Source organism: Gabonibacter massiliensis, assembly GCA_001487125.1.
Classification (GTDB): Bacteria; Bacteroidota; Bacteroidia; order Bacteroidales; family Marinifilaceae; genus Gabonibacter; species Gabonibacter massiliensis.
The window spans coordinates 1-115343 of the sequence record LN913011.1 but is presented as its reverse complement, the minus strand read 5'-3'; the positions used below and the strand labels follow the sequence as shown (position 1 = coordinate 115343).

Genomic DNA, 115343 nt, shown 5'->3' with positions numbered 1-115343 from the left:
ACAAACCGGATCAAGGAATCTCCCGCCAAGTTATGTAAATACCTCCACAATTCCCTCCCTTTTACCTCCACGATACTTTTCATTTCAGGAATTACCTCTCCTGACTTAAAAGCTTGCTCCAAACTGTTTCCCGAAAGATACTCGATAGCCTCCATGTCTCTCTCCACTTTAAACCATATAGAGCCCACCGGAAATTTATCCGGTTTCATCGCTTTAAAGATCGAGTTGATCATCGGGTAACGGGAGGAACTCAATAACAGGGTTCCCTCTTTCCCCAGGAAAGAGTAATCGTATTTATTCCACGAATCTGCCGTGATTGAACCACGCCTTTTATCCTTTTTCACGAGTGGCAACCACGAGAAAAATTCCCGCTCCGGCCCCGCTTTATAAAACATCTCGAAGTTTTCTACAATGATATCGGCCTCAACGTCAGGTAACGGGGTATCTTTTATTCCTTTTGACATTAAACGAGACTGTTCATTCCGTATCCTTCTTTGAAGCATCTCCTCGCCACCTCCCAATTGACTTGTTCGCCGTTCCGGAACGAGAAAAAGTTCCGGGTGAATGTAATCGGTTCCCTCCCTCCACGGCCGAATAAACGTATAAAAAGAGACCGGAACTTCCACGAGAGCGACCCTATCGTGCGGGTAACCGTAATAAGTGACAAATCGCCACTTGATCTTTTCAGCGGATTGACTCTTTCCCTCTCCCGACGCCAAAAAGGCTCCTGAACAAGGAAACTCCCCACGAGGATAATAATACTCGCTTAAAAAATCCTGGGCTTGGAATTGTTCTCTATCCATATCACCAGCGACCAAAACGATCCCGAAAAGATTTCGCTCGTTATCGAAACAAATCGTGTCCCCCTTCCCGGACATCTCTCCCTGCGAGAGCACCGTTTTTCGATCGGGATTTATCACGTTTAGCTTGTACAACGTGTAATCACGACGGGATATCCACGGGAAACCGACGTTCACGACTGGAATCGTCGTGGGATACCAGAGCGACTCGGGAGTCAACAAGGTGAAATCATCCGTCAAAAAGAAAAAACGATGACCAAAACATAACAGGTTATTAAAGTCCATGGCGTTAAACTCCTGGTCTTCGATTTCGGGGTAACAAATATTCGCCTCGATCTTACCGGAATATTTCATCATCACAATCGAACGACTTCCCGGTTGCATCTTGTACGGCACAACGATTACCTGATCCTGCCGCTCGAAGGACCGTTCCTTTCCGTCTATCATCAACACGGAAAGCTCCAAACCCGGGTTCAGGTAAAACAATACCGTGTCTACCGGGGTAGCATTCCGGTTCTCGATCAAAAGCTTACTATCCGACGACAAGTATCCCCCTTCTTGCCGGAACGTGATCTCGTGCTCCAACGTGTTCACTTTGGAGGAATTATCATACGTCCGATAGACAGCCCGGTAGCGTTCCCGAAGTTCGCTTCGACGTTCAAAAGGAAAAAGATAAATAAAACCGGTCACGATACCCGCCACAAAACAAAGGGCGATAATCTGCCAGGTATATTTCCACCTCCCGGACAATCGCCTGAAACCGGTAACCGAAAGAACAAACAAACCTATGGCAATCCAGACAAACACCAAGCGTTGTAACAGGTACCCCCCCATCCCGGGATGACCCGCTAACGGAGAGAAAATATTCGGCACCCGGGAAGCCGTGAAATCGGCAATACCATGAGCGAAAAAAGGAAACAAGGCTAACGATGCCCACAGGTAGAGTAGCAACCCCAACAAAACAAAAATTCGCGAACGAACGAACATTTTCACGCAGACGACCAACGCCGTGGTAAAAAGAATCGCCGGCAATGTCAACGTAAAGAAATAAAAGACATACTGTAAAGGAGAGAAAACAGCGTCTGTCACGAAAACGTGAAGCATCCCGGTCAACACCATCAACACGATATCTAACACGATCAGCATTTCAACGGTGGCTACCCCTTTTCCTATCACGTATTCCACGTTCCCGACTGGACGAGCCAACAGGGAATCGTTCGTGTTTTTCGACCGTTCGCGTTTTATAAAATCACCCGCTATAAAAATGGCGAAAAAAGCCTGAAACACGCAAAACAGGTAAGCGTTCGTGTAAGGGATGGCGGAAGGGATATCCGCCCGAAAAGCGTAGGAATCGACACGCCAGTAGCTATGAGCGAAAACATGAAAACCCGAAATACCTCCCACTAACAAAAAAGCCAAAAGAATAAAAACAAAATTCCTCGTCATCATCTTTCGCTCGTAGCTCGCAACTAAATTCATGTCTCTGAAATTCATATACCCCATTATCAATGATTAAATTATATTTCATTATTTGGATATCCAGAATAAAATAACGATATTTTATTTCTATTCATAAAGAATAGAAAATATTAAAATTTACAGCAAGATAAGAAAAAATAAATGCAAAACACAAAATATAAGTCACAAATTCGTACTTTACAATTTTCCAATTCGCCCCATGCAAAAAAACAAGTATCGTAATTGCAGATTAAATAGAATCAATACACTCCCGCACTCATAACATTAATTCACAATATGTAATTCAAATCAGATAATTTAAATTCATATTAGATCAACATATTAATTGATATTTTTGATATATATAATTATTTTTATTTTATTTGTTTGTATTATATAACTTACAAATTTATTAATTATGAAAAAGAAAATTGTATTTATCATTACATTATTTATAGCTCTCGCAGGAAGCTATATCTGTACCACAAATGCGGCAAGTAGCGCTGAGAATTCCATGCCGAAATTCATAAAAAAACCATCCGACCAAACAGTATCGCCAGGAGAAACGATAAAAATTGAAGCTATCGTCAGAGGAACTCCAACTCCCGAGGTTCGTTGGTATAAAGAAAACCGTAGAATTTACAACAACGATAGAACAACGATAAAAAACGATACAACAACGGGTAAAGCAACGTTAACGATAGTAAAGACAAAGCAAGAAGATCAAGGAGTTTACAAAATAAAAGCAGAAAATATAATAGGTAAAGCGGATACGACTTGCACCGTACATGTATCAAAAAAACGATAAATTCATCTGGCACGAAATCGAGTTTATGTCTTACAATAGAAAAAGAGTCTGTTTAATAAGCAGCCTCTTCTTCTTTGTCCCGACTCTATTTAATAGTATCAGCTATTAATCTAACCTTTAAATCCACTATCGTCAATCTATTTTCACCCATTTCACGGCATCTGCGGTCAATATCTTACCGGGCAAAAGCCCCTTATCCTGAAGTACAAGTTTTACATTACCCGGAGAAAGCTCATATTTACCTGAAGCAACCCACCCGTTAAAAAAATCAGAACCTCTCTCCTCTGTCCCGTAGTTCAATTTAATCTCCTCTTCTCCCCCGTTAGACCGACGCAACTTAACCGTAAAATCGTACTCCCTTTTCGCCTCCTCGGGAGGGATAAAAAAGATCTTGTCTTCCACTCCATCATGAAAAAAAGAGTATTCAACCGACGGATCATTTACAAATGATAATGGACTACCACTAGTAGGAACATGCTTGATAAACAGTTCATACGTACCCGCTTCCCTGATCGAGGCATTCCATTCTACCCGGGATTTACCGCTACCGCTGGCCTTACTGTAAAAACTTCTCACGACGTCACCGTGAGCGTAATCCGAAACAAAAAGTGTCCAACGCCACTCGGAGCTATTTAAAGGAAAAAGATTAAATCATCCGTCAAAAAGAAAAAACGATGACCAAAACATAACAGGTTATTAAAGTCCATGGCGTTAAACTCCTGGTCTTCGATTTCGGGGTAACAAATATTCGCCTCGATCTTACCGGAATATTTCATCATCACAATCGAACGACTTCCCGGTTGCATCTTGTACGGCACAACGATTACCTGATCCTGCCGCTCGAAGGACCGTTCCTTTCCGTCTATCATCAACACGGAAAGCTCCAAACCCGGGTTCAGGTAAAACAATACCGTGTCTACCGGGGTAGCATTCCGGTTCTCGATCAAAAGCTTACTATCCGACGACAAGTAAAACCATCTGACACAAAATCAATTTATTTTTTATCTTTTTACATCCATTCATCACGAAATCATTCCATCGTAAATTACTCTTATTTTTCCCCCACGTAGAGAGAGGCGATACCGAAAGTCAGCCGACGCTGCAAAACCCGACGATAACCGCAGGAATGCATTATGTTCAGGAATTGACCGCCTTGAGGAAAAGCAAAAACGGAAGTCGGCAAATATTCGTAGGCTTTCCGATTACCGGAAACTATACCTCCGATCCAAGGAAGTATTTTTTTAAAATAAAAACGATACAACTGCTTCATGGGGAAACGTTCCGGCGTTGAAAATTCCAATATGACCACCTTTCCTCCCGGCTTCAGAACCCGGTACATCTCCGTCAGTCCCTTTTCCAAATGTTCGAAATTCCGTACCCCGAAAGCCACGGTGACCGCGTCAAAGGAATTATCAGGAAACTCCAGGTTCTCGCTGTCCCCGTAACGAAAGTCCAGCCGATCCGTCAATTCCCGTTCCGTTGCCTTTTCCCTGGCAACAGCCAGCATATTTTCCGAAATATCTGCTCCGACTACCTTCTTTACCCCGTGTCTCAGTGCCTCTATGGAAAAGTCGCCCGTTCCGCAAGCCACATCCAAAACGATATCCTTACGCCCCGCTCCGACCACCTTCATCGCCTTTTTCCGCCATTTTTTATCAATCCCCATGGATAAAAGATGATTCAACAAATCGTATTTCGGTGCAATACCGTCGAACATCTCTTGTACCTTCTCTTTTTTTGCCATTTTCTCTTCTTTAATTTCAGCAGGACAAAAATACGAATTTAAACGATACTTAAAATCGTAAGTATTCCCTTCACTACTTATTTCGTGGTTTCAATACCATTCGGAATCGATCCTGCAATTGAACCTGTTGAATGAACAACTGAAAACCCTCGTAAGCCTCTTTCGGATAAATCCCGGCCTTCAACAAAAAATTCCTTTTTAAATAAATTTTATCCTTAAAACGCGACACCTCCGTGGAATACTCCCCATAAGGGCTGTATAAAAAAACCGGCGCAATTCCCGTCTCCACGACATATCCTTCCGGAATGCTCACGGAAATCGTATCTATTTGAGTAAACGAACAACTTATCTCTACCGGCGGCACACCATCTCCGGAAGACAAAGGGATATCCTTTATTCCTGAAAAAGAAAAAGGAGAAAAGAAAAGCCGATCCCCGCTTTTACCGCAAAAACCGATTAGAGTTCCTTTTATTTCATAACCGATCTCCGGAACGTCATTTCCCTCAGGCTCAAAAAACCGGAAATCTTTCAACTCCAATTTACCGCACGCCACGCGAGTCGATATCCATTTACGCTTTTCATCTTCCGGCTTTCTCATCCAAAATAGCAAACTATCCCGTTCTGCCTTTACTCCCGCATACTCACATTTCATTTCCAACCCGACCTTACCGTCCGCTTCGATCTCCAAATCAACCCGTACCTTCCGAATATTCTCGCGCAGGGGAAATTTCCGGGTACAGACCGATCCAACTTCTTCCTGAGCAAAAATTGAACCGAACAAAAAAATAAAAACTACATTCAATATCCACTTCATATTCTGTTTCTTTAACTAAATCGTTACTCCGACAAATTCGGACAAAACCAATAAATAACCAAATCAAAATAACAATTACAGGCAGAGCCTTCCAGCTTTTTTTTTACCGAAAGCTAAACTCCCTTTACCGGTTGTCATAGCCACCCTCTCGATCCTACTTTGAGGTAAAGGTATCATTCTGTTTTCAATTTATAAATTCTTTCTTAAAAAAATACATTCCTTTCCCGTCAAACTATTATCCATAAAAAAGCAACTGAAAACCAATTTTCAGTTGCCTATATATCAGATTGTATATTTATATTCTACTTGCCGGAAGTTCCGCTTTCCAAAATGCTGACGATCGAGAACAAAGAGAAACAAATTCCTCCCAATCCTACAAGCACACGGGCAGGCACAAAAAATGCCCCGTCCAACATGGCCTCTTCAAATAAAAAAGCTCCCAAAAACAAACATAACAAAGCCGTTATGACCGGAATTAAAGGGATACGATTCGCCAACTTAAACTCTTGCTTCCAAACCTTAGCCAATAAAAGGATCTTACTGGAGATACTGAAACAAACCAACCCCAAACCGATCAAAATGAAACCGGTCGTATTCACCGGAGCCGAAGCGGCAAACAACTCGACCAATCCCCATACCACACAAACACTACCCATAAAGAAAACCAACATCGGCCAATATTTGCGATCCCGGTCGGTATAGTCATTTCGTATCTGCCGGGCAATACTCGCCACCAAACCGATCAAACTGGTACAAATGCAAGCAAGGCCCCCCATAACGCTACCTGCAACAAAAGAATTCGAATCCGAAGAGTCGGACAACAGGACAATAGCCCACACCCAAGCTACGGCCGAAAACAAAATAACCAGGGCAATCAAAACACTTTCCGTTTTCGCTGAAAATCCTTGAATATTAATTTTATTACCGGGAGTATGGGAATTCGTGGGAATAAGAGCAAACTCGGTGGAAGAAGTCGCCGCGGTAGAGATACAGGCAGATATCAATCCCACCCCGCAAATCACATGACCGGAAACAAACAATTCCGGCATATCGTGTGCACTGAATATCCATATGCCGAAAGCGATCGTACCGAATGCCAGCAAATAAGCGAACCCCGGCAATACATATTTAAAAACCGGTCTATAGGTGTGAATCAGTTGTCGGATGATCGTTGCCGCCGTCGCGAACAATGCCATACAAATCACACCCAACGAAAAAACGACCGGTCCCGCAACGAATCGTGCCGTATCGCTTCCGTAATAAAAAATATACCCTCCCAGAAAAAAGCATATCAACGCCATAAACACGGGAATTCCTCTGAACAAAATACTAATGCCGTAATTCATATCCAATTCTTTTTAAAATTCTATGAATATACGAGGCCACGTCTTCCCTATGTTCCTGATTTTTTCGTAAATTTCCCTAAATTAAGCCTTTATTCCTCATTCAATACCTTCCAGAGCATATCTTTAAGCTCTGTAATTCCCTGCCCTGTGACGGAAGAGATAAAAACATACGGGATATCCGGTAAATCCGTCTCCATCTCCGCTATCAACTCCTTATCCGCGTAATCCGATTTGGTAATGGCCAACACGCGTCTTTTATCCAATAGCTCAGGGTTATACTGTTTCAATTCATTAAGCAAAACATTATACTCGTTATGAATATTAGGACTATCGGAGGGAACCATAAACAGCAGAACGGAATTTCGTTCGATATGACGTAAAAAACGAATTCCCAATCCTTTTCCCAAATGGGCCCCCTCAATAATTCCGGGAATATCCGCCATCACGAAAGAGCGATCATCCCGATACTTCACAATCCCCAGATTAGGTACCAAAGTAGTAAAAGGATAATTAGCGATTTCAGGCTTTGCCGCCGAAACCACCGATAATAAGGTCGACTTTCCGGCATTCGGAAAACCGACCAATCCTACATCCGCCAAAACCTTCAGCTCCATGATAACCGTCCGTTCGACGCGAGGTTCTCCCGGTTGGGCAAAACGCGGAGTCTGATTCGTGGCCGAACGGAAATTCCAGTTTCCTAATCCGCCGCGGCCGCCGGCAACAACGATACATTTCTGCCCCTCTTCCGTAATTTCACAGATCAATTCACCGGTATCCGCATCCCGTGCCACCGTTCCCAACGGCACGTCAATGACGACATCATTTCCGTTCGCCCCGGTACTCCGACACTCGCTACCGCTCTTCCCATCCTCGGCAAAAATATGCCGCTGGTATTTTAAATGGATCAACGTCCAATAGTTTCGATTGCCTCTTAATATCACATGCCCCCCCCGGCCGCCGTCTCCCCCGTCAGGTCCACCCTTGGCCGTCATCTTATCCCGGTGAAGATGGGTTGAACCAGGACCTCCTGCCCCGCTGCGACAATATATCTTTACATAATCTACAAAATTGGTTGCTGCCATTATAATCAGTTTTAATCTTTACACAACGTATACAAATCCGGAAGATTACGGCCCAAGCCGTCGTAATCCAACCCTCTTCCTACAACAAAATCATTTTCCAAAGCAAAACAATGATAATCGACAGTCAATTCATGCACCAAAGCCTTAGGCTTATAAAACATCGCCGCTATCCTGATCTGCTTCGGACCTTTTTTCTGCAACATCTCTTTCAGGTGCACCATGGATTTCCCCGAATCAACCATATCCTCGACGATCACAAGCGTACGCCCCGTAATATCTTCATTCAACCCGATCAACTCTCTCACCCTACCGGTAGAAGAGGTCCCGGCATAAGAAGCGATCTTCACAAAACTAACCTCCGTCCCCTCCAAAGTGATGCATTTCAATAAGTCGGACGTAAACATGAATGCCCCGTTCAATATGCTTAAAAACAACGGACGTTCTCCCTGTAAATCACGGTTAATTTCTCCTGCAACCCGCTCGATCTCTCGATCAATAGCAGCCGCCTCAATAGAAACCTGAAATTCCTTATCGTGCAATCTGACCTTTTTCATTCTTGTTTCAATTTAAACCATTGAAGATCGGGAGAATTCGCCCCGAATTCGTTTTTTTTTATTTACTTTGCGCAAAAGTACAATTTTGAATTTAAAATCCCGTAAAAATATGAACCCAAAAGTAAGTATTATTATGGGCAGTACCTCGGACCTGCCCGTTATGGAAAAGGCTGCAAAAGTATTGAACGACTTTTGTATTCCTTTCGAGATAAATGCCTTATCGGCCCACCGCACACCAGCAGAAGTAGAAGAGTTCGCAAAGAATGCAGGGAAACGAGGCATCGAGGTGATTATTGCCGGAGCCGGAATGGCTGCCCACCTTCCCGGTGTCATAGCCGCAATGACCCCCCTACCCGTTATCGGAGTTCCCATTAACGCTTCTCTCGACGGCATGGATGCCCTGTTAGCCATCGCCCAAATGCCCCCGGGAATCCCCGTGGCAACAACAGCCATCAACGGTGCCATGAATGCCGGAATTTTAGCCGCACAAATTTTAGCGGTCGGAGATGCCGAACTAAAAAATAAAATCGTGGAGTTCAAAGAATCACTTAAAAAGAAGATTGTCGATGCCAACAAAGAGTTGGCACAAGTAAAATACGACTATAAAACCAACTAAAAATAAATCCGGTTTAAAATAAACCGGATTTATTTTTACAGACAGTTGGTTCCGTCCCGACTTTTTCCCGGGATTACCGTTATACCGCCATAAATTGACCCGTAGCCCCGATTTGTTTTAAAAACAACCCGTCACATTCATCCAAAAATATACCATTTAACACCACATACGGAATACACGTATTCCATTTTTCCATAACTTTGAAAAAAGAATAGCTCCCGTGTGTCTGTTCACACACTCTTTTACGATTAAGACCTCATTTACAATTGGTATATCATGAAACGAGTACTCCTCCTCATCGGTCTGTTTCTCCTTCCATGTTGGGACTGTTTCGCTCAAGAAACATCCGATATAGAGAAACTCTTGGAAGAAAACGGTATTCTCGATTCCGAAGAAAATTACGAAGAGATGCTTACGACCCTGTCTTATCTCCGACAACACCCCCTCGACATAAATACGGTCGGATTCGACAGCCTGAGAATGTTATTTTTTCTTTCGGATAGCCAAATCGATCAGATTCTGATTTTCAGGAACAAAACAGGAGCCTTCAAACATCCAAATGAACTTTTGTTGATTACCGGCATCGGTAAAAGGGATTTGGCCAATATTCTCCCTTTCATTCAAATCGGCACTACCGTTACAACAGCCGTTCTGAAAAGAAAGACTCGCGTCAAACAAGAAATATTAGCCAGGCTTAAAACGACCCGACCTATGCAAAAAGGGTATCGAAAATACAAGCGGGAAGCTTTCCTCAAAGAGAAAGATTTCAAAAAGGCACAAGAAAAACAATTCCGGGGGCCACCCTTCGGGAGCCTGTTAAAATACAAAATCGGGAAACGCTCCCGCTGGACCGTCGGCTTTACACTCGAAAATGACCCGGGAGAAAGCTACTTCACGAGATATCAAAAAAACGGATTCGACTTTCTATCCGCACATTTCATGTTAACGAACAAACACTGGCTTCAAAAAATCATCATCGGAGACTACAAATTACAATGGGGACAAGGCTTAGTCGCCTGGCACGGTTTCTCAGCCGGAAAATCCGGAGCTTCCCTGAATACCGAAAAATCGGGGAACGGAATCGTCCCTTACACCTCTACCGATGAAAACCGTTTCCTGAGAGGGATAGGCATATACCTGGCTCCCCACAAAAACATCAAAACCATTTTATTCCTCTCCCGCAAAAAAACCGACGGAAACCTCATCGATCGGGACAGCCTCGATCCGGAAGAGTTGGAAACAGCCTCCCTCTACCAAAGCGGTTACCACAGAAACCTGCCCGAATGTAAAAAAAAGCACTCTTTAAAAGAGTTCACCGCCGGAGGGTCTTTCAATCTAAATCACCGACGTTTTCGAATCGGTATCCATACTTTATATTACGATTTCACCCCTCGCCTATCCGCGGGAAACCGCGTATATCAACGCTATAACGACACCGGGAGCAAGCGATTTCTAAGCAGCATAGATTACAAAACAGGTATTCGAAGCTTTTACCTTTTCGGTGAATTTGCCCTAAGCGACAAAGGGGCAATCGGTACTATTCACGGACTGCGTTACAGCGGATTCTCCAAAGCATCTGCCTGCATCATATACCGCCATTACGATAAGGATTACCGCTCCCATTACAATCAAGGATTTGCCGAATACTCCAACACCTCAAACGAAGAAGGCATCTATATCGGTATAGCAAGTTCTCCCGTGAAAAACCTGAAAATAAATTTCTATTACGACTGGTTTCGCTTCTTTGCTCCCCGCTACCAAGCCACCCTCCCCGGTTCCGGGCAGGAAATAGTATGCGATATTACCTACTATTTCCACAAATGGGAATGCTATTTTCGCGTTAAGCACGAATCCAAACCCGAGAATCCGGTCAGACAAACATTAGCCCGCGTTCAACGGCAGAGAAATGAATTCAGATTTCAATTCTCCAACAAATACCTATCTTTTCTCGAACTTCGTACCCGTATAGATTATATTCATTACCGGAAAGATACGCGAGAAGAAAAAGGAATGCTCATCTATCAAGACTTTATATTCTCCAGTCGTAAACAAAACATCAAAACCCAATTCCGCATAGCCTATTTCAACACGGACGGATACAATTCCCGGATCTATACTTATGAACATAACGTATTATACGGTTACTCTTTCCCGGCTTATCAGAATAGAGGCCTCCGTTCCTACCTTAACCTGAACTGGAAGGTACTCCAATCGATCACTTTCTATTTGAAAGCAGGAATGGTATATTATCCCGATAAAGAATACATCGGTTCCTCGCTTACCCGGGTCAACGACAACAAATTATTCGACCTATCGCTTCAAATACGCATCTCCATTTAAAGATTCTGAATTACATCTATGCCTTTGTTTCAATACCCCCATCACATCCTCCAAGGCATAACCTTTTGCGATTAACAACACCAGATAATGGTACATCAAATCGGCGGCTTCATTTAAAAACAATTCCGGGTTATCATCTTTTGCCTCGATAACCAACTCCACGGCTTCTTCGCCCACTTTTTGAGCCACTTTATTTATCCCCTTCGCGATTAGTCGTGCCGTGTATGAAACTTCGGGAGAATCATTTTTTCGTTTTTGTAGATGACGTTCCAGATAAAACAAAAAATCACCGGAACAATTCTTTTCGCCCCAACAAGTATCCTCTCCCGTATGGCAAGTAGGTCCTACCGGTTTTACTTTCACCAGTAACGAATCCCCGTCACAATCCGCAACCATTTCCTTCAAATACAAAAAGTGTCCGCTCTCCTCTCCCTTCGTCCATAAACATTGCCGGGAACGACTGAAAAAACACACCTTTCCGGTTTCCAGCGACAACTTGATAGAAGCATCATTCATATATCCCTGCATCAAAACAACGCGGGTGTCCACATCCTGAATAATCGCCGGAATCAGACCGGCAGCATCAAATTTCAAACAACTAATATCTAACATCATTTCTAATTTTACTCCATTAACCTACCTAATCTCAATCCCCCTCGCTACTAAATAAGATTTTAACTCCGGAATTTTGATTCTTCCGTCGTGAAAAACACCCGCGGCCAAAGCCGCATCTGCCTCTCCTCTCGTGAAAACATCATAAAAATCCTCATCCTTTCCGGCCCCGCCGGAAGCAATAATCGGTATAGTCAACTCGTTAGCCAAAGCGGCTATCGTATCATAGGCAAATCCTCGACAGGTTCCGTCATGATCCATGGAAGTAAACAAAAGTTCTCCAGCCCCTAAATCTGCAGCTTCCTGTGCCCATTCCCGTAAAACGAAAGAGGTTTCCCTAATTCCCCCGTGACTAAAAACCCTCCACTCTCCTCTTTTTAGCGAAGCATCGATAGCCACGACGATACATTGTTTTCCGAAATTTGCCGCAAGTCGGCGAATCAATCCCGGATCCCCGATTGCCGCCGAATTAACAGAAACTTTATCGGCTCCACATTTTAATAACACTTCGACATCCCGTTCTGAAGCGATACCGCCCCCCACGGTAAAAGGAATATTTACCGCCTCAGCAACCTCCCTCACCCACTCAGACATCGTTTTCCTCCGAGTGCTACTGGCCGCAATATCTAAAAACACCAATTCATCTGCCCCAGAATCAGAATAAAGAAGAGCCAAATCCACCGGATTTCCGACATTTTTTAAATCCCGGAAACGAACTCCTTTCACGACACATCCCTCTCTTACATCCAAACAAGGAATTATTCTCTTTGCCAATCCCATATTACTCCCGCTATAATTTCATTCGTACTATCTCTTCCCAGGTCAATCGCCCCTCGTAAAAAGCTTTCCCTATAATAACAGAGGTCACTCCCAAACGGTACAGAGCCTTTACATCTTCAACCGAGCGAACACCTCCCGAAGCGATTAATTTTATTTCCGGATACATCGTCCGCAATTTGCCGTACAACCCTGACGAAGGCCCGGAAAACATTCCGTCCCGTTCGATATCGGTACACATCAAGTTCATCAACACGCCGTCGTATTGTTCGATCAGATCAAAAACCGTTTTATCCGACTTCCGTTGCCAGCCGTTAATATAGACCCGTTCTTCCCGTACATCTGCCGCAATTATAATTCGTTCGGCCCCGTACTTCGTTATCCAACTTTTAACTTTCCCCGGATTCGTTTGTGCCATACTTCCGATTGTTACCCACCGGGCCCCCGCCTCCAATACTTGTTGTACCTCTCCTTCGCTTTTTATTCCCCCGCTGAAATCCACCCCCAAACGGGTCAAAGAACAAATTTCCCTCAATAAATCGAGGTGAGCGACCTTTCCCTTCCGGGTACCGTCCAAATCAACCAAATGTAACCTCTCGACTCCCGCTTTTTCAAAACGATGAGCCATACCAACCGGGTCCTCCGTATAAACAGAACATCTATCGTAATCTCCCTGACTCAAACGAACACATCGTCCGCCCATAAGATCTATTGCCGGTATAATCTCCATATTCAAAGCATTAAAAAATTACGTAAAATCAATTCTCCCGTACCTGAAGATTTTTCCGGATGAAATTGACACCCCCAGAAATTATCTTTTCGAACGGCAGCACAAAATTCTCCATCATAATCACATGTCGCAATTTGATACGCGTTACATGGAATATAATACGAATGAACGAAATATCCCCATTCCATTTCTCCGACCCGCCGGAACAAATCGGAATGTAAACCGAATATTCTATTCCATCCCATATGAGGGATTTTTTTCCCCTGCCCTATTCGTTTTACGGCCAAGGGAAATATTCCCAATCCCGTGGTGTCACCTTCCTCCGAAAAAGTACACATCAACTGCATTCCCAGACAAATTCCCAATACCGGAACCTTCAGTTCGGGAATAATCTTGTCCAACCCCTTTTCCCGCAATTGTCGCATCGCCGCGGCAGCTTGCCCTACCCCGGGAAAAATTACCCGTTCGGCTTCGAGGATGACCGACGGATCGGAAGAGATGATAACCTCTTCATTTAATCGCCGGATCGCCGTCTGCACGGAAAAAACATTTCCCGCACCATAATCGATAATCGTAACCATTTCCGATACTATTACAGTTGCCCTTTGGAGGAAGGGATTCCGCTTCCCGAAGAATTTACGGCTACTTTGATACAACGTCCGAAAGCTTTAAAAATCGCTTCGATCTGATGATGGGTATTCTCACCCTCAACTTTTACATGTAGATTGCAACCGGCCTCCCGGCAAAATGACTCGAAAAAATGGCGCGTCATCTCTGTCGGAAAATCCCCTACAAACTCTCGCTCAAACCGGGCTTTCCAGACCAGATACCCTCTTCCGCCGAAGTCAAGCAACACTTCGGCGCGAGATTCCTCCATCGGTAATACAAATCCGTACCGTTCGATACCTTTCTTACTCCCTAAAGCCTCCTTAAAACACCGCCCCAAAAGAATAGCCGTATCCTCTATCGTATGATGCTCGTCTACCTGTCTATCCCCGTCCGCATCAACGACCAAATCGATCCCCCCGTGACGAACGACCTGTTCCAACATATGATCAAAAAAGCCTATACCCGTACGTACATCACTCTCTCCGTTCCCGTTCAATACCAACGTCATTCCAACCTTCGTTTCGGAAGTCTCGCGGGATAAACTTACTCTACGAGTATTCGATTTCAGATAATGGTACACCCTCTCCCAGGAAGAACAGGTTATCGTTTCCGAACCCCCTCCTGCATTCCCCTCACCCAACAAGATTCCCTTTATTCCCATATTCGACGCCAGCTCCATATCGGTCATACGATCCCCGATCACATAAGAGTTTTCCCGGTCCAAGCACTCGTTCATATACTTTTCCACCATACCGATCCCGGGTTTTCGAAAAGGCGAATTCTCCCCCGGGAGACTACCGTCTATCAGTATCTCATCAAAAATAATTCCCTCGCCTGCCAAGACTTTCAACATCCAGTCATGCGGAGGCATAAAATCAGCTAAAGGGAAAGCAGCTGTTCCCAAACCGTCCTGATTGCTAACCATCACCAGACGATAGTCTGTTTCTTCCGTTATTTTCCGCAAAGAACCGATAACTCCCGGCTTAAAGCGCAATTTATCCATTCGATCCACCTGAAAATCACCCGGAGGTTCTTCTATGATCGTTCCGTCCCGATCAATAAATAATATTTTTTTCATAAATAACCCTGTTTTAAATACCTGTCTTCCAATTCAGACAACACATCCATAAAAAAATCATTTTCGCGCGAGGTCCCGACCGAGATACGTAGTCCGTTCTCTATCCGAGGAGGCATCCGCCGGACTCTGACCACGATTCCCCGTTTCAGTAGCTCCAGATACAAACATTCATATTCTTTGCTACATACTAAAATAAAATTAGCTTCCGAAGGGAAAACCCGGTCAAAAAGGGCATTCCGTTTCAGGTAATCATAAAGCCTCTCCCTTTCCCGTTTTATTTCATCTAAACACCTTTGAAAGAATTCCGTATTTTCCAACATCCGTAAAGCTTCCGTTTGCACCAAAGAGCCTACATTGTAAGGCAATCTTACCCGATTCAAATAACGGGTTAACCCGGGATGCGCCGCAAGTAACCCCACGCGCAAGCCGGCCATTCCCCAAGCCTTGGATAACGTTTGCAAAACAACTACATTAGGATAATCCCCTAATCGGCCGACTATCGATTCTTGACTCGCGAAATCGATGTAAGCCTCATCGATAACAACCAAACCGGAACACTTTTCCGCCATCTTCAATACACGTTCTACGGGCAAAACATTTCCAACCGGATTATTCGGATTACAGAAAAAAACGATTTTACTTCTATCGTCCATACAGGACTCCACCCTGTCCCATTCAGGCATAAACGCCTCATCCAACCTCAATTTCAAAACCTCTATCCCGTTGATCCGGGCACAAACCTCATACATAGAGTACCCCGGATCAAAAAGGATTACCCGATCTCTCCCCGGTTCGCAAACTGTCCGGATCAACAAATCGATCAGTTCGTCACTACCGTTCCCCAAGACCAACTGATCCGTAGAAACCCGCCTCAGATCTGCCAAGCGTTTCTTCAATTTCTGTTGAAAAGGGTCCGGATAACGATTAACCCCCGTCTCAAAAGGATTCTCGTTCGCATCCAAAAACAGGATTCGTTCGCCGGCGAATTCCGCACGGGCGCACGAGTAGGCCTCCGACTCTTTTATACAGCCACGAATAATACTCTCAAACATATTCTACTCTTTTTCAGCATTCATTCGTACGGTTATCGCGTTCCGGTGTCCCCAAAGTCGCTCGTACTCCGCCATGATCTCGATCGTTTCGCCCAACACGGACAAACCTTCGGAAGTTATTTCCTGAAACGTGATCTTTTTCATAAAAGAATCCAGATTCACCCCACTGTACACCCGGGCAAACCCGTTAGTCGGCAAAGTATGATTCGTACCCGATGCATAATCACCCGCACTTTCGGGAGAATAATTTCCTAAAAAAACAGAACCTGCATTTTTGATCTCCGCGAGCCAACGTCCATAATCCCGAACACAAAGCATCAAATGTTCGGGAGCATACCAATTGGCCAACTCCATACATTCCCGTATCGTCTCCAACACGATGCATTTCGAGTTCTCCAACGCCCTTGTTGCCAAATCCTTCCGGGGAAGTTCTTCCAATTGTCGTTTTAGTTCGACCTCAACCTTTTTCGATAAATCTTCACGGTCAGTAAGGAGAAACACTTGACTATCCGGCCCGTGTTCAGCTTGAGATAATAAATCGGCCGCAATAAAGCCGGGCCGGGCAGAATCATCCGCAACAACCATTAATTCCGAAGGTCCGGCAGGTATATCTATCGCTACGCCATAACGCCCGGAACGTAATTTGGCCGCAGTCACGAACCGGTTCCCCGGACCAAAGATCTTATCGACCCGTCCGATCGAAGAAGTTCCTATTGTCATGGCCGCTATCGCCTGAATTCCTCCCACCTTATATACCTTCTTCACCCCGCACAAGGCAGCCGTCCATAACACGACAGGATTTACGTTACCATCGGCAGACGGCGGAGTACAAAGGATAACCTCCTCACACCCGGCCAACCGCGCAGGTACAGCCAGCATCAGGACGGTAGAAAATAAAGGAGCGCTCCCCCCGGGAATATACAACCCGACCCGTTGTATGGCTCTTGCTTCCTGCCAGCAGCAAAAGCCCCGTTCATCCTTGACTTCGACTTTCAACGGTTTTTGCAAAGCATGGAAACGATAAATATTTTCCTTTGCTTCCCGAATAGCTACTTTCAATTTTTCGTTTACCGACTCATTCGCCTCATCAAACTCTTTTTCCGTAACCTCAAAATCATCCAGTTTTACCCGATCAAAATACCGGGTATATTTTTTTAACGCCTCGTCACCATTTCGCTTTACTTCCTCAAAAACAAGATCACACACCTTTTCCAAATCAACCGTCTGATCCGATGGACGCTTTAACAACTCCTTCCATTCTTCTTTTGTAGGATATACTATCTTTTTCATATCTATATCATTAAATTAGCTTTATAAACATCATAAACGCAGATCAAATTACTCGATCATCTTTTCTATCGGAACGACCAATATTCCCTCCGCCCCGGCCTCCTTCAATCGATCGATCGAATCCCAGAACTGATTCTCGTTTACCACGGAATGCAAAGAATACCAACCGGACCGTCGCAAAGGCATAACCGTGGGACTTTTCATTCCGGGTAATATTCTGCAGATTTCATCCAGACGCGCTTCCGGGGCATTCAACAAAATGTATTTATTGCTTTTTGCCGCCAACACGGCCTTCATCCTAAAAACCAACTGCTTCGCTAACATCTGTTTTTCCAGATCCGGAGAAGGATTCGACACCAATACCGCGGTAGAACGGAACAAAATATACGCCTCGGAAAGGCCATTTTTAAACAAGGTACTGCCGGAACTCACGATATCGCATATGGCATCCGCCAAACCTATATTCGGGGCGATCTCCACGGATCCGGAAATCACATGAATCTCGGCCCGCAAGCCGTTTTGCTTCAAAAAAGCATTCAACGTATTCGGGTAAGAAGTGGCAATTCGCTTTCCTTCCAAGTAAGAAAGTCCCGTAAAAGTCTCCGACTTCGGGATAGCGATGGAAACACGACAGGAGGAAAATCCCAAATCCAATAACTTCGTAACCCGGGATTGTTTCTCTATCAACGTATTTTCACCGATAATGGCCAAATCGACAATACCATCCTCCACGTAATGAGGAATATCCGAATTTCGCAGATAGAGAATTTCCAATGAAAAATTGGACGCCTGAGCCATCAACTGATCTTTCCCGTTATTGATCGAGATTCCGCACTCCCGCAAAAGAGCTAAAGAATCGTCATACAATCGTCCCGATTTCTGAACAGCAATTTTCAATCTCGTCATAATTTTTGATTTAAAAACTCGCTGAATCCGGGAAGGCCAAAAGAATAAAAGACAAACGAGCCCGCCTGAATCCAGGCGAGCTCGTTTATACTTTCTATTTCAAATTACAGCACAACAGCATCATCTCACCTGAACACAGTGATGGTAATGATGATGGATATGATGTAAATTTGTTCTCATATTTTGTCTTTTATCGCTGCAAATATAAAACTATTTTTATAAAAACCATCCATAATAAAAAAATCCTGCGGTTTTAACGGCAGGATTTTTATCTTCTTTATCGGAAAAACTATTTCTCCAATCTGATTCCTATTTTGAATTCGGTTGTTTTAGCCCAAACTCCGGGAAGTGCTTCCACTATCGGTTTGATCATTGCAATCGTCTCATCGGTTGAATCTTCCGGAATTAATTTGGAAAGTACCGGCAGCAAAGCCATTACCTGATCAAAGAAAGCCTTATCAAGAGAAATCTCGAGCTTCTTATCCTGATCAGTCATTTTGTAAGTTGCAGGAATTCCCTCTGTCGTAACCTTATTGACAAAAGTCATAAGCGTTTGCAAGTCGGCTTGCGACAACCCGAGGGTTCCCAAAGACTCCAAACTCAAATCAGCCTCAGCCAAAATATTAACGATATTGGGATAAAGAGCGATTTTAGTTCCGGATACGATCTTATAACTCAAATATTTCGGTTCAGATGTTTTCCAGGTAGGAGTAACTGTTTCGTCAAGACTTACTCCGGCATCGGAATAAGTGGCTACCACCTGTCCGTTCTTCTGGAAAGTAACATCTTTCAATACCTGTGCTAAAAGTATGCTTCCAAATCCTTCGGCCATACCGGAAATAGACTCTATCGGGAAAGGAATTCCGAACATAGGAAAAGTGGTTCCCTCCTCAGCTACCCATTGGAAAGACAAAGGACCGGAAACGAACATCTCATCATCGTCCGTTTGCACGCTTCCTAATTTCCAAGTACCGACAAGAGCATGATCGTTATCGTCATCATCACTACACGCCGAAAAGAACGTAACACCTAAAATCAATAATAACAAAAGTTTGTTTTTCATAGTCATTAAATATTAATTAAACATATTGTTTTTCATCATTAAACCTTCTTTTTTCCAGTACGACGAATTGATTAGCAGCAAAAAACATGCAAAAATAATCAAAAATTAAATTTCCCCTTGTTTTTTAACATTTTATTTTCCTATATATCTAATTGCGTGCATCATGCATTATTATATTACGAATGTTAAATAAAAACACACAATTATAACCTTTTTCATTTTCTTTATTTTATTCCCTATCAAAAAAGGAACGTTTTTTGATAGAAGGTACGGCTATTTATAATATAAAAATTTAATTAATAATTAATGACTTATGAAAAACAAATTACTCCTTATTCTAATTTTAGGCATGAGCATTTTTTCCGCTTGCCATGATGACGACAAACCGGAAGCTCCGCCTACCATCGACGACATTGCCGCCACTTACTCTTCCGACAAGCTTCAAGCTACTGCCAACGGAAAAAACCTCCCATCGAATGCCGCCGTCAATATCATAAAAGAGACCGATGAAACGAGTACGATCAAACTACTGAATATCGTGCCGGGTGTTCCGGAATTCGCTATTCCCAATGCAACTTTTGAAGCGGTAAGCAAAAGTGCTTATTACAGTAAGCTTGAGGGAAGCGTAACCGACAGTATCGCCGGATACGATGTACAACTGACAGGAAGTGTCGAAGCGGGGATCCTAAGTGCCACGATTACGATAACCGACATGGGTGGGGAAAGTATAGATGCTACAAGTTTTTATAACAAAACTTACAAAGGAGAGATGACCATCAAAGTTTCCAACCTGACCGAGCCCGTGGTTATGACCCAACGAATCTACACCTCGCGTCCTTCCACTAAAGAGAAATCTCGTATCCAATTGGAGATAAATAATTTCTCTTTCTCAGGCATGTCGTTAGGAACGATAAAATTAGATACCCTTCCTGTCCTTCAAAGAGGACGTTATTATTCCTTCAAATCAATAGGCCAAGAGATAGAAGTACAGGGAATCGGAAAAGTGCAGGCGGATGTCAACGGAGTAATTGTCGGTAACAACATACAACTCTCGTTAATCGTAAAAGCAGGCCCTTTAACCGTTAACGTTTCGTTTGACGGAGAGAGCGTAACGGAGAGTACGGACATGAAAGCTACGATTACCATAAACAGTAACGTTCTACTCGATCCGATCGCGGTCAGCGGGTCCAACTACACGTTCAAAGTATGGGATTCCACCCCGACCGAGCAATTGGCTCTACTCCCTGAAATAGAGATCCCGGCAGGAGCAACGTTGGACTCCGTTATAATTTATAATGCCGCAGATAAGAGCACTACCCCAATCGATAACAAGACAGCTATCGATTTTTCTAAATTCACCCCGGAGTGTTATGTAGCCTACTACATTACAGCCGAAGACGTTCGTAAGAACAGCATAAAAAAATTATTCGTTGTAAAAATAGAGGATAAAGACCTGGTATATACGATGGAAAACTGGAATTCCATTGGTAAATATTTTGAACCTGCAGGGCTCACCTCTTCCAACACGGCAGCCTCTCTCTTCTCCATCATGGGCATTCCCGTGGAGCCTTACCCCGTCTCAAAAGCTGAAGACGGAGCCGCAAAGGTCATAACCAGAAAAACCGTTAGCGAAACGTCTCCAAGCGGTATGGTTCCTGCCATGACAGCCGGAACGTTGTTCAACGGTGAATTCAAACTCAACATTTTAGATCAACTGAAAAGCACCAAATTCGGTGTTCCTTACCGGAAAAAACCGGTATCCCTGAAAGTTTTTTATAAATATACCCCGGGAGCACTTTATTATAAAACGGAAAAAGTGTCGAACGGAAACTCCACGATCAATACGGCCGTAGAGATGCCGAATACAAAAGATACTTGTTCCATCAACGCTTACCTGTATGAAGTAAGCTCTTACGATGAAACCTTAGACGGAAGCAATATAAATACTTCCACTTCCGTAATCATGAAAGCAAGCCTTATCGACGGGAACTCGACAAGCAGCTATACCGAACGAACCATCAATTTCACGGAAACGGGTAACGGAACATTCGATCCCTCGAAAAAATACAAATTAGCTATCGTTTGTACCCCCAGTAAAGACGGGGATCAATTCATGGGAGCCGAAAGTACGCTATGGATCAAACACATGGAAATAATTTCCGAATAAAAAGAGAGGCGGCCTTTAGGGCCGCCTCCTTGCTACCACCAACCTACTGAAGTGATGAGATATCGAACTCACCACATTGTTTCATCGCTTCTTTCAATATATCGTATTTCTTTTTCATCAGGGGATATGCTTCAAAAATGGCATCTCGTTCCGTTTTCGTTACCCTGAAAACGAACTCCAACCATTGAGAAATATCGATATCTTTCGATGGTGCCTGAATCCACCAACCTCCCCAATCCGGATCCGGATCAAAATTCGTCATCCCCGGATCATAGGAGACAAATCCCATTTCATGCCAGTCGACATCCTCCGGGGTTTCCACATCCCAGTCCCAATCGGATTGCTTATAATACTCTTCACTCACTTCATAAAACTCCTCCGGAACCTGAAATACACCTTTGATGGCCAGTAAATAATCCTTCCAGAATTTACCGTTCACTTCTCCTCGAATTTCCCGGATATCGGCATCCGTGTAACTGTCCATCTCCGGACGAATACCGGCAATCGCCACATAGTTCGTGCTTACGAAAGCATGATAACTGGGAGTCTGATCCTCCATCCCCAAAAAGAAAATGGAGTCGGCCATGATCACGGAATAAGGCAGGTATTCCTTTAAGAAACCCTCGGTATAAACATCGACAAACACTTCTTTTACCAAAGACAACCCCTTTTCAAGGAGCTCCTTTTCCTGAAGAGGAGATACTACTCTGATATTGTTCTTCTTCTTAAAGTTATAACGGTAATCCCGAATATCCGGATCTTTTACTATAATCGTCTGGTAGGTTTTGTAAAATTCATAAATATAATGTTGAACGGGATCCGACGGATCGTCCTCTAAATTATACCAGCTATCTCCTACGGAAGCATGAATCTTATCCTCATCGGAACAAGCATTCAAACAACATACCAATGCACAAAACAGTATTAATTGTATTGTTTTCATCTTCATCTAATTTTTGGTTTTCATCATTTTCTCCGTTGCGGACGGTCTATTTGCTCTATGGAAAGATTCATATCCCGCTCTTTCTGCGGTATCGGCAAGGTATAAGCCGGATCATCTCTTCTCAACACATACTCGGTATAGTTGCTCGGGTTCTCTACCGATGTATATCGATGTACGATCTCAGGACGATCCCAACGACGTAAATCAAACCAACGGAATCCCTCGAAACAGAATTCCATCCGACGTTCCTCCTTCACGTAATTCAAAGCCTGTGCCGCCGTCGTGGCCGAAAGAGTGTAATCCCCTGAAATTCGCTTCTCCCGGATAGCATTTACATCCCGCATGGCATTTTCTATGTTTCCCTTATTGGCATAAGCCTCTGCCCGATTCAGATAAGCCTCCGACAAACGGAAAGCGTAAGCATAAACTCCATCGGAAGAAGCCCCGTAAAATTTCAACGGTTTCTTCTTCGTGTTGTCAAAAAACAAGTTGGTCGTTTTCCGCTTATCGGTAGCCGGATAAAGATTCATCAACTCTCCCGAGGGAATAAAAGAAGCCGCGTAAGAAGAACCATAAAGAAATGCCTGACTCTGGGTCGAGAGATTGCCATAAGTAAACAGTATCTCTCCGTTTTTTATAGACATAAATCTCTGATTCGAATAGCTTCCATTCATATCAAACAATTCGGCATTCGTCGTCATAATGACCGAATCGGCATAAGCAATTGTCCGGTCATAATCCTTCCTGAACAAAGCAATCCGACAAGCCAACAAATAAGAGGTGGATAAATTCGGTCGAAAAATTGTTTTCTCCATTTCAGCCTCTCTAAAAGAAGCAATCGAACGTTTAATATCCGCCTCCATCAAATCATACACCGCTTTAACAGAGGAACGGGATAACAATCTGTCTTCTATGCCTGTCGCAGAGTTGATCGGTACACAAAAATCGACGGCAGCCTGCTCCTCGTTAATATAAGGCTTACCGTACAAATTAGCCAACATAAAATAGGACCAGGCTCTCAGGAAATAAGCTTCTCCGGCCAGATCGGCTTTCTCCTTCCCGCTACCTTCCATACTTTTTAAATTATCAAGAATCACATTTGCCACAAATATCCGATGATAATACTCCCCCCAGGCCTGATCTTCCATCAGCGCATTATTCATTTGCAATTCAGGATATTGTTGCCAGGAATAATAGGACCAGAACCTGGCTCGCTTGTCTTCCCGATCAAGTCTCTTTAAATTAATATACTCTTCCGCATCATCCGTCATCACGTCCAAGTAATCACATAGGATAAGCTTATTGTTCAAACCTTCCCCGTATAAAAACTCTTTATAGTTCTGAACGGTTTTGGGAATTAACAAGTCCTGCGAACTTTCATCCAGAAAATCACTACAAGCTCCGAACAATAGGATAGATATAATATACAATAAATTATGTTTTTTCATCACAGGCGATTTTAAAATGAAACATTCAATCTTAACGAGTATCCCCTTTGAGGAGGAACAGTCCCGGATCCCATGGTTACTTGTTCCGGGTCTCGTCCTTTCAGGTCTTTACTCTTCACCACAAAAGGATTCGTCACGTCAAAACTCAGGCTTGCCGAAGAGACGCACACCTTTTTCAGCAACTCTTCGGGAAAATTATAACGCAGCGTCAAAGAACGACATCTCAAAAAGTCTCCCGATACGACTCTCAAATCACTCTTATTATACATATCCCATCGGTTATTGGCTATCGGATACTTTCTTTCATAAGTGGTAAATGCCATATCGTCATCGGACAGAGCCGGAATATTCGTATAATCCTCATCTCCTTTCTGGCGCCAACGATCCACAAATTCGCTCGACATATTCTGTTGAGGGAAAGGCAATGCTTGTCCGGACGACAAATAGAGGTCGTTCAAACGGACCTTATTACCTAAAGCAAAAGAGAAAAGAGCATTCAAACTGAATCGTTTATATCTTAAATCCGTTGAAAAACCTCCCGCAAACGTCGGTTCCCTCCGTCCGGCGTATACAAAAGCAGCAGCATAGGCTTCTTCTTGCGAATTGATCACCTTTTTCCCGGTTTCATCCGATTCCGACTCTCCATAGAACGTAGGAAGCCCTTTATCATTCAACGCCTTAAACCGATAAGCATAAAAACTATTGATCGAACGGCCGTTCCGTACTAAGGTTCCGTTGATATAATCGCTCCAAGATACGGATTCCGCCTCACCCGCGTTAGTAACCTTATTATAATTTTTCGCCGTATTAAAAGAGATTCCCCATGCCCAATCTTTCGTACGAATCGGATTCACGTTTACACTGATCTCCCAACCCGAATTATTTACGTCACCATCATTAATAGCCACATAATTCGCCCCGGTAGAAGGAGCAATTATTTTCTGTACGATCTGGTCTACTCCCTTCTTTTTATACACCTCTACCGTACCGAATACCAATCCTTTAAAGAAAGAGACATCTATACCCAGATTGTAGGATTTAGTCTTCTCCCATTTCAAATTATTATTCGGAAATTTATATAAGGTCGATTCGTATTCCCTGGAAACATCATCCAAAGTTCCCATGCGCACGATCAGGTTCGGCGTCTGATCGGGATGTACATTACCCTGAATACCGTAAGATGCGCGTACGGCAAACTCATCCAACCAATTTATCCCCCTCATGAAATTCTCATTATGCATATTCCACCTCCCGGAAACAGACCATACCGGTAAGAAACGAACACTCTTATCCTGTCCGAACTTATTGGATCCGTCCGTCCGAATATTGAAATTGGCAATATACTTATCGTCATAAGAATAGGTAAACGTACCGTACCAGGATACAATATTAGTCAGATTATCCGTGATCACGTCCGGCGTATTGGTTATATTCTGAGCCAATTTTCTCCATTTTGTCAGATCGACTTGGGCAAACTTTTTCCCACGTTCGGGCAGGTATCCCCATTGGGTAGATTTCAGGGCGTCGTATTTGGAAGAAGAGATCTCACTTCCGACCATCGCCGTTACATTATGTTTTCCGAAATCCTTGTAAAAGGTAAAACTGTTTCTTATGGTATAGCGAACGTTTCGCGTATCCTCGTTGACAAGCTCTCCTCCCATAGGGATCTCACACCTATCCAGAAAATCGTTCGACGGATCTTTCGGAAGCGGTGTTCCGTAAGGCGTCTGGCGCTTCATCGAAACATAATAAGACTTTTCACCAGCCCAATAGGTCTGGTAATTATTATTCGTGGAAATACCCAGCAAAGAACTAAATTTCAAATACGACAAAATATTCCAATCCACTGTCAGATTCAACCTGACAGCATGATTCTTTACTTTTGTTCCGCTCTCGGACAACTCATTCAAAATATTAAACGGGATCATGTCGGAATAACCTATTCCGTTATCGTAAAAGAACAAATCACCGTTTGCATCATAAAGAGGAATCGCTCTCGACGTCTGCGCCGCGTATTGATACACGTCAATGGAATTATGGGGTCGCTTGGTATTGGTCAAAGCAGCACTCAGGTTCATACCCACTCTGAAACGATCGGTGAAACGGGTATTTACCTTGATCATCGCATTGTAACGATCCACGTCTTCCTTTTTATTCACACTCTGGTCGTCCGCGTATCCCAAAGAAAAGTAATAATCTCCCTTATCGAAAGCACCGGAAACAGAAATCGAATGCTGATGGCTGACCGAAGTACGAAATAAAAGATCATACCAATCCGTGTTCAACTCTTTCAACTCTTTTACCTGTTGCCGAAATTCATCGTAAGAGATCGTCTTGTTCCACAAATCCATCAGTGCTCCTTCATAACCCATATGAGTGGGTTTATAAGAGGTAAATTCCAATCCTTTTTCATGCATCTCTTCCGACATCTCAATCCGCTCTTTGGAATCCATTAAGCGCATAACCTTATAAGAAGGAGGAGTCATGATAGAGATCCCGCCGTAATAATTAATACGTACTTTGCCCTCCCGTCCTTTTTTCGTGGTCACCACGATTACGCCGTTTGCGGCTTTCACTCCATAAATGGCCGTCGCACTCGCATCTTTCAATATATCGATCCGTTCTATATCACTCGGATTCAAACTGGAGATGGCATTCCCGATCAAATTTACCTTGTCCATGCTATTCAACTCTTCTGTAGAAATCTGTACGGGCTCGTCCAAAATAATCCCGTCGACCACCCAAATCGGCTCGCGGTTTCCCGTGATAGAGGATGATCCTCTAATTCGAATTTTCGGTGCAGCTCCCGGAGTCGAGGTCTGGTTCAATACAGTAACACCGGCTAAACGTCCCTGTAACATCTGATCCACAGAAATGGCCCCGCCCATTAATATATTTTCTCCTTTTATAGAAGTCACCGAACTGGACAACCTTCTCTTATCAATTTGTTGGTAACCGGTTACGACCACTTCATCCACCTCCTCCACCGACTCTTTCAAAATTACTTTCATAAAAGCGGTATCGGCTTTTATTTCCCGTTTTTCCATTCCTATAAAAGAGAAAATCAGGAATATCTCTTTATTGGCCGGAACACTTATTTTAAATTTCCCGTCAATATCCGTTACCGTTCCCACGGTCGTTCCTTTCAATAGAATCGTAACTCCCGGTAATTTCAATCCTCCCTCATCCTGCACGACTCCTTTTATCTCTCTTTTCGCAATGACGGAATCCGTTTTAACACCCCGGTCCGGCAAAATCAAAACATACCCCGTCGTGATCTCGTAACGGTAAGGCAAGATCTTAAACAACTTAGCCAAAGCCGATTCCAAAGACATGTTATTCAGTTCCACGCTTACTGTCCGATCGACATCCACCTCCCGGTTATTATACATAAAATAAACACCGGTCTGTGTTTTGATCTCCCGCAAGACCTCTTTCAAAGCCTTATTTGAGAATTTTGCATTAACCACACGCTGTGCCGAAGTTTCAGCCGCCAGATGCAATGTAAAGACAAACATCAATAGCCACGTTAATTTCATAATTTTCATGATTTTGTTTGCACATTTTCCCCGTGCAAACGTGTACCATCTACTCTTTTTTTTCATAATTTTGTTTTTTACGTTAAAATCAACTCCTGTTTAGCCGACAGGAGTTTGGAAAGGAGTGTTAGCCGCACTCCTTTCATTTTTTAGAAACAGTAATAATCCTATCTTTTTTAATAAACTGAATTTTTGACAATTTCTCTATCATCCCCAGGATAATACTCATATCCCGGTGCCGATCGGCCGCCCCGGTAAATAGAATATGACGTAAAGATTCATCGGAATAAATAAATTCCACGTCATACCAACGCCCCAACTGGGCGGTAATTTGTTGCAACTCCATCTTCTCAAACTCGAAAACACCCGATTTCCAAGCAACGTATGTTCTGACGTCCACCTGCCTTACATCTATTTTCGTAGCATCGGAAACAGCTTGTTCTCCCGGTTTCAACAACAACGAATCCCGCCCGTTAGATATCCGCACACAACCTTCAACCAAAGTCGTTACCACTTTCTCTTGTTGTTCGTAAGCCGATACGTTAAAATGAGTTCCTAAAACCCTTATTTGTGCCCCCCGGCTCTGAACCAAGAAAGGCCGGGACTCGTCTTTTGCCACCTCGAAATAGCCCTCTCCCTCCAATCGTACGCTTCGATTCTCTTTACCAAAAACAACAGGATAAACTAACTTCGAATCCGAATTTAACCAAACCTTCGTCCCGTCCGACAGCTGTAAAAAATACTCTCCCCCGCGAGGAACAAGAATCGTATTTACACAAATCTTTTCCCCAGCCTCTTCACCCTTCGCGACATATCGGATTTTGCCCGCCGTATCCTTTTCTATCACAGCCCCGTTCACCTCGTTTAATCGAAATAAAGAATCCCGGGAAAGATCTACCTGCTTCCCGTCAGACAACAGCAATACCGCCTTGGAAGAACCCGGCAAAACAGCCATGCTTTTCTCCCCGGAAGTGTCCGCATTTTGTTGCATGTACCAGTAAAGCGAAACGGAAAGTAACAAAACAAGCATGGCCGCATAGGGATAACAACGGGTAATCCATCTCCTCTTCCCGGTATCGGAACGCCTGATCTTTTTCTCTATCTTACACCAAGCCTCACTCGTATCCGCCGTATCCCAAAAGGCCAGTTGCCGGCCCCGACGATATCTCTTCAAGTACCCCCGAAAAATCTCCACGTGCATTCGATCCTCCCGTAACCAACGCCTCAACTCGCTCGCATCCGTAGAAGTCAACTCTTTCTTGCAGTATAAAACGACCCATTCGATAACTTTTATCTCATCCATTTTTTAAGGCTTTTATACGGATAAGCCCAAAACGATTCAAATGGGTGAATTAATAACGAATTTTTTTTGATTTTTTTTAATGAAGCAGTACCAACACAATCGTGTTCAACGAACTCCTCAACTGTTTTAAAGCCCTTGACAAATGTGTTTTCACCGTATTTACGGATAAATCCAAATACTCCGCCGCCTCCTTGTATTTCATATCTCTCAATACGACCGCTTCAAATACCTTACGGCATTGTTCGGGTAATTTTTCAATTTCCGCGTATAATTTTTCCCGCTCCTCCTCTATGGCCTCGGCGGTATACTGGACATCCAGCATCTCTCCGTAAGGCTCCAATTCATCAAATTGATATTTCCGTCTGATTTTTAACAACTTGACACAATTGTGCCGAACAGACGAAAACAAATAGGAACGCAAGGAACCTTGAAACATCGTTTTTTCCCTTCTCTCCCAAAACTTCACGAATAACTCCTGGATCACATCCTCTGCCTCCTCATACGAATCAATGTAATTCAATGCAAAAACACACAAAGGTTTATAATACAAGTCGAAAAGTTCTTTTAAGCCAGACTCATCCCCTTTGTTGATTTTTTCCAAAAGATTACGCTCATCCCGATTTATCATACACCACCCGTTTATTTCAGCATTTGACGAAAATATACAAAATAGTCAACGCAACAAAATAAACAATTAATTTCTACAATATCGAAAAAGTACGCGCGATTTAATAATCGAGTGATTAAATCCTCCCATCACTTCATCCATAAATCCTCCATCTCTTACTTAGGATTTATAAATGTACGCTTTTTGTTATAAACCACCGGTCCCGCCTTTTGTAAATATTGCATTACCGCCTCCGTGATCGATAAGGATTTTTCTCCTTTACCCTTTCCCGAAAAATCATAAGTAGTACTCACGTAATTGCTCAATCCGATCTTATACCGCCGCCCCTCGTTCAATTTACGACCGTTCTTATCCTTAAAAACCACATCCACGCCTTTTCCCGTCTTATCCCGCAAAATCGTATAACTTCCCTTGGAAATAAAAAGATCGACACGACGATATTCATTACTCGTTTCACTATTGAATCGATTCAAAACCAACGCCTTCATTTCCGGCAAGGAAAGCTCGTGTTTCACCACATAATTATCAAAAGGTTCTATCTGATAAATCATTCCCTTCGTAATATCTCCTGCCGGAATAGTATTTAAACGAATCCCCCCGGAGTTATAAAATGCAAAATCACACTCCGCCCGGTCGGCCATAGCATCCGTTACCAGAGAGGCAACGTTCTCCTTATATTTCATTGGTTCGGCCGCTTTCCCGACCACAACCTTAAAATCAGGATCATTGCTGTAACTTTCAATCATAGCGGCAACCTCAGCATCCGGAATTTCGATATTCGCCAAATCGACTACATGGTAGGATTTATCCGTTAACTTACCCTTCTCAAATTTTAACACCGTAACTCCGGCATAATGCAATCGACTTCCCGTTTGGCTGATCATGACCCCATTCACCATTTTAGGTTCTTTCAAAAGCGTATGGGAATGTCCCCCGATAATAACATCTAATTCCGGCATGATCGCGGCCAACACCGAATCGGCATATACCCCCAGGTGTGTAAGTCCGATAAAAGCATTACACTCGTCCTTCAATTTCCGGTAGGTATCTGCCTCACCCTTAAAATCGGCAAATGTAATACCCTCCAGATGCTCGGGATTCGTGGCGGGGATATGACTCGTCGGACTGATTTCGATAAAACTTAAAAAACAGAGTTTTATCCCGGCCTCTTCCACGAACAAATAAGGCGGTAATTGTCCCAACTCGCTCCCATCCGAACGAATGTTGGCGCCAATCACTTTAAATTGCGCTTCGGAAAGTCGTTTTCTTAATACCGTTTGACCGTAATCAAAGTCATGATTTCCCATCGTTGCAAGGTTGTATCCCACTTTATTCATCAATTCGATCATCGGCTTTCCCCTCTCTTTAGCATGATCGACGAAAGGACTGCCGGAAAAACGATCTCCCGCATCTACCAATATTACATTAGGAAACTTCTCTCTCGTCTCCTTCACGAAAGTAGCAAATTTAGGAAATTGGCTGATCTGAGCGTGCATATCATTCGTAGAAATAACAACGATTTCGGCATCTCCTGATTTGGATGATTTCTTGTTGTTAAAACATCCAAACATCACTACCACAACGAGTAGTATAAAATAAAGATTAAAGCTTTTCCTCTGTTTCACGACCATTTTGTTTTAAATTAATCCTAAACAAAAATAAACAAAAATAACGGGGAAACAACAAAAAAAAGGCGGGTAACCGTCACGGCCCCGCCTCAAAATTAGAATTTTCAAAAGTTGCTATACAAAAATATAACAATATTTTCAGTCCAACGTTCAAACGACACAGAAGATTGTAAAAGCCTCCGGTATTAAATAAAGATCTCACTCAAAATTTAATAAAAAACGTGCAATTGCACACCGGAGGCACTATCTTCCTATGCAATGCACGTATTATTACTTGAGTGAGATATGCAAATGTAGAAATTAAAATTTAAAAAAACACTATTTTCATGAAATTATTCATTTATATTCATTCTTTTCTACATCTAAAACAAGGTCTTTACGACTAAAATCAGCCATCACACAATCGTACAATACCCGCATTAACATCCCGATCGAAGTTTACACGTTTAAATAGAAATCAAATCACATAAAGAGAAAATAAGAAATACCCCCACCCAAATAAACACTCACAAAAAGATCAAGACCAAACCGCCCGGCATGTGTTAATAATCAATAATTTAAATCATTTATTATAAAATTACACATATACTTACACGAAAAGTTTAGCATTACAACAAAAGGGACGGCCACTCAAAAGTTTTATCGCTAAAAAACTTCCTTTAAAGGATAGACGCTACATCTTTCCTCACTCTTGTCATCGTACAGAGTATAGCCAATAAACGATCGATATTCTTTCGCGGACCGGCATCGGTGTCTCTATCGCTACACTATTCCCGCTGGCATAGAAATCCTCCCTCTTTATTTTTCGGGGCCAGGCATTAGTCAGCTTACAATATATCGCACCCGCAAAATAAAAGAGGTCGGACTTTTGGTCTAACCTCTTGATTCTCAGTAGTCGGGATGACAGGATTTGAACCTGCGACAACACGCCCCCCAGACGTGGACTCTACCGGGCTGAGCTACATCCCGAAATGCAGGTGCAAATTTAGAAAAAAAATTTTAGAATAGATGCATTCCGGTACAAAAAATATTTATCGAGCACAAGCGGGTAGTTAATATTTTCATTCTAAACGAATTAACGCAAATGACCAATTGACCGTAGGTGATAAAAGTTGGTGTTCCGATTTTAATTTGATAAATTTGCAGGTAAAGGAAAACATAATAAGAAACCAATGAATACAAATATGTCATCAGAAGAGATTCCCGAAAGAGTCAAATGCCTTATCATCGGCTCCGGACCAGCCGGTTACACGGCTGCCGTTTACGCCGCGCGAGCCAACCTCGCTCCCGTACTATACACCGGATTACAAATGGGGGGGCAGTTAACCACTACCACCGAAGTTGAAAACTTCCCCGGATACCCGGAAGGAGTCAGCGGTCCCGTCCTCATGGAAGACATGAAAAAACAAGCCGAAAGGTTCGGAACCGATATACGCTTCGGTATTGTTACCCAGGTTGACTTCTCCGGTCACCCGCACAAAATAACGGTCGACGACACGAAAAAAATAGAAGCGGACGCCGTTATCGTTGCCACCGGAGCCACGGCAAGGTATTTAGGACTACCTTCGGAAGAAGCCTATAGAGGCTCAGGAGTCAGTGCTTGCGCCACCTGTGACGGATTCTTTTATAAAAATAAAGACGTGGCTGTCGTCGGAGGAGGAGATACGGCATGCGAGGAAGCGACCTATCTCGCAGGATTATGTCGCAAAGTGTATCTCGTTGTTCGAAAAAACTACCTGAGAGCCTCGAAAGCCATGCAAGCGAGAGTCTTCGCCACACCTAACATCGAGGTATTGTTCGAGCACAATACCGTTGAACTGTTCGGCTCCGATATGGGGCTGGAAGGAGCCCGGCTCGTTTACCGGAAAGGGACTCCGGAAGAATGCACGAAAGAGATCAAAATAGACGGCTTCTTCTTAGCCATCGGTCATACTCCCAACACGGATATTTTCAAAAAATACCTGCAATTGGACGAACAGGGATATATCCTTACGGAAGGTGTAACCACGAAAACCAACATCCCCGGTGTTTTTGCCGCAGGCGACGTGATGGACCCCATCTACCGTCAAGGGATCACTTCCGCCGGTAGCGGCTGTCGCGCCGCAATCGACGCGGAGCGTTATCTAAGCGAATTGGAGTGTGGAATTTAAAATAAGACACCGGGAGATCTCCCCGGTGTTTTGTTATTTTATCGTTACCATCGTTGCTCCATAACCATACTGCTTGAAAGAAGCATCCTGATGTTGAAAGCGTTTATATTTAGTCTGCAACTCCCATAAAATACGTTGTTTTAAAACTCCGTCCCCTTTTCCGTGGATGAAAACAATTTTTTGTCCCCGACGTAATTTATACTCCTCCAAAGTTTTACGAAATACATCCAACTGATATTCGAGCATATCCTTACTTTCCATACCCGCTGTCGTCTCAAGCAATTGAGAAATATGAAGATCTATTTCAAGCATGTTTCCCACCATTTGTTTTGCAGGTCTCCTTCCCGGCAACTCATCGATTTCTTTTTTGGAGGCCTGCAACAACGGTTTCGCCTCCAAATCGACTCGCTCCGTTATCGAACTATCCCTTTCGAGAGGGCGAACGAAAGCTACCGGTTCAAACCAACGCACGTGCTTATAAGCGCCTGCCTTACACAAAGAAACCGGATTCAGTTTCACAGGCGCATCAATCGCACTTTTGAAGGTAAAATACCCCTTTTGATAAAAAATAGCTTGCACTTGAATGCTTTTCACCCCGTCCAACTCCTTCAAAGAATAATTACCGACAAGATAAGCGGCATCCGGATTACAATTCCCGGCCGTAATCCCATTGTATCTTTTACCATCATAAAAAGCAACGGAACACAAGCATACCAAATCTGTGTCGTTGACTAAATAAAGATCGAAACGACTTTCGTTCAAATTATTAAAATTCTCCGGAACAAAAGCCAAATACAACGTGTCCGACGACGACATCTCCACTCCCTTTTGTGCCTGAACCGGCACATCTGTCGCAACAGAAACGGTTGTCGCATGAAAATCCGAGCGAATGACCACCAGGTCGTTTATCGAAGCCGGGATCTCGAAACCATACTCATCGCAATATACGTTTACGCTGTTCGCATCAATTATTCCGGTAACCTTACCTTCCAGTTTCTCGGAAATAAAGCGAACGATATCACCTATTCTTACATTCATCGTATTCCTTATTTTATTTTGCAAAAATAAGATTTTTCCCGTAGAGGTAATATAAAAGAGAGCTGCAAGTAAAAAAAACGGCATGAATGCGAAAAAAAACATTAGAAATTATTAACTTAGCCCTTGAATTGGATCATAAGTTAAAAATACATAATAATGACATTACAAGAATTTCAAAAATCCATCACGGAGGGTATTCCCGATACATTACCCGCCCCAAAGCCTTACGAGCCTGAAATCAATCATGCCCCGAAGCGGAAAGATATTCTCACGAAAGAAGAAAAGCGATTAGCCATCCGAAATGCATTGCGTTATTTCGATCCCAAGCACCATGCCGTTCTTGCAGCCGAATTTGCAGATGAACTTGAAAAATACGGACGTATTTACATGTATCGTTTTCGTCCGGACTATAAAATGTACGCCCACAACATCAACGATTACCCGCACAAAAGCTTACAGGCTGCCGGCATCATGTTGATGTTAAATAACAACCTGGACATAGCCGTCGCCCAACATCCGCATGAATTAATCACTTACGGGGGAAACGGGGCCGTGTTCCAAAATTGGGCCCAATACCGATTGACCATGAAATACCTGTCCGAAATGACGGACGAACAAACACTCGTCTTGTATTCGGGACATCCCATGGGATTATTTCCGTCACACAAAGACGCACCGAGGGTGGTTGTAACGAACGGAATGGTTATCCCCAACTATTCCAAACCGGATGATTGGGAACGTTTCAATGCCCTGGGAGTCTCTCAATACGGACAGATGACTGCCGGCTCGTTCATGTACATCGGTCCCCAGGGAATTGTTCACGGAACAACCATTACCGTGTTGAATGCAGGACGCAAAATTTCACGGCACGGGGAAGGATTAGCCGGTAAACTCTTTATTACCGCCGGATTAGGCGGTATGTCCGGAGCTCAGCCCAAAGCAGGGAATATCGCCGGATGTATCAGCATTACCGCGGAGATCAATCCGAAAGCCACTCAAACCCGTTACAACCAGGGATGGGTAGATGAAGTCATCGATGATCTGGACAAACTGGTAGAAAGGGTAAAAATAGCCAGAGAGAAAAAAGAAGTTGTTTCCATTGCATTCCAAGGAAATATTGTAGACGTCTGGGAACATTTCGCAAAAGGAGATATCCCCGTTGAATTGGGTTCGGACCAAACCTCGTTGCATAACCCGTGGGCAGGCGGCTATTATCCCGTCGGAATCAGTTTCGAAGAGAGCAAACGCATGATGGCCGAAGAACCGGAGCGATTCAAACAAAAAGTTCAGGAATCTTTACGCCGTCACGTGGCAGCCATCAACAAATGCGTGGAACGGTTCAATACTTATTTCTTCGACTACGGTAACGCCTTCCTATTGGAATCCTCCAGAGCAGGTGCCGATATCGTAAAACCGAACGGAGACTTCAAATACCCTTCGTATGTTCAGGACATCATGGGCCCCATGTGTTTCGATTACGGGTTCGGTCCGTTCCGCTGGGTATGTTCCAGCGGCGACCCGAAAGACCTTGCCAAGACCGATGAGATCGCCGCACAAGTATTGGAAGGGATCATGTCTCACTCTCCCGAAGAAATTCAGCAACAGATGGCCGACAACATCCGTTGGATTAAAGCCGCGGGAGAAAATCGTTTAGTGGTAGGTTCTCAGGCACGTATCCTGTATGCAGATGCAGAAGGACGTATAAAAATTGCAGAAGCATTCAATAAAGCCATCGCGAATGGAGAAATATCCGCTCCCGTTATTCTGGGACGGGATCACCACGACGTATCCGGCACGGACTCTCCCTATCGCGAAACGTCTAATATATACGACGGCTCGCGCTTCACCGCCGATATGGCCATTCAAAATGTCATCGGAGACTCTTTCCGCGGAGCAACCTGGGTCTCCATCCATAACGGCGGCGGCGTAGGCTGGGGTGAAGTTATCAATGGCGGGTTCGGAATGATGCTGGACGGAAGTAGCGATAGCGACAGACGCTTAAAGAACATGCTGTTCTGGGATGTCAATAACGGAATTTCCCGTCGCAGCTGGGCCCGTAACGAGGGGGCCATATTTGCGATCAAACGGGCCATGGCAAATAACCCGAATCTGAAAGTCACACTCCCCAATTTAGCTGACGACCAACTCATCGAATCTTTATTTTAATCAATAAATAAAACGTTAAAGGATCGTGCGGATAATTTCTTCCGCACGATTTTTTTTTATTTCATATTGCCGAAATATAAAAAAATCGTATATTTGTTTGGTCAAGGATGTGGTTATGTTGATACGAAAGCACACTACGATTATTTAATGTTTTTATCAATAGATCACGGAACACGCACTGAAGTGATCTTTGTATAATCCTTGACATAGCGGCCTCCCTCCCCGGTGGCCGCTTTTTTTTTAACGAACAACAATTCTCGTACACACAAATCGGGAACGGTTTTCAAGGATCAAAATGCCACCCTAAAACCGTCCCGGGGGATTATAAAACAAAAAAAGCCATCATTTCTGATGGCTTTCTGAGCTGTTATCGGGATTTGAACCCGAGACCTCTTCCTTACCAAGGAAGTGCTCTACCCCTGAGCTACAACAGCATTTAAATCCCTTATTCTCCTTCTCCGGAGATATTTTCTTCACTTGAGCCTCTTGTCGGATTCGAACCAACGACCCCGAGATTACAAATCACGTGCTCTGGCCAACTGAGCTAAAGAGGCGAATTTCATAAAAACGGGTAAGCTTACTATGTCGCACCGCTACAACCATCTACCCTTGCTGCCTTCCGACCCTGGGGGAGTTCGACAGGAGCTGGTCGCATAGGACTTACCCGGGCACAAAAGTACAAAATTCTTCTTTCGTACCAAACATTTTCAAAGATTTTTCTTACATAGAATTTAACCTTTAAGATAAGAATCTGAATATAAAAATCTTAATCTGAAAAAGGATGCGAATAGAATGCAAAAAACAGATTTAACGTAACATGTTCTACCCGAATGAAGTATAAAAGTAAAAACAAAAGTAAAGAATAAAAAATATCGATACAATATATGCAGAACAATATACATTCATCGGATTCGGATTTTCTTTCAGCATTAAGTGTTTTGCTTGCCGCAAATCTGGAATCAGAAAAGAATATTCAACTGGCACTAAAAAAATTGGGAGAACACGAGAAAGCAGACCGAATACATATCATCGATATAAAACACGACATGAGTTTTTCTATCTCTCACGAATGGCTGAGGGAAGGGATGACCTCCATCCAAAACAATATGTCCCAAAACATCTTCTTACTCGATAAAAAATTAGCAAAACAACTTGATGAAGATAATTATATTTACATCAAAAATATAGACGACGTCGCGGATCCGAGTATAAAAAATATCCTGAAAGCGACTCATGTTCGTTGCGCTCTTCTTCTTCCGCTCTTCATCTCCAGTCATCTTCTGTCGTTTTTAAGTCTTAGCAGGGTGGATTGCAAGGACGAATGGCAAGAGGAAGATATCCGCTTTCTAATCCAAGTGGCCAGCGTATTTTCAGGTGCGCTTGAAAAGGAACTTATCCTTTCCAAATTAGTGAAGCACCACACGTTGTACCAAGACTTCATCGAAAACAAAATTGATTTTATCCTCCGTCTCGATCGGAAATTGCATATCAACTATTCCAATAAAAGATTCTACTCCCTTTTCGGAAAAAACCCGGAAAGTGTCCTCGGCTGTAAATTTACAGAACTAATCCCCGCACTGATTCCCTATACCCAAGATATAGAAGATCTTCAGGATAATCAGGAATTAGTCTTGTCTATAAACACTCCATTAAAGAAAGGGGAAGAAACGTTATGGATGAAATGGCATATTTATTCCATTCGACTTGAAAAAAACTTGGTAGAGCTCCATATCATCGGGCACGATATTTCCGAATATTATAAAGAATTTGAATTATTCAAATCGGAATTACGAGCCTTCAATCAAAACATGTACCCGATCTGGCTTGCTATAAAGGAAGGATTGTCCAATTGTAAACTATCGGATTGTAACGGTTCCATGGATAGCATACACGAAAAGGTTTTCGCATTCAACCATCGTTATGAAGAACTATTGTTAAAAATAGATCCCAAATTCACTACCCATGCACATTGATTACCACGAATACACCATACTTATCGCGGACGATTCAGCCTCAAATCTCGAAAAAACAAAATATATTCTCGAGCGGGAGGCTTTTAATGTAATCACGACTCCCGTGGGTGAAGAAGTTATTCCCATTGTTAAAACAAAATCCCCGGACATCATCATATTAGCTTTAACACGCGTAAACGGGGAAGGGATGAAAATTACTCAAAAACTGAAATCCGACCCACAAACGAAATTAATCCCAATCATCTACCTGACTACAGGTAATAAACATGAAGAATTTGTCATGGTATCTCAATATGAAGGTGTCGAATTCATTTCCAAGCCACTAAGTAAACAGGAACTGCTCACCAGATTAAATAATCAGTTGTTGCTATTGGAATCTTTACGGATCATTGAACGACAAAATGAAAAACTCCAAAACGTAGTCCGGGCAAAAGATAAACTTTATTCCGTCATTGCCCATGATTTACGGGCACCGATCGGAACAATCAAAATGATCCTGGAAGCAATTGACAATCAAAAAAACAAAATCCCGGATGAAAATATACGCCAATTGCTACGGATGGTAATAGAAACCACGGATGAAGCTTTCTCTCTTCTGGAGAACCTTCTGTTATGGAGCAACAGCCAAAACGGGAGACTGGAAGCGAACCCGCGGGAATTCAATTTAACTGCCACGATCCAACAGGTTATCGCCCTCTTGGATAACGTCGCCAAAGCAAAAGGGATCACGATCTTTAACGAGGTAAAACAACATTTTGAAGCTTATGCTGATACGAATATGATAAATACGGTCATTCGCAACCTGCTCTCCAATGCCATAAAATTCACCTATCCCGACGGAGAGATACATGTCGACTGCCGACAGAACGAGAATAAATTGATTATATCCGTAAAGGACAACGGACAAGGCATCAAACGGGAAGACCAACGTAAACTATTGGATAAAGGGAGCTACATTACTTCATTCGGGACCCAGAAAGAGAAGGGCAGCGGATTAGGTCTTCAACTCAGCCAAGAATTCGTAAAATTGAATCACGGGAAACTATGGTTCGAATCAACGGAAGGGAAAGGAACGACTTTCTATTTCTCTGTTCCCATTAAACCTTTGCGATCAATAAAGTAAGATATTTTGCTTCTTTCCGGAACGTAAAGCTTCGTACATTCTCAAAGCCCCCCAAGCGTCCGTTGCCGCGTAACGTATTTGTGCGGTCGTTAACACGGGAGCCTCCCAATTCGATGTTCTTTGCCGTTTTGAAATCTTCACGCCAAAGACGATAGACATCAATTTAGAAAACGACATCTCTTCAATACCAAAGGCTTTTACAAACAACTGCAAGTCCACAAAAGAAGCCGGTAAAAAATCAGCCATTTTACGTAATGCCCGAATATCATCCCGGATTCCCACCCCGACCTTCAAAACATCCTCGTTCACCAATAATTCCCGTAAAGAATAAGGCAAACCGCATTTATTCAACCGAAACAAATAAACCCGTTCCTTCGACGCCAATTGCAATAACCCCACTTGATGAACAACCCCTTTCTTAAAAGAAGGCTTGGTTTCCGTATCGAAACCTAAAACAGCATTATCTCTTAAATCTGCAACAGCAGCAGCCACCTGTTCCGGTCTATCCACCACGATAATTTCTCCCCTATATAAAAAAACAGGAAACTCTTCAACCTCATCGGGCTCTATCTTCCTTTTATACTCTTGCATGACAATTTTCCCCATGAATCACTCGACCTCATTATCCATTATTCGAAAAACGGCTACATGAACAGCTCTTAAAACACTTGCACATGCCCGTCCCCAGTAAAGTTCAAAACTATTATTCAATTGCCACAAGGCCTCCTCTATCACATCTGTCATTCCATGCCTGTAAGCCGATATAAAATTCTTCAGGTCTTGATAAACATCACAAACTTTCTCCGCTATGGAATTAACAATCGGAGTCTCGCTATATTGCATATTATCATCAAATACCTCCAGGTATTCATCCTGTTCCCCCATCAATTGATGAAGCGCGGCATACAAAGCATTATAATCTTCTTCCGTTACCGTATCCTCCAACAGTCCCAACTCGTCACTCTCGCAACGAGGCAATAAACTCCCCTTCAAATAGATCAAAGGAATAAATTTTTGCAATCTGGAAAGAAAAAGCTCTCGCCCTCCCCCCGCGGCAGCTTCAACAAAATCACAAAATTCCTTTGCCACAGCCACGAATTCGATTACCTCTTTACTATAACCGACATGCTGAAAATCGTCCATATTCATTTTATTAAATTCACCACAAATTTACCAAATATATCAGACTATCTATATAGACCGATTCAAAAGTTTCAAAGAAAAGTGCGGTTCACTTCATCACGAAGAAAACCGCACCGAGACTAGCAACAATCTACATTCACGTGTAATCCCAAGATTGTATACCAGGGATTCTCTCCTACCCTAATGCTAGTAGTCTCTTTTCCAATCCCCATATCATATCTCCCCACTAAATTGTACTATTGATACGCCTTCCATTTCATTTTCGTTGTTGATTTTCCGTTAAAAATCGATAAGAATGGAGTTGTTAATAGAAAATTATTTCTATATTTGCCTCCGCATCCGGAGAGATGCAGGAGTGGCTGAACTGGCACGCCTGGAAAGCGTGTATACCCCTAAAGGGTATCCGGGGTTCGAATCCCCGTCTCTCCGCCTAAGTAGTTAAAAATAAAAGAGAATTGGCAATAAACCGATTCTCTTTTTTTTACATTAAAGGGATTCGAACGAAGCGCAAGACGGGGGTCGTAACGAGTTCTCGAGGGAGTACAACTCCCGAGTCATCCCCGTCTCCACGTGTTCGATTTTGATTTACAACTTACAAGCAACGGAAGCGGTCAATCGTTTAACCTCCTAATTACAAGATCATCGAATCCCTAAACTGTCTTTATCACTTAATTATCTAAGCAAAGTTCTCTTGGGAATGCTGAAGTTTTTATCGGCGAAGAGTTCAGCCAAACCGGAGATCTGTTTCAATCGTAACAACTCGTCTTTATCCATACCAATATTTTTAAGGATCCACTCATCCGACATACCGGCTTTTGTCAATTCGGAAACAATCTCCGTCATCAGCTCGATGCTATGCGATCCTCTTGCCCTATTATGCCGTATCGTGGAAGCCATCCGGTTCGACAAGTCTTTTTCAATCACGACAATCGGCAACAAACCCTTTTCCCGTTCGTAAATACGTTTTGAGTTTTTCAATACCTGATAACGGTGATACCCGTCCACCAGCTCATATACATCTTTTTCGGCAAGGTAATAACATACGCAGGGCATCGTATAACCATCCTCCCAGATAGAAAGCTCCAATAACTTCATTTCAGGAGGTGCGACGATATTCGGATTGTAATTATTGGCACACACTTTTTCAACCGGCACGGCTATCACTTTATATACGGGACTTATGTAATCACTCATAGTGTAACAACGATTGATATTTTTCCATTATGCGTTTTTTACGCTCCTTTTCGCTTTTATTCAATGCAAATCCCATGTATTTACATGCATGATCATTTTTCAAAATACAGATACAGACCCGCTTAAACGTGGGTAAATCTTTAAACTCCGGCAGATCAATATCATCAAGGTATTCCATGCGAACCGGCTTTTTGAATGTTTTATAGTTACTCTTTTCTCCTACTTCTATCGTTATTCCGGCTTCACGCAATTTCTCTATCGTTTTATCTGCCAAACAACCGCCCCTTTTCCTCCAAAAATCGATACTCACGGACAACTTTTCCAAGTAATTCTGTCGAGTCTCTTCCGGTAAGGTTTGCAACAGAAATTCCATATAGCTCACCCACGTATGTCCCTGAGGTAATTTCACGGACTGCCAACCGACAGCAGAAGTTCCGCCATATATCCCGACGAAATTTATTCCGTTCACCCGATTCACCATTTTTCCCCAGGTATTGGGATCCAGTACCCTGTACAATTTCAGGCTGGTTTGAGCCGGAGAGATAAACGGACTCGACACCCGTTGCTTCTCAATGGGTATTCCGGCCTGATAATAGAGATCGTACAACCTATTATAGTCCCAATGAAACTTACCATTTGCAGTCCACACATCCGTGGTCAACCAATCGTATATGGGATAAGCATTATAAACATAATCATACAGCTTACGCGTCCATCTCATTCCCCGATAAGTATAATATTTCTTCTCCCCGTGTATCGAACGCCATCGATTTAAGCTCTCTTGCGTCCGGATTCCCACCAAACAACAGGTTCTTTCCGCTTTCTTATACTCATGAAACCACCGAGCGAATTGCATCTGGAAATCATAATCCCATAACTCTTCCGTGTAAAAAGAAAAATCTTTTCGGGTATAACTTCCCCGAGGTAAATTCCGCACCCAAATAGCTCGACTCTCTTCATCCCAAGGACGCCAAAAATTCTGATACATCGAAGTACAAGTCGGTACTTTAAACGGCACGCAAACATGATATACCTCCAAGATATCGGCATTGGAACTTAACATCCGTTCCACGTAACGGGTAGTCTCTTCATATTGTACCTCGTAATCCATATGAAAAACCCCCAATTTACGATTCAATTTGTTTCGCCGAATAAAATCGATACAAAGATTGAGCAAGACGCCACTGTCCTTGCCTCCCGAAAAAGAGACGTAAACATTATCAAAGTCAGCAAAGATCTTACTCAAACGAATCAAAACCGCCTCATAAACGTTTCTTGCCATCTTCATTACTTTTTTCCATTTTTACATATTGTTTCCACTCCCGCACGGAACGAAAACCATTTTCTTTAAACACGGAAACATGGCGGGACAGCGTCACGGATGTAATTTTACACTCCCGGTCGAAAGCTTTTAAAACCTCCTTAATCAAAGAAGAAAGCAAAAGCGTGTCATCACCTCTTACATAATAATTATTAATAATGGCTTGTTGTGTTCGGAGTTCTACCGGAACGAAACCGTACACCCACCGCTCGTCACACGCGATAAACCAAACATGATTTCGAGAAGTTTTAAAAGGATAGTTGTTATTTTGACGCAATACATTGGGACTCATCACCAAAGGTGCAACCAGTTCATACAATCGGGATTCCGTACCTGTCAATTTCTCAATTTTCATAATTCTCTCATGATAAAAAGTTTAATTTTATACCTGGAATCCGGCACGTATGACCCATGATAAACATCTACCGCACAACGATTAAAACGCCCATTCTTCCACCCCTTCGGAATATTATACTACCACACTTTTTATCACATGTTCCAATATATACCCATTCCCTGGACCATGAGTAATAATCAATCTACTTGTTTTATAACCCCATCCCCCCTTATTCTATACAACCCACTTAAACTTTACAAAGATATAAAAATTATGACAAATAAAAACAAAGAAAAGCACAAACATTCAGCCTTATAGCAGTAAGCGTTATACATAAAAAAACGGAAGATCATTGATCTTCCGTCCATTCCAAGATTTTTCGACATCTATTTTTCATTACCTAACGGAGGCAATTTACTTATCAACAACTCTGCCGTATTAATCAATTGAGATATTTGTTGGTCTTTCTCCCGGATACTATCCGTATGTTTTTCCAACAAATTCAAAAGTCTATTAACCGTATTCTCGTCTTCTTCCGGTTTCCCGTCTTCCGCCACTAAACGTTCCTTTTCCCCCTCCCCGGAAATCAACCATTTTCTGTTTACGCCAAGATAACGACTGATGACTTCCAATTTTGTAATATCAGGCTTAGTGCGCTCGTTCAAATAATTGGAAAGCGTGGTAGCTGATAGATTCAACTCCTTAGCGACACGATAGTTCGTGTAGCCTTTCTCATCCATAACTTCTTTTAATCTCTCTGAAAATCCCATAATAGTTTATTTAGAATCATTTAAAATTTTACTTACAGCTTACAAATAATCCAATTTTATTTGCGCGACTATTAAAATTGTATTATATTTGTGATCTGTCTACTACAAATATAACAATTTATTGATAACATTGCCAATATTCCCATGGTAATGTTATAGATTGGTGGTGTCTACATAGAAAAGAGGTACGTTATTGAATTAACGTACCTCTTCCGTCAGAACGGATAACCAATGGCCAAATGAAAAGCCAACCCGTCTTTAAATTTAGAAATGTTATAATACCCGCGTTTATCCGGATTTTTATACGGAGTATGAAGTGCAATACCTAAATCCGCCCTTAAAACAATGTAACTGATATCGTATCGCAAACCGAATCCGGTACCTAACGCAATCTCTTTCCATAATCCTTTCAATTTAAATTCACCGCCGGGACGCTTCGGATCGTTTCGAAGCAACCAAACGTTTCCCGCATCCAAAAAGATAGCCCCGTTCAAACGATAACCTATCTTAAAGCGATATTCGATATTTCCCTCCAATTTAATATCTCCGGTCTGGTCCAAATAGGCCGTCGAATTACGACTCTCCTGATGATAGCTGCCGGGACCGATAGAACGAATCGTAAACGCCCGGATGCTATTGGCTCCCCCGATATAAAATTGCTCGCTATAAGGCATCACCTCCGAATTTCCGTAAGCATATCCTATTCCCCCCAATAAACGCATAGCCAATAACGATTTTTCCGTCATTCGACGATACACGACAATTTCCGATGTCAATTTCAAAAACTGAGAGTAAGGATTACCGAATATGGTTTTACCGCTCCCCTGACGATTACCTGTCAAGAATAAAATTCCGGACAAAACATTTCCGGCGGACATCAACGTACTCTGCCACATAAATCGATTCGGATTCCGAGAAGTAGCCGCACGGTCATAAGTGTAAGAATAAGACATAGACGGAATAAACTGGTTCTTAAAACTCAACGCGATGGCCGGATTATTCGTCATTGTCGAGTCAAATGCAGAAGAGGTCCGAAGCAGATAAGTATAATTGATTTTTAAAGGCGTAATCGTATGGTATTTCCTCAAAGATGACTGGAAATTATAATTAGCAGCCCCGGTAAAAGAGATCATCCGGAAAAAGGTATGGCGATTTAAAAAATCCACTCCTAACTGAAAATGTGTCCTCTCCGCAAAATCCCTCTCTCGTTTCATAAAGCCGGGAACCAACAGACGAGGAACGGATAAATCGGCATTCAAGCCGATTTCATAAGAATTAATCAGGCCCGAAGTCGATTTTCCCTGCTTTTTTCCCGTTTGCCATTCATAAGCTCCATTCAAGCGGAATGATAGATTTTCTCCGCCGCGGAATAAATTTTTATTCGTAACGCTTAAAATCAAACCTGGTCCCAGTAAATTATTGGATTTCGAAGAGACATCAACCTCTATTTCAGTTTCTATCGGCAAATCATAAGCTGCCGTAATCCTTACATCCAATTTTCCGAAAGAATCCCTGACCAAAGTATCAGCCGGAGTTACGGCCAAATTCGCGTATTTAAAAATCCCCAGACGAATCAAATTAGCCTGCGTCCTATTTTGCCGGGCGGCGGAATACACCTCCCCCGGCAACAAACGAATAGAGGAAGCTATGATTTTAGGTTTTATTCGCAAAGGCTTCGCGTAATCTATATTAAACCCGTGAAAATAAAAAGAATCCCGAACCACACCCGTGAAAGAATCCTCCAGTATCAAATCGACCTGATTGATCTTGTAAGGTCGGAGAGCGTTTTGAGGAACGCCCCTTTTTAAAGCAACCCGGATATCAACGACTCCTCTCTCCTGCGTCGTATCGGCCAATATCTCTATATAATCCGGGCGAAAATAATAATATCCCCTATTGCGTAAAACGGTCGCCACCCGTTCCCTCTCATCCTCCAACGTGGTAAGATCGTATTCGTTTCCTTTGACCAACAAACTTCTTCCCCACGTATTTTGAAGAATACGCGACATCCGCCCTTCCCATCCCCACAAATGAATATCCCCCAACACATAAGCTTTAGGAATATATACATGATAGCTGATTTTCGCCTTTTTGGGATTACGCTTATTATAGATCAATCGATAATCGGATTTCACTCCAAAATAACCGTAATCTTTAGCCGCATAATCGACGACCTTAAGCCGTAAATCCGGTTGAACATCCGAAATCAAGACAGGCTTTTTCGCTAATTGTTTATACAACCAATATTTAAAACCTTTTTTCTTCTTAATATTCCAGTTATACACCCACAAACCTATCGGAAAAGGAGTCCGCACGTAAGGTGAGTACAAAGGATTGTTCGGAGGATAAGACAAAGGACCCGTAATAGCAGAACTTTTCGGACCTTCCAATCGGACCCCCTTTTCGGTTTCGATTTTCATCTTTTTTACCCCGGTATACAATACCTGCCCTTCCGTCAGCTTCTTCGTAGTAGAACATCCCCCTAAAAACAGAACCCCTGCACAAACACAAAAGAATAACACCTCCCGGAATAGATTTACTCCGTAATACCTATGTTTATTCCCTTTCGCGGCAGGCCAATAAATTTCTTCCCTCATGCTACTTTTCTTTTTCTGTTTTTAAAGTTCCGTTTCTAAGTTCTCTCACACTCTTTTTCCGGAACAAATCTAAGAATTTCTGAAATTTCTTTCTTAAAACGACACCAATACCGGTTTGAGTCACCTCTCCTTCCAATACGCTTTCATATCCGGTATGCCTGAATATTTTTAAGAAAAAATTCGGATTCTTTCCAAACAAATATTCCACGGAAATATCGTCTATCAAATTCTCTTCAAGGCCACCACCTCCCTCCGCCGGATCATTGTCCGTGGAAATGCGCCCCCCGACTTTCACTCGCACCTTATTGTTAAACAGTCGTTTAGAAAACTGATACGAATAATCCGTTTTCTGTGTTTCCCCCGACTCTGTTGTCTGATTATAAGTGTTTATACCAAAACTTAAATCCATCCCTTTCAGGTATCTGCGAGACCATTGGTTCAGCTCCTTTTCAATCAATCCGTTCAACGCATTATTGGACGCGTTCGATTTTGCCACCGTCCCCGGACCGTTATAAGAACCGTATATCATCAGATTCATGGCTTCTTTAGACCGCTCTTCCGGAGTCATGGCAGCCAACTGGTTTTGTATGGTCATATCTCCGGTTGCCGCCAAATCAAACGTTATATCCGGATGCTGCAAGGTATTGGTAATCCGTATCAATGCTTTGAAATTTACCATCCTTGAATTTTGATTATCATCGGAAACATTAGCCGAGATATTTTCCGCCGCCGTGATATTCAACATCGGATTAGCCATATCCCCGGTCCACTCTACAAAATTTCCATCCTGAATCGTGAAAACCTTTTCTCCAATTACGGGGACACTATAATTCACAGAGCCGCCCGTCAAAACGTACTTACCCACCAAACGACTTTCATTCAAAGGACTCAAAGAATAAGTCAGTTCTCCGCCGCCATTAATAACGACCCGATTCTGTCCGTTATCAGAAAGCAAAACGTTCAGATTAACCAAAGGAGAAATATTCAATAGCAATAAAATATCCAAACTACTATTTTGTATTGTTCCGATACGATCATCCAATTCCGCCAGGGTCGTATCCCTGAAAGAAACAAAACGCACGATATTAGAGCTTTTATCATTTACTTCCAAAGGCGATGATTTCAAAACATAGTTTATTACGCTATTATCCAACAGGCCTACATTACCCCTTATAAATAAAGCATTCAAAGCTCCTTTAACCTGAACGTCCAGATCAATAAAAGCTTTACCGTAAACCATGGTTGTATCATTCGGGTTTACCTTGATCACTTGAAAATTTTTAGCGTTTACAGTCGTATTCATTCGAATATCCGAAAACGAAGCAAAATTTACATCTCCCTGCAATTCCATCCGTTGGCGATTGGGTGCTATCAGACCGAAACCATTAAACGACAAACGATTATCTGCAATTGAGATTCGATTCGAATCGATTTGAAATAATGTGCCGACAGGTAGAACTGTTACGCGGCCTTGCTGAAATAATATTCCTCCGTTAATCAGGGGATGCTCCGGATCTCCCCGAAAAGCTATCGTCCCACGCAGATCTCCTTGCAGATCGACAAGACCGGAAGGAATAAAAGCATTTACCACACGCAAAGGGAACTTGGGAATATCTATATCTATAGACATGTTCTTATCCTGATTCCCCGTCAATACCTTTCCTTTGGCCAAAACGGTTTTCTCTCCATCCAAATGCAAGGCAAAATCCATTTCATGAAGCTGCTCCCGCGTCAAGCGATATCCTGCATCCAACTCCAGGTTGCCGACCCTCCGGTGTTCATAAAAAAATTGATCAAGCCGGATATTCCCGGTCACGTCCAATACATGTCCCTGGTTTTTCAACTCCAAGCCGGCAGAAAAGATTCCCGCCATATTCGGAATAAAAGGGAGCATCTCCGAAATCAATCCCACCTCGATACCCTGAATATCAACACTCAAAGTTTCTCCCGACCTCTCTGGTTCCTGAAAGGACAACAGCTTAAATCTCTTTTGCCCGCTTGTCAATTGCAAATCAGCCGACAATCTCTTTTCCGGAGATAAACGAAGATAATTATCCTGGTTTACTTGCCAGGGAAGGTAACCGAAAATCAAAGAATCGGAAGCAATATTAAAGGTAAATACACTATCGCGCAACGTAAAATTCATTCCCACGTTAACCGCCGTCTTTCCTGACAAGGTATTTCCTTTCAATCGAGCATACAATTGATCAAAAACGGCTCCTCCGCTTAAAGAAATCCGGGAAAAATTGGCTTGTATATCCTTCGAGTTGTAAAGAGTCAGCCCGTATTTCAATACAGCTCCTTCCTGCCATACCCGCACCAATAAGCTGTCCGCCCTCATTTTCTCCATAACGATTCCCCGTACCTCTGTCGTGATATCCAACTCTTTTCCCTGAGGAACCCTCATATCTACATCTAAACTTTTAAAGAGGATACCGTTCATTTTTAAATACTGATTCAACAGATTGTCGGTTCCGGCAGTAAGGTACAATCGGAAATCCGGCAAACTTCCCCGAATGGAGTCCATATCCAAGGCGTACTCTTTTATCTGTTGAACCATTCGCTCGCCCGTAGCCGTAAATTGACGGATCAGTTCTTCTCTTCCCTCGCAGCTTTTAAAAGAAAACCTCAAATCACCCGTTTCCATGTTCACATCCGTATGGCCTACTCCACTGGAAGCGGACAGATCGAATTTGCCCAGATTCAATTTTCGCCCCTTTTGGTTTAATTTGATCTCAGAGAGTTGCAGCTGCAGGGAAGACTCTCCATCCGTTTTTAATGACGCATCCAAATGGACGCTCGATGCAAAAGCCAACTCGTCCGGCATAAAATGCAATTCCCGCAAATCGACCCGGTGAACTTCTCCGTCTAAAACGGCACGATAATCCCCGCGATCAGAATCTAACCCGAAATTCAAATCCAAAGACATATCTTCAACCGGACTTTGCAGTTTGCCTTCTAATTTTCCGGCCTCAAGAGAAGCGTTCAGAGTAATATTCTCATACAAATATCCCCGATAAACCAACGATTGCAATTCCATGGCTGAAGTAGCCACCGCCCTTTCCCAATCCCATCCTCGTCCGGATGCGGAAAAATTCATCGAGACCATCCCCAAGGAATCTCCAGGAAAGAATTCAGCAAGATCCACCTGTTCGATATTCACATCAAGCCGGTACGAATCCGTTTTCAATCCATAATTACCGTTCAATTCGACCGCCCCCTTACCGGGAGTTATTCCCAATTTAAAACTAATATCCCCATGGGATGCCACCACCCCTCCATCCATTTCAATCGGACTGGGGAGTCGAAACCCGGAGGTGGAATCACTCATCAAAAAAGGAGATAAAAAACTACTATCTTCAATTTTCGCGATAAAATCAAATGTACCTGTCAACCGTTCCGGATCATTCCAAAAAGCAACCGTTCCGTTCCCGTCAACAGAAAAATAAGCATCCGAATGTACCCGCAAATATTCCAAATCGACCCGTTCTCGTGTTCCCTCCGCCTTTACGCCCCAATCTATGGATTTACCGTATAATTCATTCTTCAATTGATTATTACTATCCGGAACAAACAAGGCAATATCTCGACCGGAAACACTCCCCTGCGCCAATACTTCCATCGGAGTAGAAGAGTTCACTCCTGACAAGCCGCTTCCCACTTTTGCCTGTAAAGAAAAATGACTATACGGCGTTTCTACGGCCAAATCGGATATTATCATTACCTGCTCTCCCATTTTCACGCGTCCCGACAGATTACGAATATCCAATCCGTTCTTTTCTTTCAATCGGATACTCTTAATCACAGTGGCTATCTCCGTCCCGCGATTATAAATGCTATCCATCGCAACGGCTAAAGAATTGATATCGATCACCTCCGGGAATGCCATGCTATTTTCGTGCTCAGGCCCCATCTTAAAACGTCCGTCCTTCAGATCCAGCTCATCCATTTTTACTTCCCAAGCCGCTGTATCCGCCACGTTCTCCCGGACGACAGAAACCGCGTTGCCCGTTTTCTCTTCCTGTTCAGTGGTCCGAAGTTCACAATAAGCCCCTTTTAATTCCAATCGCCTGATCGCAACAGACTGACGTCCCATATCGACCAGACCGGCATCCAACGTCCCACTTCCCACTCCTGACCGAAGCTTTCCCACGGGTAATCCCATCATCTCGTAATTTACGTTCTCCAAAGAGATTTTATCCAATAAGAATCGCCATGCCAAAGGAGTAGTAGCCGTATCGGCAACTTCTGCCAGCCTTTCACCCGCCCGAAATTTAACCTTTCCATCCGTTAACGACAATGAATTTATCTCCGCATCCTGCCGACTTAAATCGGCTCTACCCGACTGCAAACGCAATTGTCCCAAAACAACGTCTAATTTCATTCCCGACAAGCTGTCGGATAAACGGACGACCACCTTTTCCAGTAGCAATCGACGAACCTCGACCTCTTTTTTCAACAACTTTAGCAAAGAAACATTGACCTGAATCTGGCCAGCAGCCAGTAATGTATCTCCCTTTACCTGCTCGACATAAACCTTCTCCACGTAAAGATCCAGGGGAAACTTCAACAATACTCTTTTCACCGATAAATTCACTCCGAGATTTACCGCCGCGTAACTTTCGACTTTTGTCTTTACATAATCCTGAACTGCAGGGACATACAAAAGCAGCACGAGTAGTACGACGACTCCCCATAAAAACAATACGCCTCTCAATATATATTTCAGAACCTTACGTAAGACTTTCATTTTCTTTTACAGTCAAAAATCTCAACAAAACTACAACTATTTCTTTTTAAATCCCTACCTGCAACACCTTAAATCTCTCTTCGGCCGCCACTCCCGCAAGAACCCTCCCTGTTCTCGGTTCAGAAAGAATAATCCTTAGATTTACTTCAACGAATAACCCGAAATACAAGTTACGAAAACCCGTTCATTTGCTCTTCTCAAAAAACAGCGAATAAGCATTTAATTATCAAATCATTATATCAAATCTCGATTCAGGCAGTTTTTTTCCTCGTTTTTTTTTCGTAATCTTGCAAGCTGGTAGATGTGTTTTTTCTAAAAAAGAATGACACATTATTTATTAACCAAAATGTAAAATATGTCACTTAAAAGAAATGTTCTTGATTTAAGAAAGAGAAAAGAGATTGTTCTTCAAGGAGGTGGCGAAGAGGCGATTAAGAAGCAAGTTGCCATGGGAAAACTGACAGCTCGCGAACGAATTGAAGCCATTCTCGACAAAGATTCTTTCCACGAATACGACATGTTCGTAGAGCATCAGGCAAAAGATTTTGACATGGATAAAAAGGTTCTTCACGGGGACGGTGTAATCATCGGTACCGGTACCATTTATGGTGAACCTGTATGTATTTATGCACAAGATTTTACGGTAGCAGGAGGTTCTTTAGGACTTATGCATGCCCGCAAAATCACCAAAATCATGGACCATGCCTTAAAAATGCGTATGCCTTTAATCGGTATCAATGATTCCGGTGGAGCGCGTATTCAAGAAGGAGTCGACTCTTTAGCCGGATACGGAGAAATTTTTTTCCGTAATACCCAAGCATCCGGAGTAATCCCCCAACTATCTGTTATTTTAGGTCCTTGTGCAGGAGGAGCTGTTTATTCTCCAGCTTTGACAGACTTCGTTTTCGTGGTAGATAATATCTCTAAAATGTTTATTACTGGACCCGAAGTCGTGAAAACAGTTTTGGGAGAAGAGATTTCCATGGAAGAGTTAGGCGGTGCAAAAGTACATAGCCAGGTCAGTGGAAACGCCCATTTCTTCGCATCAACCGAGCACGAATGTTTTGAGCAAATCAAAAAGCTATTAACCTTCATTCCGTGGAGTAATCAGGCGAAAGCAAAGCCATTCCCTCCTAAACCTCCAAAACCGGAATATAAAATCGAAAAAATAGTTCCATCAGATCCGACTCAACCTTATGACGTGAGAGACGTCATCAGGGCTGTTGCCGATGACTCGGATTTCTTGGAAGTTCAACAAGAATTTGCACAGAATATCGTTGTAGGTTTCGGTCGTATCGACGGAGAAACAATCGGTTTCGTCGCCAACCAGCCTTGTGTATTGGCAGGTGTACTGGACTGCGATTCCTCTGATAAAGCCGGAAGATTTATCCGTTTCTGCGACGCTTTCAATATTCCATTGGTAACTTTCGAGGATATGCCGGGATATTTACCGGGGACCGAACAAGAACACATGGGAGTTATTCGTCATGGGGCAAAAGTTTTATATGCCTATAGCGAAGCTACCGTACCCAAAGTAACCGTTATCTTGAGAAAAGCCTATGGTGGAGGTTACATTGCCATGAACTCGCGCCATTTGAAAGCAGACTTCATGTTCGCTTGGCCAACGGCAGAAATTGCGGTAATGGGTCCTGAAGGTGCTGCCAACATTATTTTTAGAAAAGAGATCATGTCGGCCGAGAATCCGGAAGAGATGCGCAAAATCAAGGTAGCCGAATACCGGGAAAAATTTGCAAATCCTTATGTTGCCGCATCTAAAGGATACATAGACTCTGTTATCGAACCGGAAGAAACCAGGAAAATATTAAAACACTCCATCGAGGTATCCAGCAATAAATCGGTAATGACTCCTGCTAAAAAACACGGGATTCCTCCATTTTAATTTTAAAACATACCACGATGAGTAATTGTAAATACGATAGCCTGGAAATCGACGGGTTAAAATACAAGACCCATCTGACGACAAAATTCACGAATCGCCAGAAATGGGAAAAGCCAAATCCGGGAAATGTTACAACTTACATTCCGGGATCTATTATTGATATCTACGTTCAAGAGGGGCAAGAGGTCGAAGCAGGTGATTTGTTATGCCTGCTGGAAGCCATGAAGATGCACAATAAAGTGCTTGCTCCGATTTCCGGACATGTGAAAAAAATCCATGTGAAAAAAGGAGACAAACTTCCTAAAAACACGTCAATGTTCGAGATAGAATAACGAAAAGCCGCCCTTCGGGGCGGCTTTAAACCAACCTTACATCATGAGTTTCTTTAAAGCGATAGACATCGTTAAAACTTATACCCAACACGTAGCTTTAGACCATGTTTCCATTGACATTCCGGAAGGTTCAATTTACGGTCTGTTAGGTCCCAATGGAGCAGGAAAAACCTCTTTAATCCGAATCATCAACCAAATCACCGCTCCTGATTCCGGAGAATTGTTATTCAAAGGTAATCCCCTACAACGGTCAGACGTCAACCATATCGGTTATTTGCCGGAAGAACGGGGATTGTACAAAAAAATGAAAGTCGGGGAACAAGCCGTATACCTTGCTCGCCTTAAGGGAATAAGCAAAAAAGAAGCGATAGACCGATTAAAAATGTGGTTTGAAAAATTTGAAATCGGAAATTGGTGGGATAAAAAAGTGGAAGAATTATCAAAAGGCATGGCACAGAAGGTTCAATTCATCACCACAGTCCTCCACGAACCGGAATTGTTAATCTTCGACGAACCTTTCAGCGGATTTGACCCCATCAATGTAGAGCTATTGAAAAAAGAAATCCTGGAGTTACGACGTAAAGGGACAACCATCATTTTCTCTACTCATAATATGGCGTCTGTCGAAGAAATTTGCAGCCATATCGCTTTGATTAACAAATCCCGGAAGATTATAGAGGGGCCCATTAACCGAATCCGGGAAAAATACGCGAACAACACCTATAAATTAACCTGTAGGTACAATCCTTCATTTTTTCCGGAACAAATCCTCGGAAACGAATTTGAAATCATATCTCAACGGGTAGAAGGAGACATCCAGGAAATCGTCCTGCAACAAACACGGCCTTGTACTTCGAATATCTTATTAAACAGAGTATTACCCGAAACAGAAGTCATTTCATTCCAAAAAATCATTCCCGGAATGAATGATATTTTTATTAAATTGGTAAAAGAGCAATAAGATCAAACTATTATGAACAAGATTTTAATTATTATCAACCGGGAGTTCACGACAAGAGTTCGTAAAAAAACATTCCTGATCGTCACCATCTTCGTTCCGATTCTTTTTGCTTTATTTTACGCCTTCTTAATGTGGATGTTATTAAGAAACGACCAGCAAAAACGAGACGTCGCCGTCATCAACCACTCTTCTATCGAACAACCGTTCGAGCAGATTAACAATACCAGTTTCACCTATTTGGACCAGGATATTCCGGAAAGTGATTTCGCCCGATATTTGAAACAAAACAATTTTTACGCCATCACAATCATCCCGAAAGAGGTCATGCGTGACGGCGAATTTTCTATTTACTCTTTCTCACAGGTCCCCATGGAGCTAAAGAACGAGTTTTCGGCCCAATTGCGTCAGAAAATTGAAAATATCAAACGTTCTCGAGTCATCGCGGAAAGCCAAATTCCCGATTTAGAAGAAAAATTACAAAACACGCGAACACCGGTATTGGTTCGCACGATGGTCGTATCGGAAAAAGGTGACGCCAAAGAAAGTTCCTCCGAAATTGCCTCGATCATAGGACTTGTTCCGGGCATAATCATCTACTTCTTTATTTTCATGTATGCCTCCCAAGTTTTAAAAGGTGTTATTGAAGAAAAAACGAACCGGATTATAGAAGTGCTCGTCTCTTCCGTAAAACCTTTCCAATTTCTCCTGGGTAAGATCATCGGGGTTGCCGCTGTCGGTCTTTTGCAGTTCCTGATCTGGATCGTAATATGCTTGCTCGTAATCATTATCGTACAGATCGTTTTCATGCCTAATATAGATATAGAAGCTCTGAAGAATGCGACCGATTTAGGAATAATGGCCCAAGACTCAACCTTCAACCCGCAGCAACTTGCCGTTATTCAAAGCCTCGTGAAGACGATAGACCCGTCATTTATCCTCAAATTCATCGGAGCCTTTCTTTTCTATTTCATGGGAGGATACCTATTATACGCTTCTCTGTTTGCAGCCATAGGCGCCGCCGTCGATAACGAAACGGACTCTCAACAATTTATGACGCCTCTGTCCATTATCTTAGTCGTTGCTTTCTATATTGGTATCGCTGCCATGAAAAATCCGGACTCGTCGATCGCATTCTGGGGTTCGTTGATTCCGTTTACCTCTCCCGTTGTCATGCTTGTCCGAATTCCTTTCGGAGTTCCCACGTGGGAAATTATAACCTCCATGCTCTTGTTGGTGGCCGCCTTCCTGTTCTTCACCTGGTTATCCGGCAAGATCTACCGCATCGGAATTCTAATGTACGGCAAAAAGGTCACCTGGAAAGAATTGTACAAATGGTTAAAATATTAAACGAAACCGGGTAGGGTCACTACCCGGTCAACAACACCACCTCTGTCACCAACATGAACACTTATCTCTCAACCGCATCTTTAAATTCCTATAGAGAAATGTAGTCTTTCCTGCCTCCCGGTAACCCTATGCTACATATCACGTATACTCTAAGCGATCTTTTTTCGAACTAAAACCAGTTCTTATTTTGTATATCCTATCTGTTTCTGTTACTTTTGCTCGTACAAAAAAAGAGCAGGGTTCCTCACTTTGCCAAAGTATACACGGATAAATACACGTGCGAGGAATTCCCTGCTCTTATATAATAAGACGGACACCATCTACTGCGGTATTTACCCGATAAATATACTTTGGCAAAACAAAGGTACAAAATTGTCTAAATTAATAAAGCTTCAAGACATAAAAAAAGCGGCCCGAAGGCCGCTATAATCAGATTTTATGAATTACCATTCCGGAACGAAGCTTCGGTTCAAACCAAGTAGTCTTCGGCGGCATAATATTACCCGTATCTGCAATGTTAATCAATTGCTCCATAGAAACGGGATAAAGGGCAAAAGCCACTTTCATTTCACCGCTATCGACACGACGTTTCAACTCACCCAAACCGCGGATTCCACCGACAAAATCTATACGAGTAGAACGACGCAAATCCTGGATATCAAGAATATCCGCCAACACATGATTGGACAGGATCGTCACATCCAATACTCCGATAGGATCATTATCATCGTAGCTTCCCGCTTTAGCTGTCAGTTTATACCACTTGCCACCCAAATACATGCTGAATTCATGCAATTTAGCCGGATGGTATATTTCAGTTCCCATACACTCCACGGTAAAATGATCGGCTAATTTAGCCAATAACTCCTCCTCTGTCAACCCGTTCAAATCCCTCACAACCCGGTTGTAATCGATAATTTTCAACTGAGTATCCGGGAAATGCACGGCCATGAAGAAATTGTACTCCTCTGTTCCGTTATGGTCCGGATTCTTAGATTTGAACTCGGCTCCGATACGGGCAGCAGCAGCTGTTCTGTGGTGTCCGTCGGCTACATAAGTATAAGGAACTTTTGTCGCGAACAACTCTTCCAAACGTTTATTGGTTTCCGGACAGTTGATAGCCCAAAAATGATGTCCGAAACCGTCTTCGGCCACAAAATCATAATCGGCTTTCCGGTTTTTCACGATATCATCCACGATAGCGTCAATCTCAGGAACAGCCTTATAGGCGAAAAATACGGGTTCCAGATTGGCCTTCACGTAACGGGTTAAGATCATACGATCCTCTTCCTTATCCGGACGAGTCAATTCATGTTTCTTAATGATTCCGTTCATGTAGTCTTCGCAAGCGGCACAACCCACGATACCGTATTGAGTTCTTCCCTCCATCGTCTGAGCGTAAATATAAAACTTAGGTTCGGCATCCTGTATTAACCAACCTTTGTCCTGAAACATTTTAAAGTTCTCTACACTCTTGTTATAAACGGTTTCCGAATGAATATCCGTACCCGGAGCACAATCGATCTCCGCACGGGTAACATGCAATAAAGAACGAGGCTTTCCGGCAGCCATCTGAGCGGCTTCCTCCGAATTCATCACATCATAAGGCAGACACGCCAACTCTTCGCAAACCTCTTGGGTTGGTGGACGTAATCCTTTAAATGGTTTTACTATAGCCATATTTCATTTTGATTTAGCAGTCTACGACTTAACTATACGAAAAATTAGTAATCGGGCGATTATCTAAACTCTATATTCAACCTTCGAATCACCTATTTCCCGAATCCTCTTCATCGTAAACCCAAAATTTACAATTTATTTGTTTACTTTAAATTTTTGATCGCCTTTCTCGAAGAAATTAACAATTTGATGCGCTGCAGCCAAACCTGCATTCACGTTAGCCTCTTCTGTCTGAGCTCCCATTTTTTTAGGAGTGGCAAAGAAGCGACCTTCGAATTTACTGAAACAATCACATACCGGAGCAATATCGGTAATATAGTGGAAATCGTTTCTCTCTTTCATCAATTTAGCCAACCCTTCTTCGTCGATTACTTCCTGACGGGCTGTATTTACCAGAACGGCTCCCTTCGGCATGTCTTTCAACAAATTGTAATTGATCGATTTTTTAGTTTGTTCCGTTGCCGGAATATGCAACGAGATGTATTGACATTTTTTATACATCTCCTCAGCAGAGTGCAACGGAGTAGCACCAGCAGCTTTGATCTGCTCGTCCGTCATGAAAGGGTCAAAAGCGTATACTTCCATACCGAATCCCCGGGCGATACGTCCAACATTCTGCCCTACATTTCCATAAGCATGAATACCGATCGTCTTGTCTTTCAACTCGGAACCCGATTTTCCGTTATAGAAATTACGGGCCATGTAAATCATCATACCGAAAGCTAATTCGGCAACGGCATTTGAATTTTGTCCCGGGGTATTCATGGCAACAATGCCACGTGCAGTACAAGCGGCCAAATCGATATTGTCGTATCCGGCTCCCGCACGAACGATTACTTTCAAATTCTTGGCAGCATCGATCACTTCCTTGGTTGCTTTATCAGAACGGATAATCATAGCATCCACATCAGCAACAGCTGCAAGCAACTCGGCCTGTGAAGTATATTTTTCTAATAGGACGAACTCATATCCCTGAGCTTCAACAATCTCTTTAATTCCTTTCACTGCAACAGCAGCAAACGGTTTTTCTGTTGCGACTAAAACTTTCTTTGCCATCTCGATAAATTTTAAATCACGAGTCTCCCGAATCGGAATACATCGTATGTTTTAAATAATAAAAAAAAGATTTACGATTCCGGATCACAGTCAGCCCGCCCCAAGCAAACCGAATGTAGATCTGAAATCGTAAACCTATAATCGTTAAATGTGTTTTGCTTCAAATTCTTGCATAGCGGCGACCAAAGCTTTTACATCTTCAATCGTACATGCGTTATAAGTAGAAGCACGGAAACCACCTACTGAACGGTGACCTTTAAGACCTACCAAATTCTTGGATTTTGCGAAATCAAGGAATTCTTTCTCCAAAGACTCGTATCCTTCTCTCAACAAGAACGGAATGTTCATTCTGGAACGAGAACCTTCTTTAACGACCGGACGGAAAACTTTACTTCTCTCCAATTCAGCGTAAACCATATCGGCTCTTTCGATAGCCAACTCCTCCATGGCTTTCACTCCACCCATCGCTTTAACCCATTTCAACGTCTCTTTTACGCCAAAGATGTTGATACAAGGAGGTGTATTGTACATCGATTCTTTGTCCACATGAGTCTGATATCTCAACATCGTCGGAATCATTCTGTCTTTTACCACGTTATTCAAAAAGTCATTCTTAATGATCACGAAAGTAACACCGGCAGGTCCGAGATTCTTTTGGCAACCGCCATAGATCATTGCATATTTAGCCACATCAACCGGACGACTGCAGATATCAGAAGACATGTCGGCAATCAAAGGCACCGGAGAAGTCGGATCTTCAAAAATTTCAGTACCGCGAATGGTATTGTTTGAGGTAATGTGCATATAATCCACGTCAGAAGGGATAGTAAATTTCGGATAGTAAGTAAATCCGTCAGCTTCAGAAGAAGCCACGATTTCCACCTCACCCCACATTTTAGCCTCCTTAATGGCAGCCGTAGACCAAGTTCCGGTATTCACGTAAGCAGCTTTTTTGTTTAAAAAGTTGTACGGAATCATACAAAACTGCATGCTGGCTCCACCTCCCAAGAAAAGTACAGAATAACCTTCCGGAATGTTCAACACCTCTTTGAACAAGGCAACGGCTTCATCGTAAACAGCTTGAAAATCTGCAGAACGGTGAGATACCTCCATAATAGATTGCCCCGTGTTTCCGAACTCAAGAACAGCCTTTGATACATTTTCCAATGTAGAATCCGGTAATTTACAAGGACCGGCATTAAAAATATGTTTTCTCATCACTAAAATTATTTAATAGATTTAATACGAAAATCTTATTTATAAAAACACTACAAATATGCGAAATAAGTCTGTATAAAAAACCTTTTTACCGTTTTTTTATTCGTTTTTCTTATTTACTGAAAATCAAACAACTTGCCTCCTTACCAAAGTCCTCTACAGACCTACTTTGTATTTAAAAAAAAGAGGAAGCATCCGTCTCCGGATGCCTCTCTGATTATACGACTCCGTGCATCCGATTAAAAGAACGGCGTCTTTACAATCTTTGCCTTAAGAGCTTTATTTCTTACCCGAATATAAATCTCAGTATCCAATTTATGGAAACCGCTCTTCACGTATCCGGTTCCGATAGATTTTCCAGTCCAAGGGGAAACAGTCCCGGAACAAACGACTCCGATCTCGTTTCCTTCGGCATCTTCGATCACATATCCCTGACGAGCGATACCTTTATCCAATAATTCGAACGGTTTCATGTAACGGGAAGGTTTATCCGCTTTCAACTTCTCGTGATAAGCCCGGTTGATAAAATCATTTCCCGGAACAAATTTGGTAATCCAACCCAAGCCTGCTTCTATCGGAGAATGAGTATCGTCAATTTCATGTCCGTATAAACAGAAGCCCGCCTCTAAACGTAAAGTGTCCCGGGCTCCCAAGCCTGCCGGCTTTATTCCGAATTCTGCCCCGGCTTCGAATACAGCGTTCCAAATCTTATCGGCATCTTTATTATAAGCATAAATTTCACATCCTCCCGCCCCGGTATAACCCGTGGTGGAAAATATCACTTTGTCTACTCCTGCAAAAGGAATTTCCTGGAACGTATAATACTCCATATCCTCTACATTTGCCGTAGTCAATTTTTGCATCGCTTTCAATGCCAAAGGTCCCTGAACTGCTAACTGACAAATATTATCCGATGCATTTTCCAAATCCGTATCGACATTCATTCCCAACTCTTTGGCCCACTTTGTGCACCACTCCCAATCCTTGTCGATATTGGCGGCATTTACCACCAACAAATACTTTTCCGCGCTGAAACGATATACCAAAAGATCATCCACTATTCCACCCGTCTCGTTGGGGAAGCAACTATATTGAACTTTTCCGTCCGTTAGCGCGGCTACATCATTGGACGTTAATTTCTGAACCAATTCAAAAGCCTTGGGGCCCTTCACCCAGAATTCGCCCATATGGGAAACATCAAATACCCCGATCTTTTCCCGAACCGTATTGTGTTCTTCCTTAATGCCAGTATATTCTATCGGCATGTTATAACCGGCAAACGGAGCCATTCTCGCTCCAAGCGCTTCATGAAAATGTGTAAAAACGGTAGTTTTCATTTTATCTGTTATTTTTATATTTATATTATTTTCCGCACGTTGTGTTAAACGTTCCGCAAAGTTAAAATTTTTATTTATCCTTGCCATCCTTTCTGTAAAAATATTATCTTTCGGAATTATTCTGCTTTTTATTCCAATAAAAAATGATTACTTTTGCAACATAGTACCCGGATAAAGGGCAAAAACAATACCTTTTCGAATGAAAAAACATAAACTACGATAAATATTAATCCTTAATAAACCAATTAACAATGATTCTCAATGTAACAGAACAAAACGGAATTACTCTTGTCGAGTTTGTGGATGTAACCCGATTTACATTATCCATCGCCGACGAAGTAAAACAACAACTCAGACCACTTTTAAACAACAAGGAGTGTAAAATGGTTTTCGATCTCCATGGAATTGATTTTATCGATAGTAGTGGTATCGGTTGTATCATTGCTCTATTCAAGACTGCTAAAAGTATCGGATCTACTTTGAAATTATGCAATCTTACCCCAGAGGTATTAGAGATTTTCAAATTACTGCACTTGCAAGTAATCTTCGATATTACCGGAACCAGAGAAACTTGTTTACAATCGATGTAAATAAAAAAAGCGGGTTAAAACCCGCTTTTCTTGTTATTGTATCTTGCATTAGTCACCTAAAGTAGCAACCATAACAGCTTTGATCGTATGCATACGGTTTTCGGCTTCATCGAATACGATTGAATTTTCAGATTCGAATACCTCTTCGGTCACTTCGATTCCATCCATCCCGAATTGTTTGTTCACGTCGCGCCCTACTTGAGTTTCCAGATTGTGATATGCCGGTAAACAATGCATAAATTTACAATTCTTGTTTCCAGTCATCTCCATCACTTTCTTATTCACCTGATACGGGGTCAAAAGTTTGATTCTCTCCGCCCAAACCTCTGCAGGCTCGCCCATAGACACCCATACGTCCGTGTACAAGAAATCGCACCCCTTCACTCCAGCTTCAACATTATCCGTAATCGTAACTTTAGCTCCGGTTTCCTTGGCGATCTCCTGACATGTGGCTACTAATTCCGCATCGGGTTGCAATCCCTTCGGCGCAACAATACGTACGTCCATTCCCATCTTAGCACCACCGACCATCAACGAATTGCCCATGTTAAAACGAGCATCCCCGAGATAAGCAAAAGTAACCTGATTCAACGGTTTGTCCGAATGCTCCATCATCGTCAGGAAGTCAGCCAGGATCTGGGTCGGATGAAACTCGTTCGTCAATCCGTTCCACACGGGTACACCAGCATACTCGGCCAACTCTTCAACTGTTTTCTGAGCAAATCCGCGATACTCTATTCCGTCGTACATGCGTCCCAGGACACGAGCCGTATCCTTCATCGACTCCTTCACGCCGATCTGAGATCCGGAAGGACCGAGATAAGTCACGTGAGCTCCTTGATCATAAGCGGCTACCTCAAAAGCACAACGCGTACGAGTAGATGTTTTCTCGAATATCAAAGCGATATTTTTCCCTTTCAAACGAGGTTGTTCTGTTCCGGCATACTTCGCTTTTTTCAAATCAGCAGCCAAATCCAACATGTATTTAATCTCTTTCGGAGTGAAGTCCAATAACTTCAAAAAATTCCTGTTTCTTAAATTAAAAGCCATACTAATATAATTTTAAATTTATGATTCCCTATTTCATATTGAAAAGGACAATATTCTTTCCGTTATAAAATTCCGTCAAATTTACAATATAGAAGCGAGAATAGAAAGTGAAAAATCATCTTCTGTCGTCCTCGTACTCCATGGTGATTTTCGAACCGTATTTTTTATCTTCCAACTTCGTGGCCTCCGTAATCACGGCTTTTTGCCCCCCATTCTTTACAAAGCGCAGGCAGGCCCTGATTTTAGGTGCCATACTCCCTTCCGCAAACGTACCATCCTCCAAATATTTTACCGTATCGGCATAATCCAAAAACTCCAACACCTTTTGAGTCGGTTTTTTATAATCCTTATAGATATAAGGCACGTCCGTCAATATATAAAATTCGTCCGCTTTCACCCGACTACCCACCATGGAAGAAGCTAAATCCTTATCGATTACACCTTCCAACGGTTTAATTTCTCCCTGTTCGTCTATATACACGGGAATTCCTCCCCCTCCCGTGGTAATAACGATATTGCCTTCCCGGGCCAAGCGTTCTACCAACTCGGCATTCATAAAATCAATAGGCTCGGGAGAAGGGACAACCCGTCTCCAACCTCCTTCCACTTTTATCTCCTCCTTAAATACCCATCCCTTCTCTTTTGCCAAGCGGTCGGCCTCCTCTTTCATGTATATCTTTCCGACACGTTTCGTCGGATTGCTCATGGCGGGATCATTCTTATCCACGATTACCTGAGAAACCATAGAGATTACATTCCGTTTAATTCCATGCTTTTTCAGAATATTACGCAGATTCCGTTCAATCATATACCCGATTTGTCCCTGAGTATAAGCGACACAAACATCTAAAGGCATTGCCGCATTTCCGAATTTCTCCACACCGGCAGCATTATCCATCAAAACATTTCCCACCTGCGGACCATTCCCGTGAGAAATGATCAGATTATATCCGTCTTTCAATAAAAAGACCAAATTCTCCAAAGTATCAACCGTATTCGCATTTTGCTCCTCGATTGTTCCTTTTTGATTTCCTCTCAGCAAAGCGTTACCACCTAAGGCAACCACAGCCAGTTTCTTTTCCATACAACAACTTTTATAATTATTTTTCTAACTCTTTTCAATGTTTCATTTTCGTCCACAAAGCTAACGAAATAAGTCATATGAAAAATAGGTAAATTCCATTTTTACATTTACATAAATCACTGACTATAAGCTATATGTATAAATATTCCCTTCGTTTTTATAAATATGCAGCGCAAAATCGATCTTTTCCCGTAAAAAATTTCCACCAGAACTTTCGTTTAACTTTCTCTTTTTTGCATATCGGATGTCGTTGGCAGATATTTGTTTGACTACAATAAGCTTACAAGAGTATATCGAGAAAGAAGGCTACAACAAAGCATTTAGATACACTTTGATTTACACCATTAAACGACTCGAATACCTGAACTACATTCTACTCCATTTAAGAGAATTTTCAATCCCCTTCTGACTTTTCGCCGATAGTCGCACAAACCAAAAATACAAAGGGCTGTCAAGTTTTTCGGACACTTTCTTTTAATCTTCCCAAAAGTGAAATACTGGCATTCCATCAGGGGATATATTCTTAGTCAAACCCTGCAAATTTGCAATCTCGTCTTTGTTTAAACATTTAAATCAGTTTTATACGACGCAAAAGTATTCTTGTTATACTCGCAAGTTACAGCTGGCCTCAAAACCACGTTCCCCTCTTGCGGAATACCGCCCCCTTTACAAGAATGTCCTATTTATTAAAAGGCTTAAACTCCAAGTTTTTCGGTAACAGGAAAACCTCATCCCTATTTGAGATAGGGATAATTGAACTCTTATCAGCCTCGCAGCTATTGAAAAAAGAAATACGGATCAATAATAATAAAAGCTAATATTTCTATCTATGAATAAATTTTATTAAAATAATAATGATAATTATTTTCAATATTAGATTATATTATTTATCTTTGCGAAAAGATTAATTACACTATAAACATCAAAATTAAGAAAACTATCAAAAAGAACATTTTGAAACTATTCTTGTTTGTCAGTTTGGGCTTGATCACGACACTTGTATTTACGAGTGCAAGCCTACATATTGATGTTCCTGGTCCTCCGGGACGGCCCGTTATTACTGATATAAACAGACATGGATGTACTATAACATGGACACCACCCCGATATGACGGTGGGTCACCAGTGACACACTATCAGGTGGAGTATAGATATGTAACGTCGGAGAGTGAGTGGAAAAGATTCAAAGCTGATCCGCCTATTACTGCTACTACATATACCGCCACAAATATGGTTGAAGGAACTCGGGTGGAATTTCGAGTGTATGCTTTTAATGCAGCAGGACCGAGTGAGCCATCATTAGTTAGCGATCCTATAACATTTATGGATCCATACCCAACATACTAAAAATGAAAACTCCCGGGAAATCATGATATGAATTGCCCGGGAGTTAAACGAACAATCATTGAAATAACATGACAGCCCTAAAAACCGCAACCTTTTACGAGAGCAAACTGGTAAGAAGAAACTGGTTGTTTTACTTCTTTATTCTCGGGATACTGGGATACACGATAGGTGTTTTGATCCCGTTGGATACAAATCGCATTCTATGGTCGAATATCGCGTTCGCGTCATCCATTCCCTTACGCGGGATTTACTTTTTGAATCTGTTTCAATCGTTAATCATTACTTTCATCGTTTGCGACAACCGGAGAAAGCAAAAAAAAGCGGATACCCGGGAAGTGCTTTCCACGCGACCTGTCGGTAACGGGCAATCCTATCTATGGGAATTTTCAGGTGTTCTTCTTCCGTTCCTTGCAGTAGATGTCATTTTCATGATTGCTTGCGTGTTTATCAATATATTCGTGCCGGATTCACCGGTTAACCCTTTGATAAATCTATTTTACCTCCTCACGCGCATACTGCCCTCGCTCGTTTTTATCACCGGGTTATCCTTACTTGTCAACAGGTTGGTCAAACACCCTTTTTTAAGTTGGCTTATCCTGACCGTTTTTCTCTACTTGGCGTACGCTTACCTGACAACACCCCTTCACGGGATACTGGATTTCCGCGGCAATTGGTTGCCAGACTCTTTTTCCACGATAGCCGGCTTTATGCATCTCGAGGATTACCTGCTCCAGCGCATCGCTTTTTTATTGTTAGGAACCAGTTTTCTTTGTTTTGCCGTTCCACTCGCGAAGAGATTACCCGGGACCCCCGGGCAAAAGCCTTATTTTATAGTTTCCGCCTGCCTGCTTCTGGTATTTTCCTTGTGCCTGGGGTACATTTACGTCGAGAAATTTCAAACCCGCTTGAAGAATAGAATCGCCTATCGCGAAGCGTTTCTCGAATACAATAAATACCCCACCTCACGCGTACTCACCCACGACATCACGTATCAACCCAAGGGGAGTCAGTTTTCGGCAACAAGCCGGATGAAGGTCCAAAACCAGAAAAAAGTAAAAATAGACCGACTCTTACTCTTTTTAAACCCGGGACTCGAGATCGACAAGATTGAATCCGACGGGCAAAACCTTCCCTTTCACAGGGATCGCCAGGTTGTCGTCATCGAACATTCCCTGACACCCGGCGAGAATATCGAACTGGAGATCGAGTACGGGGGACGTATCGACGAGGATATTTATCAGGTAAATATCCCCGACGAGGATTTCTTCGCTCCCGTCGTTTACACCTTCTTCCATGAAAATTACGGTAAACGCTCGGCTTTCGTGTCAGATAAATTCACGTTACTTGTACCGGAAGTGATGTGGTACCCGACAGCGGTTCCCCCGGTCGAAATGCAGGCATCTAAAGAGATTAATTTCACGGCCTATACCCTTCGTGTTAAAAAACCGGACGAGATGACCGTTTTATCCCAGGGAAAACCCGCGAGAGAGGGAGATGACGTCACGTTCAATAACAGGCAAAACCTGAACGGCTTAAGTCTTTGCATGGGAAAATACAAGAAAAGAGCGATCACGGTCGACTCCCTGACGGTGGAATTTTACACTTACCCGGGAAATGATTTCTACATGAAACCTCTCGACGAGTGGGAAGACCTGAAAGAAGACGACCCGGAGCGGGAGAGAAACTTAACGAGCATATTTCATCGATGTAAAGAGATCATCGAGGGGAGTATGCCTAACCCTTACCCCTTCACGTATTTTAAACTGATCGAGACGCCTTCCTCCTTTTTGCGCATGTCCCTGTTTCATGATAATATTCAACCGGAAATAGTGTTTTTCGAGGAACGATTTGCCACGACAGAACATAACAAACCCGATGCTTTTTTCAAGACGCCGAGCATGAGTGTACAGGAATGTATGCTATACGAAATAATGCCCTATTATTTGAACCGGATAAACACAGATCGCATTTTCACGGCCCATAATATTGGTATCACCTCTGACAGATACTTGGGTATGGATTTAATATTCAATCAAATGGTGAACACGAAAGGAGCACCGTCACGGTTTATCATGCCGAAAATGTTAAATTATATCGCAGAGAAAGGATTAAAAGGGTGCATCACGGAAGGATACAGCGGAGAACGATACCTCGCTATCTCTTTAAAAGTTTCCCATCTACTGAGTTATCTCACGACGATTACCACCTGGGACTCGCTAAGTCGGTTCACGCGGGAGTTTAACGCCCGAGCCCGCTTCCGGGAAGTTAACTTCGACTCGTTTATCGAAGAATTCGAGCAGCGTTTCGGGCAGAACATCCAAGCTTACATGGACGAGTGGTACACGGGTCACCAGATTCCACGGTTATCGATAAAAGACCTGTCCTTTAAAGAAACGAGGAAAACGCAGATTGCGGATTTCAAAGTGGGCAATTTCGGCGAGACAGACGGTATAGTTTCGATCATTACAGTTGACTGGAGTCAAGACGGGAAAAAGGTAGTTAAAAATTGGCGGAGTTTCCCGGTTAAACCCGGGGAATGTAAACGAATCGTCGTTCATGAAAACATCGGGTTTCGCCTGGAGTTCACCACGAATTTCTCGGTAAATTTACCGAGAGTCATTTCATTCAATAACGAAGAATTGCCCTCGTCGGCCACAATTCCCGATGAAGGAGTCACCTTGCTCGATAGGGATCAATTCTCTCCCCCGGGAGAGATCATCGTCGACAACGAGGACAAGGGTTTCTATTTAATCGATTCCACAGACAATCGGAAACGATTGGCGGATCTCGTTCTAAATGAGGACGAGGAAGAATATAATCATTTTCTTAATCTTAAAGTTAACACGTGGGGTCGTCCTTACTTATCAGAAGGACGTCATGTTTACGGCGAGTGTATTCGTAGCGTTTTTACAAAAGGGTGCGGCACGGGAAAGTTCAAGGCAGAATGGGTGGCATACCTCCCGGAAGCGGGCAAATACGAGATATTTATCAATAGACCTTATTATGAAACACGAGAGGCGCATGAAAATACAACAAATCACCCGAAGATAAAAAACTACTATACCGTCCATACCCCGGAAGGAAAAGAGGAAATCATCTTAGAGGTTGAGAAAGGTGATCCTACTTGGGTATCACTGGGCACGTTCACCCTACCGGCAGGAAAATCCCGCGTTGTACTGGATGACCGGGGAGTTCCTCCCAACGAAGACGAGCACGCGTCAAAACAGAGCCAAATAGTGGTGGCCGATGCTGTTAAATGGGTAAAAAAATAACTATGAATGCTTAACCTACACCCGAAAACATTTTTAACCCGTATAAACAAAAATGCTCTGTTCATTAAGATTGCCATTCCCTCTCGACCATACACATAGGTAGAACGGTAGTTCATAAGCGTGTTCTTCTCTGTATCCACGCCTGCACGCTTTTGAGATTTTCAACCAAATACTTAGCTATTTTCGTCCAGGTTTTGCATATTTTCTGCGAATTCTTCGTATCTTTGTCATATGCAAGGTGAAAAAAAACAACCTATCCGGTACTTTTTTCAACGATTCGCAAACAAGTACACGTTTGTTACTCTGGTATTTGTTATTTGGATCGTTTTATTCGATAAATACAGTTTTATCGACAAGATCCAATTACAATCCAAAATTCTCAAACTGGAAAACGAAAAGCAATATTACAAGAAAAAGATTGAAGAAGACAACCGGAAAAAAGAGGAGTTATTGAGTAACCGGGATAATCTCGAAAAATTCGCGAGAGAGCAGTATTTAATGAAAAATGAAAATGAAGATATTTTCATTGTGATAAAAAAGTAAACGTATTGGGAAGAATTGTTGCTATCGATTACGGGAAAAAACGGGTGGGAGTTGCCGCAACAGATCCTTGTCGTATTATTGCCAACGGTATCGCAACGGTCGGATCACATGAAATTTTACAATTTTTGGAAGTTTATACTTCTAAAGAAACGGTTGATCTGTTTGTCGTGGGCTACCCGAAGCAATTGAATAACACGGATTCCGAGAGTATGGTTTATATTAAACCTTTCCTCACGGCACTAAAACGAAAATTTCCGACCATTCCCGTGGAAATGTACGATGAACGTTTTACCTCCGTATTAGCTCATAAGGCCCTGTTGGAAGGAGGAGCTAAAAAAAAACAAAGGCAGAATAAAGCGATCGTCGACACGATCAGCGCAACTATCATCCTACAGTCTTATATGGAAAAACAACGGAATTTAAACATTTAACTATGCTTTTACCTATTTATATCTACGGACATCCGATCCTTCGAAAAATATCGGAAGATATCACACCCGATTACGAAGGACTACCTAAATTATTGGAAGATATGTGGCAAACCATGTACGAATCGGATGGCGTAGGACTCGCCGCACCCCAAATTGGAAAAAACATCCGTATCTTCGTGATAGACGGAACTCCGTTTGAAGAATACGATCCCCGGTGTAAAGATTTTAAAAAGACCTTTATCAACGCGCACATCATAGAACGGACAGGAGAGAATGTATTACAAAACGAAGGATGTCTCAGTATCCCCGGGATCCACGAAGATGTTCTCAGAAAAGACAAGATAAAAATTGCCTATAAAGACGAAAATTGGGAAGATCACGTGGAAGAATTCGAGGGAATGCGTGCCCGTATCATACAACACGAATACGATCATTTGGACGGGATAGTATTCACGGATCATCTTTCCGTATTGAAAAAAAGACTATTAAAGAGCAAGTTGAACAATATTAGCGCCGGTAAATTTAAAATAGACTACAGGGTCGTATTGCCGAAATAATCCGGCCGTCCAAAAACATACGCCGTAGTTTATTCATTATAAACGAATCGCGTATGTTTGCCTTATTCAAACATAAATATCCTTTTATACTGCTATCCTTTCCGGTAACAGGCGGGATTTTATGGAGCAGCCATATAACGGCCTTCACGCTCCAAGGATACACGGTAGGTATACTTCTCTCGCTCGCGTCGATTGCATACACTTTCCTACTATCCCGAAATTTTCTATTTCAAAATCTATCCCTTGTCCTGTTCCTCTTTTTCCTCGCCGCGTATAGAAATTATTCCCCTGAAGTTCCCATTCCCCTGAACGGGAAAAACTATGCCATAACAGGAGAATACACCGGTCAATTCTCCCCCGATCACTACATCATAAAAAATAAAACGTTATGCATACGTTTACAGGTTAAGGATTCCCTCTGCCCGGAAATCGGAGATTGTTTCTATTTCCAGGCCAGGTTATTTCCCCTCTCCTCCCGTTCCAACATTTATGAATTCGATTACAACGATTATCTCCGACAACAGGGAATTCATCTACAAGGGATCGCACTCTCTCCGCTGACTCCCGTCAAACACCGATCTTCCTTTTGGGGACTTTCGCAAAAAATCCGGAAAGCGTTACTTGAAAAATTAAATCACATGGTAAAAGATACGACGACACGCTCTCTCTTACAAGCACTTTGTCTCGGCTACAAATACAATATCCCCCCGGATTATCGAAAAGTATTTCAATCCACCGGAACAGTCCATTTATTAGCGATCTCCGGTCTGCATATGGGAGCCATCTATCTGTTATTAACGTCTGTTTTATCTGTACTTCATCTAAAAAAGGGAGAATGGCTGCTTATTCCTTTATTATGGCTGTTCGCTTTCGTATCGGGACTCTCTCCGTCGGCATGCAGGGCTGCCTCGATCTTAAGCTTTATTGTCATAAGTAAATTATTACATAAAGACCATACCCCTTTAAATGCCGTCGGGGCCTCCGCTTTTTTCACCCTGTTGATAAAACCGGCGCTACTTTATTCCGTAAGCTTCCAGATGTCTTACGCGGCATACACGGGAATCGTACTGCTTTATCCCGTTTTTCGGGTAAAATCCAACCGCCGGCCCGTCGTTATTCAAAAAATATGTTCGCTTTTTTTTCTCAGTTTAGCGGCACAGATCGCCGTCCTCCCCCTGACAGCTTACTATTTTCATTCTTTGACGTTAAACAGCGTTATCATTAATATCGCGGCCATTCCCTTGGCCACGGCTCTATTATACGGGGGTATTTTAATACTTGCATTGCCGGGATGTATCGGCTTACTTGTCTCTCCTTTTATCGTAGGTATAGAACGATCTCTTTTATTCCTACTACATATTTTTGACCGCTTTTCTCTCGTGCAGGATAATCTTTACCCTACCCCCGTACAACTCGTTTTAATTTACCTCCTCCTCTTGTCTTTTCGGGCCTACACAACCAATCGCAAATCATACATCCGACATATCATATACCTTGTCTCTCTCTCTTTGCTCCTCTTCAACGGCATCTCCCGATACGAAAAACAAAGCAAGCAAGAGGTCGTTATCTATCACCGCTATAACAGCTCTATGATTCTTTTGAATTACAAGGGATATTATACCTTTTTAAAGAATACCTATCCCCATTCACGGCATCTTCCCTATATCGAAGCGAACCGTCTGAAAGCCATCCCTCCTCATCACAGCTTCATTGCGGACGAGATACAACGTTTGCATGATCGGCTTATCTCTCCCTCTTTTTCATTATATATTGCCGACTCTTCAACCCGGAACATTCCTCCTACCGACTACCTCGTTATCACCGGCAATATTTTTCCGCACCAGCTCTCCTGTCTTTCCGAAAGCCAATTGAAAAAAATCATCCTCGACGGCTCCAATCACAGTCGTAGCATTGAAGCCTGGAGGATATGGGCAAAAGAAAAAGGACTTCCCTTGCAGACCACTAATGAAAACGGATCGCTACAACTCAAACTAAAATAGCTCTTTTATTGCAATTTCATTCGGCAAAATTATGGTATTAAAATTATAATTCTTTATTTTGCTGGCTTAAATAACACCTAACTAAAATGAATATCGTTATAGCGGGAGCAGGAGAAGTCGGAACACATCTCGCAAATATGCTCAGCAAGCAAGAGCATAACATCATGTTGATAGACAGCGATCAGGAAAAACTCGAATTACTCGAAAACCAACTGGACGTGTTGTCTATCGTGGGGTCGTGTACCTCTATCGGAGCCTTAAAAGATGCCGGTGTAAACAAATGCGATCTCTTCATTGCGGTAAATCATTTAGAAGACCAGAATATCAACTCAGCCATATTGGCCAAAAAATTAGGGGCAAAACAAACGATCGCCAGAGTAAATAACAGCGAATACTTAGAAAATGAGAACAAAGAGTATTTGAAAATGATCGGGATCGACTCTTTGATCTATCCAGAACGTTTGGCGGCAGAAGAGATTGTCGCCTCTTTAAAGCAAAGCGGGTCAAGACAATTACATGAATTTTCCGACGGGAGGCTTCAGCTGCTGGGTATTAAGCTATGGGAAAATGCCCCGGTTTTGAACCTGACCCTGATCAAAATGGCAGAACGCTATGGAGCACAGAACTTTCGGGTCGTCGCTATCAAAAGGGCAGACAGGACCATTATTCCCAGAGGATTAGATTCATTCATGTACGGGGATTTGGTCTTTATTGTGACAAAGCCGTTTTATGTACCCAACATCTTTGCCCTCTGCGGAAAATCACAATACGAAATTAAAAATGTCGTTATCGTGGGAGGTTCCCGCATCGGAGTGAAAGCAGCCTCCTTGCTGGAAAAAAATTACAATGTAAAAATTATCGAGAAAGACCGGGAAAAATGTATCCTCTTGGCCGACAAATTAAAATCGACTTTGGTTATCAATGGTGACGGAAGAGATCTTGCCCTCCTCCGGGAAGAGGGAATAAAGAATACGGATGCATTCATCAGCGTTACGCACTCCTCCGAAACAAATATATTGTCTTGCCTGTTAGCCAAGAAATTAGGAGTGAAAAAAAGCGTGGCGGAGGTAGAAAATATCGATTATATCGATCTCGCCGAAAATATAGGTATCGGAACATTAGTCAATACGAAATTAATCGCCGCTTCACACATCTATCGCTATACCATGAATGTAGATGTAAAACACCTGAAGTTCCTGACGTTTTCCGAGGCGGAGGTTTTCGAATTGACAGCAGAAGCAGGTTCCAAGATTACCAAAAAAACATTGGCAGATATAAACTTTCCCCTCAACGCCACAGTCGGAGGGGTCATCCGGGATGGCGAAGCCATTATCGCCAAAGGAGACGTGCAAATTGCAGCCGGAGACAACGTGGTTATTTTCGCTTTGCCCAATGCCGTAAAAAAAGTAATTAAGCTCTTTCAGAAATGATCAACTTCCGATTTATCGTAAACATCATAGGAAAACTTTTATTAGTAGAAAGTGCCTTTCTCATGCTTTGTATCGTTGTCGCTTTAATTTACGGGGAAAACGATTTACTGGCATTCATCTACTCCGCCGTAATCACCTTGACAGCCGGATCTCTTATGGCATTTACGGTAAAAGTAAAGGACCGGGTTTTAGCAAAGAAAGACGGGTATTTTATCGTAACCTCTACCTGGGTCATTTTTACCGTATTCGGTTGTCTGCCTTACCTGTTTGGCAATACCATCCCCTCTATTGTCGATGCCGTCTTCGAAACGATGTCCGGATTCACCACGACGGGCTCTTCCATTATTAACAATGTCGAAGCCCTACCGCACGCAACTTTATTCTGGCGCTCCCTGACCCAATGGATGGGAGGTATCGGTATCATCGTATTGCTGCTGGCCATTTTACCCGGTTTCGGAATTGAAGGACGGGATATGTTCGTGGCGGAAGTAACAGGCCCGACCCACGACAAATTCACGGCCACCTTCACCTCAACGGCCCAGCGCATGTGGACTCTATACTTGTCCTTGACCCTTCTGCAAACGGTTTTCCTTCTTTTAGGCGGGATGGATCTTTTCGATTCCATCTGTCATTCATTCACCACCATGGCGACCGGAGGGTATTCAACGAAACAAAATAGCATCGCTTACTGGGACTCAGCCTATATTCAATATGTATTTATTATCTTCATGTTTTTGGCAGGAACCAATTTCGGACTCATGTACTCCGTAATCTTAAAAAAGATACGCAATCCTTTCCGGGATGAAGAATTCAAACTCTATTTTCTTATTGTCGTCGTATCCAGTACGATCATCGCTTTAGGGCTCTATTTTAACGGATATTCCGATTTAGAGAAAAGCATTCGCGATGCCCTGTTCCAAGTCGTTACCATACAAACGACCACCGGCTACGCGACGACCGATTACCTTCTGTGGCCTCCTCTCTTGGGTATAATTATTTTCGTCTTGATGTTTGTCGGAGCCTCGGCGGGTTCCACCTCCGGTGGACTAAAATGCGTTCGCATAAGCCTGTTGTTTAAAAATTCGTTCATCGAGATGAAGCGAATCATACACCCCAACGGCATCATTAACGTGAAATACAATAACAAAAGCGTGCATCCGAACATCATGAGCGGAGTGATGGGATTCGCCATTCTATACATCTTCATATTCGGCATCTCCAGCGTTATCATGTCTTTTTTCACGAAAGATATCGCGACAGCCTGTAGCGCCGTTATTACCTCCCTGAGTAACGTGGGACCGGGATTTGGAGAGATCGGCCCGATGGGTAACTTTTCCATCCTTCCCGGTATTGCAAAAATATTCCTGGCAATCCTAATGTTAGTCGGTCGTCTGGAGGTATTCACCGTACTCGTTTTATTTAGCAGAACTTTCTGGAAAAAATAATTGCGTTCGGAACAAGCAATAAAAAACGGCGCCATCTTAAAAGAAAGCGCCGTTATAGCATAAAAGCGGTCTTATAATTCCCCTAATCCCTGACGGATCACGGCTATTTCATCTCCCGTACAATCCAATACGGTAGATGGAACATTTTTACCGTACCCTCCGTCAATGACCAGATCTACCAATTTTTCATATTTTTCATGAATCAATTCCGGATCCGTAATGTATTCGACCTCTTCATCGGGACCTCCCTTTACGGAAGTCGTCAGCAAAGGCCCGTCCAACTCTTTTACAATGGCCTGCACTATAAAATTATTTGGAATGCGAATCCCTATCGTTTTCCGCTTATTCATCAACACATTCGGTAATTTATTCGTGGCAGGCAACACGAAAGTGTAAGGGCCCGGTATATACTGCTTCATCGTCCGGAACACCTCATTATTCACTTTTGCATAAATGGATATGTTACTCAAATCTTTACATATCATCGAGAAATTCGCCTTTTCCGCTTTCACGCCGCGGATGGCCGATACCCGTTGCACCGCTTTCACGTTATTAATATCGCATCCGATAGCATAGATCGTATCGGTAGGATAAATAATCACGCCTCCGTCGTGTAACAAATCCACAATCTTTCGAATCTCCCTTTCATTGGGATTATCCTCGAATAAGCGTACAAACATAACCCGCTGATTTACGAGTTCACCTTCTTGTAATCAGCCAGAAATGCGGCTAAACCACTATCCGTCAACGGATGTTTCAATAACCCCTTGATAGCATTCAACGGACAGGTCGCTACATCGGCTCCGGCCTCTATACATTGAATAATATGTTGCGTATGACGAATCGAAGCGGCTAACACCTGAGTATTGTATCCGTAATAAGCATACATATCAACAATTTTTTCCACTAATTCAATACCGTCACTACTGATATCATCCAATCTACCAACAAAAGGAGAGACGTAAGTAGCACCAGCTTTAGCAGCCAATAAAGCTTGCCCCGGTGAAAAAACCAAAGTACAATTCGTACGAATTCCTTTTCCAGAGAAATATTTTATCGCTTTAATTCCATCCGCGATGCAAGGTACCTTCACCACGATATTGGGATGTAAAGCAGCTAATTCCTCTCCTTCTCTTATCATTCCTTCATAATCCGTAGCGATCACTTCCGCACTTACATCACCATCTACAATATTGCATATTTCGATATAGTGTTTTTTGCAATTTTCTACTCCCTTTATTCCTTCTTTGGCCATCAACGAAGGATTTGTCGTCACTCCGTCCAATACCCCCAAATCATTAGCTTCCCTAATCTGGTCCAAATTTGCGGTGTCAATAAAAAACTTCATATAATATCATTTTTAGGTTTAACATCATGAACTGCACACAAAAATATAAACAATATCCGAATATTATTAAAAATGAAGAATTAAAAATATCATTCTCAACTCAATACACCAAATAACAGCCAAGCTATCAATAAGGTAAAAAACACATTAAATACCTGGGCTCCCAGAAAAGCATAAGTCGAACGTCTGTTTTCGGAGGTAATCAAACTCCTGAAATCCGTTTCCAAACCGATTGAAGTAAACGCAAGGGCGAACCAGAGACCCTGAATATTTTTCAGAATCGGTTTTGCCTCACTCACAACGGAAGGGTCTATCAGAAAAGAAAATACCAAAGAAGCAGCTACAAAACCCAACACGAACTTCGGGAAACGGGTCCATATCACTTTTAAAGTCGGTTTTTCCTCTACGCCCTCTACCTCCTTTTTGGTATAGGACCAATATATGCTGATTAAAAAAGCGGCAATACCCAACAATACGTTCTGAGAAAATTTCACAATGGTACTGGTCTGTAAAGCGACTTCCCCGTATATAGCGCCTGTTGCGGCCACCGCCCCGGTAGTATCGATAGTTCCCCCGATCCATGCTCCGGCCATATCTTCCGGCAAATCGAGCAATTTAGCCAGGGCCGGCATAAGTATGATCATCGGAACCGCTACTACCAAAACCAACGAAACGACATAGGACAATTTGGTTTTATCCCCTTTGATTGCTCCAGCCGTGGCCACGGCTGCCGATACGCCACAGATGGAAACAGCACTGGATAACATTAAAGCCATCTCTTTATCAATACCCATTCTCTTGCATAACCAGAAACAAAAATTCCACACCACGAAGACAACGATACAAGACTGTATCAACCCCAGCGAACCGGACTTCAGCAAGTCTCCGAACAATACGGTCGTTCCTAATAACACCAATCCGATTTTCACAAAAAGCTCCGAAGAAAGGGACTCTTTCAACCACTTGGGAATAGAAAAAACATTGCTGATGAAAAGGCCGATTAATAAACTGAATATCACCGTCTCCAATCCCCAATCCTTTAAAAATTTATTCCCGCCGACCACCATAGCCAAAAGCGTCAAAAAGAACACGACAGGGAAACTATAGATAACGGATCTAAAACTACGGCCGTTCATTCTTCCGGCAATCAACGCCATAATAAACATAAACCCAAAAACCAAAAGAGCATGCCCCACGTTATCTAAAGCAAATACCTTATTAATCAAGACATCTGCATCCGGCCAGCTAAAAGAAGGCCACTGCGGTTTCAACTGAAAAATTATCAATAAAATAATAAACCACCCCACTATTGCTGAGGTCCAATCTTCGGAAATCTTACATTTACTCATCTGACTAATTCTTAAATTTATTCAGCGACAAAAATAAGATACATTTTTTTTCAATACATCCGCATTTTTACTGATTTTATATCAATACATTTCCAACATCCCCTTTATCGCCCCCCAGTAATACTCTTTCCAGCCTTCCACGATTTCATCATACACCTCGTCCGGAATATGAGTATGCAATAACTCCACGCGAGTCGTCTCTTTTTTCTTCTTCAATTCGATCGTTACTACCGAAGGGTTTTCTGTTTCTCCGAAAAACCACTCCTGCACCACCCTCTTGTAAGGCTCTATCTCTAAGTTCACACCACAGATATCTCCTTCCCAAAGAGAAAAAACAAACCCCTTCTCAGCCTTCATTTGTGCCGGATAACCGCTCCAAAGCTCGATTTGAAAAGGATTGGTCAAAGCTGCAAACACCTCTTCCGGATCGGCAACTATTTCAATCGTATACTTAAAATCCATAAACTTTTTCATATAAAAGAAAAGGCTGATTTATTCAGCCTTTTCTCTTTATTATCTATCCTATTTATTTCTTCTTATATTGTGCATTCAACTGTTTCAATATGTCTTGCGTTATATCAAATCCGTCTTCTGCATAAAAAACAGTTCCACCCAAGGTTGTACTCAAAATTAAATTATAACCTTTTTCCTTGTTGTATTCTTTCAAAAAAGCAATAATAACATCATACAACTTTTTATTGATTTCGTTCTGCTCACGCAGTATACTCTCTTGAGTTTCCTGTTTCAAACGCTCCATATTCTGACTTTCGAGTACGATATCGTAATACTCCTGATTGGCACTCTCCCGGGTCACGAACCCGTTATTCTCCAACTTACGTTGATATTCGTCTTGCCTCTTTACCAGGGATTTCATTTTCACGTTCATGTCCGTTTTATACTTCTCTATCTTTTTCAAAAAAGCCTCATTCAATTCTCTCGACTGAGTGTAATTACTCAATAAGGTATCCATATTGATATAGACGATTTTAGCCTCAGGATTAACAACTTTTACTCCTTCCGATTCATTGCCTGCTTTATTATTTCCTGCAAAATGCAAAATATACAACACGACCACGGCAACTAACAATAACACATTTAATCCTATCGAAAAATTTTTCATAAAATATAACTTTGTTATTAATAAATCGATTAACTGGAAACGGACTTCCCGGTGGAAATAGTTTCAGTTACAAAGATAGTCTTTCTTCTTTTAGTTGGCTCGTTTTTCCCTTTTTTCTACATAAAAAATTTTCTTTAACAGGTCCACTTCATCCTGTCGAATCGGGCGAAACCGTTCATATAATTTCCGAGACATATAAAGCTTACGAATCGTCCTTATCGATTGGACCCCCACTCCAAATCCAACATCCACATGTCCCTTGTTCTCTACCGTATGAGCAAATTTTTCTATCTGCATTTTCCGATTCATCTCCCGGTCCATTTTCGTTACCGGAGAAAAAGCCCCGGCAACAATCCCTTTTTCATTATATAAGGCATTCTCCATACTGCGGTCCGGCTTATAATCTTCCAATACATAACGGGGGATGACCACAACCTCCGCCAATAATACAGTATCCCGAGTCATAAAAATCCCTAACAGATAATCTCTTTGAGTAAGCGTATCGCTAACGACTATTTTCACGGGCACATACCCCACGTGAGAAAAGACCAACGTATCCCCCATCTTTACCTCAAAAGCGAAACGCCCGTCCTCGTCTACCCCCCGGTAAGTACTATCCAATCGGCAGAGAGCGTTCCGGAGCGGAAAAATACTATCCCGATCGCACACTACTCCCGTAACGAACAGATTATCCTGCTTCTCAACCTGTCCGTTAACACTATATATGCCATAAAAGAAAAAAAATAACAGGAAAAACTTAAATCCTCTCATTCTCCCGAGCAATTTCACTATTCTGCAAAATATTCAGCAATAGCTCCCTTGCCCGAAACAACTGAGCTTTAACAGTTCCTAAGGGAATCGCCAACTCCTGAGCAATCTCTTCATAAGAAAATTCGTCAAAGTAACGTAATTCGATCAATTTCCGATAACGCCCTTTCAACATCGCCACTTTTTCACGCATGAATTCTGCGCGTTGATTACGAATTGTCTCTTCTTCCGGGCTTAATACATCCGCCGGAACACTATTGATATATCCCCGGTCGTCCGGATTGATATCATCTTTATCTAAAGAAACGGTTAAAGCTTTTTTCTTTCGTATAAAATCAATGGTATTATTCGATGCGATCTTAAATAACCACGTACTGAAAGCAAATTGAGGTGAATAATAATTTAAACTCGCAAAAGCCTTTTCAAATGCTTCGAACATCAAATCTTCCGCATCGGTACGGTTATTCACCATCTTCAATATCATGAAATAGACGGAATCTTTATACCTTTTAACAACTCTGCATAAGCTTTTTCGTCACCCCCAATCGCTCGCTTCACAATTTTATAATCATAAAGCGCTTTTTCTGATAAATTATTCGTTATCTCCATTTCTTTCTGTTAAAAAATGAATATCCATTCCAGTACCATCGATAGGCAAAACCCACTGTACTTACGACTAACGAAGTTAGGAATAATTTTCTTTGTTTTAGATGCTTAGAGTAAATATTTAACAATATAAAATCTAATAAAAATGTTAAAAGAACTAATATTAATAAATATTCCTCAAAAACACCCATAATTATAAAGCAAAATGACAAGCCGTAAAATAAAATACGCACAATCTCATCCCCTTCCACTTGCGCACGCAACACGATCGGCCATTTGAACTTACTGGCAAAGTAATAAGAAATCTCATCCACTCCACCCTTCTTATCGTTTTCATCTACAATCATATAACTATTCGGGTCTTTTACCACTCGAACCTTTCCAAACTTAGACAATTCCCTAACCATATCGTTATCGTAACCTAAATATGATTGCGAATTTCCCGTGAAACCGCGATTCTTTATGTAATACGATTTTCTATACGCCATGTTACATCCATCACCCAAAATATATTTTTTCGATTTCACAAGAAAACACATTTTCAAAAAACGTAATAACCGAAAACACCGCCGTTTCATTATACCCGGTCCATCCTCGATATAATTGGAGAATCCCAATACGACCGCCGTATCTTTATCAAAATAGGATTGCATCGTTCTTACCCAAAAAGAGGAAGCAGGACGACAATAACTCTCTGAAAACAGCAATATGTCATGTTTCGCCGCCAATATTCCTATATTAATCGCCAGTTTCTTCGTAAAACGAAATTTCGTGTCGGGAAAGATACGCGTATAGCGTAACTGAGGATACGCCTTTTGTATCTCGGCCAAAACATCCTGAGTATCGTCCTCCGAACACTCATCAACCACGATCACTTCGTAGTTTTCATAAAACTGCATTAAAAAGCTCGGCAGATTTCTCTTCAGGAATTCGGCATTATTATGGGAAACAATAATAACCGAAACCCCTTCCTTCGAACCTCCCACTCTTTTTTTATCCTTTCGCAAAACGGAGATACTCTTATATATGACGTAAAACAGGTGAATCCCCCACAAAAAAAGCAGAAAAATCGCCACATACCCGTAAAACCCATACCCTTCCCATATAATCCGAAGATTCTCCATAATAAAAATATTTGTTCCATCGTGCAAAAATCGGACAAATATACATACTTAAACCTTAAATTACCGTATCTATTGAACAATTTTATTTACATTAGAAGAGAATTTACGAACACAAAAATAGCTAAACTATGAAAGGACAAAAAACAAAAGGAATCATTGGAATATTAACGGGAGGAGGAGATGTCCCCGGCCTGAATCCGGCCATCAGAGCCGTAACAATAAGGGCTCTGAGAGAAGGCTATAAAGTAATCGGAATACGGAGAGGTTGGAAAGGACTCATTGACATTATCCGTGATCCCGAGTATGACAATTCGGATAACTTTTTCGAATTGACGGAAGAAATCGTAAACAGAGCAGGACGTACGGGAGGAACTTTTCTCCATACCTCGAGAACACGGGCATCCCATGTACCTAAAGCAAGCGTTCCGGAACATTTACAAGACAAGTACACGGACGATATAAACGATTTAACACCGGAAGTATTGAAGAACCTGGATTTTATAGGAGTAGATTTTCTAATACCCATTGGAGGAGACGATACCCTCAGTTACGCGGTCAGATTGAGCCAAGAAGGGGTAAGAGTTGTCGCCATTCCCAAAACGATGGATAACGATGTGCCCGGAACCGATTACTGTATCGGCTTCAGCACCTGTATTACCAGAACCATCTCCCTTACTCATGATCTAAGGACCTCTGCCGGTTCACACGAGCGTATCCTGGTTTTGGAAGTGTTCGGCCGATACGCCGGATTCACGGCCATGTTACCCACGTTAGCCGGAGCAGCCAATCGATGCGTTATCCCCGAATACCAGTTCGATATAGAGCTGTTGACGGAGTTGCTCTGCGAAGACCGGTTTACCAATCCAAGCAGGTATTCTGTCGTCTTGGTTTCAGAAGGAGCGACTTATTCCGGAGGAGATATGATTTTCCAAAGTGAAGAAAAGGATATGTTCGGACATAAAAAGTTGGGAGGAATAGGAGACCTGATTTCTCGGCAACTGAAAGAGCTGACCCCCCAATTCAACCGGGGAGAAGCCATTGACACGATTACCCAAAAATTAGGTTATCTCGTGCGTTGCGGAGATCCGGACGCTTTAGATTCTATTGTTCCCATGGCATACGGGAATCTCGCCTTGGATTTAATCAACAAAGGATTACACGGACGATTGGTCATCCTCAGGAACGGTCGCTACGACAACGCTCCCATCGAGATCGTCACCAGCTCGAAAAAATTAGTAGACGTCCAAAAATTCTATAACACGGAACGGCTTCGTCCCAAATACAACAGTTTTGAATTTATGCCCCAAATGATCTTATAAAAAAGCGGTCTCTTTGCGGGTTTCCTTTTTTTCGAAATGAATTTTAATCTTGCTTAAAATTCACTGATTGATAACGTGTTAACAAACGATACAAGTACGGATTAAACCGTATAACCATTATTTCGCCGAGAGTCCTCCTCTTTTCAAATAGGCTTCTATGTAGGTTAATTAAGCTGACTTGATGCCTACCTACGCGAATTAAAAGTACCATTTAACTAACACGTTATCCTTTTATGTACACGATCAACATCCGGGCAAACAAAACCCCAAGGACCAGAAAATGGTCAAGCTGAAGATGATATTCTTTAAAACCGGCTATATCCGCGTACCAAGGGTATTAAATATTACCGGTTCATTAGAGGATTGAGACGCCAAATCACAGAGTTTCCGTGTCTGCCGCACGGAAGCGACTGCCAAGAACAAACTGTTGTTCGATTTGCGTACCAAATACCTGCATATGGCCGACACGCGGGAATCGGAAGGACGCAACAGGTCTCCGGTTCAACATTCACATGGCTTTGACGAAGTGAAACAAACCCAATCGGAGGTCAAGGTCAAGTCGGTTCTTCAGACTATCTCGAATTACGTTCCAAAGAAAAAAAACGCATCAAAAACAACCAAATCGCCGACAGTGCCAACAACGCGAAAAAATACGCCGAGTTACGCAGGACCAATGCCTGTAGGATGCACTTTTTCCTCGGTCTCCTTTTTCAAGGCGAGTTCGGTAGATTCCGACCGCTCTTTTCCGCCTTTCCGGTTCCTTTCTTTTTCCCGCAGGTTACGGCGTTCCATAAGTTCGGGGAAATGCCGTTTGATAAATTGTCCCAGCGAGCAGGCGTGCAGTCCGAAACGGCGGGCGATGGATTTCAAGGATTCCGGGGTCGTTTCATACAGGTGTATGGCTTCCTTGTATTTCTCCATGCTTTGAGGCGATACCATTTTACCGTTCTCCGTCTTTTTCATTCCCAAGCTGGCGTGCAGTTCCGGTTCGTGTTCTTTCAGGTATTGTCTAAAGCATTCCGGATGCAGACCGAACTCGGCGGCGACCTTTGCCGTTGTAAGTCCGCCCTCTTTCAACCGGGCTATGGCGTCCGCGTATTTGGCTGCCGTAGCAGGGTTATATCTTCGCACGGATGACCAGTCCACAGGCTTGCCTTCCTCGTAAGGAATGCCTTTTCGCCTGCAAACCAAGTCCTTGTGCCATGTTTGCAAGTATTCGTAAAACCCTTTTATCGACACCCCCGTCTGCTTGGCTATCTTTCTGGCGGACAACGGCGTAGTGCGGTACCAGTGTAGGGCTTCCGCGTATTTCTCAATTGTTTCAGGGGAAGGAGCATGAAGCGTTCCACGCCCCGTTATCTTGCCCTTGCGTTGCTGTCTTACAGCCCGTTCGCGTATCTTGATGCGATTTTCAACCAACTCCTTGTGGTAGAATATCAAGTGTTGTTTCAATCCGGTGTAGGAGACATTGCAACGCTTGGCGGCATCCTGTACCGTGATATAACGGTCGGCACGCAAAAGCTCCACCGCCTCGGCATATTGTTCTTTGCACCACTGGCGCATACCGCGCGGCAGATTATCGTTCAAACCCAACTGTTGACGTGTCCGCTCACGAAATTCCAGCACGTCGGGATAATGTGTAATCAACTGTCTGGCAAGGTTCGTACCATCCAATCCGAATTCACGGGCAATCTGCGATACGTTACATGCAATATATTCCATGCTGTCACATGCCGCAATAGCCTCCTTGTATTTGGCATGTGTTTCGGGACGCTGTCCGCATCGCTGACTTATTTTAATACTGCCGGCTTCCTCCAAATTGTATTCGATACCCTTTCGTTTCAGCATCAAATGGCGATGATAGGTACGGATATATCGGGAAAATCCGCTGAGAGAAACTCCGCACTGCCGACCTATCTCGACATAGGAAAGATCAGTGGCAGTGTACAACTCCAGTGCTGAACGATATTTCGCTTCCGTCTCCGGCTTGCACCCTCTTACCCGGTTAGACCCGTTCTCTTTTTCAAGGCTGCTCCGATTGATTTTACTTTTTCTGGTGATGTACAAACCACTCACACCACCGCTAATCGTCAAATCTCCACCGGTGACTGTCAGGTTATGCCCCGTACCATCAAGTGCATATCCATCCGGAATGGTAAGCGTGATGTCTCCTGCTAACCCGAGCTTCAAATCGTTATAGATGCGGATAACCTTGTCCTCGCCGCAATACGCATCCAGCTCTTCCGTGTTACCGGAGGCAAGGGCCGTCATGAGTTTTTCCAACTCTTCCTGTTCGCGGATTTCCTTCACGGCCATATTGACAGTACGGTACCGTTCCCACACGGTGCTATAACGAAACTCGGCATCTTGCATAACGACAAACTTTAAGGCGTGTTTACGCCATGGTTACCGTTGCGGACCGGACGCACGGGGAAGCCGTCACAAGGATAGAAGGTGTTTTTCGGGCGTACATAGCTATTGCTTCCTTCATCCATGCGCGAAAACTCGAAATTGTAAGAGTTGTTGTCGTCATTTTTCACATTTCCCGCTGCCCAGACATAGCCAATCTTGTCCAGATGATAGACATCCGCATAACTATTCCAATCCCGATAACCGGTCTGGGGGAATATGATCGACTGGTATTTATCGGGATTCGTATAAAACTCGTAGAGGTTATCCGAATATATTCCGCACGACTGGGTCGTCTCATCGTAGTCAGCGATGTTCTCAACCCGCACATCGTACCATTCCGGAGAGTAATCGGTGTTGTTACCCGTGGTCGTGAAGCCGGTGAAAGCATTATAATGGGATACCTGATAACCTACCGGACATGGATCATATATGGTCTTAAGAATTTGAGCTGACGGGTCTGTTCCGGGGCGTCCTTCCCACAGATTGGCGTATGTTTTGTTGTCGCTGTCAAAATCATGTCCTCCCGTCCCCGTTGTTCGTGGTGGATTGTGCCACGTATCTGGTTTCTGTATAAGCAAGTGCAGGGCAGCACGTGTGGTCAATTTTGAATCATCGAAGTAACCTGTGAGCAGCGGAGGATTATCGTTGACATCATATCCTATGTAATTCCATCTCTTCTTATTAACCCTGTCTTCTGTTCTTCCACCGAAAGGATCCTTGCGCCCCCACTGGTAATAGGGATTATTGCCACGGGTGAAAGCCATGTGCGATTTTTTGACAATCTTTATCGTCTGGATCTTATTACCGGAAATAAACTGGACCTCACACTCGCGTTCTTTGTAATACTTTATTTCCTCTCCGTCTTCGGAACACCAGCCCAGATTCATCGGCATGAATTCAAACTTGCGATTAGTATCATGGGCGGTGACCTTGATGGTCTTGTCGCTGTCCTCGACATCGAGACGGGTTACCCAGATGTGCCAGCTCCATATAGCATTGGGATAAATAACCCTCCACGTACCATCATTTACTTTTTCAGGTGCCTTGTCGCTTATCGCTATAATGGCATTTCCCTGCTTAATATTCGCACCGACATAGAATCTGATTCCTCCTTTTCCATCGTAAGCATCCGGTAAATATGTCGGGGATTCGTCATGCGGCTCACTTTCCCACGTATAGCTTGGACGCAGAAGATCGTTCACGTCCTGCCATACGAAGTACGCGTTTGTGGGGTTGCAACCTTCGTTTTTTTTGATATAGGGACTTGTAATAGGCTTATTGAGATGGTTCCTGAACACTGACAATATATTATCACCCGTACTTCCGCCGGTATATGTGTAGGAACTTTTATTATCTATCCCATTGTGAATCGCATTGCCATATACCAAAGGAAAGATATACCATCCCGGAGCATCGACCATGTAGCAGTTGGCCGTGCAGACGATACTGTTAGGTGTACCATTCGGATCTGCAAGATTGTAAGGGGCGTCTTTCGAACCTTTCGAGGGAGCGGATTGCAGTTTGGCATTTATGTTTATTTTTTCATCAGGTTGCAGTCTCTCTTCTTTGACTTTGAACCCCACCTTTTTCTCGTATGGGACATCGCCATCTTCAATAACGCATTCGAGCCACTCGGAAGCATCGGAAAAATCCGCCTTACCGGAGTCACGGTACTTTATCGAGAAATCCATCTTTATTTTCTCGTTCTCCTCTATATAGCTCGTAACTGTTACAGTGTTTTTGTCACTGAACTTATGCCCGCGATTGGGCAATGAATTGTCAGGGACGAAGACCTTTCCCTGGTAATTCATCACTTTAGGCTCTGTCACCTCAAGGACCTGTTCCTTGTATTCTATGTGCCAGTCATAATCATTGGCGAAATTGTTGAATTTCAGGGTCAGTTTGTAGTGATGGTTACGTTCTGCGTTGTAGTCCCTGTATATGTCTTTGCCGAGCATGAAGCGATAAGTTATGATTCCGTTTCCGGGGCGCTCGGTATTCGTCGATTGGTATATCGCCTTGACCTCGATATAAGTGCCGTAAGGTTTGTTGTCTTTCCAGCCGGAACCCTCGACATCTTTATCCGGATTGGGATAGCCTATGGCATGGTCATTGCCGTTGTTATTTCCCGGTCCGGGGGCCGTCTGCGTCTTGTCCTTACCTTCGCCCTGCATATTCTCGTAGAAGAAGAGAGCATCAGCCGTTTCCGAATGATCCGACCCGTATGTCGGCGTTTGGTTAGTGATAACGGCCTTATAATGGTCTTTGAAACCGTCCACATCGGGTTGGATATCGCCCTCGAAATATTTTATAATACCTCCGTCATGTACGAGTAAATCATTGTGGGCAGGTGTATTAGGCATTCCCAGCGGACATGATCTGGGTATGTCCTTTATGGAGGCAGCCATAATATAGATGGATACATCTTTTTTGAGGTTCGAGCCGTCATAAGCGATGGTCACTTTGGAAGCCGCACGGCGCACCCACGCGTGGAGTTTTACGCTTTTTTCATTCACTACAAGAGACTCGTCGTCCGCTGATAGAGCGGGAGCAGATTTTTTTGTAAAAAAGCCTATCATCTGGCCATTGTTAGCTATGTTTTCGGAGTCCCATGCGAGGGGAATATTCTTGAGGTCTTCCACTGTTTTTATGGCTTCAGAGTACTTCGAGTTTGTAAGTAAGTCGGGGATGTTCGCAACGGCATATATATAATACTTGCCGAATTCGATTTCTTCCGGCAGCTTGAATGTGGCGCGTCTCGTTTTTTCTTCCGCGCTGTGCCCGTTTTCCGCATCCGTGTTTTTACGGTCTTCATCGGACATGGTGTATCCTTTTATCTCCCAGCTCTTTTTCAGTGCCTTTGTTTCGTAATCATACAACAATACATGCAGAGAGCTGATATCCTTTAGGGCATCCCCGGCAGTCCGTGCACGGGCTAACGCCGAGGACATGGGTTTGAAGTCCAATGTGGCGGAAACCATCGCATGACCTTCGCCTATGGTTTCTTCCTTCAGAAATTCGTCCTGACAACCGGCAACGATAAAACTCATCAGGAAGACAATCATATATTGTGTAAAACTCTTCTTCATATACTTCTTTCCATTTATTTTTTTACAATCCAAATGCTGGATAAAGGAATTTTTCGCTATATGGAATCACATCAACTACGATTTCATTACTATTATACAATGTTATGTCCACCACGACATGGGTGTTACGAAAAAGTGCCTTCAAGTTGGGCAGCGTGTAGACAAAAGGTTCACTCCTTCCGTCTATATTAATTGTCAGGGTGTACTCCTGCTCGCCATCCGTTGTACCCGCCTTGGGGTTCATGCTCTCGGGCAGGTAGAAAACGGGAACATTCTCTGCTACACCCGGTTTTGAGTTATCAGGGTTTTCCATATCAACTGCCGGTACTCCTAAAGTAACCGTCCCGTGGGTATAGGTCTTTGTCTTATCCGCTTGTGTAGGTAATTGGTAGTCCTTCAACCAGCCGGCGGCTTCCGTGGTGGCGTAATCGTCATTTTCGGACGAAGCGTCGGAAACCTCCTTCAACCAATTTATCCAAGTTTTCCCATTGAATAATTGTCGGTTCTGTTCGGTGTCATCGACATGCGCCATCAGAAAGTTCTTGTCGGCATGGCTCGCTATGGTGAAATTGTTCACAGTCACTTTCTCGCCACGCCAGTTCATAAAGTTCACCGTGAACTTGGTGGCGACACGTACCACGTAGAACGTCCCATAGAAACTTCCTTTTTCAGGGAAATCTATTTCGTACATGGAGGACATCGGGATGGATTTTCCGCCCGAGTAGTCCGGAGCGAAATAGAGCCCGTTCACCGCAGCTTCAAAGCCGGACGTACTCTCTGCATAATTGTCGAAGAAACCGGTCAGCGTTTGGTTTGGCCCCGCTACGCCTTCTACAGTCGATACGCTCTCTTCATTGGCGAAGAGGAATATCTTTTTCTTTTCGTTGGGTTTTACCTTAAGTAATATGTATTTTCGCTCTACCGCACCGCCCAACCGATAAAATTCGTTATGTTCCACCGTCCCATCAGCATGCAGGATCACGACGCGCACACTTTTCATCTTCTCGTTGTCAGGCAGTTCTGCCAGTTCCGACCTCGTCTGTACAATCGGCTCTATATTCAAACAAAGAGCAGCTTCCATAGTGTCCTCCGGTAAGGATTCTTCCCGACTGCTGCACGCCACCATAAAAGGCAGTGCGAATGCCGCCAGGCAGACTGCAATGCTATGTATAATGTTCGGTTTCATCAGTCCAATCCTTCTTCCTAATTATTCAACATCAACGTTACTCAGCACCACCCGCCAAGATTGAATCAGTATGTAGCTGCTAATCCACTTGTTGTTCTCGTCGAGGAAGAAGGTCATCACATAGTCGTCCTCGCGGTCCAGAAACTCCTGATCGGTCATCGTGCGATTGTACTCCTCCTCGTAATAGTCTTTCGCCAGCAGAGCATGGTCGATCACCGGGATGCGGGCCACAATCCCGCCCTCTCGGTTGGTGATGGTAAGGAACATCTTTTCACGATGGGTTTCCATCATGCGTCCTACAGTCAGGTCAGCGATAGCACCCTTTACATGGATGATGGCACGGGAATCGGCTTTCCCCAGGCCGGCCTCGCCGTTCTGCATTTTCCAAGGACGGTAAGTGATGTTCTCGTCTTCCAGCAACTCGTTGTCATGAGCCATCAACCCGTTCTCGTCCTCTATGCGGAAGGTGAATTGATTGACATCCACATCCTCTCCCGATAGATGATGCAGTATGATGCGGATATGGTTGGTGTTCTTGGTCAGGTACATGGTATAGTCGTAACTGCCTCCGTCGTCGTTAGAAGGCAGCGATACATCCAAAGTGCCGTGAAAGAGTCGATAAAGCCTTTCTTTGCTGTAGGCACCTGACTCGTCATGCTGGCGGTTCAACGCACATTGCAACTGCTCCATCCGGGTCTCGCCGACACGGGCTTCAGGTACGGAGAAGGACTCTTCATGCCCGCCGTCGTTCCTGAGACCGCACCATGCCAACAGCCGATAGTCGCCGGCAGGCAGGTCGAGCGATATCGAATAGTTCTCCGCCGTAGACGGATCTATCTGTTCTTCCCGCTGCCATGTCAGTATGCCCGACGTGTCGAAGGCATACAGATGCACCGATGAAACCTCGTTTGCAAAAGCATCCGCCCACTTCAGGTTCCTGTCGTAACGGAATTTGAGCCGGTAATACACCGAACAATCGCCTTCTTCTTCATTGAGCCAGTTGTTACTGCATGACGGAAGAACCAACAGGCAGACCGACGCCACGCCGACCTTCACTACCACATTCCTTATCAATGCCTGTATATCCATATCGTATACTCTTTTGTATAGTTTATACCAGTGTTACTTATATATGTATGATGTGCGGAACTTCCGCATCCGGATTTCCTCGTCAAGTGGGATACCTGTTTTATGTACAGGTTTCCGATGCCGCACCTCCCTTGTGTGCCGGTGGGCGGGTACTGTGTTTATTTATTTGATTATTGTATGATGCGTGGGAGACGGTAGCCGTTTCCCACTCATCATAAGTATCAGGAACGCCTTCGGGCGGTCAGGTTCATTACCAATCCAAAGTATAGTCATTATTGACAATGCGCCAGGACAGAATCTTGACTTCAGCCGCAATGTAGTGATCATTGGGGTCGGGCTTCTCGGGATAAATCACCTGCTCAGGATCGTAGACAGGGGTGCCGAAGCCAGCTATCCCTGTCACGTTTGTCTTATACACGTGGTTGCGGACTACGCCCTTAGTAGCATTTTCACCTTCACCATTATGAATAATCTCGTAATAATAGTAGGTCATACCGGATTTCCAAACCAAAGCCCAGTCAATTATATTCTTGTTCTTAAGTTTCTCGTTAATCGTATCTGCTTTAATAGTCTCTGTTACAGTTTGATCCGCAGAATTGTACCATGTTTTCTTTTTTGCGACTTCTGTCAGTTGGGCATATACATAACAGTTGTTCGTACTGTTCTCTTCTTCCAGCTGTTTAGCAATTACAATCTGAAGATCGTCGGTACCAATCTGTGTACGCGTTGTACTGTTTCCATAATAGTAGTTATAGCCGTTGGCTTTCAGCTGGGCAAGGATACTTGCCTTCAGGAGGGGGAGGTTTTCAGACGGTATCTCGGAATATGTATCGGCATAGTGGGAACCCATGTGTCTTACCAAAGTCAAGCGAGAGCCGTCTTCATTGCAGAGGAACCCCTTTAGGATAACCTTGGTTTTGGCCAGTTCGGCAACATCACTACCATCAGCCTTAGCGGCGTTCTCATTGGTGTACAATACAGTGTCAATAGCATTAGGGATATCGGCGTACTTATTATACTTGTTCTTTGCATTAGAAGAATTCATGGCCCAGAAACTGCGGTGTGTGCCGTTCCACCAGTCACTTGGCCACGTGGGATTAATTTTCTTGACAAGTCTGCTGTTATCGGTTTCTGCGGTCAGGGCCCAGCCTTCAAGTGTTAGGTAAACCTGCTTTCCGTCAGCTGTGAGTGCATTCCCTTTCTTATCTTTCAGTGGCAGTTTGTCAGTGCCAGCGAGTTTTACTGCATCACCCAAACTGACCGTAACTTTGGCCACACTGCGCTCAACATATATGGTGACGGGATGTAATTTGGCCTCAGACTCTTCCTTACACAGGTTTTCAGCCTTTACGGGAACAGCGCAGACCTCTGCACCCTTATTTCCATATACGGAGTTGAACATAACGAACGAGCCCTCTTTGGTGAAGTCGTCGGAAGCGTAATCTTTGGAAATCGCCTTTAGGTCATCAAGACTCTTTGACTCGTTGCCCAAATTAGTGGTGGGATTCAGCACAGCCGCCATCATCTGGGGAAGTTTGTCTCCGGGCTTGGTGCTGATGACAATAGTGGCCTTAAGTTTACTTTCAATATCATCCGTGTCAATTGTACCACCTATCTGCTCCACGTTCGGCCAGTCGTAGTAATTTACATAAGTGGAGCCCTGAAGTTTGACATCAGTGGCGGCACCGTTCTCGGTGAAGAAATAGAAACGAACTTTGGTAACTTTGTTTTCATAATCTTCTCCATCCTGGTAACCGGAAGCGGCACGTGCACGTGTAACATCTGAAGACACCAGGTTTACGGCAATGTAGCTGGTATTAGCCTTACCGTTGCCTACATCCTCCTCGTTCGGAGCAATCTCATCCCGTGAGCATCCCGCGATAAACAGGGAGGCCAGCACAGATATAAATAAAAAGTTCTTTTTCATATCGTTAAATTAAATTGTTTGAAAATATGTTTCTTCTCTTTTGATTTATATTATTGATTTGATCTCATTTCTGCCTTTCGTTCAGTTCGTCAAGCGTCCTGCCGGCCTGTTCAAGTCCCATCTCTTTCGCCTTGCTGAGGTAGCGGCGCGCCGTGTCGTAATCTCCCTCCCGTACGGCAAGCGCTCCACGTGCATAGACAGCCTCGGCGGAATTGCCGGCCTTGTCGAGATACTTGCGTGCCGTCCCGAAATCATCACGGCGGATGGCGGCGTTGGCGGCGTTCAGGTTGGCTGTTTCATCGTTCGGGAACATGCGCACCGCCGTTTGAAAGACATCCGTGAACTCGTCCGTGCCGGGTTCATACTTTCCGGCAACGAGGTAAAACTCGTCCAAGCTCAATTTCTGCGGCTGCTCCGCCATGATGCGTTTTATTTCATCCACTTCGCTGAACGTGCGGATGTTGTAATCTATGCGGTAGTCGGTATGGCGCAACGCGGGATAAAAATTTTGCAGCATGAAGCGATACTCGTTGGGGTAAGTGCGCTTAATTTTCGACTCTTTGGCATCCGGTTCCATATCGCTGTCTATCAAAGCCAGAATCTCCGCACGGTGGTCGATATTCGATTGTTCCACGTAACGGCGCAATCCAGCCCAGTCCTCAGGCTCGTAATCGGTTTGGATGACGCTATCCGCAAAACGGTATAGTTGTCCTATGTGCTTTTTGAGTGCGGCGGTACGTCCGATGGCAAGTTCCGTGTTGTGTTTGTAGGGGCTCTCCGGCGAGGCGTACCCTTTTAACCATACGGAAGTGATGGTGACATCCTTGTCATTGCGCACGGAGTCGATGGTCGCCTGTATCTTGCCTAACTCGACCGTATTCCGACGGTAGTCGGGATAAATCACCGTTTGATCCACCGGGAAGTCGATGTATGCCGAACCGGATAACGAACGGCTTTTCATGATTTCTGCCTTGGGCTGCACGAATACCAGTTCGGGGAAAAACGCCTCATGGTGGCTTCCCAGATCGCCTTCGTATTCCGCCAGTATTTCCTGACAACATCCCCAGTCGCTACGATGTAGCTTGAGTGTGGCTCCGTTCATCCAATCTTCGTAGAGAATAGGGTTGTTATACTCCAGTTGTTCCGGTTTTTTCGATACTTGAAATGACTTCTCCGACCCGCCCGAAATGGTGCTTATACCATTTCGTACATAATAATAATATCGACGGCGTCCGTAAATACCTATCGACGGCAAGTCCAGAGAATCCGCCCCGTTGACCAATCGAGGGGTAAGCAGTACGGCGCGGTTGGCGTCCACGTCGAGTGCGGTCAAATCGACATCCATCTCTACAGTAAGGTATTTGCCGTTACGATTCATATTGAAATTCTCGATGGAAACACCGGGTAGAATGTTTTTTGTGTCTTGCGCCATCGCTCCCGACATATTTCCCATGCCCAGCAAGGTTGCCAGTATGAATATCGTCTTTTTCATGTTCGTTGCAATTTAGAATAGATAAACCAGGTTAATGGCCGCCTTGGTGGGTCCCACGTAGTGGTGCGGCTTGTTCGTTTCTATCTTTTTCCCACATCCTGCACACCGGAACTTATCGTAACGGGTATAGGAATAACCGAAACCGATTTCCGCCTCCAAGTTCCAATAGTGACCGAGAATCCATGCATAGCCGTATGCCACGCCCGCACCTACAAACCAGCCTTGATAACGAGAATCCTTCAGTTTCCGGGCATCCGTCCCCAAAATGTTGATTTTGCCATCGAAACCGCCGATGTTGTACTGTCCCCCATGTAAATGCGCACCGAAAAAATGTGCGCCGAAACGATCACACAGCCAATAACGGACCTCGGGCTGCACGGCCCAGTGTTTCCAGCGACGGTCGTGCGAGAGAGTCCACGCGTTGAATTGTCCCGTAATGTCCAAAGTCCATTTCGGAGCAAGCCCCACCTCGATACCGAGGTTCGGGTTGAAAAAGCCATCGGCGAGCAGGTTCGTCTTCAATGCTACATCCTGCGCCTTGACACTCGAAAAAAGTGTCAGCATGACAGCGATGACAGTTAATTTCAGTCTCATATCCATTATATGTTACATATGTTGTTTTATATATCCTTCTATGGCAATCATTTGCAATACATGTATAATGCGTATGCAAATACAAGAAAATTAACACGACACGGCATTTCTTGATATACATACAACTTTTTCTAACCACTTCTCTTTTTAAGAGAAATAGTACGCAGTTGCAAAATTAGTGAAAACGTGGCAAACATTAAATCTCGGACAGATAAAAAAAAAAAATGCCTGCACAAATTAAAAATAGCGTAAGTCTGCTTTGTAACCCGTAAAATTCTTTTTAAGAGAAAGACAGAAATAATATTGCCTTATTTTTAGGGAGTTATAGTTAAAGGATGGCAGAATTGTACAACAAATTCCGGTATTCACTTAACATCCGACCAGATTCATTTTTGAAAACCGATTTTTTTTTATCGGTTTTCATTGTCGTTTTCAGCGTTTTCACTAATTTTGCGTCTGTATGCTATTTCTCTTAAAAAGAGAACTTTACTATTGTCCGACAAACTCCGGCGACCTCATCACTTACAAAGATTTCAATATCTGGCTGTTGGCCTTATCCACAGCGGACGTATCCAGTGAAGCCAGATAGATTCGCGTAGTTTTCTCGGAATCGTGCCCCATCGCCTCACTGATGGTTGCCAGCGGCACGTTCTTGCTTTTGGCGATGGAAGCCCACGCATGGCGGGCCACATAACTCGTCAAGGGCATGGCCAGTCCCAGTTTTTCACCGAGCCGTTTAAGCTTACTATTGACCAGATGCGCGGCATTCTTGTACTGCCAGCGTTCATCCGCATTCACGTTCTTTATAATCGGCAGCAGATAGGGACTCCCGCCCGTATCGTACTTGTCGATGATCTCCTGCATCGGTCTTTCCCATTTGATGAAAAGTAGCTGACCCGTCTTTTGCCTGCGGTATGATAGTATACCGTTTTGCAGGTCCTTCTTTTTCAGGTAGGCCATATCCACAAACGACATTCCGCGTGTGTAGAACGAGAACATGAAAATGTCCCGGGCGAAGTCCATGGCCGGAAACAATGTCAGGTCGAGTTTCCTTATCTGCCGGATGATTTTCAAGGGCACGGCACGTTTGACGGTCTTGTCGATTCCTGTATAGACGTGCTTGAAAGGGCTGCGCTGTATGGTCAGTTCCTTTTCGACGGCACGGTTGTAGATGGCCCGTAATCCCCGCATATAGTAGGATGAGGTATTCGGACACGCATCATTCGCATGCAGAAAGATTTCATACTCGACCATCAGGTGGGAGTCCACCTCGTCCAGAGGAACGTCCTTCTCCCCGAGAAACCTTCCGAAACTGTTCAGGACGGTCGTATAACGCTCGGCGGTACGCATTTTGCAGATTTGTTTCAACTGCCGCACAAGTTCACGGCCGAACGACATGAACCCTCCGCTGTCCGCCGAGACAAGGAAGCGTTCCGCCACCTCTTCGGCCGTATAGTCCCGGGCCGCCCGTTCGAAGCGGGTGATGATGCCTTTGAAACGTCTGACATCTTCCGCCAAAGCGCTTTTCAAGGAAACAAGATAATTCCGGCGACCGCTTTCTATACCCGGAGGAAAGACGATTTCCGCGTTTGCCGTATCCCATTCATCCGGGTAGAGTTTGTAACCGGGATTGACTTGTCGTACCACACGGTTATGAATCACTTGATAAAATACTGTGCCTTCCTTCGTCGGGATGGTAGAAGCACGAAATTTCACTTTTACTGTTGCCATACGATTTGTTTTTGATTTCAGCCAATAAAAAAGCCTTCATTAAAAAAATGAAGGCTCCTATTTTTATTTTTACGTATTCCTATACATTCGGAATACCTGATTCCGCATACGGATTGTCACCCGAAATCGTTTGATAGACCGCCTTCACCCGACTCCAAAACCACCAACCTCGGTATTCTATCCATACAGCCTGATGCAACGTCACCGCTACCCGCATCTTACCATGCGGCCGGTTATCCTCGATAATACCGGCCAACCGGATGTACGGCGTAATCATCTACACTTTCCGTCTCAGAACCGAAACCGTATCCCGCCCTACGACCGTATCGCGGATAGCCGCATCAATGGGACCTGCAACCTCCAACTCATGCCGTGTCACTGCTTCAAGGTTTTTAATTTCACCCGGAGCCGCTTGAGGGATGCGGCATCTTCCGCCCTGAACCGCTTATATGCGCCGAGAGTCAACCGCAATGTCTCGGAAGCAAGCGCCATCGTCACCGAATCAACCTGCATGCGCTTTACCTCAGAAAGCAGCGCCGTACTATTTGATTGGTAACGGTACCGTTCCGTCCTCAGCCGCACGGCATGTCGGTGTCGTAACCATATGACTCCGCCGAGAACCACGAAAGCCGCCATCTGGAATATCCAGCGGAAGCTGCCCCCATAAACCAAGCGATTCTGCCCCTTTGTGCCAAATAAACATCCCCCTTGATACCAACATAAAAATGCCCCTGCCGAACGTTGTCTGACAGAGGTGTTTTCGTAGATTTGATTCCCGTCTTGACCGGTGGGATAAAATCATTCTACTATGCAACAAAGATAGCAAACATTCTCCAATGTCATGCATTGGGGATGGGAATAAAGCAGATAAGCACGAGCTTTAAACTGTCCCGCAACACGTTGACGGTCGAACCGATGAACCATATGAAACTCCGCGGCATGACTACCGCCTCCACTGAAAGCCTAACCTCTACTATGGCCGAGACAATGACAATCGACTCCTTTCTGCACATGTTGCTTGCCAGGGAATGGGATTACCGCACCGATGCGGCCATCCAACGCCTTATACGCGGGGCATCGTTCCGCTAAAGGCATGGAACACATTCTCGAACACGAGCACATAGGCTTGCTCGTCAAACCCGTTTCAAGGAGATATTCCTGATTCGGCAAGTGGACAATACCGAACTCCGACTGCAACCAATAGCAATGGAGAGTACGTAACATCAACCAATATAGACGAATAATAATCAGCGGAATAAGTAAGCGGCGCATGTACGGTAAAATTGCCCCCCTACACACGTCGCTTTGTTTTGTATACGCATTCCGGTAAAAGAGACTCTCTTTCTGTGTTTCAATCCAAAAATTTCATATACCTTTGTATTCGCAATTAGTTGGCTGTCCATGCCATCTATGTATACTTACAAAGACAGATGCGCAATTCTCAGCAAAACCAGTACTGATAATCAATCAGTCAAAAACCAAAAGAGTAGTCCAAATAGAGACCGCCTCTTTTCCTTACTTCGTAGGTTTGGTTTGCTTCGCCGGAGCCGTTGTATCGGGGGCGATGCTATCCGTTACGATAAGAACCTCCGATTCTTCGACAACAACATCCGTAGAATCAGGTACCGATTGAGATTGCGTTACCGACTTTTGATTCGCATTTTGATTTTTTTGCTTATTTCCACAAGCAACAAACGTTAAAGCCGCAACGACCATTAACAAATTAATCCATCCTATTCTTCTACAAGTTTTCATTTTTTTCCCAGTTTAAATTAACAAGTTGTTCCAACACTTTCCCTTACGGATGTATACATAAAAAGTTTCACCCGAAGCCTTCTCTTTCCCCTATTCTTTTCCCCGAAAATGAAAAGTGCCGATGAAATGAATCATCGACACCCTGCACACTTTATAAATACTGTCTGGTTGCATGACAGTCTCTTTTAAATAATCTACCACTCTAATTATGGTAATTATCCATATTTATCATTAAATTATAAACGATATTTAGGACAAAAGTATTGATTTTGTGAATAAATATGTATGGGAATCAATACATGTATTGAAATTTAGAATCGTTCTATCATGGATATGACAATAAATCAAAGACTTGACGATTTCTTAGAAGAAAAACATATTAGTCAAGAGGAATTGCGCTCACAATTAGGTTTGAAAACCCGTCAACAAGTCAGTAATTGGATCAATTGCAGAGAAAAAATTTCAGAAAAGCATATCATTCGAATTGTTGAACTTTATCCGGAATTAAATGCCAATTGGCTCATAACCAATGCCGGTAATATGTTTAATGATCAAAAAATCGTCCGCCATATTAACCGGAATGCTTACGGATTTTGTGAAGAATGCATCAAAAAAGAACAAAAAATAGAATATTTACAGGAACTTATTCACCAAAGGGATCAAGAGATCAAGTTGCTAAACCGGGAGATCGGGAAATTGGAAGACCGATTGACACGTCGCGTAGAGAATAAAGAACTCTAATAAATCTAAATAACCGGAGAAAGAGTTGTATCGAAAAAAAGAATATTCTATATTAGCACCCACAAATAGAATACGAAACATGACAAGGAAACGATACATAACCTTAAATTGGTGGTGGCACCTATTTAAACTTCGTAGTAAACGATGAGGTTATGTAATTGTATTGCATAAAGATTTCAGGCGAGCCTATTGTTTACTACAGTAGGCTCGCTTCTTTTTTTATTCACTTACAAATTTCATACTATGAAAAAGACTAAAAAAATTCTGCTTTCAGAAAAAGAGATGCCGACGCAATGGTATAACATCGTGGCCGATATGCCGAACAAACCGCTACCGGCCCTCCACCCGGGAACAAAACTTCCCTTAAAAAAAGAGGATCTTGTTCCCTTGTTCGCTCGAGAACTCATAAACCAGGAGTTCGCAACGGAACCCTATATCGAGATTCCCGATGAAGTACAAGAGTTGTATAAAATATGGAGAGCAACCCCTCTCGTGAGAGCTTATGCGTTAGAAAAGGCCTTGGATACTCCTGCTAAAATCTATTTTAAAAACGAAGGGACGAGCCCGGCCGGATCGCATAAACCCAACACGGCGATTCCACAAGCTTACTACAACTATAAACAAGGTATCAAACGAATGACGACAGAAACCGGAGGAGGCCAATGGGGAACCGCTCTCAGTTTCGCCTGCCAGCATTTCGGAATCGATCTGAAAGTATTTATGGTAAAAGTCAGTTACGGTCAAAAACCTTATCGAAAACTAATGATGAATACCTGGGGTGCCGATGTAATTCCCTCCCCCAGTACACTTACCGAGGCCGGAAGAAAAATATTACAAGAACATCCCGATTCATCAGGCAGTTTAGGCATTGCCATATCCGAAGCCGTAGAAATGGCAGCCCGCGATCCGTATACAAATTACTCCTTAGGTAGTGTATTGAACCATGTACTGCTCCATCAAACGATTATCGGAGAAGAAGCCATTTTACAAATGCAAAAGGCAGAAGCGGAACCGGATATCATTATCGGTTGTTTTGGAGGCGGTTCTAACTTTGCCGGAATCTCTTTTCCTTTTATACGCGAAAAGCTAAAAAAGAATAAAAACACCCGGATCATCGCTGTCGAACCTCAATCCTGTCCGAAACTGACCAGAGGACAATTCCATTACGACTTCGGAGATAGCGTAGGTCTAACTCCCTTATTGCCGATGTATACCTTAGGCCACGATTTTCAACCGGCAGATATCCACGCCGGAGGATTACGCTATCACGGGGCAGGCATGATCGTGAGTCAACTTTTGAAAGATCGCTTGATAGAAGCCGCGGCTATCCCGCAACTGGAAACGTTTAAGGCTGGTATTCTATTCGCCCAAACCGAGGGTATCATTCCCGCACCGGAATCAACCCACGCCATAGCACAAACCATACGGGAAGCTCTGATCGCCAAAGAAGAAAGAAAAGAAAAAACCATCCTTTTCAATTTGTCCGGACACGGTATGATCGATTTATTCGCTTATGAACAATACCTAAACGGAAACCTCTCGGATTTTCAAATCCCGGATATTGAAATCAACCGATCTTTAAAAGGATTGGATAAACTCATGTGAAGAGCATAGCTATCTAATTTTTTGCTACTTTTGCAAAAAATTAGATAGCATGTATTACACGGAAGTCAATTTTCACATTACCCCCTATTCCGAAGATATCACGGATGCTCTTATCTCGGAACTCGGCCATTTAGGTTACGACAGCTTCTCCTATACTGACGAAGGATTCAAAGCCTACATCCCCAGCAAACAATACGATAAGAACGCCATTTCGCGGATGGAGATACTCCCGTTTTTCGAGCAAGAATACCAAATCAAATGGGAAACGACTCAAGTCGAGAACCAGGATTGGAATAAAGTGTGGGAAGAAAATTTCACCCCCATCATCGTTAAAGACCGGATTTTGGTCAGAGCCGGATTTCACGCCTCCATTCCCGGCATCGAGCATGAAATAATCATCGATCCGAAGATGAGTTTCGGTACCGGTCACCACGCGACCACAGCCCTCATGCTCGAAACCATATTAGAAATCAAACCGGAAATCAAAAATAAAAAAGTACTGGATATGGGGTGCGGAACAGGAATACTCGCCATTATGGCAGCCCAATCGGGAGCATCTGAAGTAACCGGAATCGATATCGACGAATGGGCATATAATAATGCCGTGGAAAACTTAAAAACAAACCGTATATCCAACGTACGTATTAAAATCGGTGACGCGAATCTATTACGAGCACAACAAAATTACGATATCATTTTAGCTAATATAAACCGCAATATCCTGCTAAATGACATGCATCGCTACACCTCTGTCCTTAATGAAAACGGGTATTTGATTATGAGCGGCTTCTATTTACAGGACCTGCCCAAAATTCAGGAAGAAGCAGAAAACTTAGGACTCAGATTCAAATCTCACAACGTAAAAGAGAATTGGGCTGTTGTAATATTCAACAAATAAATGTGAATTTGTTTAATATTTAACAATCTATTGCAAATCGAAAACAGATGTATAAATTTGCAACGCAAAAAATAAAGAATAATGATATTTACTAACAACTCATACAAACTTATGTGCATGCAAAGATTATTTGCATGCCGATGAACTGTTTTCAGTCAAAACTATGGAAAAAGCCCGTGTAAATTACACGGGCTTTTTTATTTTATATCAAACAACATATACAAACATCATGAACGTATTAAAATTTCGAAGAACATCCGCGGACTCGGCCCGACGCATTCAAAAGGCAGCCGAATTAATTTCGGAGAAGGTCTGGGCATTGATAGTGACTATTCCACAAATCACTTGATACCCGATTTTGCAGCCTGTTTTCAACGACTCAAAACATTTTTCCAAGCACTTCCGAATCAAAAAATCCATTCCGAACCGGGACGTTCATCAGTCGGTCAATGCGGTAACCATATTTCCCGCGTTTTGTACGTACAAGAAGGCAAAAAATAATAAGTTTATCGTTCTGAGCGCCGGAATGAACGATTTAATCCGTCCCGCCTTGTATCCGGCATCTCATCGAACAGGAGAACCTGATATCGAACGGCCTCCCGCTACGATCCGCGGGATCTTCCCGGTATCCACTTTTCCGAAACATGGAGGAGACAATAAAGACGCCGCCCTGAAACGGCGGCGTCTTTTTCCTGTATAGCCCGAATCGCATCCTTTTACTTGCGGGGAGTTTTTTTATCATTCGGTTTCGCGATGGATTCCCTCATGGTGGTATCGGCCTCTATATTTTTCATCCGATAATAATCCATTACTCCTAAATTTCCGTTTCTGAAAGCTTCCGCCATTGCCCGAGGGACGTCGGCTTCCGCCTCGATCACCTTAGCCCGCATCTGCTGAGCCAATGCTTTCATCTCCTGCTCGGTAGCGACAGCCATAGCTCGACGTTCCTCCGCCTTAGCCTGTGCTATCTTCAAATCGGCATCCGCCTGATCCGTTTGTAACTCCGCTCCTATGTTTTTACCGATATCAATATCAGCAATATCAATAGACAGTATCTCGAAAGCGGTTCCCGAATCCAACCCTTTATTCAAAACTACCTTGGAGATCGAATCGGGATTTTCCAATACCTCCTTATGCGAATTAGCCGATCCGATGGAAGAGACGATCCCTTCACCGACACGAGCTAAAATGGTCTCTTCACCGGCACCCCCGACCAGCTGTCGGATATTGGCCCGCACGGTCACTCTCGCTTTGGCTATCAGCTGAATTCCATCTTTTGCCACCGCCGCCACCGGAGGAGTATTGATCACTTTAGGATTCACACTCATCTGCACGGCCTCAAAAACATCCCGACCTGCCAAATCTACTGCCGTTGCGATTTGAAAAGTCAAATCGATATTTGCTTTAGAAGCTGAAACCAACGCGTGTACAACTTGTGCCACATGGCCTCCCGCTAAATAATGTGCTTCCAATAAATCTCGATAAAGTTCCAAGCCGGCTTTTTTCCCTTCGATCATAGCCCTCACGATGACAGAAGGCGGAACTTTACGCCAACGCATCAATACCAACTGCAAAAGAGATACTTTTACATCCGATACCAAAGCCTGAAACCACAATCCGATAGGTATAAAATAGAGTACGATCCAAAGCAGAAAAAGTCCTCCGGCTATTACAACAATCAATAAAACCATTCCATCCATTCTATTCTGTTTTTAGTTTAACAATAATCTTATTCTTTAAAACCTTTATTACCACGACTTCACTGTTCTCGTTAATATAACCGGATTGAGACTGTCCTTCCACAATATGGTCCCCGACCTTTACCTTTCCCATCGGAGCCAACCTTCCCAGACACAATCCCGTATCTCCCTCCTGTATCGAACGATCGATTCCTTCAACCGTTCCGTCGATCTGGGTATTTAACTGCAAACGTTTCCAAGTCTTAGATCTCAACGTATAATAAGTAATTCCAATACCTCCCGCGGCTGTACCCAGTACCGTAAAATGTCCTTCCCACACTCCCATGCTGCTGTATGCCATATAAATAGCGACTCCGATACAAACAAAACCGATAACCCCGGCAACATTTACCCCGGGAAAAACCAAAAACTCCATAATCAATAGAACAAAACCTATTAGAATCAACATAATAAGCACCAACCACTCCATAATACTTTTGATTTAAATTTTCGTTTAAAGGTATATTTTTTTTATTAAAATCCTATCAATAAAGAGGTAAATTAGCTTCTCCCGTCAGAAATAGAACATTTTATTTCTCATCATCAACCCTAATCTAAAATATTTGTATTTACTTTGCACTTCAATTTGCATAATTGATCGCATAGATCTAATTTCATAAAGAGAAAGAGGAATGATGGACTTTGAAACAGACAACAACAACGAATTCTATCATAAAATAGAATGTTTTAACAAAGAAAGAACTGAAAAACTAAGTTATCACTATAACGAAATTATCAAATTACTCGGAGAAGATCCATGCCGGGAAGGCCTTGTCAAAACACCTTACCGTGTTGCCAAAGCCATGCAGTTCATGACGCAGGGTTACACGCAGGATCCCGAAAAGATATTGCGCTCGGCTCTTTTTAAAGAGGATTACAGACAGATGGTTATAGTAAAAGATATCGAAATATATTCTTTATGCGAACATCATATGCTCCCCTTTATCGGGCGGGCTCATGTAGCGTATATCCCCAACGGATATATTACCGGATTAAGTAAAATTGCACGAGTGGTTGAAGCCTTTGCCAGAAGATTGCAGGTTCAGGAACGTCTGACCCACGACATCAAAACGTGTATTCAAAACACGTTGAACCCGTTGGGCGTTGCCGTTGTCATTGAAGCACAACACATGTGCATGATTCTGCGCGGCGTTCAAAAACAACACTCCGTTACGACGACTTCCGATTTTAGCGGTGCTTTTGAAAAATTAGCGACGAGAGAAGAGTTCATACGGTTAATCAGCAACAAATTTCATTAAAACAGAAACATATGAAAAAAGCATTTGTATTTCCCGGACAGGGAGCCCAATTCGTCGGAATGGGTAAAGATCTATATGAAAATTCGCCGGAAGCAAAAGAATTATTCGAACGTGCGAATGAAATCCTGGGATTCCGTATCACCGATTTAATGTTTAACGGAACGGAGGCGGATTTAAAACAGACCAAAGTAACCCAACCGGCCATCTTTCTTCACTCTGTTATTTTAGCCAAATCATTGAACGAAAAACCGGACATGGTTGCAGGCCACTCCTTAGGAGAATTTTCCGCGTTGGTCGCCAATGGGACTCTATCGTTCGAAGATGGTCTGAAATTGGTACACGCGAGAGCATTAGCCATGCAAAAAGCTTGCGAAGCCAATCCATCAACGATGGCGGCAATATTAGGTTTACCCGACGAAACCGTAGAGGAGGTTCTGCACGGAATCGATGAGGTTGTCGTTACGGCTAATTACAATTGCCCGGGTCAACTTGTGATTTCCGGCAGCAACAAAGGTATCGAAATCGCTTGCGAGAAACTGAAAGCCGCCGGGGCAAAAAGAGTACTACCCTTGAACGTTGGAGGTGCTTTCCACTCTCCTTTAATGGAGCCGGCCCGCAAAGAATTGGCAGAAGCTATCATGAACACCAAATTTTCCCAACCTTCTTGCCCGGTATATCAAAATGTCAACGCCGCTCCCGTGTCGGACCCGGAAGAGATTAAGACAAATCTAATCGCACAATTGACAGCATCCGTACGTTGGACCCAGACGGTTCGCAACATGTTATCGGACGGAGCTTCTTCTTTCCTTGAGATCGGACCCGGAAAAGTCTTACAGGGACTTATTAAAAAAGTGAATCCAGACGCAGAGACAGCAGGTATTCAATAAATGATTTTAAAGCCTCCCGGATGGGGGGCTTTAAAATTTTTTGTATCTTTATTCCCCGATTTAGGGGAGCGTCATTCAATTGAGATCATTATGTCAAACAGTACAAGGAACAACAAACATCGCAGACTACAACATTTTTTCAAAATAGTCATAATCATTATTATTTGTGGTATCATTGTATCCTTATTACCCAAAATAGAAGGATTTAAATATACTTATCAAAAAGGAATGCCCTGGAGATACGGAACCTTAACCTCTCCCATGGATTTTCCCATACATAAAACGTCCCAAGAAAAAATGGCCGAAATTGAAAAAGTCAAGAAAGAGCAATTACCTATTTTCAATTTCAACGAAGCATTAATAACGGGACAACTAAGCAAATTTACTGAAAAGATTAACAGTCTAAAAAATAGAGGTAATAGTAAAGCCATTAACCAAATCATTGCGAAATTAAAAGAAATCTACCAAAAAGGTATCATTCTTTTGCCCGAGAAATTAAGCAAAAGCAATATCAAATCCATTCTCGTCGTAAAAAACAACATCGCTTTTGAGGAAAATTTCGAACAGGTATACACGCTTAAAAAAGCATATGAAACATTAACGGATTTTATTCACAAACTGAATATACCTCAAGAGGCAAAAGAGGAATTAATCGGAATGGATCTGAACAATTATCTCATCCCGAATCTGGAATACGACGCACTAAAAACAGGTTTAGCCTTAGACAACGCGATCAAGAACATCAGTCCGACACAGGGAATGGTGCGGAAAGGTGAGGTTATCATTCTAAAAGACGAGTTGGTCACACCGGAAAAATACAAGATATTGGAATCATTCAAAATCGAACACGAACAAGATCTCGGCTCTTCTGGCGACAGGATAAAAATGATCGTCGCTCAAACAATACTGACACTGATAGCCCTTATCAGTTTCTCTATTTTTCTTTATTTCTCAAGGAAACGACTCTTTTATAACAATAAAGATTTCCTTTTTCTTTACAGCATGTTCCTACTCACGATCCTGTTAGGAAGTCTCTGTTATTTCCGGGATATCAACATCCTGGCGATTCCGGTACTTTTTTGTCCGATCATCGTGAATATTTTATTCGGTCCTCGTCCGGCTTTGTACCTATTAATCGGCACAAGCATGCTGGTATCTTACTATTCGCCGAACAGTTACATGTATCTCTTCATGCAGGTATCCGCCGGTATCGTTGCCATTTTTAGTTTATCCCAATTACAACGCCGCGGGCAACTATTTTTGGCTATCGCATTTATCTTCGTTACTTATACACTCGTTTACGGGGCATTTACCCTCATACAAAACGGGACCCTATTACCTCGTCAGCTTTTCGACATCCTCTTTTTGATGATTAATGTCCTTTTGCTCAGCCTGACTTACCCGGTACTCTACTTAGTAGAGAAACTATTCGGGTACACATCCGAAATCAGCTTGATGGAGTTCTCTAATCCCAATCATCCTGTTTTACGTACATTAACCAGAAAAGCTCCCGGAACCTTTCAGCATTCGTTAATGGTAGCCAATCTGGCGGAAGAAGCCATATACCATATCGGGGGAAGTCCTCTATTAGCCCGGACCGGAGCCCTGTATCACGATATCGGAAAAACCTACGATCCAATCATGTTCATCGAAAACCAATCCGGAGGAATCAGTCCGCACAAAACACTGGACTTCGACGAAAGTGCACAAATCATTATCGGACACGTGACGAAAGGAGTCGAATTAGCCAACAAATACAAATTACCGGAAGCCATCATCAACTTCATCCGAACCCACCACGGTAAAAGTAAAGTCAAATATTTTTATTATTCTTACAAGAATAAACACCCCGATAAGGAGATAGACGAAGAACTCTTCACTTACCCGGGTCCCGACCCTATGAGCAAAGAGTGTACCGTCGTTATGATGGCCGATGCCGTGGAAGCGGCTTCTCGCGCTTTGGAAATAAAAAACGAAGAGAATATCGCCAAACTGGTAAATAATATCATCGACGATCAACTCAAAGAAGGAAGATTTGCCAATGCCGATATTACGTTTAAAGATATCTCGACGGTGAAAAGAGTATACACGGAAATGTTAGTAAACGTATATCACGCCCGTATTGCTTATCCGAAATTAAAACAACAAGATAGTAAACCTACAGATCATGAGTCAAAAACCGATAACGATTAAGGACCTTGCCGAACAGTTGAATATCTCTGTCTCTACCGTTTCCAGGGCACTGAAAGATAATCACGAAATTAGCGAAAAGACCCGGAAAGCCGTGCAAGATCTGGCAAAAAAGGTAGGTTATAAACCCAATCCCATTGCTGTAGCCCTAAAAACACATAAAAGTTACACGATCGGAGTTATCGTACCCCAAATCGTCAGCACCTTTTTCGCAACCGTCGTAAAAACGATTGAGGAGGTCGCTGATAAATACGGATACAACGTGTTAGTCAGCTCCTCCAACGAAAGTTTCGAAAAAGAAATGAAAAGCATCGACATCTTATTGGGAACCCGTGCAGATGGAATTATCTTATCCTTAGCCCACGAAACTCGTACGTTCGACCATATTAAAAATATACAGGAGGCCGGAATTCCTGTTGTTCTATTCGACCGGACAACCGATAAGTTTGAAATATCAAGGGTTGTCACTGACGGACTGACCGCAGCCTTTCAAGCCGTACAACACCTCGTGGAAGTTGGCGCAAAAAAGATCTTTATACTTACAGGACCGAAACAAATCACAATCGGAGGCAACCGGATGAAGGGGTATTTAAAAGCCATGGAAAGTAATCATTTGGAAGTAAAACCTCATTACGTCTGCTATTGTGAGGATTATACGGTCCAAGCGGGCAAAAAAGCCGTTCAGCAAATCATCGCCGCAAAAGATATCCCGGAAGCGATATTCGGAATCAACGACGATTTAATTATCGGGGCAATCGAAGCCTTGAAAGAAGCAGGCTTACGTATACCGGAAGATGTCGCACTGGTCGGTTTCTCCAACACGAAACGATCCAGATACATGTCGCCCACCGTCAGTTCAATCAATCAATTTCCGGAAAAAATAGGGAAAATTGCGGCTGAACTCCTTTTCGAACAAATTCTAAATAACAGGCACGCCAAAATAAGAGAAGAAATCGTGAATTGTGAATTAATCGTTCGGGACTCGTCAAACCGTAAACGACAAATATTACATAATAATTAATCATATTTAAAGTTAGGAGTCTAAAACCTTGTTAATCACATGGTTAAATATTGTTAAACCACCTATAGCCCAAGACTACATCATTAAATTTGTAGAAAACTAATAGCAGCAGCCCAATGGATATCGTCGTTGAAAATTTAACCAAATCTTTTAAACACAAAAAAGCCGTGGAATCGATCTCTTTCACCGCGAGGAAAGGGGAAATTACCGGTTTTTTAGGACCGAATGGAGCTGGCAAAACAACTATCATGAAAATTTTGTCCGGATTCCTTTATCCGGATGAGGGAAATATTTTTTACGGGAATTACTCTATACACAAACACAAGGCAAAAATAAAAAGAACAATCGGTTATCTGGCAGAACATAATCCGTTATATAACGAAATGAATGTCATCGATTTCTTGTTCTTTATTGCCAAACTATATAATATCCCCCGCTATAAAACGACTGCCAGGGTATTGGATATGTTACGACTATGCGGCCTGGAAAATGAAAAACACAAATTAATCAGAGAATTGTCCAAAGGGTATTGTCAACGTCTCGGAATGGCCCAGGCCCTCATTCATGATCCCGATATTCTCATTTTGGACGAACCGACGACAGGTCTTGACCCGAATCAGATCATCGAAATCCGGGATATCATCAAAAAAGTGAAAGAAGATAAGACAATCGTATTAAGTTCACATGTTCTTACCGAAATCGAAACGACTTGCGACCGTGTTATGATCATGAGTCATGGAAAAATAGTAGCAGACGGAACGGCTTCGGAACTTCGTAGAAAATCAGCCTCTGAACACTGTCTCAGATTAGCGATAAAGGGAGGAGAAACCACTCGCATTTATGAAGCTCTCTCTTCATTACCTCAAATAAAAAATATCGATAAATTAAACAAGCAAACATTCGAATTAGAATATACCCCAGGGGAAGAGATCGAAAAGATCCTATTTGACCTATGCCACGACAACAACTGGTATATAACGGAATTGACCCCTATACAAGCGCGTCTGGAAGATATATTTCATAAAGTCACTCAAAATTAGAGGTATGCGTACGGTTAAAACATTAATAAACAAAGAACTGAAAATTACATTTAACTCTATACTCATTTACATCGCTCTCATCGTTTTTTTCGGAGTGACAGGTTTTATATGTTGGTTCTCCTGGTCTAACATATTCTCTATCGGACTCGTACCCCTCAGTTATCTTTTCAACATCTTTTACTGGGCCTTATTTTTTCTGATCCCTTTCCTCACCATGAAAAGTATCGCCGAGGAACGCAAAGTCGGCACTTATGAACTCCTCCTATCCAAACCCATTACAACGTGGCAAATCATCTGGGGAAAATTCTGTGCCATTCTATTACAGGTCGTCCTTTGTTTGGTACTAACACTCTCTTATTATATTACCCTTGCCTACTTAGGGCATATCGATCACGCGGTAGGCATATGCGGTTATATTGGGCTGATTTTAGTAAGCAGTTGCTACATCAGTATCGGTATGTTCGCCTCCTCTCTTACCAGTAACCCTTTATTCGCGTTTTTCATCAGTATCGGAGTGGGACTTTGTTTTCAAAAGTTATTCGAATGGATCGCGGAATTATTCGGGACGGGGCTTCTGACGAATATTTTCCATTACCTTGCCATGGGAGAGCATTTCGATTCTTTCTCGCGCGGAATCATCGATACAAAAGATATCATCTATTTCTTTTCAATTATTATTCTCTTTCTTAACCTGACGAAATACGTCATGAATAAGAGTAGAATTCAACCTAAAAAAAATAACTGATGAGAAACAAAATATTTTATCATCCGGCTTATTTGATCGTCCTATTGATTATAGTGAATATCGTAGCTTATTTCACATTCGTAAGAATCGATATGACCTCGAATAAAAAATACTCGTTAAGTCAGGTAAGTAAATCTTTCATAAAAAAAACAGATAAAGACATTACCATCGATCTTTATATCTCTCAAGATATCAGTCAGGAAAAGAAAAAAGTAGAGAAAGAGTTCAAAAACCTGCTCAAAGAATACAAAAGTCTCAGTAATAAAGGTTTCACCATAAATACGATCAATCCGGACAACGAGGAGAAAAAGCATGCGGCATTGGATGCCGGAATAGAGTATATTCCCCAGGAAATCAATGAGATTTTTACCCAAACTGTTTTTTTCGGCGCAACAATCAGGATAGGGGATCGCAGAACGACCATTCCTTATCTCTCCTCTCACATGTCTATGGAATACGAGATGACCCGAATACTGAAAGAAGCGTGTGATACGTTAAAACCCAGAATCGGATTTTTGCGGGGACACAACGAAATACCGCTAAGTAATATATCCCATGTGATCAACGAACTTTCATCCATGGGACATATCGATTTCATATACATTGACCAGTTTACGAATTTAAATGATTACAAAGTAATCTGCATTGTAGGTCCTGAAGAAAAATTCCTTCCGCAACAGATTCGTCGCTTAGAAGAATACCTGGAACAAGGAGGACGGCTTTATATCGCTTTGAATCATGCAGTAGGGCAAATCGGACACAACCAGAATACCGGATTTATCAATCAGGTCGGCATCGAAGAGATGCTGGAAAATTTCGGTTTAAAAATCGAATACGATTTCATCGTAGACAGAAGTTGTGGTACGATAACCATTAAACAAAACCAATTCAGACATATTACTATTTTCCCTTATATCCCGATTATCCGGAACTTCAGCAAACACATCATTACCAAAGGACTAAATGCCATCGTTCTTCAATTTGCCAGTAGCATTAAGAATGTAAAAACAACCCATCCTTACGTATTCACTTCATTAGCCAAGTCCTCTTCCATTTCAGGCGTCGAAGAAATACCCGTGTTCTTTAACTTGATGAAGACCTGGACAAAACACGATTTTAATCACCCGAACAATACCGTAGCCGCCTTACTTACCAATGAAGACAACAACAGTGCGATTGTCGTGATCACGGATGCCGACTTTATGCAAAATGATATTTACAACTTCCCCAACCATGATAACACCACGTTTGCCGTAAATTCCATCGAATGGTTAGCTGACGATTCCGGATTAATCAATTTGAGAAATAAATTTATTACCCATCAGGTACTACCACCCATCAGTGACGGGACAAAAATATTCTGTAAAAACTTCAATTTCTTTCTTCCTATATTATGCATCCTTGCGCTTGCCTTTTTTATGTACAGAAAGAGCAAGATCAAACGCTTACGACGCTCTCAACCCGGGTATATCGATTGACGATTGTAGATCTAAAGATTTAGGGATTAAATTCGAATCCCTAAATTACAGAATTCTTCTAATTTACAATCAACAAATTAAAATTCACTATGATGAGGAAATCGGGGAAGAATAGACAATGTAAAGAGGTCGAACCCGGAATAAAAAATACATCCATCCTTACTTTTCATCCGCTTTACCTTTCAGACTGGCTATCCGCTTATTCCAGTCACGCAAATCCTTCTCTTTACAATTCTCTTGAATATATTCCTGAATAACCTGTCCGGAAGCCAACGTTTCGTCAGCTTTAACATTCATCAGCTTGCATGATAGCAAGGAAACACCCTTATGGACCGCATTCAATACCCTCTTGTGCCCGTCATAAATATAAAACTTATTATTGAATACAACTACGTCGATTGGAGCTTGAAGATGCGAACCGGCCTTTTTCAATTCGCTATCGACCCATCGAGCACTTTCCATAGAAATTTCTTCACAGCTTCTCATCGGAATAAGCGTGTAGGGAGACAACCAAACTTCACGGGAAGAGGTTCCATTGCGATAATTTGCAATAATAATATCAGCGATCGTCGATGGAGAAGAGTAACTTGTATCCACCACCAAATCATAATTTGAAAGTTTCTCCAAATCGACGTCGTATTGAACTTTAAATCTATGTACCTCGCTGTTCCGGCGTTGAATGATATTAGCTAAAGCAGTTCCGATATTCTCATGTTTTTCGTTGATTCTTCCCACGTCATTATAAACACGTTCGGCGGCAATTTCATCTTTTACGTATAAATACACTTTAAAAGATTGCGGTATAAAATGCCATGCTAACCTGGAATCGAATATTTTGGGAGTCGGCTTTAGGCCTTCACTTTTGACGAAATTATCCAATTCATGGTCAAATTCAGGATGCGTTTCCATGTACTTGTTGAAATCGTTTGTACTCATTCCGTAATTCTGAGCCATCCTCCTCAAAAGACTTCCGATCGACTCGACTTCCAGCCCCAATCGCTCTTTTAAAATAGAGGAAACCACACTTTTACCACTTCCCAGACTTCCTGTTATCGTAATATGTCTCATGTGTAAACATTGAAATATTAAATACTTATATTATTTTATCTACCTGTTCGTAAAAGGGTATAAATATAGTATTATTTTATTTTTATACGATCTCTAAAATATTTAATTTCAATTTGTATCGAGAGTACCTCTTCAAAAGTCTGGTATTAAGATGAAATAACAGAGTTCTGACCTGAAAACGGGAGTTTATCATACCTGTATAAAATAAAGAAGGAGTGAAAAATCAACGATTTAAGATTTCTCACTCCATTTCGTGAACTCGGCGGGAGTCGAACCCACAACCTCTTGGGCCGTAACCAAGTGCTCTATCCATTAAGCTACGAGTCCTTCTTGTTTTGCGATGCAAAGATAGATAAACTTTGACGAACCTGCAAGTCTTTATTTGATTTTTTTCAAATAGTTTTTTTATTTCTAAAAAGAAGAAAATGGTCCGAATCTTGTTTTAATTATTATTTTTGTATAGGGTTGTTCAATGATTAATATCAAAGTGTATGTTTAAGAAAATATTCAGGAAATGGAAGAGATGGAATTTGAAAGGAAAACAAATGGAGTTCGAGAGAAAACTCTCCTTTCACAATTTCAAAACAGCACGGAGTTGCATGATTTTCTGGGTAGAAAGTGATATCCCATTCGATAAAGCAGAAAGACTGAAGAATCTTTTATCGGAACACATGAATGTGGATGCTCTGGTTTTTCTCGAACCGGGGCGACCGCTGCCTGTCATACCGAAGACATTTTGCGTGAATGAAGACTGCATATCTTACAGTGGAAAGTTTTCAGACAGCAAACTAAAAGGATGTGTGGAGAATGCTTACGATTTATGGATTGATTTATCATTGAAACCGAATGTCCTGCCTGATTATATTGTGAGAAATTCCAGGGCAAAATGCAAGATCGGCATGGGACGCAGTAGTTTCGAAAACGATATCATATTTGAGGATGTGAACGACATCGATACGTTTACAGAGCGTATTTCAAGGTTATTGAGTAAAGTAAATTAGGTTAAAATGAAAAAATTTTCGGGTGTAGGAGTTGCTTTGATTACTCCTTTTACGAATAACGGCCAAGTAGATGAAATTTCATTATGCGGATTAGTTGATCACGTCATAGATAACGGCGTAGATTATTTAGTAGCCTTAGGAACGACTTCCGAGGCTGCAACTTTATCGGCCGAAGAAAAAGAACGAGTAGTAAACATTATCGCGGAACAAAACGGAGGACGGCTTCCTTTAGTTTTGGGAGTCGGCGGGAACAATACACAACAAGTATTACAGGATTTGAATACACTACCTTATGTTCCGCAGGCCGATGCCATTTTAAGCGTAACCCCCTATTATAACAAACCCTCTCAAGAAGGTCTGTACCGCCATTTTAAGATGATAGCAGAAAAATCGTCTCTACCCGTGATATTGTACAATGTACCCGGACGAACCTCCGTCAACATGGCTGCTCAAACAACATTACGACTGGCTCATGACTTCAAGAATATCATAGGTATAAAAGAAGCCTCCGGCAATTTCGAACAAGCAACGGCTATTCTAAAAGACAAGCCGGAAAAGTTTCTTTTCATTTCCGGTGACGATGGAATAACCTTACCCTTAATGTCGATCGGATGTTGCGGGGTTATTTCCGTTATTGCCAATGCTTTTCCCAAGGAATTTACAACCATGGTGCATTTAGCTTCCGAGATGAAATTCGAAGGAGCCCGAAAGATCCATTTTGAATTGTCGGAACTATGCAAAGCCCTTTTTGAAGAAGGTAACCCAGCGGGAATAAAGGCTGCTTTACACCTGAAAAAAGTAATCGCATGCAATAAACTAAGAACTCCTCTAACTGAGGTTAGTGAAAAACTTTACCAAAAATTGACTGTCCAAATCAATGAATTATAATCCGCTGAAAAGGGATTGAGAAATTAAAGGATTGACGATTGTAGATTGTGGATTGTAGATTGAATTCCGTTTTTAATTTACAATCTACAATCTACAATTTAAAATAAAAAAGCCACGATCTCTCGTGGCTTCTTCCTAAATTCGGCATCGACCTACTCTCCCACCTCGCGGCAGTACCATCGGCGCTAACGGGCTTAACTTCTCTGTTCGGAATGGGAAGAGGTGGATCACCGTCGCTGTAGATACCTTTTAATACTTTTAAATACCTTTAAAAAATTCAACGTCTATAGCGTCAAACCTAAAGCTAGTTGAATGGAGAGGGACATCGAACATAGAAATGAAACAACCGACAGAGTCTATCGGGTTATTAGTACCGCTCGGCTGTGCCGTCACCGGC

At 42.8% G+C, this 115343-nt stretch carries 95 protein-coding genes, 5 tRNA genes, 1 rRNA gene, 1 other RNA gene and 1 pseudogene (1 of these 103 running past the window's edge); 37 read left to right on the top strand and 66 right to left on the bottom strand.

The features are described from left to right. On the bottom strand, positions 1 to 2279 hold the 5' portion of the coding sequence (locus tag BN3283_RS01385) for an ABC transporter permease (RefSeq protein WP_286137446.1). The gene continues 1084 nt to the left of window position 1, outside the view; the window shows 2279 of its 3363 coding nt (coding positions 1-2279); it begins with the start codon at positions 2277 to 2279; its stop codon lies off the left edge, out of view. A 397-nt stretch (positions 2280 to 2676) separates the two neighbouring features. On the opposite strand from BN3283_RS01385, the gene BN3283_RS01380 reads away from it, so the two are divergent. Next, on the top strand, positions 2677 to 3066 hold the full coding sequence (locus tag BN3283_RS01380; RefSeq protein WP_059025404.1) for an immunoglobulin domain-containing protein: 390 nt from the start codon (positions 2677 to 2679) through the stop codon (positions 3064 to 3066). A gap of 132 nt (positions 3067 to 3198) precedes the next feature. On the opposite strand, the gene BN3283_RS01375 is transcribed toward BN3283_RS01380, so the two are convergent. The 7 genes from BN3283_RS01375 to BN3283_RS01345 all read right to left on the bottom strand — a co-directional run bounded on the left by BN3283_RS01375 (position 3199) and on the right by BN3283_RS01345 (position 8606). Then, positions 3199 to 3642, bottom strand: coding sequence for a hypothetical protein (locus tag BN3283_RS01375; RefSeq protein WP_059025403.1), 444 nt, complete (start codon positions 3640 to 3642; stop codon positions 3199 to 3201). A gap of 56 nt (positions 3643 to 3698) precedes the next feature. Continuing rightward, complete coding sequence (locus tag BN3283_RS01370; RefSeq protein ID WP_059025402.1) at positions 3699 to 4034, bottom strand: hypothetical protein; 336 nt, start codon at positions 4032 to 4034, stop codon at positions 3699 to 3701. An 83-nt stretch (positions 4035 to 4117) separates the two neighbouring features. Beyond that, complete coding sequence (ubiE, locus tag BN3283_RS01365; protein ID WP_059025401.1) at positions 4118 to 4810, bottom strand: bifunctional demethylmenaquinone methyltransferase/2-methoxy-6-polyprenyl-1,4-benzoquinol methylase UbiE; 693 nt, start codon at positions 4808 to 4810, stop codon at positions 4118 to 4120. A 73-nt stretch (positions 4811 to 4883) separates the two neighbouring features. Then, positions 4884 to 5624, bottom strand: a complete 741-nt coding sequence (locus tag BN3283_RS01360) for a DUF3858 domain-containing protein (protein WP_059025400.1) — start codon at positions 5622 to 5624, stop codon at positions 4884 to 4886. Positions 5625 to 5926: 302 nt separating this feature from the next. Continuing rightward, positions 5927 to 6970, bottom strand: coding sequence for a DUF2776 family protein (locus BN3283_RS01355; protein WP_059025399.1), 1044 nt, complete (start codon positions 6968 to 6970; stop codon positions 5927 to 5929). An 89-nt stretch (positions 6971 to 7059) separates the two neighbouring features. After that, the gene (gene obgE, locus BN3283_RS01350; RefSeq protein WP_059025398.1) at positions 7060 to 8052 is read right to left on the bottom strand and encodes a GTPase ObgE; all 993 of its coding nucleotides are present in this window, start codon (positions 8050 to 8052) and stop codon (positions 7060 to 7062) included. Between the two features lie 11 nt (positions 8053 to 8063). Next, the gene (locus BN3283_RS01345) at positions 8064 to 8606 is read right to left on the bottom strand and encodes a phosphoribosyltransferase (protein WP_059025397.1); all 543 of its coding nucleotides are present in this window, start codon (positions 8604 to 8606) and stop codon (positions 8064 to 8066) included. Between the two features lie 109 nt (positions 8607 to 8715). Between BN3283_RS01345 and purE the strand changes: the two genes are divergently transcribed. Together purE and BN3283_RS01335 are read left to right on the top strand one after the other, a co-directional pair. After that, positions 8716 to 9222: a 5-(carboxyamino)imidazole ribonucleotide mutase gene (purE, locus tag BN3283_RS01340; protein WP_041502407.1), complete on the top strand. Its 507-nt coding sequence runs from the start codon at positions 8716 to 8718 to the stop codon at positions 9220 to 9222. Between the two features lie 276 nt (positions 9223 to 9498). Then, on the top strand, positions 9499 to 11562 hold the full coding sequence (locus BN3283_RS01335; protein WP_059025396.1) for a helix-hairpin-helix domain-containing protein: 2064 nt from the start codon (positions 9499 to 9501) through the stop codon (positions 11560 to 11562). Here BN3283_RS01335 and hisIE read toward each other — a convergent pair. From hisIE to BN3283_RS01290, 9 genes are all read right to left on the bottom strand, one after another. Beyond that, a complete protein-coding gene (gene hisIE, locus BN3283_RS01330; protein ID WP_059025395.1) occupies positions 11533 to 12174 on the bottom strand; it encodes a bifunctional phosphoribosyl-AMP cyclohydrolase/phosphoribosyl-ATP diphosphatase HisIE in 642 nt (213 codons plus the stop codon). The genes BN3283_RS01335 and hisIE overlap by 30 nt on opposite strands. 24 nt (positions 12175 to 12198) lie before the next feature. Then, positions 12199 to 12954 (bottom strand): imidazole glycerol phosphate synthase subunit HisF, encoded by a 756-nt coding sequence (gene hisF / locus BN3283_RS01325; protein WP_059025394.1) that lies wholly within the window; start codon positions 12952 to 12954, stop codon positions 12199 to 12201. Between the two features lie 10 nt (positions 12955 to 12964). After that, positions 12965 to 13681, bottom strand: a complete 717-nt coding sequence (gene hisA / locus BN3283_RS01320; RefSeq protein ID WP_059025393.1) for a 1-(5-phosphoribosyl)-5-[(5-phosphoribosylamino)methylideneamino]imidazole-4-carboxamide isomerase — start codon at positions 13679 to 13681, stop codon at positions 12965 to 12967. Positions 13682 to 13683: 2 nt separating this feature from the next. Next, the gene (gene hisH / locus BN3283_RS01315) at positions 13684 to 14262 is read right to left on the bottom strand and encodes an imidazole glycerol phosphate synthase subunit HisH (protein WP_059025392.1); all 579 of its coding nucleotides are present in this window, start codon (positions 14260 to 14262) and stop codon (positions 13684 to 13686) included. An 11-nt stretch (positions 14263 to 14273) separates the two neighbouring features. Beyond that, complete coding sequence (gene hisB, locus BN3283_RS01310) at positions 14274 to 15368, bottom strand: bifunctional histidinol-phosphatase/imidazoleglycerol-phosphate dehydratase HisB (protein ID WP_059025391.1); 1095 nt, start codon at positions 15366 to 15368, stop codon at positions 14274 to 14276. Beyond that, positions 15365 to 16420, bottom strand: a complete 1056-nt coding sequence (gene hisC, locus BN3283_RS01305) for a histidinol-phosphate transaminase (protein WP_059025390.1) — start codon at positions 16418 to 16420, stop codon at positions 15365 to 15367. Before hisC ends, hisB begins: the two co-directional genes overlap by 4 nt. A gap of 3 nt (positions 16421 to 16423) precedes the next feature. After that, positions 16424 to 17710, bottom strand: a complete 1287-nt coding sequence (hisD, locus tag BN3283_RS01300; RefSeq protein ID WP_059025389.1) for a histidinol dehydrogenase — start codon at positions 17708 to 17710, stop codon at positions 16424 to 16426. A 48-nt stretch (positions 17711 to 17758) separates the two neighbouring features. Beyond that, on the bottom strand, positions 17759 to 18616 hold the full coding sequence (hisG, locus tag BN3283_RS01295; protein ID WP_059025388.1) for an ATP phosphoribosyltransferase: 858 nt from the start codon (positions 18614 to 18616) through the stop codon (positions 17759 to 17761). A gap of 289 nt (positions 18617 to 18905) precedes the next feature. Then, positions 18906 to 19679, bottom strand: coding sequence for a hypothetical protein (locus tag BN3283_RS01290; protein WP_059025387.1), 774 nt, complete (start codon positions 19677 to 19679; stop codon positions 18906 to 18908). Positions 19680 to 19992: 313 nt separating this feature from the next. Between BN3283_RS01290 and BN3283_RS01285 the strand changes: the two genes are divergently transcribed. Further along, complete coding sequence (locus BN3283_RS01285) at positions 19993 to 21846, top strand: PCMD domain-containing protein (RefSeq protein WP_059025386.1); 1854 nt, start codon at positions 19993 to 19995, stop codon at positions 21844 to 21846. Between the two features lie 43 nt (positions 21847 to 21889). On the opposite strand, the gene BN3283_RS01280 is transcribed toward BN3283_RS01285, so the two are convergent. The 7 genes from BN3283_RS01280 to BN3283_RS01250 form a co-directional block, all read right to left on the bottom strand. Then, on the bottom strand, positions 21890 to 22789 hold the full coding sequence (locus BN3283_RS01280; RefSeq protein ID WP_147625511.1) for a hypothetical protein: 900 nt from the start codon (positions 22787 to 22789) through the stop codon (positions 21890 to 21892). 23 nt (positions 22790 to 22812) lie between these two features. After that, positions 22813 to 24237 carry a RagB/SusD family nutrient uptake outer membrane protein gene (locus tag BN3283_RS01275; RefSeq protein ID WP_059025384.1) on the bottom strand — a complete coding sequence of 475 codons (1425 nt, stop codon included), beginning with the start codon at positions 24235 to 24237 and terminating at the stop codon, positions 22813 to 22815. An 11-nt stretch (positions 24238 to 24248) separates the two neighbouring features. Further along, complete coding sequence (locus tag BN3283_RS01270; RefSeq protein WP_052649343.1) at positions 24249 to 27842, bottom strand: SusC/RagA family TonB-linked outer membrane protein; 3594 nt, start codon at positions 27840 to 27842, stop codon at positions 24249 to 24251. A 76-nt stretch (positions 27843 to 27918) separates the two neighbouring features. Beyond that, complete coding sequence (locus tag BN3283_RS01265; protein WP_059025383.1) at positions 27919 to 29079, bottom strand: FecR family protein; 1161 nt, start codon at positions 29077 to 29079, stop codon at positions 27919 to 27921. A 76-nt stretch (positions 29080 to 29155) separates the two neighbouring features. Beyond that, positions 29156 to 29707 (bottom strand): RNA polymerase sigma factor, encoded by a 552-nt coding sequence (locus tag BN3283_RS01260; protein ID WP_059025382.1) that lies wholly within the window; start codon positions 29705 to 29707, stop codon positions 29156 to 29158. Positions 29708 to 29862: 155 nt separating this feature from the next. Beyond that, positions 29863 to 31332 (bottom strand): bifunctional metallophosphatase/5'-nucleotidase, encoded by a 1470-nt coding sequence (locus tag BN3283_RS01255; protein WP_286137445.1) that lies wholly within the window; start codon positions 31330 to 31332, stop codon positions 29863 to 29865. An 898-nt stretch (positions 31333 to 32230) separates the two neighbouring features. Then, positions 32231 to 32304, bottom strand: a tRNA-Pro gene (locus tag BN3283_RS01250). Between the two features lie 203 nt (positions 32305 to 32507). On the opposite strand from BN3283_RS01250, the gene trxB reads away from it, so the two are divergent. Beyond that, entirely contained in the window at positions 32508 to 33485 is a 978-nt protein-coding gene (gene trxB / locus BN3283_RS01245) for a thioredoxin-disulfide reductase (protein WP_235375034.1), read from the top strand. Between the two features lie 33 nt (positions 33486 to 33518). Here the strand turns inward: trxB and BN3283_RS01240 are convergent, their stop codons facing one another. Next, a complete protein-coding gene (locus tag BN3283_RS01240) occupies positions 33519 to 34523 on the bottom strand; it encodes a Smr/MutS family protein (RefSeq protein WP_059025516.1) in 1005 nt (334 codons plus the stop codon). Positions 34524 to 34679: 156 nt separating this feature from the next. Between BN3283_RS01240 and hutU the strand changes: the two genes are divergently transcribed. Next, positions 34680 to 36689, top strand: coding sequence for a urocanate hydratase (gene hutU, locus BN3283_RS01235; RefSeq protein WP_059025380.1), 2010 nt, complete (start codon positions 34680 to 34682; stop codon positions 36687 to 36689). A gap of 362 nt (positions 36690 to 37051) precedes the next feature. Here hutU and BN3283_RS01230 read toward each other — a convergent pair. The 3 genes from BN3283_RS01230 to ffs all read right to left on the bottom strand — a co-directional run bounded on the left by BN3283_RS01230 (position 37052) and on the right by ffs (position 37355). Continuing rightward, positions 37052 to 37123, bottom strand: a tRNA-Thr gene (locus tag BN3283_RS01230). 46 nt (positions 37124 to 37169) lie between these two features. Then, positions 37170 to 37243: transfer RNA gene (locus BN3283_RS01225), tRNA-Thr, on the bottom strand. 12 nt (positions 37244 to 37255) lie between these two features. Further along, positions 37256 to 37355: signal recognition particle sRNA small type (ffs, locus tag BN3283_RS14165), an RNA gene on the bottom strand. A 218-nt stretch (positions 37356 to 37573) separates the two neighbouring features. On the opposite strand from ffs, the gene BN3283_RS01220 reads away from it, so the two are divergent. Both BN3283_RS01220 and BN3283_RS01215 read left to right on the top strand, forming a co-directional pair. Then, a complete protein-coding gene (locus BN3283_RS01220) occupies positions 37574 to 38662 on the top strand; it encodes a PAS domain S-box protein (protein ID WP_059025379.1) in 1089 nt (362 codons plus the stop codon). Further along, positions 38652 to 39785: a hybrid sensor histidine kinase/response regulator gene (locus tag BN3283_RS01215; protein WP_059025378.1), complete on the top strand. Its 1134-nt coding sequence runs from the start codon at positions 38652 to 38654 to the stop codon at positions 39783 to 39785. Before BN3283_RS01220 ends, BN3283_RS01215 begins: the two co-directional genes overlap by 11 nt. Here the strand turns inward: BN3283_RS01215 and BN3283_RS01210 are convergent. After that, complete coding sequence (locus BN3283_RS01210; protein ID WP_059025377.1) at positions 39774 to 40391, bottom strand: 3'-5' exonuclease; 618 nt, start codon at positions 40389 to 40391, stop codon at positions 39774 to 39776. The genes BN3283_RS01215 and BN3283_RS01210 overlap by 12 nt on opposite strands. Before the next feature lie 3 nt (positions 40392 to 40394). Next, positions 40395 to 40928 carry a DUF5063 domain-containing protein gene (locus tag BN3283_RS01205; RefSeq protein WP_041502426.1) on the bottom strand — a complete coding sequence of 178 codons (534 nt, stop codon included), beginning with the start codon at positions 40926 to 40928 and terminating at the stop codon, positions 40395 to 40397. Positions 40929 to 41269: 341 nt separating this feature from the next. On the opposite strand from BN3283_RS01205, the gene BN3283_RS01200 reads away from it, so the two are divergent. Next, positions 41270 to 41357: transfer RNA gene (locus BN3283_RS01200), tRNA-Ser, on the top strand. 243 nt (positions 41358 to 41600) lie between these two features. On the opposite strand, the gene BN3283_RS01195 is transcribed toward BN3283_RS01200, so the two are convergent. The 6 genes from BN3283_RS01195 to BN3283_RS01170 form a co-directional block, all read right to left on the bottom strand. Then, a complete protein-coding gene (locus BN3283_RS01195; RefSeq protein ID WP_041502427.1) occupies positions 41601 to 42122 on the bottom strand; it encodes an IbrB-like domain-containing protein in 522 nt (173 codons plus the stop codon). Next, the gene (locus BN3283_RS01190) at positions 42115 to 43410 is read right to left on the bottom strand and encodes a DUF3440 domain-containing protein (RefSeq protein ID WP_041502428.1); all 1296 of its coding nucleotides are present in this window, start codon (positions 43408 to 43410) and stop codon (positions 42115 to 42117) included. The genes BN3283_RS01195 and BN3283_RS01190 overlap by 8 nt, the downstream gene beginning before the upstream one ends. Next, positions 43385 to 43798 carry a hypothetical protein gene (locus BN3283_RS01185; protein ID WP_041502429.1) on the bottom strand — a complete coding sequence of 138 codons (414 nt, stop codon included), beginning with the start codon at positions 43796 to 43798 and terminating at the stop codon, positions 43385 to 43387. Before BN3283_RS01185 ends, BN3283_RS01190 begins: the two co-directional genes overlap by 26 nt. A gap of 368 nt (positions 43799 to 44166) precedes the next feature. After that, the gene (locus BN3283_RS01180; protein WP_052634402.1) at positions 44167 to 44550 is read right to left on the bottom strand and encodes a helix-turn-helix domain-containing protein; all 384 of its coding nucleotides are present in this window, start codon (positions 44548 to 44550) and stop codon (positions 44167 to 44169) included. A gap of 215 nt (positions 44551 to 44765) precedes the next feature. Continuing rightward, positions 44766 to 47147: a translocation and assembly module lipoprotein TamL gene (gene tamL, locus BN3283_RS01175; RefSeq protein WP_082667038.1), complete on the bottom strand. Its 2382-nt coding sequence runs from the start codon at positions 47145 to 47147 to the stop codon at positions 44766 to 44768. A gap of 1 nt (position 47148) precedes the next feature. After that, complete coding sequence (locus BN3283_RS01170) at positions 47149 to 51897, bottom strand: translocation/assembly module TamB domain-containing protein (protein WP_059025376.1); 4749 nt, start codon at positions 51895 to 51897, stop codon at positions 47149 to 47151. Between the two features lie 355 nt (positions 51898 to 52252). Here BN3283_RS01170 and BN3283_RS01165 point away from each other — a divergent pair, with 355 nt between their 5' ends. From BN3283_RS01165 to BN3283_RS01150, 4 genes are read left to right on the top strand one after another with little or no spacing between them, the layout of a single operon-like run. Beyond that, on the top strand, positions 52253 to 53797 hold the full coding sequence (locus BN3283_RS01165) for an acyl-CoA carboxylase subunit beta (RefSeq protein ID WP_041502431.1): 1545 nt from the start codon (positions 52253 to 52255) through the stop codon (positions 53795 to 53797). Positions 53798 to 53814: 17 nt separating this feature from the next. Then, positions 53815 to 54129 carry an acyl-CoA carboxylase biotin carboxyl carrier protein subunit gene (locus tag BN3283_RS01160; RefSeq protein WP_041502432.1) on the top strand — a complete coding sequence of 105 codons (315 nt, stop codon included), beginning with the start codon at positions 53815 to 53817 and terminating at the stop codon, positions 54127 to 54129. 43 nt (positions 54130 to 54172) lie between these two features. Beyond that, positions 54173 to 55090, top strand: coding sequence for an ABC transporter ATP-binding protein (locus BN3283_RS01155; RefSeq protein ID WP_041502433.1), 918 nt, complete (start codon positions 54173 to 54175; stop codon positions 55088 to 55090). Between the two features lie 12 nt (positions 55091 to 55102). Next, positions 55103 to 56437 carry an ABC transporter permease gene (locus BN3283_RS01150; protein ID WP_041502434.1) on the top strand — a complete coding sequence of 445 codons (1335 nt, stop codon included), beginning with the start codon at positions 55103 to 55105 and terminating at the stop codon, positions 56435 to 56437. A gap of 429 nt (positions 56438 to 56866) precedes the next feature. Here BN3283_RS01150 and BN3283_RS01145 read toward each other — a convergent pair whose 3' ends face one another. The 4 genes from BN3283_RS01145 to gcvT all read right to left on the bottom strand — a co-directional run bounded on the left by BN3283_RS01145 (position 56867) and on the right by gcvT (position 61728). Further along, positions 56867 to 58117 carry a DUF1015 domain-containing protein gene (locus BN3283_RS01145; protein WP_059025375.1) on the bottom strand — a complete coding sequence of 417 codons (1251 nt, stop codon included), beginning with the start codon at positions 58115 to 58117 and terminating at the stop codon, positions 56867 to 56869. 135 nt (positions 58118 to 58252) lie between these two features. Beyond that, on the bottom strand, positions 58253 to 59173 hold the full coding sequence (locus BN3283_RS01140; RefSeq protein WP_059025374.1) for a 3-phosphoglycerate dehydrogenase: 921 nt from the start codon (positions 59171 to 59173) through the stop codon (positions 58253 to 58255). A gap of 144 nt (positions 59174 to 59317) precedes the next feature. Beyond that, complete coding sequence (serC, locus tag BN3283_RS01135; RefSeq protein ID WP_059025373.1) at positions 59318 to 60391, bottom strand: 3-phosphoserine/phosphohydroxythreonine transaminase; 1074 nt, start codon at positions 60389 to 60391, stop codon at positions 59318 to 59320. Between the two features lie 239 nt (positions 60392 to 60630). Continuing rightward, positions 60631 to 61728, bottom strand: coding sequence for a glycine cleavage system aminomethyltransferase GcvT (gcvT, locus tag BN3283_RS01130; protein WP_041504837.1), 1098 nt, complete (start codon positions 61726 to 61728; stop codon positions 60631 to 60633). A gap of 251 nt (positions 61729 to 61979) precedes the next feature. Here gcvT and BN3283_RS01125 point away from each other — a divergent pair, with 251 nt between their 5' ends. Next, positions 61980 to 62318, top strand: coding sequence for an STAS domain-containing protein (locus BN3283_RS01125; protein ID WP_041502438.1), 339 nt, complete (start codon positions 61980 to 61982; stop codon positions 62316 to 62318). Between the two features lie 48 nt (positions 62319 to 62366). On the opposite strand, the gene BN3283_RS01120 is transcribed toward BN3283_RS01125, so the two are convergent. After that, positions 62367 to 63368 carry an ornithine carbamoyltransferase gene (locus tag BN3283_RS01120; protein ID WP_041502439.1) on the bottom strand — a complete coding sequence of 334 codons (1002 nt, stop codon included), beginning with the start codon at positions 63366 to 63368 and terminating at the stop codon, positions 62367 to 62369. A 115-nt stretch (positions 63369 to 63483) separates the two neighbouring features. Beyond that, positions 63484 to 64452, bottom strand: a complete 969-nt coding sequence (locus BN3283_RS01115; protein WP_059025372.1) for a carbamate kinase — start codon at positions 64450 to 64452, stop codon at positions 63484 to 63486. Between the two features lie 954 nt (positions 64453 to 65406). Here BN3283_RS01115 and BN3283_RS14720 point away from each other — a divergent pair. The 8 genes from BN3283_RS14720 (at position 65407) to BN3283_RS01080 (ending at position 75477) form a co-directional block, all read left to right on the top strand. Next, positions 65407 to 65799, top strand: a complete 393-nt coding sequence (locus BN3283_RS14720; RefSeq protein WP_350308226.1) for a fibronectin type III domain-containing protein — start codon at positions 65407 to 65409, stop codon at positions 65797 to 65799. A gap of 68 nt (positions 65800 to 65867) precedes the next feature. Next, the gene (locus tag BN3283_RS01110) at positions 65868 to 69071 is read left to right on the top strand and encodes a golvesin C-terminal-like domain-containing protein (protein WP_059025371.1); all 3204 of its coding nucleotides are present in this window, start codon (positions 65868 to 65870) and stop codon (positions 69069 to 69071) included. Between the two features lie 231 nt (positions 69072 to 69302). Continuing rightward, positions 69303 to 69614 carry an FtsB family cell division protein gene (locus BN3283_RS01105; protein ID WP_059025370.1) on the top strand — a complete coding sequence of 104 codons (312 nt, stop codon included), beginning with the start codon at positions 69303 to 69305 and terminating at the stop codon, positions 69612 to 69614. 5 nt (positions 69615 to 69619) lie between these two features. Next, positions 69620 to 70045 (top strand): Holliday junction resolvase RuvX, encoded by a 426-nt coding sequence (gene ruvX, locus BN3283_RS01100; RefSeq protein WP_041502445.1) that lies wholly within the window; start codon positions 69620 to 69622, stop codon positions 70043 to 70045. Between the two features lie 2 nt (positions 70046 to 70047). Beyond that, positions 70048 to 70602: a peptide deformylase gene (def, locus tag BN3283_RS01095; RefSeq protein ID WP_041502446.1), complete on the top strand. Its 555-nt coding sequence runs from the start codon at positions 70048 to 70050 to the stop codon at positions 70600 to 70602. Positions 70603 to 70655: 53 nt separating this feature from the next. Continuing rightward, a complete protein-coding gene (locus BN3283_RS01090; protein ID WP_059025369.1) occupies positions 70656 to 72602 on the top strand; it encodes a ComEC/Rec2 family competence protein in 1947 nt (648 codons plus the stop codon). An 86-nt stretch (positions 72603 to 72688) separates the two neighbouring features. Further along, positions 72689 to 74032: a Trk system potassium transporter TrkA gene (gene trkA / locus BN3283_RS01085; RefSeq protein WP_041502448.1), complete on the top strand. Its 1344-nt coding sequence runs from the start codon at positions 72689 to 72691 to the stop codon at positions 74030 to 74032. After that, positions 74029 to 75477 carry a TrkH family potassium uptake protein gene (locus tag BN3283_RS01080; protein ID WP_041502449.1) on the top strand — a complete coding sequence of 483 codons (1449 nt, stop codon included), beginning with the start codon at positions 74029 to 74031 and terminating at the stop codon, positions 75475 to 75477. Before trkA ends, BN3283_RS01080 begins: the two co-directional genes overlap by 4 nt. 71 nt (positions 75478 to 75548) lie before the next feature. On the opposite strand, the gene BN3283_RS01075 is transcribed toward BN3283_RS01080, so the two are convergent. From BN3283_RS01075 to BN3283_RS01040, 8 genes are all read right to left on the bottom strand, one after another. Continuing rightward, positions 75549 to 76157 (bottom strand): L-threonylcarbamoyladenylate synthase, encoded by a 609-nt coding sequence (locus tag BN3283_RS01075; RefSeq protein WP_041502450.1) that lies wholly within the window; start codon positions 76155 to 76157, stop codon positions 75549 to 75551. A gap of 11 nt (positions 76158 to 76168) precedes the next feature. Next, entirely contained in the window at positions 76169 to 76825 is a 657-nt protein-coding gene (gene fsa, locus BN3283_RS01070) for a fructose-6-phosphate aldolase (RefSeq protein WP_041502451.1), read from the bottom strand. A gap of 95 nt (positions 76826 to 76920) precedes the next feature. Next, positions 76921 to 78174 (bottom strand): YeiH family protein, encoded by a 1254-nt coding sequence (locus BN3283_RS01065; protein WP_041504760.1) that lies wholly within the window; start codon positions 78172 to 78174, stop codon positions 76921 to 76923. A gap of 81 nt (positions 78175 to 78255) precedes the next feature. Further along, positions 78256 to 78636: an SRPBCC domain-containing protein gene (locus BN3283_RS01060; RefSeq protein WP_041502512.1), complete on the bottom strand. Its 381-nt coding sequence runs from the start codon at positions 78634 to 78636 to the stop codon at positions 78256 to 78258. Between the two features lie 64 nt (positions 78637 to 78700). Then, entirely contained in the window at positions 78701 to 79294 is a 594-nt protein-coding gene (locus BN3283_RS01055; protein ID WP_041502453.1) for an OmpH/Skp family outer membrane protein, read from the bottom strand. A gap of 90 nt (positions 79295 to 79384) precedes the next feature. Continuing rightward, a complete protein-coding gene (locus BN3283_RS01050) occupies positions 79385 to 80065 on the bottom strand; it encodes a peptidase associated/transthyretin-like domain-containing protein (protein WP_041502454.1) in 681 nt (226 codons plus the stop codon). Further along, positions 80052 to 80546 carry an RNA polymerase sigma factor gene (locus BN3283_RS01045; RefSeq protein WP_286137431.1) on the bottom strand — a complete coding sequence of 165 codons (495 nt, stop codon included), beginning with the start codon at positions 80544 to 80546 and terminating at the stop codon, positions 80052 to 80054. The genes BN3283_RS01050 and BN3283_RS01045 overlap by 14 nt, the downstream gene beginning before the upstream one ends. A 115-nt stretch (positions 80547 to 80661) precedes the next feature. Continuing rightward, a complete protein-coding gene (locus BN3283_RS01040) occupies positions 80662 to 81792 on the bottom strand; it encodes a glycosyltransferase (protein WP_041502456.1) in 1131 nt (376 codons plus the stop codon). A gap of 128 nt (positions 81793 to 81920) precedes the next feature. Between BN3283_RS01040 and BN3283_RS01035 the strand changes: the two genes are divergently transcribed. After that, complete coding sequence (locus BN3283_RS01035) at positions 81921 to 83111, top strand: 6-phosphofructokinase (RefSeq protein WP_041502457.1); 1191 nt, start codon at positions 81921 to 81923, stop codon at positions 83109 to 83111. Positions 83112 to 83771: 660 nt separating this feature from the next. On the opposite strand, the gene BN3283_RS14595 is transcribed toward BN3283_RS01035, so the two are convergent. From BN3283_RS14595 to BN3283_RS14715, 10 genes are all read right to left on the bottom strand, one after another. After that, complete coding sequence (locus BN3283_RS14595) at positions 83772 to 85484, bottom strand: hypothetical protein (RefSeq protein WP_286137430.1); 1713 nt, start codon at positions 85482 to 85484, stop codon at positions 83772 to 83774. An 11-nt stretch (positions 85485 to 85495) separates the two neighbouring features. Continuing rightward, positions 85496 to 88612: a DUF4906 domain-containing protein gene (locus BN3283_RS01025; protein WP_147625510.1), complete on the bottom strand. Its 3117-nt coding sequence runs from the start codon at positions 88610 to 88612 to the stop codon at positions 85496 to 85498. Positions 88613 to 88634: 22 nt separating this feature from the next. Continuing rightward, positions 88635 to 89798 (bottom strand): hypothetical protein, encoded by a 1164-nt coding sequence (locus tag BN3283_RS01020; RefSeq protein ID WP_059025367.1) that lies wholly within the window; start codon positions 89796 to 89798, stop codon positions 88635 to 88637. A 21-nt stretch (positions 89799 to 89819) separates the two neighbouring features. Further along, positions 89820 to 90887, bottom strand: a complete 1068-nt coding sequence (locus tag BN3283_RS01015; protein WP_041502459.1) for a FimB/Mfa2 family fimbrial subunit — start codon at positions 90885 to 90887, stop codon at positions 89820 to 89822. 250 nt (positions 90888 to 91137) lie between these two features. Beyond that, complete coding sequence (locus BN3283_RS01010) at positions 91138 to 92814, bottom strand: Mfa1 family fimbria major subunit (protein WP_059025366.1); 1677 nt, start codon at positions 92812 to 92814, stop codon at positions 91138 to 91140. 64 nt (positions 92815 to 92878) lie between these two features. Continuing rightward, complete coding sequence (locus tag BN3283_RS01005) at positions 92879 to 94306, bottom strand: DUF3868 domain-containing protein (protein WP_082667036.1); 1428 nt, start codon at positions 94304 to 94306, stop codon at positions 92879 to 92881. A gap of 12 nt (positions 94307 to 94318) precedes the next feature. Next, positions 94319 to 94900, bottom strand: coding sequence for a DUF3575 domain-containing protein (locus tag BN3283_RS01000; RefSeq protein ID WP_041502516.1), 582 nt, complete (start codon positions 94898 to 94900; stop codon positions 94319 to 94321). 522 nt (positions 94901 to 95422) lie between these two features. Continuing rightward, the gene (locus BN3283_RS00995; protein WP_059025365.1) at positions 95423 to 96631 is read right to left on the bottom strand and encodes a site-specific integrase; all 1209 of its coding nucleotides are present in this window, start codon (positions 96629 to 96631) and stop codon (positions 95423 to 95425) included. 79 nt (positions 96632 to 96710) lie between these two features. Continuing rightward, on the bottom strand, positions 96711 to 96908 hold the full coding sequence (locus BN3283_RS14590) for a DUF6549 family protein (RefSeq protein ID WP_237143300.1): 198 nt from the start codon (positions 96906 to 96908) through the stop codon (positions 96711 to 96713). Between the two features lie 98 nt (positions 96909 to 97006). Continuing rightward, positions 97007 to 97267 carry a DUF6549 family protein gene (locus BN3283_RS14715; protein ID WP_317046868.1) on the bottom strand — a complete coding sequence of 87 codons (261 nt, stop codon included), beginning with the start codon at positions 97265 to 97267 and terminating at the stop codon, positions 97007 to 97009. A 216-nt stretch (positions 97268 to 97483) separates the two neighbouring features. On the opposite strand from BN3283_RS14715, the pseudogene BN3283_RS00985 reads away from it, so the two are divergent. After that, positions 97484 to 97717: pseudogene (locus tag BN3283_RS00985) on the top strand (ATP-binding protein); the annotation flags it as partial. A 429-nt stretch (positions 97718 to 98146) separates the two neighbouring features. On the opposite strand, the gene BN3283_RS00980 reads toward BN3283_RS00985, so the two are convergent. Beyond that, the gene (locus tag BN3283_RS00980; RefSeq protein ID WP_146216439.1) at positions 98147 to 98386 is read right to left on the bottom strand and encodes a hypothetical protein; all 240 of its coding nucleotides are present in this window, start codon (positions 98384 to 98386) and stop codon (positions 98147 to 98149) included. 327 nt (positions 98387 to 98713) lie between these two features. Between BN3283_RS00980 and BN3283_RS00975 the strand changes: the two genes are divergently transcribed. The 4 genes from BN3283_RS00975 to BN3283_RS14380 all read left to right on the top strand — a co-directional run bounded on the left by BN3283_RS00975 (position 98714) and on the right by BN3283_RS14380 (position 102330). After that, a complete protein-coding gene (locus BN3283_RS00975) occupies positions 98714 to 99127 on the top strand; it encodes a helix-turn-helix domain-containing protein (RefSeq protein ID WP_059025363.1) in 414 nt (137 codons plus the stop codon). A gap of 243 nt (positions 99128 to 99370) precedes the next feature. Then, a complete protein-coding gene (locus BN3283_RS00970; RefSeq protein WP_059025362.1) occupies positions 99371 to 100732 on the top strand; it encodes a TrpB-like pyridoxal phosphate-dependent enzyme in 1362 nt (453 codons plus the stop codon). Between the two features lie 49 nt (positions 100733 to 100781). Then, positions 100782 to 101630 (top strand): 50S ribosomal protein L11 methyltransferase, encoded by an 849-nt coding sequence (gene prmA / locus BN3283_RS00965; RefSeq protein ID WP_059025361.1) that lies wholly within the window; start codon positions 100782 to 100784, stop codon positions 101628 to 101630. Positions 101631 to 102156: 526 nt separating this feature from the next. Beyond that, positions 102157 to 102330 (top strand): hypothetical protein, encoded by a 174-nt coding sequence (locus tag BN3283_RS14380; RefSeq protein WP_154665519.1) that lies wholly within the window; start codon positions 102157 to 102159, stop codon positions 102328 to 102330. 16 nt (positions 102331 to 102346) lie between these two features. Here the strand turns inward: BN3283_RS14380 and floA are convergent, their stop codons facing one another. Both floA and BN3283_RS00945 read right to left on the bottom strand, forming a co-directional pair. Then, positions 102347 to 103321 (bottom strand): flotillin-like protein FloA, encoded by a 975-nt coding sequence (gene floA, locus BN3283_RS00950; protein WP_041502517.1) that lies wholly within the window; start codon positions 103319 to 103321, stop codon positions 102347 to 102349. Positions 103322 to 103331: 10 nt separating this feature from the next. Continuing rightward, positions 103332 to 103799: an NfeD family protein gene (locus tag BN3283_RS00945; protein ID WP_041502469.1), complete on the bottom strand. Its 468-nt coding sequence runs from the start codon at positions 103797 to 103799 to the stop codon at positions 103332 to 103334. 202 nt (positions 103800 to 104001) lie between these two features. On the opposite strand from BN3283_RS00945, the gene folE reads away from it, so the two are divergent. The 7 genes from folE to BN3283_RS00910 all read left to right on the top strand — a co-directional run bounded on the left by folE (position 104002) and on the right by BN3283_RS00910 (position 111989). Continuing rightward, a complete protein-coding gene (gene folE / locus BN3283_RS00940) occupies positions 104002 to 104628 on the top strand; it encodes a GTP cyclohydrolase I FolE (RefSeq protein WP_041502470.1) in 627 nt (208 codons plus the stop codon). An 11-nt stretch (positions 104629 to 104639) separates the two neighbouring features. Then, complete coding sequence (fabD, locus tag BN3283_RS00935; protein WP_041502471.1) at positions 104640 to 105515, top strand: ACP S-malonyltransferase; 876 nt, start codon at positions 104640 to 104642, stop codon at positions 105513 to 105515. Between the two features lie 90 nt (positions 105516 to 105605). After that, the gene (locus tag BN3283_RS00930; protein WP_070807440.1) at positions 105606 to 107708 is read left to right on the top strand and encodes an HD family phosphohydrolase; all 2103 of its coding nucleotides are present in this window, start codon (positions 105606 to 105608) and stop codon (positions 107706 to 107708) included. Continuing rightward, positions 107683 to 108726, top strand: a complete 1044-nt coding sequence (locus tag BN3283_RS00925; protein WP_041502472.1) for a LacI family DNA-binding transcriptional regulator — start codon at positions 107683 to 107685, stop codon at positions 108724 to 108726. Before BN3283_RS00930 ends, BN3283_RS00925 begins: the two co-directional genes overlap by 26 nt. 116 nt (positions 108727 to 108842) lie before the next feature. Then, positions 108843 to 109766 (top strand): ABC transporter ATP-binding protein, encoded by a 924-nt coding sequence (locus BN3283_RS00920; RefSeq protein ID WP_041504746.1) that lies wholly within the window; start codon positions 108843 to 108845, stop codon positions 109764 to 109766. Between the two features lie 4 nt (positions 109767 to 109770). Continuing rightward, positions 109771 to 110511: an ABC transporter permease subunit gene (locus BN3283_RS00915; protein WP_059025358.1), complete on the top strand. Its 741-nt coding sequence runs from the start codon at positions 109771 to 109773 to the stop codon at positions 110509 to 110511. Beyond that, a complete protein-coding gene (locus BN3283_RS00910) occupies positions 110511 to 111989 on the top strand; it encodes a GldG family protein (RefSeq protein WP_041502475.1) in 1479 nt (492 codons plus the stop codon). Before BN3283_RS00915 ends, BN3283_RS00910 begins: the two co-directional genes overlap by 1 nt. Positions 111990 to 112148: 159 nt before the next feature. Here BN3283_RS00910 and BN3283_RS00905 read toward each other — a convergent pair whose 3' ends face one another. Both BN3283_RS00905 and BN3283_RS00900 read right to left on the bottom strand, forming a co-directional pair. Continuing rightward, on the bottom strand, positions 112149 to 113057 hold the full coding sequence (locus tag BN3283_RS00905; RefSeq protein ID WP_059025357.1) for an AAA family ATPase: 909 nt from the start codon (positions 113055 to 113057) through the stop codon (positions 112149 to 112151). A gap of 254 nt (positions 113058 to 113311) precedes the next feature. Beyond that, positions 113312 to 113384 (bottom strand) — tRNA-Arg (locus BN3283_RS00900). Positions 113385 to 113548: 164 nt separating this feature from the next. On the opposite strand from BN3283_RS00900, the gene BN3283_RS00895 reads away from it, so the two are divergent. Then, entirely contained in the window at positions 113549 to 114058 is a 510-nt protein-coding gene (locus BN3283_RS00895; protein ID WP_059025356.1) for a DUF6913 domain-containing protein, read from the top strand. Positions 114059 to 114064: 6 nt separating this feature from the next. Then, the gene (dapA, locus tag BN3283_RS00890) at positions 114065 to 114946 is read left to right on the top strand and encodes a 4-hydroxy-tetrahydrodipicolinate synthase (protein WP_059025355.1); all 882 of its coding nucleotides are present in this window, start codon (positions 114065 to 114067) and stop codon (positions 114944 to 114946) included. Between the two features lie 139 nt (positions 114947 to 115085). Here the strand turns inward: dapA and rrf are convergent. Further along, positions 115086 to 115196, bottom strand: a 5S ribosomal RNA gene (gene rrf / locus BN3283_RS00885). Positions 115197 to 115343 lie beyond the last annotated feature (147 nt).

Excerpts from the sequence above, each read along its gene's own strand:
- BN3283_RS01380 (WP_059025404.1), top strand. The coding sequence starts at position 2,677 with ATGAAAAAGAAAATTGTATTTATCATTACATTATTTATAGCTCTCGCA.
- ubiE (WP_059025401.1), bottom strand. The coding sequence starts at position 4,810 with ATGGCAAAAAAAGAGAAGGTACAAGAGATGTTCGACGGTATTGCACCG.
- BN3283_RS01360 (WP_059025400.1), bottom strand. The coding sequence starts at position 5,624 with ATGAAGTGGATATTGAATGTAGTTTTTATTTTTTTGTTCGGTTCAATT.
- BN3283_RS01355 (WP_059025399.1), bottom strand. The coding sequence starts at position 6,970 with ATGAATTACGGCATTAGTATTTTGTTCAGAGGAATTCCCGTGTTTATG.
- obgE (WP_059025398.1), bottom strand. The coding sequence starts at position 8,052 with ATGGCAGCAACCAATTTTGTAGATTATGTAAAGATATATTGTCGCAGC.
- BN3283_RS01345 (WP_059025397.1), bottom strand. The coding sequence starts at position 8,606 with ATGAAAAAGGTCAGATTGCACGATAAGGAATTTCAGGTTTCTATTGAG.
- purE (WP_041502407.1), top strand. The coding sequence starts at position 8,716 with ATGAACCCAAAAGTAAGTATTATTATGGGCAGTACCTCGGACCTGCCC.
- BN3283_RS01335 (WP_059025396.1), top strand. The coding sequence starts at position 9,499 with ATGAAACGAGTACTCCTCCTCATCGGTCTGTTTCTCCTTCCATGTTGG.
- hisIE (WP_059025395.1), bottom strand. The coding sequence starts at position 12,174 with ATGTTAGATATTAGTTGTTTGAAATTTGATGCTGCCGGTCTGATTCCG.
- hisF (WP_059025394.1), bottom strand. The coding sequence starts at position 12,954 with ATGGGATTGGCAAAGAGAATAATTCCTTGTTTGGATGTAAGAGAGGGA.
- hisA (WP_059025393.1), bottom strand. The coding sequence starts at position 13,681 with ATGGAGATTATACCGGCAATAGATCTTATGGGCGGACGATGTGTTCGT.
- hisH (WP_059025392.1), bottom strand. The coding sequence starts at position 14,262 with ATGGTTACGATTATCGATTATGGTGCGGGAAATGTTTTTTCCGTGCAG.
- hisB (WP_059025391.1), bottom strand. The coding sequence starts at position 15,368 with ATGAAAAAAATATTATTTATTGATCGGGACGGAACGATCATAGAAGAA.
- hisC (WP_059025390.1), bottom strand. The coding sequence starts at position 16,420 with ATGTTTGAGAGTATTATTCGTGGCTGTATAAAAGAGTCGGAGGCCTAC.
- hisD (WP_059025389.1), bottom strand. The coding sequence starts at position 17,710 with ATGAAAAAGATAGTATATCCTACAAAAGAAGAATGGAAGGAGTTGTTA.
- hisG (WP_059025388.1), bottom strand. The coding sequence starts at position 18,616 with ATGACGAGATTGAAAATTGCTGTTCAGAAATCGGGACGATTGTATGAC.
- BN3283_RS01290 (WP_059025387.1), bottom strand. The coding sequence starts at position 19,679 with ATGAAAAACAAACTTTTGTTATTATTGATTTTAGGTGTTACGTTCTTT.
- BN3283_RS01285 (WP_059025386.1), top strand. The coding sequence starts at position 19,993 with ATGAAAAACAAATTACTCCTTATTCTAATTTTAGGCATGAGCATTTTT.
- BN3283_RS01280 (WP_147625511.1), bottom strand. The coding sequence starts at position 22,789 with ATGAAAACAATACAATTAATACTGTTTTGTGCATTGGTATGTTGTTTG.
- BN3283_RS01275 (WP_059025384.1), bottom strand. The coding sequence starts at position 24,237 with ATGAAAAAACATAATTTATTGTATATTATATCTATCCTATTGTTCGGA.
- BN3283_RS01270 (WP_052649343.1), bottom strand. The coding sequence starts at position 27,842 with ATGAAAAAAAAGAGTAGATGGTACACGTTTGCACGGGGAAAATGTGCA.
- BN3283_RS01265 (WP_059025383.1), bottom strand. The coding sequence starts at position 29,079 with ATGGATGAGATAAAAGTTATCGAATGGGTCGTTTTATACTGCAAGAAA.
- BN3283_RS01260 (WP_059025382.1), bottom strand. The coding sequence starts at position 29,707 with ATGATAAATCGGGATGAGCGTAATCTTTTGGAAAAAATCAACAAAGGG.
- trxB (WP_235375034.1), top strand. The coding sequence starts at position 32,508 with ATGAATACAAATATGTCATCAGAAGAGATTCCCGAAAGAGTCAAATGC.
- BN3283_RS01240 (WP_059025516.1), bottom strand. The coding sequence starts at position 34,523 with ATGAATGTAAGAATAGGTGATATCGTTCGCTTTATTTCCGAGAAACTG.
- hutU (WP_059025380.1), top strand. The coding sequence starts at position 34,680 with ATGACATTACAAGAATTTCAAAAATCCATCACGGAGGGTATTCCCGAT.
- BN3283_RS01220 (WP_059025379.1), top strand. The coding sequence starts at position 37,574 with ATGCAGAACAATATACATTCATCGGATTCGGATTTTCTTTCAGCATTA.
- BN3283_RS01215 (WP_059025378.1), top strand. The coding sequence starts at position 38,652 with ATGCACATTGATTACCACGAATACACCATACTTATCGCGGACGATTCA.
- BN3283_RS01210 (WP_059025377.1), bottom strand. The coding sequence starts at position 40,391 with ATGGGGAAAATTGTCATGCAAGAGTATAAAAGGAAGATAGAGCCCGAT.
- BN3283_RS01205 (WP_041502426.1), bottom strand. The coding sequence starts at position 40,928 with ATGGACGATTTTCAGCATGTCGGTTATAGTAAAGAGGTAATCGAATTC.
- BN3283_RS01195 (WP_041502427.1), bottom strand. The coding sequence starts at position 42,122 with ATGAGTGATTACATAAGTCCCGTATATAAAGTGATAGCCGTGCCGGTT.
- BN3283_RS01190 (WP_041502428.1), bottom strand. The coding sequence starts at position 43,410 with ATGAAGATGGCAAGAAACGTTTATGAGGCGGTTTTGATTCGTTTGAGT.
- BN3283_RS01185 (WP_041502429.1), bottom strand. The coding sequence starts at position 43,798 with ATGAAAATTGAGAAATTGACAGGTACGGAATCCCGATTGTATGAACTG.
- BN3283_RS01180 (WP_052634402.1), bottom strand. The coding sequence starts at position 44,550 with ATGGGATTTTCAGAGAGATTAAAAGAAGTTATGGATGAGAAAGGCTAC.
- tamL (WP_082667038.1), bottom strand. The coding sequence starts at position 47,147 with ATGAGGGAAGAAATTTATTGGCCTGCCGCGAAAGGGAATAAACATAGG.
- BN3283_RS01170 (WP_059025376.1), bottom strand. The coding sequence starts at position 51,897 with ATGAAAGTCTTACGTAAGGTTCTGAAATATATATTGAGAGGCGTATTG.
- BN3283_RS01165 (WP_041502431.1), top strand. The coding sequence starts at position 52,253 with ATGTCACTTAAAAGAAATGTTCTTGATTTAAGAAAGAGAAAAGAGATT.
- BN3283_RS01160 (WP_041502432.1), top strand. The coding sequence starts at position 53,815 with ATGAGTAATTGTAAATACGATAGCCTGGAAATCGACGGGTTAAAATAC.
- BN3283_RS01155 (WP_041502433.1), top strand. The coding sequence starts at position 54,173 with ATGAGTTTCTTTAAAGCGATAGACATCGTTAAAACTTATACCCAACAC.
- BN3283_RS01150 (WP_041502434.1), top strand. The coding sequence starts at position 55,103 with ATGAACAAGATTTTAATTATTATCAACCGGGAGTTCACGACAAGAGTT.
- BN3283_RS01145 (WP_059025375.1), bottom strand. The coding sequence starts at position 58,117 with ATGGCTATAGTAAAACCATTTAAAGGATTACGTCCACCAACCCAAGAG.
- BN3283_RS01140 (WP_059025374.1), bottom strand. The coding sequence starts at position 59,173 with ATGGCAAAGAAAGTTTTAGTCGCAACAGAAAAACCGTTTGCTGCTGTT.
- serC (WP_059025373.1), bottom strand. The coding sequence starts at position 60,391 with ATGAGAAAACATATTTTTAATGCCGGTCCTTGTAAATTACCGGATTCT.
- gcvT (WP_041504837.1), bottom strand. The coding sequence starts at position 61,728 with ATGAAAACTACCGTTTTTACACATTTTCATGAAGCGCTTGGAGCGAGA.
- BN3283_RS01125 (WP_041502438.1), top strand. The coding sequence starts at position 61,980 with ATGATTCTCAATGTAACAGAACAAAACGGAATTACTCTTGTCGAGTTT.
- BN3283_RS01120 (WP_041502439.1), bottom strand. The coding sequence starts at position 63,368 with ATGGCTTTTAATTTAAGAAACAGGAATTTTTTGAAGTTATTGGACTTC.
- BN3283_RS01115 (WP_059025372.1), bottom strand. The coding sequence starts at position 64,452 with ATGGAAAAGAAACTGGCTGTGGTTGCCTTAGGTGGTAACGCTTTGCTG.
- BN3283_RS01110 (WP_059025371.1), top strand. The coding sequence starts at position 65,868 with ATGACAGCCCTAAAAACCGCAACCTTTTACGAGAGCAAACTGGTAAGA.
- BN3283_RS01105 (WP_059025370.1), top strand. The coding sequence starts at position 69,303 with ATGCAAGGTGAAAAAAAACAACCTATCCGGTACTTTTTTCAACGATTC.
- def (WP_041502446.1), top strand. The coding sequence starts at position 70,048 with ATGCTTTTACCTATTTATATCTACGGACATCCGATCCTTCGAAAAATA.
- BN3283_RS01090 (WP_059025369.1), top strand. The coding sequence starts at position 70,656 with ATGTTTGCCTTATTCAAACATAAATATCCTTTTATACTGCTATCCTTT.
- trkA (WP_041502448.1), top strand. The coding sequence starts at position 72,689 with ATGAATATCGTTATAGCGGGAGCAGGAGAAGTCGGAACACATCTCGCA.
- BN3283_RS01080 (WP_041502449.1), top strand. The coding sequence starts at position 74,029 with ATGATCAACTTCCGATTTATCGTAAACATCATAGGAAAACTTTTATTA.
- BN3283_RS01075 (WP_041502450.1), bottom strand. The coding sequence starts at position 76,157 with ATGTTTGTACGCTTATTCGAGGATAATCCCAATGAAAGGGAGATTCGA.
- fsa (WP_041502451.1), bottom strand. The coding sequence starts at position 76,825 with ATGAAGTTTTTTATTGACACCGCAAATTTGGACCAGATTAGGGAAGCT.
- BN3283_RS01065 (WP_041504760.1), bottom strand. The coding sequence starts at position 78,174 with ATGAGTAAATGTAAGATTTCCGAAGATTGGACCTCAGCAATAGTGGGG.
- BN3283_RS01060 (WP_041502512.1), bottom strand. The coding sequence starts at position 78,636 with ATGGATTTTAAGTATACGATTGAAATAGTTGCCGATCCGGAAGAGGTG.
- BN3283_RS01055 (WP_041502453.1), bottom strand. The coding sequence starts at position 79,294 with ATGAAAAATTTTTCGATAGGATTAAATGTGTTATTGTTAGTTGCCGTG.
- BN3283_RS01050 (WP_041502454.1), bottom strand. The coding sequence starts at position 80,065 with ATGAGAGGATTTAAGTTTTTCCTGTTATTTTTTTTCTTTTATGGCATA.
- BN3283_RS01045 (WP_286137431.1), bottom strand. The coding sequence starts at position 80,546 with ATGATATTGAAGATGGTGAATAACCGTACCGATGCGGAAGATTTGATG.
- BN3283_RS01040 (WP_041502456.1), bottom strand. The coding sequence starts at position 81,792 with ATGGAGAATCTTCGGATTATATGGGAAGGGTATGGGTTTTACGGGTAT.
- BN3283_RS01035 (WP_041502457.1), top strand. The coding sequence starts at position 81,921 with ATGAAAGGACAAAAAACAAAAGGAATCATTGGAATATTAACGGGAGGA.
- BN3283_RS14595 (WP_286137430.1), bottom strand. The coding sequence starts at position 85,484 with ATGCAAGATGCCGAGTTTCGTTATAGCACCGTGTGGGAACGGTACCGT.
- BN3283_RS01025 (WP_147625510.1), bottom strand. The coding sequence starts at position 88,612 with ATGAAGAAGAGTTTTACACAATATATGATTGTCTTCCTGATGAGTTTT.
- BN3283_RS01020 (WP_059025367.1), bottom strand. The coding sequence starts at position 89,798 with ATGAAACCGAACATTATACATAGCATTGCAGTCTGCCTGGCGGCATTC.
- BN3283_RS01015 (WP_041502459.1), bottom strand. The coding sequence starts at position 90,887 with ATGGATATACAGGCATTGATAAGGAATGTGGTAGTGAAGGTCGGCGTG.
- BN3283_RS01010 (WP_059025366.1), bottom strand. The coding sequence starts at position 92,814 with ATGAAAAAGAACTTTTTATTTATATCTGTGCTGGCCTCCCTGTTTATC.
- BN3283_RS01005 (WP_082667036.1), bottom strand. The coding sequence starts at position 94,306 with ATGAAAAAGACGATATTCATACTGGCAACCTTGCTGGGCATGGGAAAT.
- BN3283_RS01000 (WP_041502516.1), bottom strand. The coding sequence starts at position 94,900 with ATGAGACTGAAATTAACTGTCATCGCTGTCATGCTGACACTTTTTTCG.
- BN3283_RS00995 (WP_059025365.1), bottom strand. The coding sequence starts at position 96,631 with ATGGCAACAGTAAAAGTGAAATTTCGTGCTTCTACCATCCCGACGAAG.
- BN3283_RS14590 (WP_237143300.1), bottom strand. The coding sequence starts at position 96,908 with ATGATTACGCCGTACATCCGGTTGGCCGGTATTATCGAGGATAACCGG.
- BN3283_RS14715 (WP_317046868.1), bottom strand. The coding sequence starts at position 97,267 with ATGGCGGCTTTCGTGGTTCTCGGCGGAGTCATATGGTTACGACACCGA.
- BN3283_RS00980 (WP_146216439.1), bottom strand. The coding sequence starts at position 98,386 with ATGAAAACTTGTAGAAGAATAGGATGGATTAATTTGTTAATGGTCGTT.
- BN3283_RS00975 (WP_059025363.1), top strand. The coding sequence starts at position 98,714 with ATGGATATGACAATAAATCAAAGACTTGACGATTTCTTAGAAGAAAAA.
- BN3283_RS00970 (WP_059025362.1), top strand. The coding sequence starts at position 99,371 with ATGAAAAAGACTAAAAAAATTCTGCTTTCAGAAAAAGAGATGCCGACG.
- prmA (WP_059025361.1), top strand. The coding sequence starts at position 100,782 with ATGTATTACACGGAAGTCAATTTTCACATTACCCCCTATTCCGAAGAT.
- BN3283_RS14380 (WP_154665519.1), top strand. The coding sequence starts at position 102,157 with ATGAACGATTTAATCCGTCCCGCCTTGTATCCGGCATCTCATCGAACA.
- floA (WP_041502517.1), bottom strand. The coding sequence starts at position 103,321 with ATGGTTTTATTGATTGTTGTAATAGCCGGAGGACTTTTTCTGCTTTGG.
- BN3283_RS00945 (WP_041502469.1), bottom strand. The coding sequence starts at position 103,799 with ATGGAGTGGTTGGTGCTTATTATGTTGATTCTAATAGGTTTTGTTCTA.
- folE (WP_041502470.1), top strand. The coding sequence starts at position 104,002 with ATGATGGACTTTGAAACAGACAACAACAACGAATTCTATCATAAAATA.
- fabD (WP_041502471.1), top strand. The coding sequence starts at position 104,640 with ATGAAAAAAGCATTTGTATTTCCCGGACAGGGAGCCCAATTCGTCGGA.
- BN3283_RS00930 (WP_070807440.1), top strand. The coding sequence starts at position 105,606 with ATGTCAAACAGTACAAGGAACAACAAACATCGCAGACTACAACATTTT.
- BN3283_RS00925 (WP_041502472.1), top strand. The coding sequence starts at position 107,683 with ATGAGTCAAAAACCGATAACGATTAAGGACCTTGCCGAACAGTTGAAT.
- BN3283_RS00920 (WP_041504746.1), top strand. The coding sequence starts at position 108,843 with ATGGATATCGTCGTTGAAAATTTAACCAAATCTTTTAAACACAAAAAA.
- BN3283_RS00915 (WP_059025358.1), top strand. The coding sequence starts at position 109,771 with ATGCGTACGGTTAAAACATTAATAAACAAAGAACTGAAAATTACATTT.
- BN3283_RS00910 (WP_041502475.1), top strand. The coding sequence starts at position 110,511 with ATGAGAAACAAAATATTTTATCATCCGGCTTATTTGATCGTCCTATTG.
- BN3283_RS00905 (WP_059025357.1), bottom strand. The coding sequence starts at position 113,057 with ATGAGACATATTACGATAACAGGAAGTCTGGGAAGTGGTAAAAGTGTG.
- BN3283_RS00895 (WP_059025356.1), top strand. The coding sequence starts at position 113,549 with ATGTTTAAGAAAATATTCAGGAAATGGAAGAGATGGAATTTGAAAGGA.
- dapA (WP_059025355.1), top strand. The coding sequence starts at position 114,065 with ATGAAAAAATTTTCGGGTGTAGGAGTTGCTTTGATTACTCCTTTTACG.